Here is a 113845-nt window from a genome sequence, read left to right as displayed (position 1 = left end):
TGAGGGCTTCAAGGCCGTTTTTGACGAGCGGTTGTTGAAGATTGATGCCGCAGAGGTGGCGTATTTGCAGACGCTGCTCGGCTCGAAGAATATTCACTTTGAACAACCTTCGAGCTGATCAGTCCAAATGTCGATGAGCCTCTGCCATGCACTAGATCTGAGCTCGGGGACTACATGAGTTGCCTCGGGCTTATCTTTCCAGGGCGCGCTAAAGGCACGGATGTCGGATTATTGGCGTCAATTAAATTCTCGGCAGTGTGCGTAAAAGTAACTGCTTAGTATGTTTTGCAGTATGGCAAATTGGCACTAGGCGATTTAGTATCTTGGTGTAGCTACCTCCCGCCAGCGGCATACGAAAAGCGAGCACGTAGATATTGAGTCGCTCACGCTGGTCACACTTCATTCAGACGCATGGACGCATCATGGCTCCGCTTAGGCTTTGCTGCACGCAGAGATCATGGCGTTGAGGCGCTCCAAACGTTTTCCAAGTAGAGCGAAACGGACTTCAAAGCATGTGGCATGACAACGAAACAACCGTCGACTACCTCAATTTTGGCGTGGTCGCTGACGCCTGCGCCAGCCTCCTCCGGCAGAGCCATGGCGAGCCGATTTCGATAGGTGTTTCTGGTGGCTGGGGGGCGGGCAAGTCATCCCTTGTGAAGATGATTGCGGCCAGGCTTGAGACTGGCGGTACCCACCAGCCTCCAGCCGCTGGTGTCGTGCCGCCAGCAGAGCATCGGTATGTCGTGATCACGTTCAACCCATGGCTGTATCAAGACTTCGAAAGCGCCCGAAGTGCTCTATTGCAAATCGTGGGCGACCACGTACTCGAACTCGCCCAGGGCAATGCATCGCTACAAAAGAAAGCCCTGGATCTCTTGAAACGCATCAACTTTTTACGCCTTGTTCAAATCGGTGGTGAAGCAGCGATCACGTTGACGACTGGTGTGCCCGTTGGTGTGGTCGGGAGGGCGATCGGAAAGGCGTCGAACCTCTGGGACGCCTTTACTGCCGAGACTGCCGAGGGCGATGCCCCTCAAGCGGCAGATGCCGGTGGCAAAGAAAAAGATGATGAGAAGAGCGAAGAAGGAACGTTAGCCTTGAAGGCTAGCGGCCTTTTGAACCCGGCCAAACCTCTCTCCCTACCGAACGAAATTCACGCCTTCAGGCTTGCCCTTGAAAAACTGCTGGAAGAGCTTGGTATCACACTCGTAGTGTTCGTGGATGACTTGGATCGGTGCCTGCCGGAGACCGCCATTTCAACCCTGGAATCCATCCGACTGCTGCTTTTCCTCAAGCGTACTGCCTTCGTAATCGCTGCGGATAATGACTTCATCCACGGCGCAGTGAAGAAACATTTTGAAGGCACAGGGATCAAGAGTGACATCGCTACTAACTACTTCGACAAGCTGATCCAGGTGCCGCTGCACGTGCCTCGCATCGGAGTGAACGAGGCTAAGGCATACCTGGTTCTGCTCTTGCTTGAGAAGGAGGCTAGGAATAGTGGCTTCCCTCAAGATAAATTCGATCGTGCGAAGGTGGAGATTCCTCAACGGCTTGCGAAGAGCTGGCTCGGGGAGACCATATCATCTGCATTCCTTTACGAACTCGTTGGTTCGGATGGTCGCCTTCAGCAACTTATGGATTTGGCGCAAGGATTGGCGCGGCTTATGTTCCAATCGACCAGCATCAGTGCTAATCCGAGGCTGATGAAACGCTTTTTGAATACAGTGTACTTGCGTGAGTCGTTGGCACAGCCTCAAGGCATCACCTTGGATATCCCGGCCCTAGCCAAATGGCATTTGCTGGAGCGTTATAAGGAGGACTTGGCAAACACGTTGGCATCGATGGTGAACTCTGAGAACGATGGCAAGGTGCAGGAGCTCCTGCAGGCTGAGGAGCTTGCGCGGGACGGAGGTACTCAGTCCAAGCTATTCGCCGACGACCCCTTTATTTCGGAGTGGTTACAGTTGGCACCCCCCCTTGGTGCAGCCGATCTTCGTCCTTTACTCCACCTCAGCAGAGATACAGCGACCCGCGATTTTGGCGACGACAACATGACTCCTGCCGCTCGTGAGCTGAGGGATGCTTTGAAGGCTGCTACTGCCTCAAATGAACATTTAACGAAAGCCATCGCCGCCGTCGACAGTGAACAGGCGGAACTTGCAATGGTAAAAGCCTGGCAGGGTAATGCTCCATCGCGGACATGGAGATCTGCTACCGAAATGGTCATTTTGATCGAGCCTTGTAAGGTTCATCCGGCGCTCGGTAAGCGAGCAGCCGGGCTCTTGAGCCTTGCACCTGTTGAGTCCATCGGACCTGGGCTCATTCCTGCGCTTGCTAGTCAAGCTTGGGCCAAGGACGTCTTAACGTCATGGATAGAAGAAGCAGGTATTCGTGAGATTACAAAGCGGGCCATCGAGTCGGCGTTAAGGAGTGAGGCCTGATGGGTACCTCGACATCGAGCAGTGGTGGTAAAGCAGGTTCTCCATTCGACCCTGAATGGTTAGATCAAGGCGATTCAGCTGGCAATGGAGGTCTTGGAGATGGGGCAGGAGATGGCGCTCCAGATGACGACGGTGGACAACCACAGGATACGCCAGATGATGGCCAGAACCCTGCGCAGGATCATGATCTAGCCCCGGATCGCAGATTCATGCCGGCTCGTTCGAAAATGGGAAAGTACCTTTCTGGCGGTGGCCGTGACGCGTTGCGCGGCGCAGCCAGCAGCATGATCAACAAAGGTATGGGCGGATCTGGGCGTGCCGCCAGTACGATGCGCGGGGTTGCCTATGGCGCAGGACGTCTTGGATCCTTTCTGGAAGCAGTGCGCGCCGGTACTGACCCCCAGGTTCTGGACTGGATTCAGTGGATTCGAGGCCTCAATCTTGCTGCCAATGACCTTGTGCTGGAGGTTATAAAAAAGGTTTTGCCCGAGACGGGGAGCGTTGATGACGAGTCTCTGAGAAACGCCGCTGTTGACGCATTGGGGCAGTTGTACGAGCAAGACCCCGAAGTAGATATTCTCCAGTTGAGTGATCAGCAGATCACCTCCGTCATAGGTTTTACAATCGCCAATGAGGTCTGCAACCGCATGGATCTTCAGTTAGGTCAAACCTACGAGAAGCTCAAGTATTCACCGGTTGAGATCCAAGAATTTCGCAACGACATCAAAGAATGGGTTCATGGAGAGGTGCAGCGAATCATGGAAGGTCTTGTAGGGCGCAGAGTCGATCCGCAAACGCTGGCCCAAGCGGTGCTTCAAACCGCGCTTGAGGTATTCGCTGAATGATCAAGGTAATTTGCACTAGCCTCGACCGCCTTCCAGTTCAACTCAGAGAAGACGAGCGGGCCTTTACCTATTTCAAAAGTGCGAGGCGTGAGGGTGTTGGCACTATCGCGAAGAGCTGGCACTGCTCTCTGAAACGGAAGGGTTTCCGCCCAAGCCCTGAGACCTGGGATTTCGTGCAATTGTGCCTGGCTGTATGCGCGACTGATCTCTGCGCGCTGAGGAGCACAAGCGCTGATGGTTGGACGAGGATGATCGAGCTAAGTGTAGGGCTTTTTGATCCGATGCGTTGGGAACCCTGGAAGACTGAGCTTGAGCAATTGCTGAAGGTTCTGACGGGTGATTACTGGACGTTGACTTTTACCAACGCAGGCCTTCCTCCTCCCCAAGGTCGCTCTGCCGCCAAGGATCAAGATTGTGTCTCTTTGCTGTCGGGCGGCCTCGACAGCCTCATTGGGGGTTTGGATCTTGTTGCACAAGGGCGACGCCCACTTTTCGTTTCCCAACTCGCTCATGAGGACTCCCAGCGTCAGCGTGATTACGCACAGCTTCTGGGCGGCGCCGGCGCTCACTATCAGTGGAGCCACGGCATCAGTTTCAAAGGCCCGCGCGAGCCTTCGACCCGGGGGCGGTCGTTGGCATTCTATGCTTTCGCAGTTCTGGCTGCTTCTCAGTTGGGTGTTGCGCGCCCTACAGTGTTCATCCCGGAGAACGGCTTTATCTGTGTTAATCCACCATTGGTGCCGGGCCGAGTGTCAAGCCTCAGTACCCGGACGACGCATCCGCTCTTCATCAGCCAGCTGCAGCGTGTCTTGGACGGTGTCGGGGTTCCGGTGCAACTGGAATTGCCTTATCGATACAAGACCAAAGGGCAGATGATGAACGAATGTTTGGATCAGCCGCGGTTACTTCGACTTGCCTCTGATAGCACCAGTTGCGGTCGATTCCGCACCTATAATCGAACGCACTGTGGAAGGTGTGTCCCCTGCATGATTCGGCGCGCCGCCTTCACTGCTTGGACAGGTGGCGCAGACGATACCGAATACGTTCACCCAAACTTGAAAACCAGTGAGAAGTCCAGTGGACCTGACGACCCTATGGCTGTAGCACTGGCAGTGCTCACGGCAAAAGAGAAGGGGATCGATAGGCTGCTGGGAGCATCATTGGCGTTTGCTTCTGTTCCTGAACGACCTCAGTATCGCGCGGTACTTAGCAACGGCATTCAGGAATTGGAGGCCCTTCTGACCGGAGACGGATTGCTTTGATGGACTTCCACTGCCATCTTGATCTTTACCCCAATGCACGCGATGTCTGCGCGCAGGCGGTGAAGAAAAACGAGTTTACTTGGCTGGTTACCACCAGCCCCCGGGCTTTCACGGCTACCGATCGAGTTTTGGGTGGGCATGAGAACGTGTTAATCACACCTGGGTTACATCCAGAGTTAGTGCATGATCGGTATGGCGAACTCGAAAGCCTACTCGAGCAAATCAAGCATGCAGGCGCCGTCGGAGAGGTCGGCTTGGACGGTTCGAAGCGCTTCCAACAAAGCTACGAATTGCAACGCAACGTGTTTAATGCCGTTGTCTCCCAATGTGCAAACTTGGGCGGTCGGGTGTTGAGTATTCATTCGCGCCAGGCTGTTAAGGATGTGCTTTCCATCCTTGATAGTCATCCAGGATACGGAACAGCCGTACTTCATTGGTTTACGGGAGCTGCCTCAGAGCTTAAGGCGGCCTCCGATATGGGGTGCTGGTTCAGCATTGGTCCGGCAGCTTTCAACTCCGCGTCTGGGAAAGCATTAGCCAAGAAGCTACCTCGACATCGTGTAGTGCCTGAAAGTGATGGACCATTTGCTCAGGTGAATGGTGAAACCGTCATGCCTTGGAGTTCAGGTCAAACGGCGGTTTTGCTGGCAGATGCCTGGGCGCTGCCAGTGGAGGAGGTGATACTCAGCCTAGATAGTAACTCTCGTCGGCTCATTGAGTTGATCCGTGCTGCTGGTTAACCCTCCTGATGGCCTCTCAATTTCAGCAAGTGAGGCAATCTTTCGCTGAGATAATTTCATGCCTCATACGTCAGCCAGCCTAACAGCGCTGCGCGAATGCTTCGCGAAGATCATGGGTGATCAGAAGGACAACTTCAGGAGCATAGATATTCCGCCGTTTCTTGCTCGTTTGGGCCTAGAGGATTGTCCAGAGGCAGATTCAAAGCGAAAGCACCTGAGTGGCGGTGTCTGGGCTTCGAGTGATGAGCAAATTGTGCTTGCGTCTCAAGAAGCGCTAAAAATTCTTTCTCTCACAGTTTACGAACGCGACAATCTTCAAGAGCTTTTGTGGAGTGACGGGTCTTGCCCCGTCATACCAGGGCGCTACAGACGTGATCTGGCCCAGAGCCTAGAAGCTCATCAGTTGTTCATTGATGATATAGGCTTCCAAGAGGCCCTTGGGGCTTACTGGCGAATTGACGAAGGAAGTCTGCAGCCCGATTTCAGCTTCGGCCCTACGCTGCGTGACCTCATTGTAAAGCACTTCGTTTGGAGCCAAGACTGGTCTGTGACGAAGCTTTTTGAAGTATTGGGTGCATTCAAGTGTTCTGATTCCCGATTCAGTCACTTTTTAGAGTCGCTAGCTTCATCTCAAGTGAGGCCTGATGAAAGCTCACAGCGCTTGTTCATGGCAGTTGTTGATAGCGCTCTGGTTCCTTGTGGCGTGCATTTCATCGCGACGATGGGTGATGACGGTTATCTGAGTCCCGCGCTGGCCTATATCGGCGCCGAGGGAAAGCCTGCTCCCAAGAACCTGATCTTCGCATCGTCAGTCAAGCCCGACCTCAGGCTCAGCAATGCTCTGGACAACGATGTCGAGGTCATAACCAGTGCGGATAAGGTGCTGATTTACGACCGGCCAATAGGACATGCCGGTTTGCTATGGCGAGAACTGCAGTCATGGTATGAGGAGAAGGAAGGGCTCAGTGCAGGAGAGGGCAAAAAGCCCTTGTATCAGCGTTTGGGCGAGAGTGTTAAGGGCACATCGAAGGTGCAGTCATTGGCGTTCACAAGCTTCTACAAAGCGTTTCCCAAGGAGAACGTTCCAAACCTTCCTGCTCTGCTGCCAGAAGTCTGGTTTCACTGGGATCCTCAGACAGTTGCACAACGTGGCAAAGATGCGCTGCTCCGTTCTCGGATGGATTTTCTTCTGTTGCTGCCCGGCGGTATCAGGATAGTCATCGAAGTCGATGGCCAGCACCATTATGCAACAGATGATGGCCGCGCTAGTCCGAAGCGATACTCGGACATGGTGGCTGCAGACAGACTGCTCAGATTATCAGGCTATGAGGTGTATCGGTTTGGAGGGTACGAGCTTGGTCAACCAGACGCTGAAGAGGTGCTGATTCGCTTCTTCCGAGCACTGTTTGATCGATACGCTCTGTCATGACAGCTGTGAAGCGATGAGTTCGCCTCACTCACTGTTCGCAAATGAAAGACTGGATAGTTCAGTGGCTTAAGTGATCAAAGTCAAGAATGGATTACTGGCGTGAATCTCACTCGAAATTGACTTAGCATCGCGTAGCAAGTAGCCATTCAATGAGCCGGATTTTCGGGGGCCTCTAACTGTGCAGGTCCAAATATTCCGACCATTGGTTTTTTTTACATGAACATCCAGCTTCTCAAATTGATGCTGGAGAAGTCGCCAGGCTTCGCTCTTTGGAGCTGCTTCGGCCAACTCTGGGTGTTCTGCAATGTACAGCTGGAAAATCCCCGGCGTGACCAAGAAAAAAGTGCCGTCCACGATGTGGACCTTGGCCTTGCTGTCGTTGATCACTAGGCGATGACTGTGAACTCCCTCGCGCAGCCATTCGAGAAAGGCCAGCCCCACGGCATCCTCAGGTGGAGCAGTGGCGGATTGCATCTTTTCAGAGGCTGATCCACTCTCACGTTCGCCCGGCACTTGCAACATGTCCATGAGGTCGTCTAGGTAGTCGAATTCCTGATCTCGCAGCACGGCTCCGGGTTGCTTGGTTTCTGGTGCTATTGGCGGCTGATCTTGAGATGGCTCGCTTGTTTCACAGGTCGGTAGGGTACCGTCTATCATCGGCTCAAGCTTGCCACTAAAGCAGTCTGGCCTCGGCTCGTCGGCCCAAATAAGACTTGGCTGCAAGCGGAGAAAGGTAAAGCGATGTTGCCAGTCATCGTCTGTAATGGTGGCGCTCCATACCGCTTTGCCTTCCGGTGTCGTATCCACCAATCCATGTGACTGCAGTTCATCGAACAAGGCGATGTTGGACGAGGGGATGCCGTCCACCGCCTGAGCCAGCAGATAAGCACGCAGTTTGTCGGTCGCGGCTTTACTGACCAACCACAGATGGTCGTCGGTGAGCCAGCCAGCCGCACCGGGCTGGTTGAGCTTGAACTCATTTTTGACCAGGTGGCGCAGGCCCGTGAGCAGGTGATGCTGCAGCGAGTGTTTGGGTGCCAGCAGGGCTTTGGTGGGGTTGGCACCGATGTTCTGCGCGGTGGATACCCGGTCAGCTTGTAATACCAGTTCCCCGAGGGTACCGGCATGCTCGTAGTGGTTGGCGAGCAGGAACAACAGATGGCTCCACAAGACCGGATAGTTGCTGAGCCAGTCGAGCTGGAGAGGCGTCAAAATCCGTGTGTACAGCAGCCCCGTGGCGGCGCTGTGCAGCTTGTAGTCGCGGCCGGCCAGGTAGCGAAAACGATAGGGCTGGGCCAGAGGACCGTGCCACGGGTGCCACACCTCACCATTCTGATACTCCACCTGCAGGTCGACGGCAATCTTGCCAATGTCATGGAGCAGGGCGCCGTAGGCAATCGCCGCGCTCCAGGCGTCGGCCTGCGCGGCCTGGTCTTCTGGCGCGGCGCCGCTGGGTAGCAGGTACGATTGGCGCAACTTCAGGCTGCAGGCCATTAGCTCTAGTCCATGGTCCAACATGCCGCCCGGGTAGGCATGGTGGTGACTTTCGCTGGCAGGGAGTTGCTGTACATAGGCGGCGTAGCGGCGGATCGGGTCAAGGTAGAGCTGATTGAACTGCGGCTCGGAGAGCGCTGTGTATTGCCAGATGCGCTCCAGCAGCTTTTTCCGGTGGTCGGCACAGAGCAGGGATTCAGAGGGTAGCGGGAGGAAAAATCCCTCGGGCGCTAGGGCGGGTGTGGACTGCGCGGAATTGCCTTTTTGATGTTTGAACCACCAGCGCTTCATCGCATTACCTGCTTTGCATTCAGAAGGTCCTTTTGCCTTTTCGGATAGAGCTCTTACCCTTGTGCCCCCTTCCATTGCTGCCGTTACCCTTTACCCTCTAGGCCCTTTTCGCGAACGCGTAAATTCGAAGCCTGGCGCATCGGGTTACGTGTGGTGCGGGAACGGCCTGTCCTTTTTTCGGGAGGTAGACTGTTCGGCACTATTTGGGGGAAGGTAGCCTGATGACGTTGAACGATGCCATTTTAATCATGCTACTGGCCGACCGGATTCATGGGACCGATGCTGCCATTCGATCAGCAGCCAAGCGCTGTGCGAAACAGCTGCCACGTAGTCAGCGCGATATGCTTTTCAAAATCGGCAACAGTGCTGCACCTCGTAAACTAGTGGGCCACCTTTGCCAGTTCTTGCCGGACTGATTAGTCACATAGATATGTGCACATTTTGAGGGATGAAAAGTTAGCTGAAGAGCGAATTAACGCTCGGATAGTAGTTGTGCCTCAGGTAATATCACCACACATGCCCCAACCCTAGGAAAGATTTCACATGTCCAAACTTGCCGAATTCAAAGCACTGGAAGCTCAACTGGCTGCTCAACTTCAACAGCTGGACGCGATGAAAAACGATTCCGGCCTGAAGCAGGAAATCGAGTTCGAACAAAAGCTCAAGGCCTTGCTGGATGAGTACGGCATGAACCTGCGCCAGGTCATCACCATTCTCGACCCGTCCAAGGGTGTGAGCGTGGCCACCTCCAGCGCCGCCACCGGCGCTCAGCGCAAGCCGCGTGAAGTCAAACGCTACAAGCACCCGCACAGCGGCGAGATCGTCGAAACCAAGGGCGGCAACCACAAGATCCTCAAGCAGTGGAAGCAGGAGCACGGCTCGGATGTCGTCGAGAGCTGGCTGCAGTAATCGCTCGCTCAATTGCAGCGGCCGATGGTCGGCGTTGCAGGCAAAACAAAGGCCCCGGTTGGGGCCTTTCTGTTGAAGGTGAAAAGTCACGCTGTGAGCCGTTCCGTTGCCTCGGTAGCCTGATCTGGCAGCAGCGCCAACAGGAACTCGGACGCCTCACGGGCCAGCCCACTTGCGCGGAAGATGGCCCGCTTATCTTCCTTGAGTATCTTCAACCAGGACGCCAGATACTCCTCGTGGCGCAGCTCGCCCTGGGTGCCGGTGAGGGCGCAGAGAAATGCTGCACCCATCTCGGCGACCAACTCCTCGAAGGCGTACGCTGGAGAGCCGAATCCATGCCCGCCAGTGATGCCTTCCCGGTTGAGGCGGGCGTGGTGACCCGACCAGTGCGTCAGCTCATGCAGCGCGGTCGCGTAGTAGCTGCCGACGTCCACGAACTGGGCCTTGGTGGGCAATTGAATGAGATCCCGGATCGGTAGATAGAATGCGTCATCCCCATAGCGATGCTCGATACGTGCGCCGCTGGCGGCCAACAGACGCTCGGCAGGTGCATGATCGATGAACGCCAGCGGTTCTTCACCCTCGGCGTGCTGCTGTTCCTCGTTGGGAAGTCCCTCAGTCTGCTCGATGTTGAACAGGCAATGCGTCCGCAGTAGCGCGAATTGCACCATCTTGACGTTGCCTTGCTCATCACGGACGACCTGACCGTCTTTGTCGTGTGCTTCCTTGCTCATGGGGTTGTACAGCACCGCGAGGGTCGATTGTTCGCCCTTGCGCACGTGGCCACCGGCTTTGCGGGCCTGGTTGTAGGTGAGCCAGCGATCCTGGCGGTACCCGCGCAGACGCGCTTCGGCCCACAACAGTGGAATGTTGATGCCGGCGTAGGGGCGCCGGGTGATCGCGTTGATGGGGAAAGGTGCGTCAGCACTGGAGCCTGAAGTGGTCCAGGGTTTGATCCACGGGATGACCCCTTGGCTCAGGGCGCTGACAATCTTGTTGGTGACGTCCAGGTAGATATCGGACATGACGTTCTCCAGTCAAAGAGGGGAACGCTGCCCGGCCGGGAAGGGTTCCCGGTGGGGTAAGTGGACAGGGGTAGTGCGGACTTTCAGTCCGGTGAGATGTCCACACCGATCTCATGTGGCAACCTGATGTGAAGAAAAACAGGGCCGGTCGCTGGCGTGATGTGACTTACCAGTAACTGAGGGGCAGCCGTCGATGAGCGTGAGTCGCTTTGGGAAGCTTGACCGAACAGCAACTCGAGCGACTGGCGTAGACGGCGACGACTTACTGAAGCCAAGGCGATTCCCAAGACGGCTTGCAAGCGCTGCCCTGATTGATCGACTGCGTCAGTAGCCGTACGAACCTCGGCGATGAATCGCCATACGCCTGGGCTCAGGACAATGGCGGGCAAAGAGCGGTTCTTCCTGGACACTGGTGCCTCCCGGGAGCTGATCCGGCGATGGCTTCACGAACAACTTGGGGAAGTCCCATCACCACAACTCAGACTGTGAACTTGGCGTGTCTAGGCATTAAAACGCGCTTGCCTGTGGGGTCAATGCTCAATTTAGGGCACCGAGCAGGTCAAGTTTCCAGCCGCTTCCAGCGAAGGCTTTCTATTCGAAACTTCTAGATGAACGGCGGCTGCCGGCGTAAAGATTGAAGTGAGCGATATCCCAGAGAAGCACAAACTCGTGCTTCCCTGGAACATCGCCTGGGTTACTAGAGCGTTCAGGATTTCCCGGGCAGGGCAACCTCGGCAGCGATGTACAGGTGGGTAGAGGTGGCCTCCAGCACCAGCGATCCTGCTGTTCCGCGAAGACTGGCGAGCACAGGATCATCAATGTCGAAATACTCGGCAAAATCATCGCCGCCGAATTCATCGCGAGCCCGATTCCACCAAGTGTCGAAGTCGTCGACCTCAGGGTTGCATCCAGTGGCGTAGGCCACGCGTTTACGGCCGTTGCCATCTGGTTTGCTTTCGCCTATCTCGGACATTAGGTAAACACCGTGGTCCTTGACCAGTATCACTCTGCAACCATTGATACCGGCCTCGGCCAACACGGCGTGAAGCTCAGTGCCTGTAAAACGCAGCATGATGAGATCCTCCAGAAGGTGCGGAGGAATGCCACCCGACTGGGAGAATTCCCAGCACTGGAATGGATTGAGTAGGGTGCGTTGAGGATGCGGGCTCGCTGAGCCCGAAGGGTTAGAAGGCGTCCATCACCGGGTTAAGGTGATCTTGCGAGCTGCCGAACGCGAATCGCATTTGGGGACAACCATCACAAGCGTGACGTAGCCTCAAAGGTTATGGCTACCTGGGGTGCTGGAAAACCAGCGATTGCACTTACTCAATATCAGGCAAGCTGAGTGTGGTCAACGGTGGGCCAGATGCAGATTTAGGGTTCGTGTCCATATTGGTCCAAGGCGATGTTTTAGTCCGCTGCTGAACGATGAGCGGTGCTATTCGTGGATAGGAAAGGAGTAGACTAAAATCTTGGATCCAACGGGCTATCAGCTTGTGGAGGTGTGAGATGAAGCAGGTCCGTAGTTATTCATTTTCAGGCCGTATAGGGTTTGCCCTTGGCAAAGTCTGGCGAAATTTGATTTCCAAGATAGTTAGCTCTCAAAGCTCGTCTCAACGTCCACGTAGTCATTTTTTGGTGATGGCAGGTGGAAAGTTGCTTTGCTTGTTTGGTCTTGCTGCCGTAGCTCTCACTTTCTCTTTGCTGATCATCACCAACTTTGTAGTTGTCTTGATTCGCAGTTGGTGGGAGAGCGCTGAACCTATGGCAAATCGAGAAAAATCAGTCCCAGATGCGTTGGGTGCTGACCTCTATATTGGCGATTACGATAGCAACGGCCATTACATAGGCGATTTTAAGTCACCTGATTGATTTCTTGCCGGCACTTGTCAGTTGCGCTGTGCCTTTGCTTGCAGCGTCGGTTGCGTTCTTGCCCCCGCTTGCCAACATGCTCTGGATCCCGTTACCGACGGCATAGCCTGCCCAGCTCATGGTGCCGACGAACAAAGCTGGCAAGACAATGAACATTGCGCCCATGACATATTCGATCACCTGCGCGGTGACCGTCCCATCCATGAACCCTGCCGTTGGCAATGTTAAAAGCGCCTGGTCCGTGGCAGAGACCTGGTGGTACAGCGTGTCGAGCATGCTTGAGTCGATCCAGCGGGCCAGCTCCCACCAAAATGTCAGCATATGAAGTGTGAACAGCGCGAAGGTGACTGTCATCAAAGCTTTGAGGTGGTAGGTGCTGATCAGTAGCACCAGCGGCAAGCTGATGATCGTGCCCATGATCAGAAAGGCCTGAACCATGGGCAATGCAGCGCGTAGCGCATTCATCGCCGGGAAATTACTGAAAGAGCCCAGCGCCAGGCCGGTGTTGGTGGCGAGATTGTTGAGCCCCTGCGTCAACGAGCCGCCTCGGGCACTGCTGCCGTAGTCCTGGAACACCTGACCAGGCGCCATGCTCAATGACTGCTGGTGCGGGCTAACCAGTTCACGCAGGGTGGCATCTTCGATTTCGGTGGAGCTCCGCCCGGTCAGCCAGCCGCGCAACTGCGTGAGCAGATTGGGATCGACCTCGGCGACCAGGCGGTCGCGCAAGCCCACTGTGGTATCACTCCACCATTGCTTACAGGTTGGGTAACCCGCACCGTTGTCCAACCGGGGCAGGGAGGTGTCCCGCGTCTCGTCATATGGCCAATCAACCCGGGGCGTGCGCGAGCGATCCGTGTCGTAATAGCCGGGCGTGTTGAGCAAGAAGGTTGAGCCGATCCAGGACGCATCGTAGCTCTGCGATTCGTCCAGCTCGGGACGGTTGGTAAACAACCGCGAGCGCGAAAAGCCGTAGCAGTCGCGGGTGAAGTCGGCGACCTCCTGCAGCAGTACCTGGTCATTGATCCGCGAGCTGTCGATCTCCATGCGCATCGCGCGGATGTCGGGTGCGCAAGGGATGGACGCCGTGGCAGCGGCGGTGACGCCCTTGCTCATGGCATGTACTAGGTACCACCACACCGGCACATTCGCCGATTTCTCGCCGATGGTGTTGAAGGTTGTTCCCCAGGCCGTGTCGGCGGGTTTGGCCATAGACACGCCACAGCGCTGGCTCGCCGCATCGTCGAAGGTCACGGAGGAAAGGTTCATCGGGAAAAACGGTATGCAACCAAACAGGATGACGATATAGCTCATCCACAGGCGGTTCTCGACGCGGGGGATCGACAGCAAGCCTTTGTTGCCTTCGTCGGCCCCCTGTTGGCGGGCGGATAACCACTCCTGCAGGATGATCGCCCCAAACGGCGCGGCGAACAGCCCGGTGTCCGCCAGCGTGTTCCAGATGCCGTTGTTGATGATCCAGGCCAGCAGCGACAGGTAGTATTCGAGGTAGCTGTTGGTGCTCATGTTCATGGCTGCACCTCACACGCGCGACAGTTCGACCAGGATGATCGAGCCGAAGCCGATCAGGCCCAAGCGCAATAGCCGTTGCTGCTCTTCCGGGTGCGGCCGCAAGCGGAGTGCTGCGGCCCAGCCGGCGAGGATCAGCGCGTACAGCAGGGCTCGCCAGTAGCCGAAAAAGGGCGTACTCCCCCGTGCCTCCTTGATCCATTCCAACTGGGGGCCGCTCAATTGCAGCGCCATCGAGGCAATCAGCAACATGACCATCACGACGCCGAGAATCAGCAGGCCCCGAACGACCGAGCTCCTCACAGAAAACGGCATCATGGCGTGCTCCTTCCCTGATCCGCTCGCTGCAGGCGGTCTGGGCGTGGATCGCGCTGGTCGATATTGCGTGAGGCATCAGCGCCACCGGCGCGGCGATCGAGGACCAGGCTGGCAGTGTTGGTGGCCAGCGCTTGGCGCACTTGCAACTCCGTTTGCAGCAGGCGGATCTCGCGCTCCAGCGTTTCGACGTTACTGTTGAGGGCGGTGGTGGCAGGCTGCGTCGACGCGACATTGGGTTCACGGCTACCGGCGAGCAATGTGCGCTGCAGCAGCATCGCTTTGTAAATCACGCTCGACAGCGCGGTCTCGCTGGCCAGGCGCCGGGCCAGCAGGTTCTGGTCGGGGTCATCGCGCAGGCCTTCGATGACACCGCGGGAGACCTGCAGCAACGGGCTGGAGACTTTGCCGAGGTTTTCTGGCGTGGGCTCCTCAGCGCCCGACAACATGCGCTGCAAGCCTTCGAGGTGTTGGGTGTAGGTTTCCTGGATCAGTGGCGTGAGGCCTACACCCGCGCTCACGCGCAGCGTCTCGCAATCGTCGCAGGTCTCCACCTCGGTTTCGCCGAGCACCCGGGTTGCCCACTCAGCCGCCTCTTCGGGGTTCGACCAGGCCTGGCAAATCGCGCCGTTTTGACAGCCCGAGCCAACCGCGGAAGTGTCCTCGACCGAACGGTTGTGCAGCAGGTTGTAGCCTGCTTTGACCACATCCGAGGTCACTCGGATGGGTGCCTGCCCGTGGCCACCGGCTTTCTGCCCACCCACCCAGCTAACGCCGTTGTTGCCGTTATTGGATTCGGTGTCTTTCACTGCGGTTACGGCATCACCGTCGGACTGCTCCAGGTTGTGCTGCATTTCCTGGTTCTGCGCCAGAGCTCCCCAACCGGCCTGATCCACCTTGTCAGCCATCTTCGCCGCCATCGCCTGGCAGGTGAGCTTGGAGCGGTCGAAGTCGATGCGCCCCTGGAGCACGCCGTTGCTCAGCAGCTCATACAGCCCGGGATTGGCGCGCTGGATGATCATTGCTGGCAGCGACATCACCGCCTGGGTGGCGTTCTGGATGACGTTGCCCATGATTTGTTGGAAACCCTGGGTGGCACCATTGAGCTGGTTCTGCAGGGTGTTGGAGAGGTTCATGTTTCCGCACATCATGTTCGCGCGCCAGGACAGGCCGACGCCGAGTCCGCTGGGGCGGTAGAGCGAGGAGGGGGCGCCCGCCGCCGATCCGCCACCGATGGTGTACATCACGCGGTCATCCAGCACCTGGGCCTGGTCACCCAAGTGGTAGCCGCTCTCGGCGCCGTGGCCGGCGGCGCATACGAGCAGACACACCAACCCAAGCAAGGACGTGTTCATCACTGGCCTCCATCAAAGTCGATGCTGAACAGGAAGGTCTGGCCCATGCGTTGGCAGCAGCGATACGGCCGCCACAGCGACCAGGCGTAGGCGCCCTCGGCACTCTGGATGGTCGTGGTCGGGAAAATGGCGCAGGTGCTCTGCACCATCGGTACGAGCAACTGCCAGCGGTGGTTGTTGACGTTGTTCTCCATCACTGGCTGTGGCGGCCAATAGCCGGGAGCTGGCATCGGCTGCAGCGGCAGATAGACGTGCGGCTGGCCGGCACGGGTGATGAAATCGCTGGCGCGCTGCGCCATCACCGCAGCGGCCTTGAAGTCGTCGGGCTGTACCAGGAAGCCTTGGCGCGGGTAGACGCTGCCCCACATGTTGCCGAGGGCCTGGCTCCCGATTTCGCGCACGCCCGGGATGAGCGCCTGCGGGTAGACAGACTCGGGGACGGCGTGGCGCCAGGCCAATGGATCGAGCGTGCTGAGGTAATAGGGTGCAAGTGGCACCGCACCGCTTGGACATGCATAGCCGAAGCTGTGGGCCAGGGCGGTAAGTGCGGCGCCGCCGGGATGTCCGATACCGTCGACATTCTTGAAGCGGGGCAGGTTGTTGCGCTGCAGCGAGGGCGTGATCAGGTTTCCCCCGCCTTGCGACAGGGGCGTTGGCGCCGACAAGGCAGACATCTCGCCCCAGGGGTTGCTGCCGGTGTCGGCATAGCTCGACACCACCAGTTCAGGAATGAAGTGGCGGACCTTGGGCGAGGTTCGCACTGTGCAGCCGAAGGGCGTGCACAGCAGCCAATAGCAGATCCCGACGATGCGGTACTCCAGACACTGCAGTGATGTGATGGAAGCAATGATGGCGGGGGTGGTCAGCGCTATGGACTGTTCGGCTGCGAAGAGCAGAAGAGCTACTGTGAGAGCTCGACCTCCGCTGGAAGCTTTTCCAACCAGCCAAGATTTACGCTGTGTCATAATGGTGGGATTCATGGAAAAGGCTCAGCAAGTGGCAGTACTATTCTTCTATTGTGCTAAGCCGAAGTCTTCACGAATCGAACGGGGGGCGCATCCCAAAAAATGATAAATAAAAAATCAGGATACCTATAGTATTTGTAACTAGTTGCACAGGTTAAGTGTCGGTGTACACGCTCATCGGCGTTTTTCTTTGAATGTAGGGCGTACGTATCCGACCTGCTGCAGCAGTTTGGTAGTTTCTGAGATTTTTAGGTGTTGGCGCTCTTCATCATTGTAGTCAGTGTAGAATTTCGCACACCCGCCAACGACATCGACGCTATTGTAAGAAATATATCTGGCACCTTTGCCAAGAAACATCCTAAAAAAATCGATTAATTTTCTGGGGCGCGCTAGCCAACTTGAATGACGATTCTTTTTTACAATATAGTCGTCAACGTCTACTCGGATAGGTAAACGTAACCCTTCGATACGGTCAGGTGTGTCGATGATGATGTTGAAGGAAATAAATTCGGTCCTGATGCCGGAAAGCTCTTGGCTCAGGATTCGGTTGAGAATATTGTCGCGCCCGGTATCGGTGTTATGTAGGCTTGTCCAAACCCCTTTTTCCGTTGACTGAACGACTACAATTGATGCCTTTTGAATCCATCCGGAATCATCAATCAAAATTTCGTATTCGGCAACGCATGGCTGCCCGTCATTGCCGGCGTAAAAAATTTTATTCATAGTATTACTGTGCGACGGTGTCGAGAGTGGTTGGTCTGCTAAGGAAGGCGATGAGTTTGCTGCCAAAGCTAGTTGTTTGCTTGTGTGAACAAGAGTCCAAGCTAAGAATCATTTCAAGCTGTTTGATCTCAACAAGTCCCCGAACATAAAGGTCTGCCCAAATGGTGTCGAGAAGCTCAGGTGTATCGAGCAGTTCGGGCATTGCGCTCGCTACAACTTGTGACAAAGATACTGTGTTGCCGTAAAGCGGAGGGCGATTGTTACTGCTTAACCACGCCACAGGATTTTCGAAAAGCTTGAGAAGCCTAATGTGCGTGACGGTACAGGTGTCGACAAAATTCAAAAAAGTCCGCCTATAGTCTTCGTTAGGGCACCCAGGAAGAGCTGAGTTTAGAACAGCATTGCGCAGAGATTCTAATTTTTCATGTTGATGGTTTCGTAAGGCTATACTACAAGCCTCAGCTACAGTACTAATGAAAACTTCATTGTCTCGCAAGCCCTGCTCTGTAACAATGCCTTGCTCTGTGAGTTCATTGATTGCGGTTCCTATTTGCTCGATTATCTCTGTTCTACGTTTGCTCAGTGGTGCTTCAAGTATTGAATTAAATACTTCAAGTGAGATGCTGCCGATTATGGGTATCGCGCCAATGGAGCCTCTTGCAAGGCGGTGAAGCTTTTCCGTAACGGGTTCGACTTTTGGGTCTAAGTCATCGAGATTGATTTTTTTCATCCTAAAAAATCTCTTTGCATTTTTAAGGTTATTGCGAGGGTGTTTGGGTGGGAGTGGTGCTCAAGTATTGCTTGTCTATAGCTATTGCCAATTTGTAGTTTTCAGTTTCTTGTGGGTAAGCTGGTTTTTTACTATTTTGCATGGAACTTTCAAATAATTCCACGCAAACGATCAATCTCGGCAGCGATCTGCTGGGCAGACTCCAGCTCGGACATCTGGTGCGCCTCCATCAGCCGCCAGCGCTGGGCCTTTTCCTCGGGCTCGGTCATGGCCAGGGCGAGGTACAGGCTTGGCGGGACTGCGCGAAACAGCGTCTCCAACTGCTTCGATAGGACCACACCCTCGGTGTATTTGCCCGAGGCCTTGCTTGCTGACAGCAGCAGGGTCTTCTGTGCCGGAGTCAGCTTCTTGAAGCGCGCGATTTCCTCGATCTCCGCTGGCGGCATATTCAGGCAGATCCACCACTCGATCATGTTGAGCATGGTCTGCGCCGCGTCGGGGAAGTCGGCCAGGTTCTGCGTTGCCAACCAGAACCAGGCACCGAGCTTGCGCCACATTTTGGTGCCTTTGACCACGAAAGGCGCCAGCAGCGGGTTCTTGGTAATGATGTGGCCTTCGTCAGTGACCATGATGATCGGACGACCGAGGTACTGGTCGCGTTCGGCCAGGTTGTTCACCGTGTTCATCAGGCTGATGTAGCTGATCGACATCTGCGCCTCATAGCCCTCACGGGCATAGGTGGCGAGGTCGACGATCGTGACATCGCTTTCCGGCCAGGGCGTGCCAGGTCGGTCAAACAGCGCACCCTCGAAGCCCTGGCAGAACAGGTCGATAGACTCGGCCATTTCCTGAGCCCGCTCGCGACGCTTCTTGGGCAGGTGGGCGTCGCTGGCCACCGTTCGAAGGGCATCACGAACATGGCGCGTCATGACCTGCTGATCGCTGGCCGCACAGTGCCTGGCGGCGTCGAGGATGCACTCGCGAATCAGGCTGCGGTCAGCCCGGGTGAGGCGGGCCTCTTCCTTGGCTTCGCCCCCGGTGATCATCAGGCGAGCGGTAATCTCCAGCTCGCCCAGCACATCGCGTTGCTCGTCACTGCCCGAAGCGTCTTCATCCAGGTCTTCGGTCGACAGACTGGCGACCTGGTCGGGGCGCTCGATCAGCCGCCGGGCATCTGCAAAGGGAGCCAGGCTCAAGCCGCTGCCGGGCTTGAGCTGAACCTTATTGACGGTCAGGCCGAGGGTGGCGAAGTAGTCGCCCTGCAGGCCGAAGGAGTTGCCAGCTTCGACAATGAACAGCCGCGGCCGATACACCGCCATGACTTGCATCAGGATCGAGACCAAGGTGGCCGACTTGCCAGCGCCGGTCGGGCCGAACAACAGCAGGTGACCATTCATGGAGCGGTCGAAGCGGGATAGGGGGTCGAACGACAGCGGCGCACCACCTCGGTTGAAGAAGGTGATCCCTGGGTTGCCGGTACCGATGCTACGCCCCCACAGCGGCAACAGGTTGGCGACATGCTGAGCGAACAACAGCCGGGTGTACCAGTTGCGCTTATCACGAGCAGGGTTGTAGACCATCGGCAGCCAGCGCAGGTAGCTGTTGCAAGCGGCCACTTCATCGCCCTCACGCACCGGTTGCAGGCCGGCGCCGAGCAGTACGTTGGCGGCCTGGATCGAGCGCTGGCGCAATTGCGGCTCATCGCCGCCACACAGGTACAGTGCCAAGGTACCGCGGTATAGCTTGTGCTGGCGGCCAATCAGCGCGCGAGCCTCTTCCACGTCCTGGCGGGTCTGGGTCGAGGCCAGGTTTTCGCCGATGGCTTTGCGCGCCAAGCGGTTGAGTTGCTCCTCGAGTACATCCTGGGGTGTGATGACCAAGGTCAGGCTCATGACGGCCTGCTCGGGTAACTGGTCAAACAGGGCGTTGAGCGCCTCACCCTTGCGGGTCTCGCCGGTCAGCTGGCCGATGTGGGGTGGCCTGCGCAGTTTGTCGACCACCATCACCCCGTGCGGCTGTTGATCGAAATACCACAGCCCTTGCTCGCTGTCCGAGCGTGGCTCCTGAAAGAACAGTCGCTCGGCAAAGTCGTGGTCGAACGGTAGCGACAGCCCATCGCCGTCATCGGCCTCCGGGTAGGGCACACGTCGGTAGAACGCCGCCGCTGGCTCGTCAGTGAGGGTCGGGACTGGATTGAACCAGGGCAGCAACCAGGCATAGAAATCCCGCCCCGTCAGCCGACGAGGATTAACCCCACAGGCCTGCAACGAGGCCATAAGGCGATCACAGGTCCTTCCCAGCAACTGAGCGGGGTTTTGCCCTTCGTCGTCGGCTTGGTCACCGAGCCAGCGATAGACCACCAGCCGAATCCGTCGATTACTGCCGCGCCAGGGCAGGTGCGACACAACAGGGTCGTCAAATAGTCCGCCCGGTTTGGCAATGGCGTCAAGGTGACGCCGCATCGACGCGAGGAAGGCGGTGGTGAACGGTGTGCCTATCGCCCGTGGTGCAACGTATTGCTCCAAGCGTTCCAGGTACGGGGAAAAATCACTGTCGTCCTGGCAGAAGAACTGCACCACCCAAGGCGCCTGGTCGAGTTCGTCGAAGCTGTCCTGCAGCGCATCTTCCAGCGCATCGCGCGCCGCCATCAGCCATTCGGGCTCACGACCTTCGGTCCCGATCGCCTGCAACTCGAATACCGCGCCCACCGAGCGGTTGTCGTCGAGCAGAAAGCATTGCTCTTCCTCGAGGTATTCGACCCAGGGCAAGTGGTCGGTGAAGCTGGGGTTGTGTGCGTACTGGGCGGCCTCATCCGCACACGTGGCACGACGGTGCTGCGCCGCGCGCCAGGGCTGCCAGCGCGGCGACGTGCGATCTGCATCCTCGTCCATCACAGATCGTCCAGGCGTTCGCCAGGCAGTGCGTACTGGACCTTCTCGTACAATGGGAACACGGTCGAGTAGCCGGGCACCGGCGCCTGCTGGGTGCCGGCCAGGTGCGGATAGACGTACATCACCAGGTCAGGATTGGGCAGGCGTGGGAACTGGGCGCGGATCTCGTTGGCGGCCGTGCGGGTGTAGGCGCTTTGGTCCTTGATCAGTCGCTCGGGATCGAGCACCGGCCGGCGCAGCTCACCGCGGGCCTCTTGCAGCAGCTGCTGCGTGCCGACTGTTCCACCGCTGTTCCAGATATCCAGCATGGTGTGGTCGCCGTGGGGCAGCATTTCGTCCTTGCTGGTGGTGCAGCCAGCCAGGTGCAGGCACAGCAGCAGGCTAATCCAAGTCCAGTACCGAAACGGATGGGGTTTCATGATTCACTCTCCGGCCTTTGGGTTCGTAGTCGATGCTGATTTCGTGATCCAGATGCAAGGCCACCTTGGCGCCCGGCGGGACGTAGATGGCGGCGAAGGCTTCGCCGTAGAGCTTGTTGATCCAGTCACGGATATCGCCGATGCCACCGCTGATGACCGAGTTCAGCGCGTTGTTGCCGCTGTTCTGTGATAGTCCCAGGCTGCCGCTGGCCGAATTGATGAACGAGGTGTTGGTCTGCTCACTGCCCAGCGCTGCCGCGAAGCCGGCACCAGCTGCGGTGATCAGGCTCTGGCTGCCCAAGTACTGTTGGGCGTTGGAACGGCGCTCGCCGGCGATGCAGGGAATGCCATAGGGATCGGAGATGTAGCCGAGACCCCCGCGGATCTTTTCGGTGTCCGAGGTCTGTGCGCTGCTGCGGTTGCGACTGACCACCTTCTGCGGCTGCGGCACCGTGCGAACGGTGCCGTCGCTGAAGACAAAGGTGATCGACTCGACCTGGCCGCGTACGCAGGACAAGGTCCAGTCACCGGCCGCAGTCCCGCTCATGACCGCACCGACCACGTCGGGCATGTCGATGCCGTTGGCGGTGAGGTTGTCCGGTCCCACCAGCACCTTGAACGGGTAGGGATCGTTCACCGTGCCGTCCACCGGCACGCGGCCAATCAGCGCGGTCATGGCGATCGAGCCCATCAGGGTCGAGTTCTCGGGGATGGTGTAGACCGGCTTGGACCCCTCAGCCCGGTCCTGAGTGTTTTCCAGGTCGCGCTCGCCCTTGGCCACGGCGCGTAGGTGGTCCTGGCCCCGGTCGATCGCGTTGTTGTCCAGGCCATGCAGATCCTTGAACCTCGACGTCAGCGACGACAACGGCCCCTCAGCGTTGCTGGCTCCCTCCAGGCCAGCATGCGCATCGGATGGCTCGATCCACTGCAGCGCATCCGTCGGTGGTTGTGCTCCGGAGAATTGTTGCTCATCACCCGGCTCGAGACCGAAGCCCACTGGTACGTCGGACTTCGCGGCCGGCTTGCTGGTGAGCTGGTCCTTGAGCCGGGACAGCAAGCCCTGGGTCTCGCGGTGCTGCTGCTCGGCCTTCTGCCGGGCATCGTTCGCCTGCTGGCGCTGCTCGGTGACCTGCTGGGTGACAGTGCTCAGCGTGCTTTGAATGCGACTGTCGATATTGCCCTGGCGCGTACGCAGCCGGTTGTTCTCGGTCTGCAACGTCTCGTTGCCTTTCTTCAGCGACAGCATCTCGCTACGCATCGCCTTGACCTGGCCGATCAGCGTCGCCACGGTGTCGCGCGGCGTGTCGCCGGCGATGCCGAGGGCCTTGGCTTGTTCCGGACTGAGGGCAGTGTTTTCGGAATCAAGGGCAGGTTGAACGTCTGGCGCAGACACCCAGGATTTGCCGATGATCAGCACAATCCCCAGCAGGACCGCAGGTACCAGCCATTTCAGCAAACCGTTAGCCTTCATGATCGGCGGCCTCCGGTGCAGGAGGTGGCAGCAGCAGCGCGTGCTTCAGGTCGCCGCCGCGGGTGACGAGGTACGCCACGGTGGTGTCTTCAGGTGTGCCGGCGTGCCCCAGGTACTCGTGCTGGAAGGTGGCGGCATACAGCGTGGCCTGCAGGTGACGCGGGTCCAGCGTGACCTTGGCCGGCCCACGGTTGACGATCTTCACTGCCGTCACCCAGTAGTCGCCCAGTCGCCAGGCGGCGAGCCCCTTGATGGACACGTATTCAGTTGGCAGGAGTGTGCTGAGTCCTGAGGACTCGCCCAGCGGGACCCGACGCACACCAGGCAAGGGCGCCACGGTGCGCAGCGGCGCATAAAGGTTCTGCGCCGCATACCGGGTCAGCACAACCGGTACCGGCGTCGCTGCCGGTGCTGCATCCTTCGTTGTGTCCACGTCTGGTGCCTGGGCCTGAGCAACGATCTTGACCGGCTCTAACGTCTCGCTGCTCTCGAGTGCTTCGATGTCGACCAGGATGATGTCCCCCGACTTCAGCGACTGCAGCTGCAGTCGGGTAGGGGGGATGGCGTCTGACGCACGCAGGTACACCGTCCCCCCCACCGATTGCACGCGTAGCTTGCTGGCGATCGCGCTGGGCAGTCCCACGCGGACATCCTCATCCAGCATCAGGATACGTTCCTGGCCCACCGTCAGCGGAACGGCCAGCGGCAGGCGGTCCCAGTATTTGACCTCGACGGCGGCTGCGGCTGAACACCATCCGGCCACCGAGACCAGCATCAGAATCAAGACACGCATCATCATGCACCTCCAAGTAGCGTCAGCTTCTGCGGAGTGCCTTCGTAGCAGTCCAGGGCCAGGCCCCACTTGTTGTGCTCGGGGTCGACGTCGAAGCGCACCACGCGCAAGGGATAGCGCACGACCACGCGCTTCACCGGCTCGGCGGCGTAGTACTCGTCGGCATTGAGGTCGAGCTTGACCAGCCAGCTGTGCTGATCCAGCTGTTTGACCCGCAGATCGGGATCATCGCTGTAGCCACGCCCCAGCACCTCGTACACGCCGCGCACGCGACCGCGCAGTTCGCCAGCCGCCTTGCGGTACTCGAAGTCGCCGTCGAAGAAGGTCTTGCACGCCGGTGTCAGGTAGGGCTGAAGGGCAAAGATGGCGCGGTGGTAGTCGACCTCGCCGTCGGTGGGCCAGCGGTTGAGTTGGCCGAAGATGTACAGGGCAAAGGCATAGATGTTTTCAGGCGGCACGTCCCACCATTTGCGCGTGCTGCCTGAGCGCAGATCCGGTGGTACGTGAATGGTCAGTTCGGAGGGGGCGGACTGCCAGCCGTACCAGAGCCCGGTGCACAGCAGCGCCAGAACTGCCACGGCCAGGCGCAGGCTGAGGATATGCGCCTGCTGCGCATCCACCTTGTTGCGAAAGCGGCTCATGGGCTGGTCCTCGCAGGCCGGCGTGTACGGCGGACAGTCCACGGACCAGAGTGCAGGATCAGGGTTTGAGTGCCGATGCCCCACTGCGCCGCTAGTTGCCACTGCAGGCGTCGATACAACCAGGTCTCGGGGCGGGCGCGCTTAGCCCGTCGCAGCAGCTTGCCACCGCCGAGCAGTACTAGCGCCATGCACAGAAACATGCAGGTGGGGAGGGTGGCAATGGAGGCGGTGGCCACCGCCAACGGCGCACCGAGGACCACACCCAGTACGGCACCGACAATCAGCGCGACCCACATCTCGTCGTTGGTGAGGCCGCGCAGGACGGCTGGGTCGCGGTTAAGGCGTTCTGGCAGGAAGGTCAGCGTGCCGTCTGGGAGGGTAGCAGGGGCGTCGGACATGGCAACCTCATAGGATCGTGGCGGCTTTGGTGAGGAACCACAGGATCACTACCACCAACAGGGCACCGACGCCGACCACGGCACCGAGGTCCTTCCAGGTCTTGCGCTGGTTCTGCACGTCGGCATAGACGGTGAGCGAATGCCAAGCCACGCCGAGGAAGGCGAGGGTGGCGATCAACAGACCGAGCAGGATGCCGCCGTCGTAGGCGTAGTTCTTGATGGTGTCGATCAGGCCCGAACCTTCGCCGCGCGAAGGAGCTTCCATGGTCGGCAGATCAGCCCTGGCCAGCGTCGAGCGCAGCAGCACCAAACCGCCGAACAGGGCTTTTCCATAGGTAGCCCGCAGCAGGGGCAGCGGAAGGAGGCAGCGACGGGAGAGTTTCATGGCAGGGTCTCCAGATTACGACAGCATGAAAAACATCAGCACGATCAGGGCAAGGGCCAGACGCAGCGTGCTGCCGCCGAGCGCACCGAAATTGAGATTGCCGGCCGCCCAACCGCGGTAGCCGGTCCACAATGCCCAGGCGCACCAGAGCAATGCGAGCACCAGCACCGATGAGCGCCACAGCATCGAACTGAGCTGCGGGGAAAACCCTGCAACGGCTGAGAACGCGCTGAGCTGGGCATCAGTCATGCTCATCGGAGTGGCTCAGGTCAGTCTTTTCAGCACGATACTGGCCGGCCAACTCGACCAGATCAGTTGGCTGTGCGCGGGAGGGTGAAAGAAACTGATGTATGCCTTGACGCATACGCTTGAGGTCCGCAGCGAACATCGAATAATCGAATTGATAGCGGGTCTCTGCGGCGTCGACGGAGCTGCTACTTGCGCGGTCGGCCAACAGCGCGATGGAAGTGAGCTGCCGCTGCACGAGGCCCAGGTCCGAGCGCTCGGGCACGTCTTGAGCGGCGGCACCGAACGAAACCAGGCAGGCAAGCAGCGGGGCGAAGGAGGAATTGTTCATGACGAAATCCAGCTGGGTATCTGGCATTCACCTTGATGGCACGACTTAGCGTTGGCATGCGATAAAAGGAATTGGACTGAGTCGTTTTTTGGCTGCGCTGATCCGATCCGCCGTTGATCCTAAATCGATGCTCAGGCTTGACGAGGTATGGCGTGTCCCACAGAATAAAGGCACTGTGCCATTACTTGTTAATGTATGGATTTGAAATGGAATTCTCGATACTAATAGATTGCCATTTTGACGACTTAAAACTAATTGAGCCTTCTGAGGTTACAGCTCAGAAGAAGGTTTTGAGTGTGGTCAATGACTACGAGGATGGCAAGTGGCGATATGCTAAGTTTCAGGACTTTATTTGGGATAATATAGCAGAGACTTCGTTATCTCAGAGAGAGCGAGAAAGTTTGGGTGGTAAACCATCTTCCTTATTGAGGGCCGCAGCAAAAAATCTTCGGTTGACCGACAAAGAGGGGGATATTGGGCGTGGTAGTGAGCTGGCTGAGATTGTGCTTTATGGGATTATGAAGCATCAATATTCAGCTTTGCCTGTAGTGCCTAAGATTTTTTATAAGCAGAACTCTCAAGACAATGCAAAGGGGGCGGATAGCGTACACATTGTCTTGGAAGAAGAAGATTTTAGTATATGGTTTGGCGAGGCTAAGTTTTACACCAGTATCGAGGATGCCAGGCTGGGTTCGATTATAATGTCAGTCGAAAACGCTCTTGATACGAACAAGCTAAAGAAAGAAAATAGCATAATTACTAATGTGAGTGACTTGGACGGGCTTTGCTTGGATGTGGGTCTTGTTGCACGAATTAAGGTTGCTCTTTCTAATCAGGCTTCGATTGATGGTCTCAAGCCGAGATTGAATATACCTATTTTGTTGTTGCATGAGTGTGATATCACTAATGGCTGTAAAGTATTTAGCCAAGAGTATGAATCAAAAGTTGTTGAGTTTCATCGGCAGAGGGCACTGGCCTACTTCAAGAAGCAAGCTGAACAGCTTGGGGCTAAGGTGTTTCTTTACTCAGAGATAAAGTTTCACATTATCTTGTTTCCGGTACCTAAGAAAGCTCCGATAGTCGATAAGTTTGTTTCTAAGGTTGAGTTTTTACGAGATGAATAGCATGGATGCATTTGAGCAGTGTCATGTCGTCAATAACCTAATGGAAAGCGGGAATGAAAGTTCCGCAAGAGATGAGTTGATAAAGCTTCTCCATGAGTTTAAGAGCTCGGGTACACCTTACTCGCCCATAGTTAATCACCTCATTCGTAGGGCTGGCCTTTACCCGTACCTTGAATTGAACTCATCTTCTTGGCAGGATCGATTGGTTCATGAGGCATTCAAGGTAGATGTGGGCGGGAGTGAAAAAATCACACTGCACCGAGAGCAGTCGTTCCTGCTCCATAAGTTGCTTGATGGGGATAGCATTGCTGTAAGCGCCCCGACTAGCTTTGGGAAAAGCTTTGTTATTGACTCATTTATATCTGTTAGACGGCCAAGAAATGTTGCGATAATTGTTCCGACGATTGCTTTGACTGATGAGACCAGGCGGAGGTTGCAGCTGAAGTTTGGTGCCAGCTATAAGATAATTACCACGGCTGACCAAACTCTCGCAGAAAAAAATATTTTAATATTTCCTCCTGAAAGAGCTATCCAATACGCTGAGAAGCTTGAGTCGTTGGATATTTTGATTATTGATGAGTTTTATAAGGCAAGCCATGCTCTAGATAAGGAGCGCTCGCCAGCTTTATTGAAAGCAATTCTCCGGCTAAGCAAGTTGTCGAAGCAGCGCTACTTCCTGGCGCCAAATATTAGTAGCATAAAGGATAATGTCTTTACTAAGGGTATGGAGTTTTGTAATTTAGACTTCAATACGGTTTTTTTGAAGAAATACGATCTGCACGAAGAGATAGGTGGGGATGAAATCAAAAAGAGTGAAATCCTCCTTAAGATTCTTTCAGAAGCGCCTGGCAAGACGCTTATCTACGCCGGAACATATTCAAATATCGATCGAGTAACAACGCTACTCATCGCTGACGCTGCTCGAACCACCAGCCCATTATTGGAAGATTTTAGCCAGTGGCTCGCTAAAAACTATGACCCTAATTGGCCTCTAACTCAATTGGTAAAGCGTGGTGCGGGTATTCATAATGGTCAACTTCATAGATCCTTGAGTCAGTTGCAAATTCGTTTGTTTGAAGAGAGCGACGGACTTCAGCGAATAGTCTCTACCTCTTCGATCATTGAAGGTGTTAATACTTCAGCGCAGAATGTTGTGCTTTGGAGTAATCGTAGCGGTAAAGGTACGGCGAAAATCACTGATTTTTCTTATAAGAATATTATTGGGCGAGGCGGAAGAATGCTTCGCCATTTCGTTGGTAATATCTATATATTGGATAAGCCACCAGTGGAGGGGGCTACAGATCTTCAACTCTCAGTACCGGATGAGTTGCTGGGCGGGACTAATGAGGACGATTTTAAAGATGATTTGACGGCAGATCAAATCGCTAAAATTGTGGCTTACAGAGAAGAACTTGTGGGTCTCGTCGGTGATGATGGCTACAAATTTATACGTGATAGCAATTCCATTCAAACTACGCACTCTGGCGTAATCAAGGATATTGTGACTGATCTGCACAATAATCCTAACTCTTGGAACGGGTTGAAGTATCTAAATTCTGAGCGGACCGCCGACTGGGATCGCCTGCTTTACAAGATCTTACGGCTTCAACCCGGCGTTTGGGGGGCTTCCTATACTAATGTTGTTGAATTTATCAAGATACTGTCTGGAAATTGGCGCTACTCGATTCCAGAACTGCTAGCCCAAATGGAAAGTCTTGACATTGGTGTAGATGATTTCTTCAAGCTAGAGAGAACCGTAACTTTCCGATTGCCTGGGCTGTTGGGCGATGTCTGTGTTCTACAGGAGAAGCTTCTGGGGGCACCCGCAAATGACATTAGCCCGTTCATAGCAAAAATTTCCTCTGCTTTTTTGCCTAAGGTCGTCTATCAATTGGAGGAGTATGGGCTGCCGAGGTCGATCTCGAAAATAATTCAACGCTCGGGGCTACATGACTTTGAGGATGAGCAATTAGATATTCATTTAACTATAGACAAATTGTTGCAGCATAAAGATGAGGTCCTGTCATACTTTAATAGGCATGGCGATCGATTTGAGTTATATATTCTTAATTACTTCTACGAAGGTATTGCTCGTCAATGAGGTTTTAATAGGATTCGTGACCGCTGGCTCACGGTTGAGCTGAATTTGCAGAAGGCGGTCGAGCCACGCCGCCTAAATATTCTTCCAGTTCCAGAGAGTAATTCGCACTAATTTAAATTTACAAGCTGGATTCAGTGGAGGATTTGACTTGGAAGTTTATTTTCACCCAGTCCAGTAGACTTCCCTTGTCTCTAAATACTCTTTCACAGCTTTGACTAATCATAGGGTTGTTTCCAGTGGGGAGCGCCTGTCGGATATCTTCTTGCAGGGCTATGCATTTTTTATTGTTTGCAAAGCAGTAGCCTAATTCAAATGCTACACCTTCGTCTATGTGAGCGCCGTGAAGCACTGCTAAAATAATGTCGGAATCTGACATGGCCTGGACATCTGCATCAAATACCATTCTAGCAGCAATGTCTTGCCGAACTCCGCCTTTAACGATGTCGCGCAATAATAGACCGTCGTCCTGTGGTAGAAATACATCGAAAAAAGGGGAGAGCTCTTTTTTCAATGAAGAATTGTAGTTTAACTCCATTTCATTGAAGAGTGGGGCGGCAAGATACATGCTAGGTTTTCTATGCATTTGCGATTCTCCTAAGCTCGCCATCTAGGTCTGAAGGGGTGTATGCTGCCGAAAATATGATCTTGGCTACATCACGGATTACATCTATTTCCTTCCTTCCTGTTGAATTGACAAATTTTGGATGTAAGGGCTTGTACAGTTCAAGGCTTTTGTCTTGTAGCTGAGCTATCTTTTCAGGTGGCCAACTAGATTCTTTTCTCTTTGTTATTAGTCTCGACCATATTTCTGAAGGCTCACCAATCATGTGAATGATTTCTCCAGCTTCTACAATTTTTGAAGATTTCCCGGGCCTAATGCCCTGGCAAAGCATTGAGCGAGCCCTATCCTCAATGGTGATGTCCACGACAAAAGTCAAAGGGTCCATCGGGGATCTATCAATTATGAATACACCGACCTTCTTACTTGACAGGTAATTATTTTTCTTTCCGAATTGCTGGTTGGTCCAAGAGTCAATAGTTATGGTCTTATGGGTGGATAAGTCTTCTGGTGAATTCGCCATTTCAGCGGGGCGCTCGTCGAACCATTCATCGAGTGTTATTAGATTGCCAAATTGGCTTAAGGCAGTAGACTTCCCAATTCCTATAGATCCGACCATGTAGTAACAATATTTGGTGGGCAATCCGAGAATGTCAGACTCAAGCAAGAAGTCATCTTCTGGAAGGGTTATTGCGTGCAGGAACTCTCGAATGTCGGAGTTTCTGAAAAATAGAGTGATGAGATTGTAGTTATTGAAGTTCGCTTCAAAAATGGCTGTTCTTGATTGAGTGTCTAGCTCCTCATCGTCTCTCATGTATCGAATGAAATAATTGTAATTGCCAGGGCTTATCGTGGATGATTTTCGAAGAAGGTGCAGCAAGGTTGAGTCTGTCAGGGAATGTCCTAGCAATATGCTGGTCTTTTTAGTCAATACATGGAGTAATGTTGATAGTCCACCACCAATCCCATCAAGAAGTTGGTCCGCAAAGGCACCATCGGAAAATATCAAATTTTCGCTTTGGAACTTCTTTTTATCAAATGGTAAAAAACCGTTTGGGTGATAAATTACACACTTGTCCTTTGTAAATTGAGAGTGATGAGACCAAATGGTCTGATAGGGGCGCTCATGTTTGGTTGGGTTGAGGTCTGTAAATGATAAGCCATACTCCACGTAGTCATCAAAATTGTAGTTGACAGTCAATTCTGATTGCTTGATGAAAGCTATCATTTGCTTGAAGTAAGGGTGCTCGTCGATTGTTTTTCGGCGCTCGTTCTCTTTTGTGTCACTGTATAAAGCTTCATGAATCAGTTCGCGCCAGTCAGAAAGAATTTTACGTTCAACCAAATTTGAGTCTTTATAAATCTCGCTTGCGATGATCTCTGATTTTTTAAATGAATAAAAAATTTCGAAAAGGACTAGTGCGGCCTTTCCAGGCGGCTCAGAGACCAGCATTGCCTCAGGCGCCTTTAATTGCATAGCGCTCTTTATCTTCTCAATCAAACTCCCCCAAAGAGGAAGCTTCAAGTCCCAGCTGATTCCAGCGCCCAGCACCAAGCTTGCCTTGTTTTTATGGAGCTGTACTCGAAGTTGGCATATGTATTTCCACGCGGCTATGACTTCACTGGATTGAAATTTTGATTCCGTTGGAGCCATCATTTTCTTCCCTAGCGTAAACGGTTAACCAGATGATTATCTATAAAGATATTGTGGTTTGCATAGCGGTTGGCTTATGAGTCGAGTAGTATATTCGATTTTGTTAATGCAGTGGTAGCCAGGTCATGAGTGAAGCCGGTGGTTACAAGGTCCAAGCGCTGGAAGCATGAAAGTATGGGTAATTAAAGAATTTCGACTGGGTCTAGGTAGAAGGCCCCGCGCCGTGGAGTGAGCTGATCCCTAGGCGTGTGGCGTTCTTGGGAGCCGGGCACTAAGGTTCATCCTTGGGAAAGCGCGACAGCTAAAGGTACTTTTTGAACGTCGTGGCGGTGATCGCCACCATGCACCCGAGCAGTACGGCAGATGGCAACAGTACCCAGATGGGGTTGAGGGACCAAGGCAGGGAGAGATAGATCATCCAAGGGCTTATCATTAACGGCAGCAATGTTCGCTTCGCTCTATGGTAGATAAAGCTGCTCTCACGCCCTGCCTCGAATTTGCGCAGATCACGGCGCATTAGTCCGTCAACTGCGCCGGTAATCACGGCCAGTACGAAGAGTGGCATGGCTAGGGTAAGGACGACCAAGCGCACCACGAAAGTGAACACGATGAACAAAGCTGCCAACAAGAAGTCCTGCATCACAACGTAGATCTGAGCAAACTGCCCCCGTACTGACGCTTCTCGGCTGATCAGTTTCAGTTGTGTGTCCGATTTCGCCCATCCCGAGCGCACTACGACCCAGTCGTTGAGGTGCTCAAGGAGTTTCGCGGTCGCTTGTGCCGGCTCTTGCACCAGCAGCGAGCTTTTGAAGTGAGAGCTGAGCCAGCCGAGTTCACTGAGCCACATCGCATGGCTGTGATGCCACCCCTGTTCTGGCCAGAACCACAGCATGCCCGCGAACTCCAGCAGGATGGAGAACAGCAGGGAAGCAAACAGCAGGCCGAGCAATCGCAGGCACAGCTCCAGCGTGCCGAAGATCAGCCCTGGTCGTCGTTGTGTCTGCGGTGGGTTGGCTGCGGTAGTAGGCATTAGAGGCTCCCAGGTGTTGGCTGGCTACCAGGCGATCACGAGGCCGATTTGCGTCCCGGTGGCGGCATCTCGGGATCGAAGTCGACCGTCGGGGCACCGCCAGCACTGCTCCACCAACTTTCCGCGTTGGCGTTGTAGGACTCGCGCATACGCGCGGCCAGGGCCTGCAGGTCCGCTGGCATTTCATCGTCGCTGGCCGGCTTCGGTAGCGGCATCCGGACCTTCCACAGTTGCCCGCCCTCCTGGAACGAAAACATTTGGCCTTTCGGTAGGGCGATGATGTGCGCGGGCTCGATCAGTGGCATGGCGGTGGTGGTGACACGGTCCTGCGAGGACGACGTGAAGTCGGTATGGGCATCCGGATCGGCCGTGTCGGTTGCGCCGGAGACCAGGGTGCGTGTCTGCACGTTGACCTTGGGCAGCTGATTGGTCAGCAGCTCGGCGGTCGCAGTTTCGCGTACGCGCAGCATCTGTAGGGTGTTGAAGTTGCCGATGACTTGGCCAGCCTTGGCTCGGCTGCCGATGCGTGCCTCGATGTCGCTCAAGGTCTGGGTGTAGGCAGTGACTTGGATACCGGCACCGCCGCCCTTGTTGATCAGCGGAATGAACTCGTCGCCCATCAGCTCGTTGAACTCGTCGGCGTGCAGGTTGATGGGCACCTTATCGGTCGCACTGGAGGAGTTCGGGAGACCGTGGTCTATACCGTGCTTGTAGATGTGCCCGGCGACGGAGACCAGGTCGGCAAACATCGAGTTGCCGACCGCGGCGGCGACCTCGGCATCGGACAGCGCATCCAGGCCGACGTAGACGATGCCGCGTTTACGGATGACCTGCAGCCAGTCGAAGATTGGCCGTGGATCGTCCAAGTCGGAATAGTTGGGGGCCAGCAACTGCGCCGTCTTGCCACTGGTGAGCTTTTCCAGCAACGGCAGCAGTGAGGCGACGATCTTGTCGAAGTAGGTGCGGTCGTAGCGCACCGCTGAACGCAGGCCATCCATCACCGGGTCGAAGAGGCGCTTGGCGGTCAAGTACTGCTCGATGGCGACCACGCGTTTCTCGCGGCCGATCATGTGCCGCGGGATGTTCTTCTCGTTTAGTCGGCCTTCGATCAGTACGATCGCTTCCCAGGCCTGCGGGTCATGCCGGGCAAAGAAGTGCTGGGCGTATTCGATGAACAGCGCGTCGATGTTCACCACGTGCCGCTGGATCTGCAGGTAGTCGGGGCGCCGGCCGAGCTCGATCAGGGCCCGGGCGATGATATTGACGAAGCGCCAGGCAAACTCGCGAAATGCCGCCGAGTTGCCTTCACCGCTCAGTTGGCCAGCAATCCGAGTGGCGACTTCCGAGATGCGGCCGAAACGGCCGATGGCGTTGTAGCGGGCGGATATCTCCGGCCAGCCCAGGTGGAAGACGTAGAACTCGTGTTCGCGGCCGGCGCGTCGTGCTTCCACGTACATGCGCTTGAGCAGGTCGGCATCGCCTTTGGGGTCGAAGACAATCACCACTTCCTGACTTGGTCGGTGGATGTCCTGGGTGATGTAAACCTCGGCCAGGCGCGTTTTGCCGACCCGGGTGGTGCCCAGCACCAGGGTGTGGCCCACGCGCTCGCCCAAAGGTAAGGAGGCTTCCTGTTCGTTGGGCTCGACGCCGTGCAGCAGCGGTGAGCCGCCCACCGGCGGCAGCGGTCGTACCGGATTGAGCGGACTGTCCCAGGCGGTCACGCGAGGCAGGAAGGAGAGCCCTGGCGGCGCTTTTTCCAGCAAGTGCTCCAGGCGCCGTGCCCATTGGTAGGCCGCTGACTGGTTGACGTAGCGGGCGAGTGCGGGATCCTGCGCTTCGAGCAAACGTTGCGTATGCAGGCGGCTCCAGCGAAAACCACGGCCCATGAACAAGCGCTTGCTGCTGACCGGGATCTGTCGGCTGGTCAGCGAGTAGCGGGGCAGGCGGCGGATGTTGCGGCGATAGCGCAGGACAATGCGGGCCTCATTGAGGCGCTTGAGGCCGAAGGCGGTGTAGGCCAGGGCCATGCCAGCGCCAATTTCCGGTGACAGCGCCACCGCCCAAGGCGAATGCAGGCACAGCGAGCCGGCACCGGCGCAGATGCCCACGGTGTACAGCTCCACCGCCGGGCGCAGCAGGGATTCCATCGCATGAACGCTCATGGCGGTACCTCACTGTTCCAGGCCGGTCGGTGTGATCAGTACCGGGTAGTGCTCCAGTTCCAGCCGCTCGGCGATGTCGTCGCCGCTGACCGGCCAGATGGCCAATCTAGGCGCGAGCGCCTCGATGCGCCGCAGCGCCGCCGCATCGGCGACCTCAACAGCCAGGCCATTGGCGCCCAACTGCTTCAGCGCTGGCGCGTGCTGCGCCAGCCACGCCAATGAGGCGGCGTCCGCGCCAACCAGGAACAGCGGGGCCATGCCTGGCAGGTCCAGCGCTCTGCGTGGCACCTCACCCGGCGTGAGGCGCGCGCTGCGCACCGGCAGTACCCAGTTCAGTGTGCGTGGGTCGGGTCGTTCGACCGGCGCGGCCGATTCGGCGGCCATAGCAGGGGGCATTGGCATAAGCCATGCCCCGGCGGCCAACGACCCCACCAGCCTACAAATCAGTGCGCCCCGGCGAACGACAATCATGAGCGTGGTCCTCCACGGCTGGACATGGCGGCTTCAAGGCGCTGCCAGTGCTGGCTGAACTGCGTGCGGTAGCGCGCCGCCGGGGCGCCACCCGCAGGCCGGTGGTAACGGCCGGCAGCGATGACCCAGTCACCGACGTCGGCGTAGTGCGCGCGCAACAGGTCGGCGGTGACGGCGAGGTTGCTACGTGGATCGAGGGCATCGCAGGCGGTGGGGTAACGCTCGGGGTTGTAACCCAGGTTGGTTTGCCCCAGGCCGACATCGATGCGCTTGGGATCATGCTGGGTGAGCGCCACGGTGAGTGCGCTACAGGCCTGGTCACGGGTGGCGAAACGCTGCGGCGTGCCGGCCACATTCAAGGTCCACGGCCAAGGGATGAGCTGCCCACGCAACGGCGTGCCGCTCTCCTGCTGGGCAATGGCGAACAGCACCAAGGGCGGGATGCCGGCCTGGGCGGCGGCCAACTGGTACGCCGGTGGAGGGAGGCCGCCTGCTTGGGCGACAGTCATCCCCATCAGGGCCAGGGCGAGGGTCAGTCGACGCGTTGCCATTTCCCTTCCACCTGTTGAAAGCGTGCGGGCAGGGGGCGGCTAGCGCCGAGGGCGAACCAGCGGCCGCGGTCGTGATTGAGGGTGACCTGGCCGCTGCCAATCTGGGCAGCGCTAATGCCCACCTTGCGCGCCCATTGCCGAATGCGCGCATCGTCGCCTTGGCTGCCCACCAGATAGACATCCAAGTGGGCACCCGTGCTCAGCCATTGGCGGAGGCTGGCCTCGCAGTTAGAGCACGTTTCCTCCACAAACACCGCATAGCGCACGTTGTCCGAAGGGGATACGGCATCACTCATCCCCTGCACTGGCAGCAGCCCCGGGAACAGCCGCGTCCAGGCCGCGGAATAGGCTTTCTGATAGGCCAGTTCGCGCTCGGCACGCTTGGCTTCGAGTCGTACCTGCAGCTCGGCGTAGCGCTGGCGCTCCTGGTCCGAATCGGCTTCCACACCCAGGGTGGTCAGCGGGTCGAGTTGGGGTGACCAGTACTGGCGCTGACCGCTCTGCAGTCGCTCGAACTTGGCCCATTCATCATCAGTCAGGCCCCAAGCCTTGGCCTGTGCTGCGGATCGCGCTTGCTGCAGCGGGGCCTGCTCGCTGGACTGCTGCTCCGTTTCAACCGTGGCGGGTGCGCTCCATCCCGATCCCGGTATCAGGTAGATGGGGAATAGGAGCAGCGAGAGAGTCATGAACCGGGCCATATGCACCTCGTCACGGCAGGGGCAGCGAACGTTCGCCGAGACCAGTCACTTGGAACACGGCCTGGTTCCGGCGAATGGCCTTGAGCTGCCAGTCGTTCAGGCTGTCACCGGGCTGCAGCAGGTGGACGGTCGACAGGGCGTGCGCGCCGGTCGGTAAGGCCGAGACAAACCGGACGTCGCCCCGGGTCTCGACACCCAACAACGTAAATGGCGGCGTCGGGGTTTGGATTTTGGCGGCCCGTTTGGCGAAGGCTGCAGACTGAGTCTGTGCGGATGGCGCAGTCGATCGAGCCTCAAGGGTGTGGACGGCGGTTTCGGTGTTGTCCAATCGTTGTTCCAGCGCGACCAGATCGGCCTGGATCGGACCCAGCGGCTCCGCTTCAATGGCCTTGAGCGACGCGCTCATCTCATCCAACTGTTTGCTCAACGTCGCGAAAGTCGCGTCCTGCTGGCGCTGGTGCTCACCCAGCGCTTTCACTTGCGCTGGGAGTGCCGCGACAGTGGCGCTGAGTACATCGAGGTCCCGCCGCAGCGCCGGTACTGGATCGGCTGGCGCATTCTCAGCAGCGACCAGGAGCGCGGTCAGTTGTTGCTGGTGGTTGTAGGTCACGGCGGCCAGTACGGCGGCGCCTAGGCACAGGGCCCCGAGAACCAGGGCCTGAAAGTGATGGACTTTCATGGCGCGATCTCCAGGGGCGGCTGAGGTGGGGCGGGCACCGGTGCGCGAAGGGCGTAGCACACGCTGCGTTCGACCGGATCGATCACAAGCCGCCAAGCCGGGCCGCCGAGGATGGTCAAGCCATCCAGCAGCGCCATCGGCCCGAGCTGGTGTTGCACGGCCGGCAGGGGACGGCTGAACAAGGTCGTGACCTCGGCGCGGTTGGCGCAGAGTGAGTAGCCCGAGCGCTGCAACACGTGGCGCAGTGCATCACCGACCGTCGCGTGCAGCGCCGGTGAAATCTGCACGGTGATGAGCTGGAACAACGGCTGGCGTTGCTCCAGCGTCGGTCGCGTGCTGACCAGGGTGTAGCGGTCCTGGCGGACCCACGCTGCCGACTCTGCCGACGGCTTGGACGGGGTGGCTGGAGCTGATGCGGCTTTGGCTGGCGCCATCGGTGGGGTGATGGCAGGCGACGTGTTGCAGCCCGCCAGCGCGAGCATCAGGACAAGGTAAGAAAGTGCGGGCGTGTGCATGAGCAGGTCTCGACAGTAGGTGCCGACACCTTGGCAATGCGCGCGAGCTGCCCCCACTGAAAAACCGAAGTTGGCCGACCGGTTTATCGAGCCCAACACATAAAAAAGGCGCCCTGCAGGGCGCCTTGGGTCAATCGTCAGCAAACACCGGCAGTCCTGCCAGCGGGGCTGCATCGGGATCGAACACCAGGAAACGCGTGTCGGTCTGGCCGGCCAGCAGCAACAGGGTCATCAACACCGGCGGTACCTGTTCATCCAGCAGACGAATGCAGACGTCCGCCGCTGAGCAACCAAGGCCTTCTCTTTGGTCGCTGCGGTGCCAGGGTGTCGAGTACAGCTTGCAGCCGACGGAGCGGTTGCTGACCAATGGGAAACATTCAAGGAAGCTCGCCGGTCGTTCGCTGCGGGCAAGCTGCTCAAGGTAGGCGTACTCGTCGGCCGGTAGGTGAGATGCGCTGATCTCCCAGCTGCGGCTGTACTGGCCGGTGGTAAAGGACAACTGCTGCATCAGTTGATTCGCCGCTTCCAGGCTGGGAAGGTCGCCGAGGTGTAACGAGCCAGTCACCCGCTCGGCGGTGACCTGGTACAGCACGGTGGTGACCACACCAACCGCGGGCAACTGCATGCGTAGAAAGCCCAAGACATCCTGGCCTTCCGTGATGACGGCACAGTCGTCATCGAACACGCAGGCCTGGCAGTTGATGTGATCGTCGTCCAGGTCCAGCTGGGCGGTGTGCAGGGGCGGTAGCAGGGCGGGCACTGGTCGTCGTAGTGGATCTGGACCACGCGCTCGCAGGCAAATGCATGGAAACCGCGGGCAAAGGGGTTGGGGGTTGAGGTGAGCATGATGGCGCTCCAGAAAAAAGAGAACGCCACCCCAAGCAGGCGGTGGCGAGTGAGAGAGGGTTAGAGCCAGCCGTATTCGGCCAGGGAGAGGGGCTGACCTTCTCCGACGATGATGTGGTCCAGAACGCGGACCTCGACCAGCGCCAAGATTTCGATCAGGCGCGCCGTCAGCACGCGGTCGGCGTCGCTGGGTTCAGGGCAGCCGGAAGGGTGGTTGTGGCTGAGGATGACCGCGGCGGCGTTGTGCGCCAGTACCTTGACCACCACTTCACGGGGGTACACCGAAGCACCGTCGATGCTGCCGAAAAACAACACCTCGAAGTCCAGTACGCGGTGGCGTGAATCGAGGTACAGCAGGGCAAACACCTCGTGGTGATAGGGCGCCAGGCGCAGCTTCAGGTAGGACGCGGCATCGGCAGGTGTGATGAGCACTTCGCCGCGCTGGAAGTGGCGTTGGTCCAGCAGCTGCAGGGCTTCGCTGATCAACGCATCTTCGTGGGCGCGCTGGGTCAGGACGGGGTCGAGGGGCTCGACCAGGGTCAATGGCGTTTTCATGAGCAGAGCCTCGTGTGCAGGGGCGCTCCGGGAGGAGTGCCCTGTGGGTAGGGTCAGGCGGTCACAGGCGGGTAAAACGATGACGTGTGCCGCGCAACGGGGAATGGCAGGCTTCGCAGGGGCGAGTGGAGAAGGGGTCGATGCCGACGCCGGTGTCCGGATTGAAATCAGCGCTGAGCGGCATTAACGCCTGCAACTCGATACGCATCTGCGCGACTCGCTGGTCGACTTCGGCCTCGCTGTAGTACAGCGACAGTGCGCTGAAGTCGTCGTAGGCAACCGCTTGCAGGCAGTCTCCGCAGAGCCAGAAGCTTTCCATGCCAACCTCCGACGTGAATGAGCAGCAGGCGCTCTGAGAGCGCCTGTTGCTGGCGGTCAAACTGCCTCAGGCAGACTGACGTGCTGCGGTGGATTCACGGGCGGCGGTCGGAGTTGGTTGGCGTTGATCGGAGTCACCGTCAGTGTCTGCCTTATCTCCATCTGCCTCCCCTGGTTCAACCGCGGCAGAGGCAGCGTCGGTACGGGCGGGCGCACGGTAGCTGAACTGGCCATCGACCTTGATCCACTCGATGAAGATCAGACGGCCCTTGAGGCTGGCGCCGGGTTGCCCCTTGCGTTCGCCTTTCTCGTACAGGAAGGGATCTACCCAAAGGTCGCCAATGCGAAACGCGATGAGGACCTTGCGTTCAGCGCGCACGTCTTCGAGGTGTTCACGGATCAGCCGGTCGGCTTCACCGCTGGCGACCTTGCAGTCGAAGCGGGTGTACTCGACGTCGTCCGAGGCGCCGTGCAAGGCGGCGATGTCGCAGGCCATGAACGCTTGGCCACGGCGAACCGGGACTTCGCGGACACGATTCAGGTAACCGATGCCTTGGGTGTGCAGGTTGAAGTAGGTGGTGGTGGCGTTATTGCTTGCAGTAGTCATGGTGGATCTCCTGTTCAGCAGAAACGCGGACATCCACCGGCCCTGGCGGCTGGTGAGTTCCGCAGGGGTGAGGGTGCAAACACATGATCGGTAGAGAGGGCGCTCATCACCGACAGGTCGGTGACCGTGCGAGCTGCCGAGCGCGAGTCGCACTTGGGGAGAACCACCCGAACGGGCGCAGCCTTGAAGGTTCTAGCTGCCTGGGTGCTGTCAACGACAGCGGTGTGCAGCCCATCTATAGAACGCAGCCAAACCTCCGTCAACCGGGGATTTGGGACGGACTGGGTGGGCGAAATTCGGTGGCTTTCGGTGGATTGTCAGCGGCGAAAAAATAGCCCGACGGTCATCAGGCTAGGAGGAGGTGGACCACCTTTGATCCGGCGATGTGACACCGGAGTTCGTCGCAAACTCTCCGCTGTCGATCCACTGGATCAACCGACCCTTGTCGTGGCCTGGGTCGGAATCAACTGGCACGCATCCGCGCACAAAAGGTGCCCAGTGTTTCGCCGGCGGGCACCGGGGCTGAGCATCGTCGCCGAAGCGGATGACCCTTGAGGCTTGGCACAAGCCGCACGGGTCATCCGCCTGGGGGACTTGGAACGCTGAGAAGTCATCCGCAGAGGCGGTGAAGGGTGGCTCCGAACTCTACGAGTCTGACCGAGCTGCCCGGAGCGAATCGGTCTGGGTCGCCAAGCGGCGAGGGGCTGGATCACTACACCAGCGCGACAGTCTGCCGTCAAGTCATGACCTCTTCGGGCGCTTGGCTTTGACGGCGGGCTTGGTGCCCTTGCATTCCGGGTAGCGAATGCAGGACCAGAAGCTGCCGGTGCGGCCTTTGCGTTGGCGCATGGCGCTACGGCACACCGGGCAGAACGGTCCTTTGGAGGGGGGCGGCTGCAGGGTAAGCGAAGCATTGCTGCGCACTAAGCGGGTCAACCACTGCGCCTGCTTGGCGAGAAAGGTCTCGACACTCAACTGGCCCGATTCGATGCGCTCCAGCGCCTGCTCCCACAGGGCCGTTAGCACCGGATCGGCCACTTCCGGTGGCACCGCTTCGATCAAGGTGTGCGCCGCAGCCGAGGCGGCCAGGCTGCGCTTTTTCTTGCTCAGGTAACCGTGGTCGATCAGGCCCTGGATGATGGCCGCGCGGGTGGCTTCGGTGCCGAGGCCGCAACTGTCCTTGAGGGTCTGCTTGAGCCGCGGATCGGCCACCTGGTTGGCGATGGTCTTCATCGCCTTGACCAGCGTGCCCTCGGTGTAGGCCTTGGGGGGCTGCGTGCGCTGGGCAATGGCGGCCGCGTCAGTCAGCGCCACCGAGGCAGATTCGCGGAGCGTAGGCAGACGTTGAGTGTGCTCGCCGGGCTCGTTGCCGTGGGTTTCGTTGACCACCGCTTTCCAACCACGCACCAGGATCTGCTTGCCGCGAGCGAGCAAGTGATCGGCCTCGCTCTGCAGCAATACCTGGGTCTTCAAGTACTCATGCTCAGGCAAAAACTGCGCGAGATAGCGGGCGCGGATCAGCGCGTAAACCGCCTGCTCGCGCTCGGAAAGCTGAGTGAGGTCGAGCGTCATGGCGGTCGGAATGATGCCGTGGTGCGCGGTGATCTTGCTGCTGTTCCAGGAGCGGGAGCGGCGACAGGGATCGAGCTCTTTGATGACCTGGCCGAGCGCAGGGCTGGCAGCCACCAGGGCATGCAGTACGCGGGGCACCTCATCGAGCATGCTCTCGGGCAGGTAGCCGCAATCGGTGCGCGGGTAAGTCGTCGCCTTATGGGTTTCGTACAGGGCCTGGGCGGCCTCCAGCGTTTCTTGGGCACCGAGCCCAAGTTTGGCCGAGCAGACTTCCTGCAATGTGCCCAGGTCGAACGGCAGTGGCGGGCCCTCGCGGACGCGCTCCACCTCGACGGTTTCGATGCGGGCTGTTCCGTGTTGGCTCAGGCGCAGTGCAGCTTGCGTGGCGGCCGCTTCATCAAGGCAGCGGCCCTCATCGTCGCAGACAGAAGCCGGAGGTTGCCAACGGACTTTGAAACGCATGGCTTCTGCCTCCAACTGGGCGTCCACAACCCAGAAGGGTTGCGGCACAAAGCTGGCGATGGCCCGGTCGCGTTCGACCACCAGGCGCAACGTCGGGGTCTGGACGCGGCCGACCGGCAGCACACCCTCAAAGCCGGCGCGGCGGCCGAGCAGGGTGAACAGCCGGCTCAGGTTGATACCCACCAACCAGTCGGAGCGGGAGCGGGCCAGCGCACAGTGGTACAGCGGCAGGGTCTGTTCGCCCGGACGCAAGGCAGCCAAGGCGCGGCGGATCGAGGCTTCATCAAGGGCAGACAGCCACAGGCGCAGGACCGGCCCCTGGTACTGACAGCGCTCGAGGATCTCGCGGGCGATCATCTCACCCTCGCGATCAGCGTCGGTGGCGATGACCACTTCGCGGCACGTACGCAGCAATTGGTCGATCACCTTGAATTGGCTGGCGACCTTGGGCTTGACCACCAACTGCCAACGGCTGGGAATGATGGGCAGGTCGTCCAGCGCCCAGCGTTTGTAATCGCCATATGCTTCAGGGGGCGCAGTTTCCAGCAGATGACCGACGCACCAGGTGACGGTGACGTTTTGGCCCAGCAGGCAGCCATCGCCGCGCCGGCTGGCCTGAAGTACCCGGGCGATGTCGCGGGCTTGGGACGGTTTCTCGCAAATAAACAGGCGCATACGCGGGCCCTCTCGATGGGTACCGACAGGGTGGGGGTGTGGTCGTGAAACGCCAGGGTAAAGCCGAAACCGGTGGGGTCGGTTCGACGTGTCAGCGCGGGGCAAAACCTTACTTGTGTTGCGCTAGATGAGTGACCAGCGTTTGCAGAAACTCCGGGGCGAACTGCTTATCGGCGCCACCCAGCTCCTTGAAACGTGCATGGATCCGACCAGAGTGAGGCTGATTAGTTAGCAATCAAGGCCTACGAGCTGTTCATGGCTACCTATCTGAAACCGGACAATAGGGAGGCGCGCATGTTGATTACTTGGGTTCAGGCGAGTCCGTCGCTCTGGCGGGCATTCCTTGCCCCGGATCAATTCCTGACGGAGGTGAAGCAGTTGCTGGAGAGTGGGCTGCGCGGGAACGCCCGGCGAGGTGGTTAGCATGCTGAGCGTCAATTCCGCTCGCCGGGTGGGCTGCGTATTCCCTGCTGTATCGCGCAGTGTGCAGTGATTCCACTGAGTTCCACGTTCACCCGGCCTTGCGCGTGGCTTTCTTGCCACCGCCTTTACGCGTGGTGCTGGTAGTGTCCTGCGCTTTCTCGCGCATGGAGACCGAGACCAGGCGGTGCGGCAGGATACCAATGCGCCGGGCCTCGACCTTGAAGGTCACGCGCGCATTGTCCTCGCTGTCTTCCCACTCCTCCTTGACCGTGCGGCCTTCGACCAGGATGCGCATGCCTTTCTGGTACAGGGTGCTCCAGTGCTCGGCATCGCGGTGCCAGAGCTCGACCGGCGCCCAGTAGCCGCCGCGATCCTCGTAACCGCCTTCACGCGGTACCGGGTTGTCGAAATAGACGTTCAGCCGCAACAGGCGCCGCGGTTCATCCGGGTTCGAACTGAACTCCTGGAATTCCGGAACGCTACCGATGTTGCCTTCACCTACAAATAACGTGCTCATGCGGGTCACTCCTCGGTGGGGAAACGGGTCAGGGCGAGCTCGGCGGCCTCAAGTTTGCTGGCACCGGCGACGGCCTGGCGATACAGCGACTGCAGGCTGCTCATCTGCAGGTTCAGCACGACGCGGTTGGTCTCCAGCTGATACAACGCCCGCCGCAGCTCAGGGTGCAGGTGCGGGTGAACCACCGATTCCTGCCACACCTGCACGCCCATGCGCTGAAAGTCCGGACTGCGCCAGCGCAGGAAGTCGGTGCCTGTCGCGCTGTGCTGGACGACCAGTCGCAGCTCCAGCAGTGAGAAGGGAGGCTGGGCCATGATCGCCAGCATCACCGCCATCAACTCGGCGACCTGAGTGCGCAGGCGCAGGATCGTCTCGGCGAACTGCTGCAGATCCCCCTTACCCTTAAAAGGCTTTAAAAGGCCTTTTAGGGAGGCACCTTGTGCGAACGCGCGATAGGCATCTGCTGACAAGCGCCGGGCAATCGCATCGGCCAGGGTCATGCCTCACCCCCTTCGCCCGGCTCTTCCGGCGTAGGTTGTGCCTCGCTCTCCGGCAGGGCAGGTTGATCCGGCTCATCGGGATTCGACGTGGCCTGACTTCGCGCGATGGGTGGGGCAAATTGGGAGCGGCGGCTGCCCTCCAGAATGTCCTGCGGCGGCAGGCCGAATTTGTCGATCGCTTCGCGGGCACGGGCGTTATTGGCGGCCATGTCATCCCGACTGACCCCCGCCAGACGATAGCGCTGAGCCAGACCGAACAGACTGCGCAGTTCGTGGGCGCCGTGATCGATCCAAGTTTCCATATCGGGGCGGCCGATCAAGGCTGTGTGGTGGGCGAGCAAAACGCGGCGCACCAGGGTGTCGTAGTCGGTCAGCAGGTAGACCGCAAGAAAGCCCAGCTGGCTGCCGATGAACAGTGGCAGGGTGACAGGATGGATATTGAGGTTTTCGCCGATATCGACCTGGGTGGGCAGGGCGCGTTCCACCCGACTGACCTGTTTGGTCAGCGCACGCATTTCAGCCTTGGCCTGTAGCAGCTTGTCCTCCAGCTGCAGCATGAACCAGTCGGCGAACGGGTCATCCTGGCTGCTGGCGTGCTTGAGCAGGTTGGTGACGCCGATGTAACCGGCCATGCCCATGATCGGGTGCACCCCCTCGCTGCCCATGCGGCCCTGCCACAGCCGGGCTGCATGGTGGGTGTGCAGGGTGAGGGTAATGCTGCTGCGCAGGGAGCCCAGGTTGAGCTGGTAGTGATCGGTCATCGCCGGTACCTCGCCATCGGAATGATGCCGACGATGGGCCGATCCGTGCAATCCGACGCGGATCAACGCGAAGATGCTCCGCTCGTAATTTCAGGCGGTGGACGTCCTTGGATTCAATGGCATGGGCATCAAATCCACCGAGATCCATCCCTAGGTAGGCGCAAGCGAACCGCGGCAGCGTTGCTTCAGTTCTTCCAGGCAGGAGAGGGCAAGTGGCGATGCGGTGCGCTGACCACTGCGCTTGGTTCGCTCGCCGGGTGGCTCCGCAGGTGTGGGCTTCGGTGCGCGTGACGGTGCGGGCTTGGCGGTCGTTGCCTCGGCGCGAGCCGCCCACAGGGTGAACTCGCCTTGGCAAGCGCGTTTGATCAAGCCCATCAGGTAGGCGACGGGTTTTCGGATCTCGCCGCGGGCGCAGCGCACCGCCGCTTCATTGATCACCGCTTGTTGCTGTTCCGGCTCGAGCTGGCGCATTGCCTGCGAGGCCATGCGCCGCTCGGTCGGGTTCAGCGGTAAATCCTCAGGCCACCGTGCTCGACCGAATTCCACCTGCGCCAGTACCGTACATTTTTTGCTTTGGTCTTTCTGTACTGTACGGCCGGCGTCGGAATTCCGAACCACAGCGGTAACCGGTGCATTGCAGCAGGGTTCGGAATCGGTGGCCGGTGCATGAGCATTCCGAACGGGGTGGCGCAGACCAGATTCGGAATGTTGCGCCTGCGCGTCATCGTCCATCAGCGGCAGCGTTTGCTGCTGTGCCGGCGGCGGTGAGCCCAGCCTGTCCTTGTCGCCCTGGGCGACCTGCGGGTCGGCTTGAATTTCGGTCAGTACATGTTGCGTCACATCACGCACCCCCTTGGTGGCATGGCTGAGGTTCTGTTGCAGCAGCCCCGCGTAGCCGCTGTCCAGTTCAAGCTGCTCGGCTGCCGTCAACGGATCGCCGTGCAGCACGTAGACGCAGCCGCGCAGGCAGCCTTGGGCATCGCGCGAACGGTCAACGAGGCTAAGCCAGCGCGTCGTACGCAAGACATTCAGTGCGCGGGCGATGGTCTCGCGCGACGCCTGGGTACCACAGGGGCTGGTCGCCAGGTAGGGCTGCAGGTCCTGGTAGCGAGGCGTCTTGACTTGGCGCTCGGTGATCAGCCAGCGGAGCACCTGCCAGGTGTTGCGCTCCAGTGGGGTCAGCCGACGATCGAGGAGCAGTGCTTGCGGCAATGGATTGTTGTCGCCGTAATAGATCGTGCGCAGCGCGGGTTCTGCAGCAGCGGCCGCTTGTTGGGCCTGAGCGGCCTGACACTCATTGCGGCGTCGAAGGGCGTCGTAGCACTGGCGCACCACGTCCTGCCAGTCCACCTCGTAGAAGCTCAGCATGGTACGCCTCCGTACAGTTCGACCTGTTGCCAGACCAGCGTCAGGCTGATGTGTTGCTCCTCGGCCAGCATCATCATGGTATCCAGTGGATCGTTGTCCGGATCTTCCTTCCGCAGTTGGCTCCAACGGTTCCACACCGCATGTTCCTGGGCTTCACTGAGCTGGACCGGCCGACCGCGGTGAGTCTCGATCTTCAGCACGCGGCGACGCAACGCCGTTTCCGAATGGTCCAGGCCGAAGCAGCGGTACATGATGGTCGAGCTTGCGCCGAGCTTTAGCGCTCGGTTGATCAGGCGTTCGTTCTGCTCGTCACGCTCGGCCTGAACGATCAAGCGGCGCAGCACGGTGATATCGACTTTGACCTCAACCCAGGCGATTGATGAATGCGCCAGGTGGGACAGGGTGGTCGGTGGTAGCGATTGCAGCACCTCGATGTCCTCGTCGGCCAGGCCTAGCGCTTTGCAGCGCTGCAGGCGGCCATGGCGCAGCTCATGCAGCACCTGGTTCAGCATCGCATGGTTCAACAGATTGAAGGTCGTGCTCATGAGGCGGCTCCTCACTTAACGCGTGGACGACAGCGTCAGGTCGATCAACTGCCGGGCGTGGCGGATTAGGCTGAACAGCTGCTCCAGCTGGTTATCGGGTAGTCGTTCAAGGCCCACGGTCAGGGCAGGGCGTTCGGGGAAGGGCAGGTCGTAGGCGCCAATCAGCAGTTGACCAAAAAGTGCGGCTGGCAGTTGCTGGCGTTGCAGCCAGGTCACGTCGTCCTGCAGGCGTAGCAAGGCAGACAGCACTAGCTGAATGCCGGTGTGTCGCGGGCTCAGCTGCTGGCCATGTTCGATGGCCAAGGTGAAACCCAAGCCCTCTGTATGCGGCGTGACCATCGCACTGGCATCGGCATACGCGGCCAGGTTAGTCGCCAGGGCGGCACAACGCTCACGCAGGGCAGTGATGTCATCCTGTAGCGGTGCGCTAGGTGAAGCGGAGCCCAGGGAGGGCTCATCGACCTCAAGGGCATTTGGCCGCCTCGCAGCAAGCGGTTTGTCATCACCGAGCGCCTCGCGGATGTTGGGGAGGCGTGGAGCCTCGGCTGACGAGGTGTTGTCCGCGCTACTCTTCGGCTCAGGTGAGGGCAATTGATGAGGCGTTTCTGCTTCCTTTTCGACGTTAGGTGCCTGGGGGAAGGACTCGCCAAGTGAGTCTTGCGGGAGAGGCTGAGACGTGTCCGCAGGCGGCGGTAAGTGACGCGGTTCCTGATGCATTTCCAGCGCGAGCAGGCGGGGATTTTGCTTCAACTGCACCGCCATCCTGGCAATCAGTTCGTCCTGCAGTTCACCCCAGTTCAGCTCGGGCTTATCACTGTCGAATGCCGACAGCACTTCGAACCACAGCAGCGCGAATTGTTGATCGTCCCCCAAATACTGGTTCCAGATCGACTCCGCCCGGCGCCGCAGGTTGATGATCCGGACGATGGTGGGTTTACCCAGACCGGCATACAACACTTGCGGGATAACCGGAAGCAGGTGCTCGAGGGTGTCGAGCATGCGGCTGATGTGCGATTGTGAAATCGGGTAGCCCCCCTTGCTCAAGCGTACGGATAGTTCACGCTGACTGAGGGGCACATCGGGCTCCTGCAACATGTCCTTGAGTTTCGCCACCGCGAGGGCTCGCTCAATGAAGGTGAGCTGGCCATGCAGGTCGCTTTCGGCCAAGTGCCCGATCAAGGTATGCGACTCGGACTGCCAAGGACGGAACAGGCAGTGGATGTGAAAGAATCGCTCCTCGCGGGTTTCCTGCCAGAGTTCGCCGAGGATGCTCAAACGGGTGTTGCCGCCGTTGCGGATGATGAAGTGCAGCTCACCCGGACGGCGGGTGATCGACGGAGGCTGATCCAGTCCGCGCTCGCGGATTGAGGCTTTTATTTCGGCATATAGCGGGTTGCGGACCACCCGTGGATTGAGTTCGTACGGGCGCAATTGCTCGAGACTGACCACCAACGGCGTGTCCCCGACCGGCACGGGCGAGATGTCGCGGCCATGATTCTGCGGAAAATGCGCCTGCTGCAATTGGCGCGTGATGTCTTCGGGAGAGGGCGGCTTCATCACAGACCCTCCCATCAGCCGCGACGACGGAGTGGACGGCCGCCCGCTAACGGTTGGCCGGGCGCAGGCACGCCCGAGTCGACCAGTCGCTCCGCCCAGCGCGGGAACAATTCGATGGCCAGCGCGCGCATGACCGCCGCGCCGCAAGGGCCCCGGCTGTCGGGTGGTGGCGTGGGCTCGACGCGGTGGACCGGCAGTCCCAGCGAGGCGGCATTGGGGTAGGCCACGCGGTCGGGAATGACCGTGGTGCAGACGCTGACATGCAGGTTGCCTTGAAAGGAGCCTTGTAGGCTGTCCATGATCAAGCGCGTGTCACGCCGATTGGCGTTGACCTGGTTGAGCAGCAGCTTCACCGACGGCAAGGCGACACCCAAGTAGCGGTAGGGCTCCAACTCTTCGAACAGCCCCAGCGTGCCACGGCGCAGTTCACGTGCGGCGAGCATTTCTGGCAGGACCGGGCACAGAGCACAATTAGAGGCGAGGATCACCATCTCCACGACGACACTGCGCGCGCCTTGGGTGTCGATGATCAGCACGTCATAAAGATCCTGGAAGGCCGGCAGCAGGTTGCGCAGGCGCAGGCGACCATCGGCCGCGTGCAGCAGCAGGGTGCTGATGTGCCCGGCGCGATCGTTGGACACGATCAGGTCCAGATGCGGTATGACGGTGGCGGAAATTACCTGTTCAGGTGCCGTGAGTCGTTGTGCGATGAACTCGTAAGTGCCGGCCTCACGGGGCTCGCGCAAGGCGTAGTAGCTGGACAGCGTCGGTTGACTGTCCAGATCCAGCAGCAGGACGCGAAGGCCCGCATCGGCGAGCACACCGCCCATATTGGCGGCGACCGTGGTTTTGCCTGCGCCACCCTTGGTCGAGATCAGCGAGAGGACGTCCATGGCGCTACTCCCTGCCCGACAGTCGATCCTGGATCCACTGCTCGATCTCCAGCGAGTCCCAACCAACGGCGCGGGTACCAATGCGCCGGCATTGTGGGAACAGCCCGGCTTTCATCAGGTTGTAGATGTGCGAACGTTTGAACCCGGTTTTTTGCTCCACTTCATCGCGGCGCATGATGTGGCGGTCGGCAGGCAGTGGGGCGGGGCTGATAGGTTGCATGATGTCACTCCGTAGCACCGTGTGGTGCGCAGTGGGATGTGACAGTCAGTGAAGGCTCGTTGGAGTGGAAAATCATTGCCAGGCAATGGCAACAATTGCCTGGCAATGGCGCACTAACCCTGTGTGGCTTGGACTAAAAGACGCCTAGCCTCTGCAAATTTCCGATCAAGGGTACGTTTGCTGAGGCCCGGTACTCCCGGGAATTGGGAGGTAATGGCGTCTACCACTGCGGATTGGTTTTTGTAGATTGATTGTATTTGGCCGTGTTGCGATTTCCCTACAATGACAGCTAACAGTGAACCAATTATCCTATAATAGAGAAAAGGCTCCGATGGCGTGCTTGAAGGTTTTGTTTTGATCGCTAGATCTGAGTTTTGTTGACCTTTTATGGATGTTTTTTTGACCAATTCCTCATAGTCGCGGGAAACTTTTTTCAGCTCTCGCTCAGCGGCCTCCAAGTGGGCCGTCAGTGTTAGATAGGTTGCGATGCTGATGCATTGAGTGTGGTCATTTTTAAAGAGAAAACCTGGTTTTTCATCTGGGTAGTAGCGTGCAATCCAGACCCGAAGATCAGAATGGCGGATGGTTAAAAAGGCTCGCTCAATCCGGTCGTGTGCCTCTACTGGGTGACCTAAGTAAGTAGCGGGCAGCTCGTGACAATCAATTGCATCGAATATACGTTCTGCGTACAAGTGTAAAGACGGCCACTGGGGGAAATACTTGAGTAACTCAGCTGGGTGGGACAAAGCAATTGGTAGGATCTCGGCTTCGTAACCGGCAAGACCGCACCAAAGAATCGCAGCATCAATGGGGTGGTAGGAGCTTCTTGTCAGGGTCATGGCCAGCCTCCTGCTAAAAACTCGTCCTAGGTTCCTCAACGATAGGGAAGCGCTGTCTAGGGTGCCGCTTTGGATCCAATACTGATGACATTGTCGCATTGGATTAGTTCTCTCGGTACGTGGTCACCTTAGGCGTGGGGGCCGGAAGGTCAGCTGTTGTCCGGAAAAATGGCTGTCTGACTTACGCTAGAGAGGTTTGAAGGGTTGCACCGCAAGATGGACGTGTGCAATCCTTGTCGGGCGCCGCATATCGGCGCCGGGTGTGAGAACCCGAATTGATACCAGCGGGTCGCGTTATGGCGATCCGTAGGGCAGGCGTTCGCGTCTGGCCGGTCTGGTATCAGCCGGTTTCTCACCCCTGCGGGTCGCCGCCATCCACTCTCTGGCGTCGGCAAAGTCGAAACGAACCCGGGGAGGAAGGACATGGACTGTCATGATCAGGCTAAGCCAAGTATCTACGCCGAAACGGCGTACAAGCTCATTCTTGCTGGCGTGAATAAGTTCCAATCTGAGGAAGATCAGCGGCTATTACTCGACTCGCTCTTGTGTCAGTGCGCGGTCTTTGCCCGTTTGCTGGCCGGTGAGCACGCATTTCAAGAGTTGTTGATCCGGTTGCGCGATTTTGAGTTTGACGTTGAATTTGAAGGGCTTTCTTTTCGGAAGCATTGAAAATATTGCGAGCGCTTAACTGCAAGCGTGGATTGCCGTCACTCTTAAAAAGTGAGAGGTCAATATGTCGGCTCGGTTTGTGGTGATTCCAGCACTGCCTCTCAAGAGCGAAAGGTTCGATCGGTACGGTCGTGGAAGTGCTGTCGGAATAGGATATGACCTGTACGATACGCAAAACAAGCTTCGCCTGGTTCTAAGTTTTTCGACACGGGCTGAGGCTGAAGTGGAATGTGCATGTCGTAACCGTGCTCGAGATGAAAATTCAGATGGTGTTTGCGGAAGAACGTGAGCTGAAGTCGATTCTGCAAACGCCATTGAAACTGTGGGAGATGTAGCGCTGTGAATAATTATCAGTCAGTGTGCGTTGCGAGCGCAGCATTTTTCCGTAGTCGGTCCAAGTAGTCCGCCCATTGTTGGGCGGCCTCTCGGCGCTGTGGCAGCAGTTGGGCGCGAATGATGGTGCGCACGCGTTCAGGCGGCCTGTTAATTTGTAAAGGAGCGGTTTGGGCATGGGCCTCGATTTCTCGGCGTTGAATGTGGGCGCCATGTTCCTCAGCGGATCGGCGCAGGGGCTGACCACCAAGATTTGGTAGTGGAAGGTGGCCATGCGGTCGCGGTGCGCCCGTAGCGCGCAAGAACCAGGACAAGCTCTGGTTCGGAGGCGACTCACGCCTGAAAAAGCGGCTTTTTGATGTCAAGACATTGCTCATCGCGGGAACCGGCAGACTTGTTCGGAGTTTCACTACTGCTCGGGTGGAACCGATACTCGCCAGCCTGGGCTGTTTTAGAGAGCCTAAAGGCTTGCTAGTGGGACACAGAGGCATGGCAGTTCTGTGTCCTCTTGCGCAGCAATATCCTCATGCCAAACGGGTGTGATGGGCTCCGTCTACCGGTAATACTACGCCATTGACGAAGGAACCCGCCTCGCTAGCGAGCATGATCACCGGGCCAATCAATTCGTCGAGTTGGCCCAGGCGTCGTGATGGCATCGAGCGTATGGCTGCCTGTCCCTTTTCGCTGGCGAAAAAAGGCTGGCTCATTTCAGTTTCGAACCAGCCGGGTGCAATGGCATTGACCCGGATCCCATAGCGCATCAAGTCATTGGCCAGCGTCCGGGTCAACTGTATGACGGCGCCCTTGGAGGCGGCATAGGCACTGTACCCGGGCAGGGCGCCTAGGCCGAGTATCGAGGCGATGTTAACGATCGCCCCCGGCTGCTTGGCCTCGGCAAGCCGGCGCGCGGCTTCCTGAGATACGCGCCAGATTCCCTTGAAATTGGTGTCCAGCACAGCATCCATGGAGGCCTCGTCGGTCTCCAGGAAGGGCGCAGGGGAAGCGATGCCGGCATTGTTGATAATGATGTCGCACACGCCGACCTCTGATGCCGCAGCGTCAAATGCCTCACGCACGCTATCACTGGAGGTCACATCCATGGCAACAGCGATGGCTTTACCGCCGCTGTTGTTGATGTCGTGCACCAGCGCCTCGATCCGGTCGATCCGGCGAGCCGATGCCACGATCGTGGCGCCAGCCTGCGCCAGGCCGTGGGCGAGACAATAACCAATGCCACTCGAAGCGCCGGTAACCAGAGCAACTTTACCAGCCAGCGAAAAACGTTCATTAACCATCGTAACTTCTCCAAACCACGGAAATTTCAATTCCCAGGGGCAATGAGGTCCAACCCCATCTGCGAGAGGGGCCGAGCCAGTTCACCCGTTTCGTGAGCCCGCGTATTGGAAGCATTACCTTCAAGGGCTCGTTTCTTCACGCCTTGGGCGATCGCGGCAAGCCGGAAAAAACTGAACGCTAGGTAGAAGTTCCAGTTTTCGATCTTTTCCAGTCCCATGCGCGCGCAATAGTCGGCGACATAGGTTTCTTCGTCTGGTATGCCTAATGCCTGGCGGTCGAGGCCACCCAACCCTCGGATTAGGCCGTCATTTGGCATGCGCCACTGCATGCATTGATACGCCAGGTCGGCGAAGGGATGCCCGAGAGTGGACAGTTCCCAGTCGACTACAGCGAGGATGCGTGGTTCGGTAGGATGGAACAGGAAGTTGTCCAGGCGATAGTCGCCATGGACCAGACTGACACGCCCGTCGTCTGGCGGCAGCAACATCGGTAGCCGGTCGATGAGCTGATTCATCGCCGGGTTGGTCTCGGTTTCGCTGGCCTGGTACTGCTGGGTCCAGCGCGCGATCTGCCGCTCGAAGTAGTTACCGGCTCGACCATAATCGCCGAGGCCGATGGCTTCGACGTCCAGGCGGTGCATCGCTGCCAGCACGCGGTTCATTTCTTTGTAGTAGGCAGTGCGTTGGCCTTGTTCGATCTCCGGCAGTGCGGGGTCCCAGAAAATCCGCCCCTCCACGAACGACATGAGGTAGAAGTCGCTGCCGATGATGCTGGCATCTTCGCAGAGGTAGTACGGGTGGGCTACCGGAACCTCGGTGTTGCGCAGGGCTTGCATGACGCGAAACTCACGGTCGATCGCGTGAGCGGACTTCAGCAGTGCGCCCCGTGGTTTGCTGCGTAACACATAATCAGCCCCGCCAGCGCGGAGCCGGTATGTCGGGTTCGACTGCCCGCCAGCGAATTTCTCCAGCACGACAGGCCCGTTGAAACCGGGCAGAACGGCTTCCAGGTAGGCGCCCAGGCGCTCGCTGTCGAGGTTTTCAATGTGGGTCATGGTAGTCGCTCCTTAAGCTGTGTAGCGTTTGATCACCGCTTTGCCCAATGAGGCCATGTGCACCTGATCGGGGCCATCGGCCAGGCGAATGGCCCGGGCATTAGCAAAGGCGCGCGGCAGGAAGCTGTCTTGGCACAGGCCCAGTGCACCGTGAGCCTGGATGGCGCGGTCAATGACCTGCTGCGCCATGGTTGGGGCAACGATCTTGATCATCGCGATGAGATCCCGCGCGTCCTTGTAGCTGGTGCGGTCCATCTTGTCGGCAGCCTTCAAGGTCAACAGGCGTGCCTGCTCGATATCGCACAGAGAACGCGCGATGTCCTCACGTATCGAACCTTGCTCGGAGAGCTTCTTGCCGAACGCCACCCGTTGCTCGACCCGGGCGCACATCAGCTCCAACGCACGTTGAGCGGACCCAATCAGGCGCATGCAATGATGAATCCGGCCTGGACCCAGTCGGCTTTGGGCAATTTCGAAGCCTTGTCCTTCGTCGCCGATCCGGTTGCCAACCGGGACGCGTACATTCTCGAACAGGATCTCGGCATGCCCGTGTGGGGCGTCGTCGTCGCCGAATACGCGCAGGGGGCGCAGTAGCTTGAGGCCGGGGGTATCCATCGGCACGATGACCTGCGTCTGTTGGTAATGCGTCGGGGCATCGGGATCGGTCTTGCCCATCACGATCAGGAACGCACAGCGGGGATCGGGTGCGCCAGTGGTCCACCATTTGTGCCCGTTAATCACGTAGTCATCACCGTGCCGTTCGATGCGGCATTCGATGTTGGTGGCATCGGAGGAAGCAACCGCTGGTTCCGTCATGGCGAACGCTGAACGGATTTCACCGTTGAGCAGCGGCAGCAGCCACTGGCGTTTCTGCGCTTCGCTGCCATAGCGAGCCAGCAGTTCCATGTTGCCAGTATCTGGCGCATTGCAGTTGAACACTTCCGGGCCGATGAACGAGCGGCCCATGACCTCGGCTAGCGGCGCATATTCCAGGTTGGTCAGGCCTGAGCCGTAGTCGTCGAACTTTGCCAGAAACAGGTTCCACAGGCCTTCGCTCCGTGCACGCGCCTTGAGTTGCTCCATTACCGGAGGAATGACCCAACGGTTGTCGGAGCGCTCGATGAAATCATGGTATTCGTGCTCGGCTGGGTATACGTGATCTTCCATGAAACGCTCAAGCCGCCCGAGAAGGTCTCGAACTTTTGCGCTGTATTCAAAGTGCATGCTGTATTCCTCGATAGGACGCGGGGGTGTGTTGCGTAGACGGGGGTTGGAAGCGAGCAGGGTTCATGCGCCAGTGCATTACCGAACTCAATGCCCTTGCTTTGACGATTGGAAATCATGCTTGTCGGATGAAGGATGGGGGCAAGTCAGCATTAGATTGCCAATGCATCGCGCAGGGGTTTGAGCATGTCCGCGAAACTGGACATCAGGTAGACAGGCCAAGGGTAAAGGGGGCTGGTCTGCACGATTTGCTCTGCCGCATACAACGTGCCTGTGAGCAAAAACGTGACCGTGCCGATGAACGCAATTCGGCGCATGAATTTCTCCGAGTCCAGCGATCGGCTGGTTGCCGGTTTTTGTTGTAGGTGATTTGAAGTCTAAAGGCTCCGCGCGACAGAGATTTAACAGAACACGCCAGAAAATGTGCAATTCATGAATTAGCGTTCGTGGTGTTGAAGCGCCGTGGGGCTTTCTTGTTATCGATTTTGCTGTGTGATGCGCACCTGAATCTCGGCCGCATGGCCGTTGTCAGGCATTCGCCAGCGGGTTTCTACTCGTCAGGGCGGTCAGCCTGCACACCAATAGGGGCAGCGACAGCACAACCGAAAGGGCATTGCCAACGAGCAATTCCACGAATTAGCATAACGGTGGTTGTCTTTAATTAGCGCCCGTTCCAGCAACAGCAGTAATCCGGTTGCCCTGTGTGCATTTCGCTCTTGGGATGCGCATCACCCAACTCATTTTCGAGAAATGCCATGTCTGATTACCAAGCCCCCCTGCGAGATATGCAATTCATCCTCAATGAAGTATTCGAGGCCAGTAAACTGTGGGGTCAGTTTCCTGCTCTGCACGACTTTATCGACTCGGAAACTGCCGAGGCGATCCTGAACGAGGCAGGCAAGCTTGCAGCCGAGGTACTGGCACCGCTGAATCGTCCCGGTGATGAGCAAGGTTGTCAGTGGAAAGACGGGCGGGTAACAACACCTCAAGGGTTTGTGGAAGCCTACAAGGCCTTTGCCGAGGGCGGATGGGGCGGAGTTGCAGGGGATGCCAGCCAGGGCGGGATGGGCATGCCGAAGATGCTCTCGACGCTGGTCGATGAAATCGTCAATGCCGCCAACCTGTCATTTGGTCTGTACCCCATGCTGACCGCTGGCGCCTGTATGGCAATCAATGCACACGCGAGCGAGACGCTGAAAGGTCAATATCTGTCGAAGATGTATAGCGGCGAGTGGGCAGGCACCATGTGCCTGACCGAACCGCATGCCGGAACCGACCTCGGCATTATCCGTACTCGCGCCGAGCCGCAAGCGGACGGTAGCTACGCAATAAGCGGCACCAAGATCTTCATTACCGGTGGTGAGCACGACCTGACCGAAAATATCGTGCACCTGGTATTGGCTCGGCTACCTGATGCCCCTGTCGGTCCCAAGGGTATCTCGCTGTTCCTGGTACCCAAGGTATTGAGCAATGACGACGGCACATTGGCCGAGAAGAACAGCCTGAGCTGCGGATCTCTCGAGCACAAGATGGGCATCAAGGCATCAGCGACCTGTGTGATGAACTTCGATGGTGCCCAGGGCTGGTTGGTCGGCGAGTCGAATAAAGGTCTGGCCGCAATGTTCACCATGATGAACTACGAGCGGCTGGGAGTGGGCGTCCAAGGGTTGGCTACCGGCGAGCGTTCTTATCAGAGTGCGATCAGCTATGCCCGTGATCGTGTCCAGGGACGGGCATCGAGTGGGGCTGTCGATGGGCAGCGGATTGCTGATCCGATTATCGTTCACGCCGATGTACGTCGCATGCTGCTCACCATGAAAGCCTTGAACGAAGGTGGGCGCGCTTTCTCCAGCTATGTCGCGATGCAACTGGACACGTCCAAGTACAGCGAAGACGCCGACGTACGCAAGCGCGCAGAAGAACTCGTCGCATTGCTGACGCCAGTCGCCAAGGCATTCCTGACCGATATGGGGTTGGAAGCCACGTTACACGGCCAACAGGTGTTTGGCGGGCATGGTTATATTCGTGAATGGGGTCAGGAACAATTGGTGCGTGACTGCCGTATCACCCAGATCTATGAGGGTACGAATGGTATTCAGGCGCTGGATCTGCTCGGCCGCAAGATTCTGGGAACGGGTGGCGCCGCCGCGCAAACCTTGATTGACGAGGTGCTAGATTTCATCCACTCGGCGCCACCGACGCTGGCCGAATTTACTGCGCCATTGAAAGCTTCGGTACTCAATCTTGAGGAATTGACGGCCTGGATCCTGGACCGCGCCAAGGGCGATCCTAACGAAGTGGGTGCAGCCTCGGTCGAGTATCTGCATGTCTTTGGATACACCGTCTATGCCTACATGTGGGCGCGAATGGCACATAGGGCGCTGCCCAAAGCAGGTCAAGACGACTTCTACGCAAGCAAACTGGGCACCGCGCGCTTCTACTTTGCTCGCCTGCTGCCTCGGATCCATTCATTGACAGCCGCCGTGAAAGCCGGGAGTGAGTCGCTGTATCTTCTGGAAAGCACGCAGTTCTGAGTAATGTTGCCAGGCAGCATTACTCGGCAGGGCCGTTGTAGTTTTTTCGACCTCGGAGTAAACGCGGTTGCCTGGCCAGCCCGGTTTTTCGTTGCCATTGGAGCGGGGTGAGGCCAAACCAGCGATGAAAGGCGCGACTGAAGCCGCTCGAGTCTGCATATCCCAGAAGCTTCGCCAGCCTGCTCATGCTGATGGCGGGATCCTTCAGGTAGTGCTGGGCTGATTCCTGGCGCACTTCGTCAAGAAGCTGCTGGAATGAAGTGCCCTCGGCGAAGAGTAGGCGTTGCAGCGACCGTGGATTCAGGACCATCCAACTGGCGGCCTTGTCCACTGTCGCACGGCCGCTGGGAAGCAGATGGCGGAGCAGTTGCTTGATGGATCCAGGGAGTGCCGCGCTGGACAACCGCTCCATCCGGCCTATGTGTGTTTCCAGCAGCTGGTGCAATGTTGTGTCCTTGGCATTCAGTGGTAACGACAGGACATCTCGTGGAAAGACCAGCCCTGTAAACGACGAGGAAAACATCGGAGGTGAGCCAAGGATGCTTCTGTAGTCCAGCTCGCTGCCAAGTGGTGCATGGGTAAAGGCCACATGATCAGGTTGCCATTCGTCACCGATCATCGCACGCAACAGTTTCAGGGCCACGGCGCACATCAGCTCTGCGGCCTGGAACTGCCCGGGGCCGTACTGCCGGGGCGTTGAAAACTCAAGGCAGACCTGATCACGTGCAGGTAGGAGCTGCATGCTGACCGCACCATTGAAGACTGCATAGTTGTCCTTGAGCTCCAGCAGTGCTTCGCCTACCGATTGGGTGCTGCCGACCAGGTAGAGCATGTCACCGAATACCGCTAGCCCTTGGTGCATCCCGAACCGTAAACCGAACAGCGCCTGCTCGGTATGTTGTGCGCACAGATCCAGCAACCCGCAGTAGCGTTGGTAGGCAAGGATCTGCTGGGGGAATTGTTCCACGTCCACAGGCAAAGCCACCAGCCGGAGCATTGCCGTCGGCCTGAGTCCTTCATCGCTGGCGAATTCGGTAAATTTGCTGAGCGCCAGCGCACGGATGAATGAGCCAGTGGTCGTCCTGCGCTCGCTGGCCGCGGCGGATGCTGCTTTCATGGTGGTGGCACCTCGTGGGTTTGCGGTGCGGCCAGTTGCCCTGTCCGATGATGTTGCCGCCATTTCTGCGGGCTGATGCCGTTCCAGCGGGTAAACGCGCGAGAAAAGGCGCCAAGGCTGGTGTAGCCAAGCAACGCGGAAAGCTGTGTCAGGTTCACGGTGGAGTCACAGAGATAACGCTTGGCCATGGCCTGCCGGGTATCATCCAGCAAAGCCTGGTAGTGGGTACCTTCGGCTTGCAGGTAACGCTGCAGAGTCCGCGGGCTGAGGGCAAGCTGCCCGGCTATCTGTTCAAGGCTGGCCTGCCCATCGCAAAGGTCGTGCCTCATTAGCCTTTGAACATGGGCGGGTAGCTCGCGCAGGGTGAGGTACGCAAGTTCGTCATAGTGGTTTTTCATCAACACCTGCAGGCCAGCATCACGCTCACCGAGCGCATGGGTCAGCAGGACATGATCGAATACCCAGGCATTGACCGCGCTATCGAAGCGCGGAGTGATATCCAACAAGGCTCGGTAAGTGTTCAGACGGGCGCCGGCGGCATGGCGAAGCAAAAGTTCCTGAGGTTTCCAGGCCCGTCCCAGAAGGCTCTCCATGATCTTGGTGCCAAGCGCCATGGCAAGCTCGACGGTCTGTCGGGTGACCGACACATTTGCATCTATCACGTCATAGAGCAACCAGGCTTGATTACCCCGTTGCTCGAGCCTTAGCTCTGCGCCGTTGCTGTGGGTAGGGAAGTAGCGGACCAATGCCTGCAACGCATCGCCGACTGTGTGGGCGCTGCTTATCACATAGTGCAGCGTGCCCAGCGCCGAAAGCCCTTGTTGCAAGCCAAGCTCTAAGCCGAACAGCGCATTGCCGGATCTGCGCGACGCCAGTTCCAGGAGTGCGGCAAAGCGCTCGCCGCTGAGCGGCAGGTCTGTCCGGCCTTCCATCACGCCTGCCTCTTCAAGCAGTGCGCGGGCGTCCATTCCCTGGCGGGTCGAGAACTCGTCAAAACCGAGCAGGGCGATGTCGAGGACGAAAGAGGTCATGTCGAAGGTTCTGGTCTGGCGGTGCGCATGCCGCGCCTGAGGGAATGATGGCTCATCGTAACAGCTGTCCACCACCCAGGAATATGGCTTTCCAGGCTGTCATGAAAAGCCTGTTTAGTGGCGCGATATGTGAAGCGCTCAAGCATGTTGCCCGTCAGACTCGGAGAGGACGCACAAACAAAAACAAACTCTGCTGCGGCAAAACGCCGATTACGGAGATCGTCATGACTCGAGTGCTTATCGCCATTGTGTTCGTTGTGCTGGGTGCAGGGAGTGTCTACCTGTCAAGTGTGCGCGCTTCTGCGAGCCCGGCCATTACTCCTCACGTTCATCCCGTTGCCGGAATCGGTGACATTTTCCGCCATTAGGGCAACAGGTTCATTGAATGTTGCCTTGGCCAATGCCTGTCTACGCCATGCAGCGCCCACCGCGGCATCCGCCTTGCTCCTTTTCTCGATAACGCCTGCCTGCCCCAGTCGGCCTCGACCCAGGGCAGAGCGAGCGGAGCCATCTTTTGTCGAATTAAGGTAACGAGTGTTCCGTAATTGCACATGTCGCTGTCCTGCGTGCTGCAGAGGAGGGCATTTGAGTCGCCAGGTAGCACATATCAATTGTTATAAAAAATGTAACCACTTGAAAGATATACTAAAAAAATATTGGCAAATAAATTGCTTTTGTCATTTGCGTGGTCGCCATCAGGCCATGCTTTAGAAACAAAACCTGGCCGTCAGTCTTGCCGAACGAGGCAGGTCGAGCGGTCGCCAAAAGCTCGTGAGGAACCTCGCATGAAAGATGTGAATCAGCGCCTTGATGTTGCAACTTCCATTGGCGGCAGAGGGCGGTCATTGGCACTGGCGCTTGCGGCGCTGGCCGCCTGCGGCGCAGTGCAGGCTGCGCAGAACGATGCTTCGCAATTGGGCACGAAACTGACGCCCTTGGGCGCTGAAGTTGCCGCCAGCGCCGATGGCGTGATTCCCGCCTGGGCGACGCCGGGCAAGCAGGACACAGGCTGGAATTACGGGCAGGTCCGTGGGCAGTCCTGGAAGTTCAAGGACGACAAGCCGCTCTATAGCATCACCGCCGCCAACGTCGCGCAGTACGCCAAGCAGCTTTCTCCCGGGCAGTTGGAGCTGTTCAAGAAAATTCCCGATTACCGCATGGATGTCTATCCGACCCGACGCACCTGTGGTGCACCGGACTTTGTCGTCGACAATACGCGCAAGAATGTCGGTTTCGCCACGCTCGACGCCGACGGGCTCGCGCTGCAGGACGCTCATGTTCCCGGTATTCCGTTCCCCATGCCGACCACCGGCGCCGAGGTCATGTGGAACATGAAGATGCGCTACCGCGGCGTAGGCTTCGACATGTCCAAGACGGTGTCGGGCATTTCACCGCGTTCCGGTGGCGGGAGCTGGTTGCAGACCTCGACCGACTGGTTCATGTACACGCCGTGGGGGCAGAAGGGCAGTGCGCTGTTCTCATCGTTCGACCGGCTCGAGGTTGCCACCTACTTCTCCTACAACGAGCCGGCTGCGCTGGCTGGCCAGGCCGGGGTGGTCACGACCAAGGCCGGCGAGCAGGCGAGCACCTTCTACTACTTCCCTGGCCAGCGCCGGGTGCGTCGCATGCCGTCCTATTCCTATGACTCGCCGCAGATCGGCCTGGATAACCAGTACACCATCGACGAGTCGAACATCTTCTTCGGTCCGATGGATCGCTTCGACTGGAAGTTGGTCGGCAAGCAGGAGCTGCTGGTGCCCTACAACTCGTTCGGGGCGTATGACGCATCCGCCCGTATCGAGGATGTTGCGCAGCAGAACGCCTTTGCGCCGCAGTATCGCCGCTATGAGCTGCACCGGGTCTGGGTCGTCGAGGCGACCGTGCGCCAGGGCATGCGCCACCAGGCACCCAAGCGCGTGTTTTATATCGACGAGGACAGCTGGAACGGTCTGGTTGCGGTTGACTATGACAAGCAAGGGCAGATCTGGAAAGTGCGCGAGGGCTACCCCATCCCTGTCTACGAGACCGGCACCTGCGATATGGAAGCCCAGGTCCAGTACAACCTGGTCGACGGCCGCTACCTCTACGACATGACCTCCATCGGCGTCGGCAAGAAAGATCATCGCTGGCTCACCGAGGATGCTGGCAACCCACGTCTGAAGCGTGATTTCTACACCTCGGACAACCTGCGTGCCATCAGCGAACGTTGAACTTCCTCACTTCGAGCGCCGACATGAAAACAACAATCACAAAAGCTTCAGGCCTTGCTATTGCGTGCATGACTCCCCTGGCAATGGGGTTCACTTTCGAGACCGAGACCATCAGGGGCTCGTTCGATTCGACGATTTCCTACGGCATGGGTATTCGCACCGAGTCCCAGGCCTGCAATCTGATCAACCAGGGTACCACTGGGCATCATCCGCCCAGCGGCTGCCTGGCACAGACTTCCGGCATCGGCGACCAGGGCGACCTCAACTACGACAAGGGCGACCTCTTCACCCATTATCTGAAAGGCACCCATGAACTGCTGTTGAAGATGCCGGACGACTTCACCTTCATGGCTCGCGGCAGCTGGATTCGCGATTTCGCGGCCACCGACACCAGCGGCGCATTGTCGTTCTACACCCCTGATGGCGTCGGCAAGGACGGGCTGACCAGTGCCGCCCGTGATGACCTGGAATTCAAGGCGCGCCTGCTCGACCTGTGGGTAAGCAAGGGCTTCGATGTCGGTGACCAGCGGGTCCGCGCCCGTCTGGGTAACCAGGTGATCAACTGGGGCGAGAGCCTGTTCGTGCAAGGAGGTATCAACAACACCAACGCCTACGACATCCAGGCCCTCTCGCGCCCGGGCGTGCAGTTGAAGGAAGCGGTGCTCCCGGCACCGATGCTGAGCCTGGCATCGGGTCTCGGTAGCGGGGTCAACATCGAGGCCTATTACCAGTTCGCCTGGAACAAGAGCGAGGTGCCACCGGTGGGCAGCTACTGGTCCTACACCACGGCGCTGGGTAGCGGGATGAAGACCTACGGGTTCGACGACAAGGACGCCCGCGACAGCGGGCAATGGGGCCTTTCGCTACGTTGGCAGCCCCAGGATAGCGACCTCAATGTCGGCCTCTACGTGTTGCGCTATCACGACAAGCTGCCCTCGTTGACGATGCGTCTGCTGGACCCCGACACCCTCGCCTTGGCGCAGAAGTGGGAGTATCCGGAAGACCGCATGCTGTACGGTATCAGCGCGAACATGCCGATCGGCGACTGGGCGGTGGGTACCGAGCTGTCCTACCGGCCCAAGGACGCGGTGCCGCTCAACCCGGTACTGGATTTGTGCAGCAACAATGGCGGCAAGTGCTGGAAGGACGAGAAGAAGTTCCAGTGGCACCTCACCGGGCTTTACAGCATGACGCCGTCCAACTCGCCCACACTGCTGGATTTCACCGGCGCCAGCACAGGCACGTTGCTGACCGAGTTGGTGGTCATCAAGTACCCGGGGTTGCACCGCAGCTACGACGGCGAAATCATCGCCGCTGGTGGCAACACCTGGCAGCTGGACCCTGCGACGGCGCCGAAGGCTCGCGGTGACAAGACCTCATCCGGCATCAACCTGGACTTCAGCCTTACTTACGACGGCACCTTGCTTCCAGGCTGGCAGGTGACGCCAGGGGTCTTCTATTCGCGTTCCCTCGGGGGACGGACTCCCAACCTCTCGGCGACCTTCACCGAAGACGCCAGCAGCATGAACCTTTATCTCAACTTCGTGCGTAACCCGGCCAGTTGGCAAGTGTCGTTCAACTACGCCAAGTTCATGGGCGGCGACACCCCCTATGACCAGTTGTTCCGTGATCGCGATTACGTAGGTGTCGTCGTTTCGCGCACTCTGTGAGGCCTGCCGTGAACATGTCTATCAAGATCAAGGAAACACCTTCGCGTGGCCTGCTGGCATGCGGCGAAGCCTGGTTGTTCGGGCATCGTGGCTGGGTGCTGGCGCTGCTCGCGTCGTTCACCCTGGGTATGGCGTGGTTCGCCGTGCAACTGCGCATGGACGCAGGGTTCGAGAAGCAGTTGCCGATTGGTCATGAATACGTCGAGACATTCAAGCAATACCGCGGCGACCTGCTTGGCGCGAACCGTCTCACCATCGTGGTCAAGGCGCGCAATGGCACCATCTGGAGCGAAGCAGGCTTGCGGCGGCTGGCTGATGTGACCCAGGCAGTCACGTTTCTGCCCAGTGTTTCGCGCAGCAGTGTGCGTTCGCTCTGGACACCGAACGCCTTCGTCAACGAAATCACGGAGGAGGGCTTTCGTGCCGATCCGCTGGTGCCGGGAACGGTGACCCCCGAGCGGCTGGACGCCACCATCATCGGGCGCATTGCTGATTCCACCGCTCAGGGAGGCTATATAGGCACCCTGGTCTCCAGGGATCAGACCAGTGCGATGATCACTGCCGAGCTCAACGAATACGATGTCAATGGGCAGCGTCTGGACTATGTGGCCTACAACCGTGTGTTGGAGCAGCAATTGCGACAGCCGTTCGAGGATGCCGACTTCGAGATCCAGCTGATCGGGTTCGCCAAGCAGATCGGTGATATCGCCGATGGCGCGGCAGCGGTGCTGGAGTTCTGCTTGCTGGCCTTGTTACTGACGGCGGCGGCGGTGTACTGGTACTGCCACTCGGTGCGCTTCACGCTGCTCGCGCTGGGTTGCTCGTTGACCTCGCTGGTCTGGCAATTCGGTAGCTTGCGCCTGTTGGGCTATGGCCTCGATCCGCTGGCGGTGCTGGTGCCGTTCCTGGTCTTCGCCATTGGCGTTTCCCATGGTGTACAGCAGATCAACTACATCGTCCGCGAGATCGCCGATGGTAAGCCTGCCACGCAGGCTGCCCGCTCCAGCTTCCGCGGGCTGCTGATACCCGGCACCTTGGCGCTGGTTACCGCGTTGGTGTCCTTCGTCACCCTGCTGCTGATCCCTATCCCCATGGTCCGCGAGCTGGCGATCACCGCCTCGCTCGGCGTCGCCTACAAGATCGTCACCAACCTGGTGATGCTGCCGTTGGTGGCTTCGATGCTGAAGGTCGATGCCCGCTATGCCGCTGCCGAGGAAGTGTCGCGCCAACGGCGGTCGCGCTGGCTGGAGGGCCTGGCGAAGCTGGCGGACTGGCGCAACGCCCGCTGGGTGCTGGTGGTGGCCGTGGCCGTATTCGTCATGGCCGTCTGGCAAAGCCACGACCGTGTGGTCGGCTCGCTTCAGGCTGGGGCGCCCGAGCTGCGGGAGGATTCACGCTTCAATCGCGATGCGGTGGCCATCGCCGGCAACTATGACATCGGCCTTGACTGGCTGAGCGTGGTCTTCGAGGTACGGCCAGAGCCGGATGGCAGCGCCAACGCTTGTGAGGATGTTGCGCTGGGGCAATACCAGGACCGCTTCGTCTGGGCGATGGAGGGGGTACCTGGGGTGCTCTCGGTGGCGTCGTTCTCCTCGGCGATGCGCCAGTTCAACGAGGGCTACAACGAAGGCAATCCGAAAATGAGCGCGGTGCCCATCGACCCGATGAACTATTCGTCGCTGGCCGCCGAGGTAGGGCGCTTGCCTGGCCTAATGCGCACCGATTGCAGCATGACCGCGGTGCACCTGTACCTGGCTGACCACAAGGCCACCACCATCTCCCGCGTGATCGATGCCGTGAAGACTTTCCGCACGGCCTACCCACAGGACGGCATCGCCGTGCGCCTGGCGTCAGGCAATGCCGGGGTGATCGCGGCGATCAACGAGGAGGTCGAGAAGAGTGAAACGCCGATGCTGCTCTATGTCTATGCCGCGATCGCCTTGTTGGTGTTCATCGTCTACCGCGACCTCAGGGCAGTGCTGGTGTGCTGTTTGCCGCTGACCCTCGGCACCTTCATCGGTTACTGGTTCATGAAGGAGCTGCAGATCGGCCTGACCATCGCCACCCTGCCGGTGATGGTCCTGGCGGTGGGCATCGGTGTCGACTACGCGTTCTATATCTACAACCGCATCCAATTGCACCAGGCCCACGGCCAGCCCATCGCCACCGCGGTGGCCTGCGCCCTGCGCGAAGTCGGGATCGCGACCATCTTCACCGCGCTCACGCTCGCGGTCGGCGTTGCCACCTGGTCGTTTTCCGAGCTCAAGTTCCAGGCTGACATGGGCAAGCTGCTGGCCTTCATGTTCATGGTCAACATGGTCATGGCCATGACAGTGCTGCCAGCGTTCGCCGTTTGGCTGGAGCGGGTGTTTCCACGCAAGCGCCCGGTGCGCATGGTCGGCGCGCTGATCCATTGAGGAGAATGACATGCACTACCTGAAACGGGTCATGGGCATCGCGCTGCTCGCGGCCATGCCAGTGGTCGCGCCTTGGGCCGCGAGATTGGAAGCGGTGCCGGTGGCACCTGCCAGCAATGCCGCGCAGGCCATGATGCTGGGTGCGGGCAAAGCGGGTGAGCGGGTGGTGGCAGTCGGTGACCATGGCATCGTGCTGCTTTCCGACGACCATGGGCGCCGCTACCGGCAGGCCCACGGCGTACCCTTGTCGAGCACGTTGACCAGTGTCAGCTTCGTCGATACCAGCAACGGCTGGGCCGTTGGCCACTGGGGCGCGATCCTGGCCAGCGGTGATGGCGGAGAAACCTGGACGGTGCAGCGCATCGACAGCGATGTCGACCGCCCGCTGTTCGCGGTGCATTTCTTTGATCGCCAACAAGGCGTGGCGGTAGGGTTGTGGTCGCTGATACTCACAACCGACGACGGCGGACGCACCTGGACCGAACGCACCTTGCAACCCCCGCCTGGCGCCAGTCGCGCCGACCTCAACCTGTTGAGCCTGTTCAGCGATGGGCAGGGGGCCGTCTATGCCACCGCCGAGCATGGCAAGTTGCTGCGCTCGGATGATCGGGGCAAGACCTGGCGTTACCTGGACACCGGCTACCAGGGCTCGCTGTGGAGTGGTGCCGTGCTGTCGGATGGGCGTCTGCTGGTAGGCGGGCAACGCGGTACCTTGTTGCGCGGCACGCCGGACGCACGTGCGTGGCAGCGCATACCGCTGAACAGCCGTAGTTCGATTACCGCCATACAGGCAGAGGGCAAACACATATTGGTGGCAGGCCTTGACGGCCTACTGGTGAACAGCCAGGACGGCGGCGCTACCTTCGATGAGAGGCGCAGCGGCGATGGCGTTTCGCTGACCGCTGCACTCATGCAGGGTGATGGCCAGCCGTTACTGTTTTCCCGCCATGGCGTGAGCGCGCCGCCTTCTGATCAAAACCCTCGCTGAGCCTGCCCGGTCGCACCGTCCTCAAGGGTGCGGCCGCGCTTATTCAAGCCTGCAGATCCGCTTCCATAGTTGATGATGGGGGCGCCTAAAAAACAACATAACAGTTGTTGCGTTAAATTGGGCGCAGCAGTAGAGTCTGGCTAAACAACAATTTTCGGAGGCAAACCATGTCCGAGCCCCACAGCAATGTTGACAAGTTCCGCCTTCTCGGCGGGTGGGTCGAACAACCGGACGACCTGCAGCCGGAGCTCGAGGGGGACATCAATGCCGATGTGATCATCATCGGCGCGGGTTTCGCCGGGCTGTCCACTGCCCTGGAACTCACCGCGCTCGGAGCCAGCGTGGTGGTCCTCGAACAGGCATTTGCAGGGTTCGGCGCCAGCGGTCGCAATGCCGGCTACCTTGCCGGCAGCATGGGCGTCGAGTTCGAACTGTTCCACAAGCGCCTCGGCGTGGATCAGGCGAGGAAGGTCGTGTCCTTCTACGACCAAGGCGTGGCTTACGTGGAGCGACGGCTGGGTGAGTTGGCCATTGATTGCGATTACCTCCCCAGCGGTGTTATCCGTGCGGTGATCCATCCTTCCCAGGAAAAAAGGCTGCGCCACAGCATGGCGCTGGGCCAGGAGCTGGGCTCGGTCACACGGTTCGTGGATCAAGACGAAATGCGCGCTCGCGGTATCCCGCCTGCGTTCCTTTTCGGTTGTGTTCAGCACGGTGGCACGCTCGATCCCGGTAAGTATGTGATGGGCTTGCGCCGGGCGGCGTTGCAGGCCGGTGTTCGCTTGTTCGAACAGACCAAGCTGCTGTCTTACAGTAACGGCCCAACCATTACCTGCCGAACCGAGAAAGGCTCGGCGAACGCGCCGATCATGGTCCTGGCCACCAATGCCTACACTCCGCAACTGGGTTTGCTGCGCGACAAGGTCACGCCGCTGCGGGTCTCGGCCATCGAGACGCAGCCGTTGTCCGCCGCACAACTGAAATCCTTGGGTTGGCAGGGGCGGGAAGGCATCGTGACTCCGCACTGGACCATGGAGAGTCACCGCCTGACCGCACGCAACACCCTCCTGATAACCACCAAGCAATTGGGTTACGCCTATGGCTCGCAGACCCCGAACGAACCTGATCGGGCGGCCTACGCCGCTTTGAGGCAAGCCCTGGACGACCGTTTCCCGTCATTGCACGACGTGACGATCGACAAGTGCTGGAGCGGCTATATCAGCCTGGCTTACGACGCCTTGCCGGTGGTGGGCGAAACCGGGCCGCACAACAATATCTACTACACGGCGGGTTGCTCGGGCCATGGCGTTGGCACCCAGTCGCTGATCGGCTTCCTGCTGGCGGAACGCATTGGGGGCATCGAACAACCCTTGCTCACGGCGCTGCGCCACAAGACCCCCTCGACGCTTCCCGAACCTTTGCAGTGGTGCGCGGTGAAGGCCGCCCTGGCGGGTGTAAACCTGCTCGACAACGCCCTGAACCGCCGGGCGCGAGCGTCGTAACTGTGCCAAGGCGCCATCCCCTCGCGGCGCCAGGCTGATCTATCTGTCCACCCCGGAGATGCAATGAACAACTATACGAATGAGGCCATGCGTTTCACCGCATGGGCTTCGATCATCGGCGGACTTTTCGCCTACCTCAATGTCGGTTTCATGCTCATGGTCACCCAGGGCGACATGGCCGTGACATTGCAGGGAGCGACCATGCTAACCCTGCCGGCTGAAGTCAGGCAGTACTTCAGGTTGTCGATGTTCGCCGACATCCTGGGGTTCTACCTGCCACTGTTGGCTCTGGGGGCTTATTTCTGGCGTGAATTTCGCGATGAGGCCGGGGCGCTCGGGGACATGGCCCTGCTGGCTATCGCCACCTACGTGGTGCTTGGCGTAACAGGTGCAAGTCTGCAGCTTTCGGTGCTCAACCCGCTGGCCCAATTGCACTTGACGGGCAGCGAGGCCCTGCGAGCTGGCGCCGAGGCAGCATGGACGACTATCGCAGTGGCTAGCCAGCGCGGGCTTTGGTGGTGCGAAGGCCCCGTGGTCCTGTTCTGGGGAATCGTCGTGGGGCGGCATTTGAAGAATGCCGGATGGGGCAGCTCGGTCCTGCTGCCGCTGAAGGTGGTGGGCTGGTGCTTCGGCTTGTATTTCATTTCCGGCTTTTTTGCAGCCCTGGATCCGTTGACCAATGCCTTGCTGGTGCTCGTGGTACTGATCTTCCCGTTCTGGATGGTGTTGTTCGGGTTGCAGTTACGACGCCGCGCACTGCGCCTGCCACTGGGCGCCTGAACGATAACGTTCCATCCCTTGCTTGCTGGACCTGAAGCGCCACGCAGTGGCGCAGCACTATCGAATAACAATAGCGTGAGGCTCCTTTTATGGCTGAAAAGCCTACCTCCAATTCGTTGGATCTCAAGCGCCGGCAGTTGCTGAAGTTCGCTGGTGCCACCGCGGCCGTTAGTGGCCTCGGCCTGCATGCCGGCCTGGCCAGCGCTGCCGAACCCATGGCGGCGGCGCATGGCGACAATGAGGGCATCCTGGATGTCGCCATCATTGGCGCCGGCATGGCTGGACTCACGGCGGCCCGCGACCTGCTGAACGCCGGGTGCCGCTCATTCCAGGTGCTGGAAGCCCGTGAGCGGGTCGGTGGCCGGGTACTCAATTACGACCTGGGCTCGGGCTACATCTCCGAGGTGGGGGGACAGTGGATCGGGCCAGGGCAGACGGCGGTCGCCGACCTGGCCCGTGAGCTTCAGGTAGACACGTTCCCCACCTACTACCAAGGGAAGACCGTGGTTCTTGGGGGGGAAGGGCGACTGGAGATCGACTTGCAAGGCACCTTCGGCACCGATGAACGTATCGGCGCCAAGCTCAGCGAGCTCTCCAGGTTGGTACCGTCCGGTAAACCATGGACTTCCTCCAAGGTCGACGAACTGGACAAGCTCTCGGCAGGCGACTGGCTCGCGCAACAAGATATCAAGCCAGAGGACAGGTCTGGCTGGGATACCAGCTTGATGCTCACCTGTGGCGTGGCCCCGGCCAAGATGAGCCTGCTGCACTTTCTGTCGATGATCAATTCGGCAAGCTGCGACTACATGAAGCTGGACTCGATCAAGGACAGCGCCCAGGGCACGCGCTTCGTGGGCGGCTCGCAGATACTGTGCACCCGCATGGCCGAGCAGCTGGGCGACCGCCTGCGCCTGGCCTGCCCGGTGCGTGCGATCAGCGAGTGGGACCGCGACATAGTCACGCTGCACACTGACCAAGGGTTGATACGCGCCCGTCGGGTCATCGTCGCGATTCATCCGGCCCTGTGCAACCAAGTACGCTTCGAGCCCGCGCTGCCGGAAGGGCGCGCGGCGCTGCAGCGCGCCTGGCCGGCACACAGCCCTGCGCGCAAGACAGCGATGGTCTACAAGCGGCCGTTCTGGCGCGAGAAGGGCCTGAACGGCCACACCATGCAGGTCAAGGGGCCACTGCTATGGGCCTGGGACAACTCCCCGCCCAACGGTGAAATCGGTGTAATCAACGCCTTCGTCGTCAATGCAATGCTGCCCTCCGATCACCAGGCTGCGCAGCAGGTACTGACCGAAATCTACGCCCGTTCCTTGGGCGATGAAGCCTTGCAGCCGGTCGCCTACCACGATCATGACTGGGGGCTGGCAGACCCTTGGAGCCTCACCTGCGTATCGGCGATACCGCCCGGTTTCTGGAGCGAACATGGCGAATCTTTGCGTCCGCCGTGCGGCAACCTGATCTGGTCGGGCACTGAAACGGCCGATATCTGGGCTGGGTACATGGATGGCGCCGTGCGTTCAGGTCATCAAAGTGCGCTGCAGGCGCTTGCTTCGCTGCGTCGGGCATAGGGGACAGTGATGAAAAAGAAATTGTTGTGGGGTACGGCAGTGTTGCTGGTCGCCCTGCTGGCCTTGTTCGGCCGCGACCTGCTGGGCTTATACCACCTCGTCAGCTACATCGACAGCACTACCCAGGCCTACGAAGCGGACGGGCCCTGGCCCCAGACGGCCGATGCCTGCTACGGCTGCCATGGGCAACGCGGGAGTTCGCAGCACCAGCGTTATCCCAGCCTGGCAGGGCAGCCCGCCGATTACCTGAAGGCGCAGTTGCACGGCTTTGCCAATGGCACCCGTCATTTTCCAAACATGCAACCACTGGCGATGAGCCTCAGTGACGCTGAAATCGACAAGCTGACCAACTACTACGCCCGCCAGACGCCCGTGGATAACCACACGTTCCAGCCTGATCCTGGCCTGCGCCAGCAAGGCGAGAAACTGGTCAAGGCGGGCGCGTGTGCTGCCTGTCATGGCGAAAAGCTGATGGGCCAGGGCGCATTCCCGCGTCTGGCCGGCCAAGGTGCCGACTATTTGCTGGTTCAGCTGGACGCATTTGCCCAAGGCAGCCGGGTCGATCCAACCGGTTCGATGAAGGCGGTTACCCAGACCCTCTCGGCACAGGACCGCAAGGCGTTGGCGCATTACCTTGCCGCCTTGGCGGCCACCCCGAAGTAAAGCCTTCATACCTACAATAAAGAGACATGAGCTATGGAAACCAGAGATGTTCTTGCGTTGCTCACTTGCGTCCTCCTGGTGGTTTCCGGGAGTACCTATGGCATCAAGTTCCTGCGTAGAGGCAACTTCCTGTTGGGCCTGGAATGGTTGATCGTGGCGTTTTCCGGGACCAACTTCCTGATCTACCTGCTGACCCAGTCGCAAGTCTCCTACGGCATTTCGTATTTCTGCGATGCGTTTTCCCGCGGCTTCGGCATCCCGATCGTCACTGTGCTCGGCTTGATGGCCGTGACCCATGGCTTCCGACCTTCGGCGGGCAAGGACGCATTGATCTTCGCTGTCACCTTTGTCTGTACGTTCGTGATGATCAAGGCCGATTTCATGATCCAGCCGCTTCCTTACTTCTACGTCGTCATGTGGGCTGGCTACACGGTTTACCTGGCGTATTTCATCAGCCGCCTGTTGATGGTTGGCCATTACCTGCACGCTTTCGGGGTCACGCTGGCAGCGATGCTGGGGCTACTGGTGGCCTGCATCTATGACTTCTACCCCATCCCCGGGGACGACACGAAAGCCGTGTTCATGTCGATAGCGCTCGCCAGCTGGTCGTTCATGATGATCCAGTTGTACTACGCGTATTTCGCACTGGAGCGGGCAAAGCACCAAGCGGTGCCAGTGCGCTGACACGCCCTGGTTTCCATGCTGAGACCGGTCGTGCGGCCGCAGTTTGCAGTCGTAGCGATCCAAGAGATCTACCAGGAGTACTATTACAATGTCGATCGAGCAAGTCGCGCCAGCAGTAGAGCGGATGCGAGAAGTTTTTGCGCTTCAGCGCCAGGCATTCGCCGAAGAACGCTATCCCTCCTACCAGATTCGACGGGCCAACCTGCTGGCGCTCAAGGCGCTGGTACTGGAGAACGCCGAGCGGATCGCAGCCGCCATATCCAACGATTTCGGCCACCGGTCGGAGCACGAGACCAAGATGCTCGATATCTTCGGCCTGGTCAGCGAAATCAACCATGCCGTCCGCTGCTTGAAACGCTGGATGAAACCGCGCAAGCGCGGTGTCGGGATCTGGTTCAAGCCTGCACGGGCAGCGGTGCTGGCCCAACCGCTGGGTGTCATCGGTATCGCCGCACCTTGGAACTACCCGCTGTACTTGACGTTGGGCCCGCTATGCGGCGCCCTGGCCGCCGGTAACCGGGCCATGATCAAGGTCGCCAGCGACTCCAGCCATTATGGTCGCTTGCTCGCCGACTTGCTGGGCAAGCGCTTCGACCCGGACCTGGTTGCGGTGATACAGCCAGGTCCAGGTATCAACGACGGTTTCTCCCGGCTACCTTTCGATCACCTGATCTTCACCGGCTCGCCTGCGGTCGGCCGGCAGATCATGCGCAATTGCAGCGAGAATCTCACGCCTGTGACCCTGGAGCTCGGCGGCAAGTCGCCCACCGTCGTCGCCCCGGGTTACCCATTGAAGCAGGCTGCCGAGACCGTTCTCTGGGGCAAATGCCTGAATGCCGGACAGACTTGCGTCGCACCTGACTACCTGTTCCTGCCTGCCGGCAGCGAGGAGCAATTCCTGGAGCATGCCAGGGCGGTTGTGTCCCGAAATTACCCGCAGCCGTTGGCTGACAACCCTGACTACACCTGCATGATCAATGCGCGCCAGCTGGCGCGGGTTGAGGCGTTGCTGGCGGACGCTCGGGACAAGGGCGCGCGCGTGGTCGCGCTGGCGGATGTGGATGGCGCACGCCGGGCGGGCAAGCTGACACCGCACCTGGTGTTCGATGTGCGCGACGACATGCTGATCATGCAGGAGGAAATCTTCGGGCCCGTGTTGCCGGTACTGACATATCGCAAGCTCGAGGACGCGATCGACTACATCAATGACCATGAGCGGCCCTTGGCGCTTTACCTGTTCGACGAAGACGCTGGTCGTGTCGAGACTGTGCTGCGCCAGACATTGTCCGGAGGCGTCTCGGTCAACAGCGTGATGCTGCATGTGCTGCAGGAAAACCTGCCGTTCGGTGGCGTGGGCAATTCAGGGCTCGGCCACTATCACGCCGAGGAAGGGTTCCAGACGTTCAGCAAGATGCGGCCGGTTTTCTACCAGGCGAAATTCAATGGCAGCTTCTTGCTCAAACCGCCTTATGGCCGCCTCACCCAGGGCCTTCTGCGCCTGATGCTGCGTTGAGGCATGGTTTGCTGAGCAGGGCTGACGAGGCTATATCGAGTTGACGCTACGATCGTCATGCCCTTTTAGCGCCCTTCGGGGCGCTTTTTTTATGGGAGCAGGTTCGGTGACTGGCCGGAGAGGATAAGAGGAGGGGAAGACTTGGAAACCGGAAACCGCCCCTACCTGGCACAATACAGGGCGGTTTCTCTCAGGAACGCGTCAGGCGTGGGCAATCCACTCCGCGGCGCGTTCGGCGATCATGATAGCGGCCGCGTTGGTATTGCCTCCGACCAGTGTCGGCATGATCGAGGCATCGACGACGCGCAGCCCGTCGATACCATGGACACGTAACTGGCCATCTACCACGGCCATCTCGTCCTGCCCCATCTTGCAGGTGCCGATCGGGTGGTAGATAGTGTCGGTGCGTTTGCGCAGCAGCTCGATCAACTGTTCGTCGTTGTGCAGGCCGGCGCTGTATATATCCCTGAGCCCGAAGCTGGCCATGGGCGTCTGGGCAATGATGTCACGGGTGATGCGATAGCCTTTGAGCAAGGTTGTGACATCGTCGTCGTGGGCGAGGAAGTTGGGATCGATACGCGGCGCCTTGCGCGGGTCTGGCGAGGCCAGGCCGACACTGCCGATGCTCTTGGGGCGTAGCACGCACACATGGCAACTGAAGCCATGGCCCCAGTGAAGCTTGCGGTTATGGTCATCCACTGTGCCTATCACCGAGTGCAGCTGGATGTCCGGGCGCTCCAGGCCTGGATCGGTCTTGAGAAACGCGCCGGCTTCGGCGCAGTTGCTCGCGACCGGACCATTGCGATGGCGCGCATAGTCGAACATGGCCTTGCCCATCTTCACGCCGCCACTCAGGGAGAAGCCCAGCAGCGAGGTGTCGTTGCTCTTGTAGCACAGCACCACGTCGGCGTGGTCCCGCAGGTTCTGGCCAACGCCCGGGAGCTCGTGGCGCAGGGCGATGCCCTGGGGTTCGAGCTCGGCTGACGATCCGATGCCTGAGAGCATCAGCAAGTGTGGGCTGCCAAAGGCGCCCGCTGACACTATGACCTCCTTGCGCGCCTTCAGGTGCACGCGCGAGCCCTTGATCAACGCCTGTACCCCGGTCGCCTGCTTGCCCTGCAGAACGACACTTTCAACATGGGTATGGGTGAGCACGGTAAGGTTGCTGCGATGGCGGACCGGCTTGAGGAACGCCGTCGCGGTGCTCCAGCGACGACCGTCGCGAATGGTCACATCGTAGTAGCCGGCACCTTCCTGAGTGGCGCCGTTGAAGTCTGGGTTATAGCGGTGCCCGGCACGCAGCGCGGACTCCACGAAGGCTTCACTGGCAGCGTGGCGATTGGCCGGGCTGACGTAGAGCTCGCCGTCGCCGCCGTGATACTCGCTACTGCCGCCGTGGTGCATTTCGCTCTTGCGAAAGTACGGCAGAACATCGTCGAAGCCCCAGCCTTCGTTGCCCAGCGCCTGCCAGTCATTGAAATCCTCATGGTGGCCGCGAATATAGATCATGCCGTTGATCGAACTGCTGCCGCCGAGCACCTTGCCCCGTGGCTGGTAGCCGACCCGCCCGCCCAGGCCTGGCTGAGGGGTGGTCTTGAATGCCCAGTTGACATGGCGCGTCGGCAGGATGGCAGCCAGGCCCAGCGGGGTATGGATAAGCGGTGATCGATCTTCCGGGCCCGCTTCGAGCAGGCAGACGGTGACGCTGGGGTCGGCACTGAGGCGATTGGCAAGGACACAGCCGGCAGAGCCGGCACCCACGATCAGGTAATCGAATTCCATGTTGTTGTTCTCGAGGGAATTATTGGGAGTCTGGGGGGAGCAGGTTTGAGCTAGCCATCCCAGTTCGTGTGGTCGTTGACGAAGTCCAGGATATGGCGCTGTGCCTGTCGGGCTTGCGGTAGCGCCGCAATCATCTGGAACACGTGTGGCAGCTGTTGCCAGATTTCCAGGCGAACTGGCACGCCGGCCGCCGCCGCGCGGGCGGCGGCGCGGACGGAGTCGTCCAACAGCATTTCGGTGCTGCCTACCTGCAACAGCAACGGTGGCAAGCCGGCGAAGGAGCCGAACAAGGGCGACACTTCAGGCAATGTGTGCTTTTCGGCCGATGCGTAGAAGCCGCGGATAGCGATCGCGAACGGCAGGGTGAAGATCGGGTCGTGACGGGCATTGCCCAGCACGCTTGCACCACTGAGGGTGAAATCGAGGAACGGTGACAGCAGTACCGCGCAGCTTGGCAGTTGCGCTTCCTCGTCCCTGAGTCGCTGCAACAGCGCCAGCGCAAGGTTGCCGCCGGCGGAGTCGCCAGCGATCACGATGTGTTCGGCCTTGGTCCCCTGTTCGAGCAGCCAACGGTAGGCAGCATGGGCCTGGTCAAGCGCCGTGGGGAAGGGGCACTCGGGCGCGAGGCTGTAGTCCAGCATCAGCGCCCTTGCCTTGAGCGGGCTGCACCAGTTCGCCACCATCGCGGCATAAATCTGCGGGGAGTAGGCGACGAACGCACCACCGTGGATGTACAGCAGCACGCGCTCCTGCCGGCAACTGGCCGGCGACAGCCAGTGCGCAGGGGTACCGTTGCACGAGACTCGCGTGCGAAGCACGTCCGTTGGTAGCGCTTGGCCTTGGCGATCCAGCTGCGCAAACTGCTTGCGCAGGCGCTGGATATCGATACCCATGCCGTGGCGGGACTTCACCGACAGGCGCAATAACAGGTCGAGCAGCCTGCGCTTCCAGCGACCTTCGCTCGGGTCGATGACACGGGTATCGGCCCGGCTTCTTGCAGGGGCGTTCATGACGCCACCTCGCGCGCTGGTGACGCCGGCCATCGGTAGTCACGCAACGCCTGGCGCAACTGGATCTTGCTGACCTTGCCGGTAGCCGTGTGCGGCAGTGCCTCGACGAACACTACGTCGTCAGGGATGCAGAAGCGTGCCACTTTGCCGGTATAGAGCGCGAGGATCGCCTCACGGGTCGGCGCTTCTCCAAGCTTTGCGACAACTACCAGCAGCGGGCGTTCGTCCCATTTCGGATGGGCGATGCCCAGCGCGGCAGCTTCAGCGACGGCAGGGTGGCCCATGGCGATGTTCTCCAGCTCGATTGAACTGATCCACTCACCGCCCGACTTGATGACATCCTTGGCCCGGTCGGTGATCTGCATGAACCCGTCCTGGTCGAGACTGGCGACGTCGCCGGTCGGGAACCAGCCGTTCACCAGCGGCGTTTCATCGCTGCGGTAGTAGCGATCGACCACCCAATGGCCACGCACGACCAGGGCTCCCGAGGTCTTGCCGTCACGCGCTACCTCGTTGCCGTCATCGTCCACGGTTTTCAGCTCGATGCCGAACAGTGGTCGACCTTGCTTGATGCTGATGGCAAAGCGCGCTTCTTCGTCCAGGGGCAGGTGCGACGCTTTCAAGGTATTGACGGTGCCCGTCGGGGACATTTCGGTCATGCCCCAGGCGTGCTGGATGTGGATACCGAACTCCTGTTCGAAGCTGCGCATCAGTGCAGGCGGACAGGCTGCACCACCGACCACCAGGCGCTGCAGGCTGGGCAGGCGCTTGCCGGTCTGCTGCATGTACTGCTGAAGGCTCAGCCACACGGTAGGAACGCCGGCCGAGAAGGTGACACCTTCCTGTTCGAACAGCCTGAAGACACTTTCACCGTCCAGGCCCGCACCGGGCAGCACCAGCTTGGCGCCTACCAGGGCCGCCGAGTACGGCAGTCCCCAGGCATTGACATGAAACATTGGCACGATCGGTGCGACGACCTCGCGGGCCGACAGCGAGAGCGAGTCGGGCAGGGCACTGGACAGTGCGTGTAGCAGCGTGGCGCGGTGGGAGTAGAGCACGCCCTTGGGGTTGCCGGTGGTTCCGGAGGTGTAGCACAGCGCCGCCGCCGCATGCTCATCGATGGTCGGCCATTCGAACGTCGCGGGTTCGCCAGCCAGCAGCGTCTCGTAGCACAGCATGCGGGTCTCGCCTGCGGTTGGCATCTGTGCAGCGTCCGACAAGGCGACCCAATGCTTCACGCTTGGGCACTGCGCCGCGATTTCGGCGACCAGCGGGGCGAAGCTTTCGTCGAAGCAGATCACCTCGTCCTCGGCGTGCCTGATGATCCACGCGACCTGCTCCGGGAAGAGCCGTGGGTTGATGGTGTGGGTGACGGCCCCCATGCCCGAGATCGCATAGTAGAGCTCGAAATGACGGTAGCCATTCCAGGCCAGGGTTCCCACCCGGTCGCCAGGTTTGACGCCCAGGCGGGTCAGGGCGTTGGCCGCTTGCCTGGCACGCTGATGAGCGTCGGCATAGGTGTAGCGGTGCACGGCGCCGCCAGGCAGGTACGAAACGATTTCAGTATCGCCGTGATACCGCTGCGCATGCTCCAGCAGTGAAGGAATGGTCAGCGGGAGCGTCATCATTTGACCTAGCATGATATTCAGCCTTTTACCTTTCTTGTTTTCACGCACCGGCGGCGAGGCCGTGGGCGTCGTGGTTCAACCGGTGACCTTGGCGGGCCGCGGGGTGAGTGCTTGTTGCTGGGCGCGTTGGAATTCCAGGTGGTGATCTTCGATCGGGTCCTTGAGCAACATTTTCTTGTCGCGCCCGTAGTGCATGAAGACGAACCAGGGGTGCGACCGGCCCTGACGGGGCAGGAAGTGCTGGTCACGCTGGATGTAGCCGGACTTCATTGAATTCAGGATCCCGTCGCTCAACGCGTTGTTGGCGTTGTCGTAAGGGGTCACGACATCCAGGTTGCGTTGTTCCATGTAGCGGAACAGGCGGCACAGGTAAGTGGCGGCCAAGCCGACCTTGAGCGTCCAGGACACGTTGGTGTAGCCGAAGATCCAGGCCATGTTCGGCAGGTTTTCCAGCAGCACACCCTTGTAGGTCATCTGCTCGCCGATCGGGTACGGCGTGCCGTCGACCGAGACAGTCATGCCGCCGAGCAACTGCAAACGTAGCCCGGTGGCAGTGATGATGATGTCGGCAGGCAGTTCCTTGCCCGACTTGAGGCGAATGCCATGCTCGGTGAAGCGTTCGATGTGGTCCGTCTCCACTGAAGCCTGGCCATTGCGAATCGACTTGAACAGGTCGCCGTCGGGTACTGCGCACAGGCGCTCATCCCAAGGCATGTAAGTCGGGGTGAAGTGACGCATGTCGGCATTCGGGCCTACCTGGCGGCGCACGTGCCCCAGGATGATCCTGCGCATCAGGCGTGGCCATTGCCGGCAGGCGATGTAAACGGCGCGGTACAGCATGATGTTGCGTTTGCGTGCCAGGCCGAGCGCCCAGCTTGCGGGCATGATGCGGGAGAGCACGGCCGTGAGTTTATCGGTCGAAGGCAGCGAGTAGATGTACGACGGTGAGCGTTGCAGCATGGTGATATGGCGGGTCTTGTCGGCCATCGCCGGAATCAGCGTGGCAGCAGTGGCGCCGCTGCCAATGACCACGACATTCTTGTCGCGATAGTCCAGGTCCTCGGGCCAATGCTGGGGATGGATCCGCACACCTTTGAAGTCGTCCTCCCCCGGGAAAGCGGGCAGGAAACCTTCGTCGTGGTTGTAGTAGCCGGTGCAGCAGAGAAGAAATCGGCAGGTGTAGTGGCGTATATCCCCGCTGGCTTCGTGCCGTGCCGTCAACTGCCACAGACGCTGCTGGCTGCACCAGTTCGCGCTGAGGGTCTGGAGGCCGTAGTGGATCTTGTCGGCGAGGCCGTACTGCTTTGCCGTGTCCTGGATGTAGCGCCGGATCGAGGCGCCGTCGGCCAGCACCTTGGGGCTGTCCCACAGGCGGAACTTGTAGCCGTAGCTCAGCATGTCCGAGTCGGAGCGGATGCCTGGATAGCGAAACAGGTCCCAGGTTCCGCCCATGCACTCACGCCGCTCTAGAATGGCGAGATTGCGGTTGGGAAACTCGCCCATCAGGTGGCAAGCCGTGCCGATACCGGACAGGCCGGCACCGATGATCAAGGTATCGAAGTGAAGGTTGCTCATGGAGTCTCCGCGCCTACGGGGTGTGACCAACGGGTTGTTTGAACGGTGGGTATCAGCGAGCACGCGATCACGCGGCAGTCGTTAGGCAGCCGCGAAACGGCGGTGCTGAGGCCCGGAGGAGCGTGGCCGGCAGCGGAGGGTGCAATGGAGTCGTGCATACGATGAGCTCCGGTGATTGTTGTTGTTTTACTGCAATGTAATCCGCTACCGACTTTAGCGCAACGACTGTTATGTTTAAATGGAAAACCATTTGATAGCCGGGCAAAGCCCGCTTGATCCAGCCACGAAAAATAGGGCGGAGGCTGTGCATCCGCCCTTGGATGGATCAGCGCTTGGCGGGGGTGAGATCGGCGAGGTAGTGCGCCAGCGCTTGCACTTCGGCTGGAGAAAGCAGGCTCGCGGTCGCGTTCATGGCGCCACTTGGGTCTTTTCGCGTGCCGTGCTTGAACGCCAGGAGTTGGCTTAGCAGGTAGGCTTTACCCTGGCCGGCAAGGCGTGGGCCAACGGCTCCTCCCATGAAATCGCTGCCGTGACAAGCGCTACAGCCCCGTGCTGCAGCACTCGCCTGGCCCGTGGTCGACAACTGCTCGTCCGTCGTTGGGATATCGGTGCTGTGTGGCGTTTGCCGGGAAAAATACTGCGCCAGCGATACGATCTGTTCTTCGGTCAATGACGCGGCTAGTGGCTCCATTTGCGCACTGTGCCGTTTGCCCTCGGCAAATGCCTGAAGTTGTGCCTGCAGGTAGTTGGCCTGTTGCCCGGCTAGGGATGGGTACTGCTCGTTCTGCGACTGTCCGGAGGAACCATGGCAGGCGCTGCAGGTATCCTGGGGCTGCGGCCAGGTTCCGACGTCGGCGTCGTAGCGGGCGTAGTGGCTGTCCAGATCATTCATGAATCGATAGCCCGCCAGCAGTTGTGGGCCCGCAATGACTGCAACTAGCACAAGCCCGGCAACGCCGACCGCAACACCTATCGACAAGGCGCGTTTCATCATGCGTTCCTCCGATTTGCAACCAGTGCCTGCAGTGCTTCCAGCGCAGCCCGGTGGCCGGAGCGCACTGCGCCGTCCATGCTGCTGGCCCAGATGTCAGCGGTTTCGGTGCCCGACCAGATCAGTCGACCAACGGCAGGCTTCAGGTAGCGGCCCCAGCGGGTGAGAAAGCCGGGAGGGATGGCGCCGACGCAGGTCAGGGTCCAGGTGTCGACCTTGGCCCAGTCGTGATCGTGATACTGACTGAACTGCAATGCTTCATCACCTAAGGCCCGGGCAAAAATGCCGGCAAGCGTCTGGCTTGCCCGTTCGGCGTCATGTGTCAGCTGGGCGCTGCGTGCGAACGCCGAAAGGATGCCGACGCTGCCATCGGCGGGCGAGTTGTCGCATGAGAAGATCAAAGGCCCATCGGCTTGGCTGATCTGCCCATTGAGCCCTTTGTCTCGCCAGAATGGCCGATCGTAGACATGCACCGTCTTGCGCATCGGTGCATGGGCGGGCCAAAGCCGCTGCAGTTGCGCGCGCCCCTCGGGCAAAGGCGGCTCGAAGATGATCTGGTTGCATAGCGCGGGATGAAGCGCAACGATCACCTGTCGGGCGCGGACCACCCCCCGGTCTGTGTAGATCTCGACGATATCGCTGTCCCAGTTGACGATCTTGCGTACCGGGCTGGACAGCCTTATGCGATCGCCCAACGAGTCCGCCATTCGCGTGCTCAACACTTGGGAACCGCCCACGAAACGAGTCTCCTGGGCGCCGCCATTGAAGCCTTCCAGCTTTTCCATGCTGCAGTCGGCGGAATTGATCAGCGAAAGGTAGTGGAGCAGGGCCAGGCTGGCTGGTGGCGTACCGGTGGTCAGGCCTATGGAGGTGTCGAAACTGAACCGGCTGGCATTGTCGATGCCTTGGTTCTTGAGCCATTGGGCTACCGATAGCTTGTCGATTTCAGGCGCATCAGTTGCATTCCAGGGTTCCTTGCTCGGAACCTGTCGCGAGAGTTGATTGAGCTTTGCAGTGACAGGGTTGCCGTGGGCGGCGCTGAGGTCTTCTTCGTAGCGGGCATCGCCTGCCAGATAGACATTGCGGCCCTGGTAGTAGCTCGGGAAGGTCTCCACCTCCAGTTCGCGCGCCAGATCGAAGATGGCCGTCTGTCCGGGACCTGCCCATTGCCCTCCGGCCTCCGCGATCAGGCCGTCGCCGAGCGGATGGTTGACGGTTCGTCCGCCAACTCGATCCCGAGCCTCCAGTACGGCGAATGAGGTGCAGCCTGCTCGATCCAGATCTCTGGCCGCAGTGAGGCCGGCAAGCCCGGCGCCGATGACGACCACATCCAGCACACCTTGCGGGGAGGGCTCTACCGTCTGGGCCAGCACTCGCCCGGCGAGTCCCGTACCACCTACCAGCGCCACGCCAGCGAGCGCCTGCATAAGCAGGCGCCGGCGGCATGCCGGCGACGCCATGTCTTCAGTGTTCATTTTTGCCTCGGTACGCTATTGTTTTATTTAGATAACCGTAGTTATGTAAAATAGCGTAAGGCGATCATCGTGCAAAGGGGCAACAGGCGTCCAGTCATCGCTTCAGGCCCCAAAATACGACGCTGGACGCTACTCGCCCTATATTTAGTAGTTGGTGTTATCTAAATCTGTTGCAAACAACCCAAGGAGCTACCCATGAACATGCTGAAAGTGATAGCCGTTGCATCGATTATCTGTGCGCCAGGTGTGTACGCCGGGGATAAGGCCGATGCCGACCACTGCACGACCAAGATCAACCAGCTCGACTCCATCGAGCGTTCCGAGGGGGCCGGACTTCAAGGTGGGGTGGCCACTGACATTCGCAAACTGATTGCGCAGGCCAAGGAGGCGCGGGAAAAAGGTGATGGGAAAGGCTGCCTGAATGCGGCCAACAAGGCTCTGAGCCTGTACAAGACCGCATCCAAGTAGGAGGTCCCAACGGCCTAGGCCCGGTCCAGGTTTGCGCGGGCCGGACGACTTCTCGTCCGGCCCCATGGGATGGGCTATAGATCAGGTTTGATCACTTGCTCCTGCGCGTGCCACTGCCCTTCGCAGGTGGCGAAATCAATGTGATAAGTGCATCGAGCAGGGCATTCCCGCGTTCGGCGCTAAAACGCTCGGGCTCGATCGGCATCATCATCAGCCAGCCGTCACAGATGGTGCTGATTTGATCGGCCAGCACATCGGGCGGTATGTCGGCGCGGACTTTGCCCTGGCGCTGCTCTGCCTCGATCACCCTGGTAAACACTTGGCGGAATCTGGCATATCGCTGCTTGATGACATGCGCAAACGCCGGCTCGTGCCGGGCATGAGTCAGCAATTGCAACCAGGAAAGCCAGAGCGTCGACTCGCCGTCGTTGACCCACTCCATCCACTGCTGGAGCAACGAGGGAATACTCATCTCCGACTGGTTCGCTGCCAGCATCGTGTCGACCTGGTCGAACAAGCTCTGGGCGACCTCGGTGATCATCTCTTCCTTGTTGGCGAAGTAATAAGTTACTGCGCCTGTGGTGCAACCTGCGTGTTTTGCGACATTGCGCATCGACGCCCCGGCGTAGCCATCACGCGCGATCACGGTAATGGCTGCCTCCAGCAGTTCTGCACGCTTGGCGTCGCGGTCGCCCACCGGCCGCCCCCTGCGCGCCGCCTTGCGAGGTGCATTTGTACCGGCAGAAGTGGCGGCGATGGTGGAAGGGGATTTGGAATCAGGCATGGGCTCTCAGGATTTCAGGATGAAAACGTTTCTGGATCAGGTGGCTGGCTTCCACGGTTGCCCCAGCATAGAGAAATCGAGCGTGGATTACACCCGTCGCAAGACAGGAATGATTCTCCACGTCGATTCAAAGGCGGCAGACGGGCATTGGCCAATCACCGTGGGATCAGACGTTACCGCTTCCTGCCACAGCCACGGCACGAATTTCCACTACCAGTCCAGGCAGGGCCAGCTCTGTGATGCCGACTGCGGTCCAGGAAGGATAGCGAGAGGGGAAATATTCATCCTTGATACTGGCGAATAGGGGCATGTCAGCCTGTAGCCGGGTGTGGAAGGTGGTCAGTTCGACCACATCCTCCAGGCCTGCACCAGCAGCTTGCAGCACCTTGGCCAGCGACTGGAATGCCAGGTGCGTCTGGGCTGCCACATCGCTTTCAGGTTTCATGTTGCTGTCGATGCCGACCTGCCCCGATACCCAAATGAGATCGCCTACGCGGGTGGCCTGGGAGTAATGAAACTGATCGTAGAACACCTGGGTCGGTGGCGGATTGATTGATTGCCGCTTCAAGGGGTTGATGGTCATGGAGCCTCCTGTTCAGACAATCTGGCGGAAGGTGGGATGGCGAAAGGCTGCGCCGGCCGAAAGATGCTTGAGCTCCTCGGTGAACAGCACACCTTGTGGTGGGTATCCCGCTTTGCTGTTCTGCGGCAGCGGCTTGAAGGTGGCGTCATCGCCGAAGAAGCGGAAAACGAAGGTGTGGCGGCTAGGGAAGTCGCTGTCGACCGGAGCACCACCGTGCAAGGATGCCGGGTGCAGCAGGATCACGTCGCCTGGTTCGGTGGCCCACGACAGCACATCGTAGGCGCGTGGATTCAGTTTGCGTTCGGCCTCGATATCGGGCAGGCGGGGAAGGGTGCCGTTGTCATGCAACGGTTGTGTCGGATCGTCAGGATCGGTGAATGTGGTGCCATCGTAGCGCGGCCCGCGATGCGAACCGCGAATGATCTCCAACGCGTTACGTTGCGGGATTGATTCGAAGCTGATCCATGCATTGCCCCAATGCTCGCCTGCCCAGGGCAGGTAAGAGGTGTCCTGATGCCAGAGCGTGCGGGAACCTTGCCCACCGGCTTTGAGAAAGACCTCTTCAGCGAAATACCAGACGTTCCGTGACCCCCAGATCCGGGCGAACAGGTTGCCCAGCGGCAGGGATTCAACGAGCGTTTCGAGCCGCTGTTTAGCCACAGGGTTGGCATTGTCCACATGCGACTGCTGTGTCGTGCCTGCGAACATACGGGTGGCGTGGGGGCCATGGTTTTCCACGGCCCAGTCATACGCTTCACGACAGCGCGCCAGTTGCTCCTCGTTCAGGAGTCCTTTGACCAGCACTGCACCATCGGCATGAAAAGCACGGCTTATCGGGTCTAGCATGGCGTCCTCCCGGAACGTCTTTTTTGTGGGTATCCGGGAGACTAGCAACCAGTCGAATATATGACAACGTCAGTTACGTAAAATATTCACGGACGAGGATGGTCAGCTCAAGGCTTGGCCATCCAGTCGATCACTGTTGAGTAGTCGTCCGCTGTACAGTCCATGCACAGGCCGCGCGGAGGCATGGCGTTGAAACCTTCCGTGACATGTTTGACCAGGACGTCTCTGCCTTGGGCAAGTCGTGGCTTCCAGGCTTGGGCGTCACCTTTTTTGGGGGCCATGGGCAGCTGGCCGTTATGGCACATTTGGCAACTGCGATTGAATACGCTCTCTGGAGGCTGTGCCGCCTTGGCCAAGGGGATCTGCCACAGGCAGATGGAAAAAATCAGATAGAAGGCGCGTTTCATGGTCATGCTCTCAGGGGTGTTGTTTTTAGATAACTGATATTATTTTAATTCATGAGTCGTGGCATGCGGCAGTTTGCCGCAGTGTGGCGCCGGGGATGGGGCCTCAGGCGGCAGAGTGGGCGAAGGGTGGCAGGGCAGTGGCGGGCTAAAACCCAGCGCTTTCAAGGGCGTTGAGAATTGGCGCTTGACTTGGACTTGTCAGGGTGCGGTCGGAAGGGCTGCAAAGTAGCCCGGCAGTCGTGAGTCGAAGCGGCCATATCCCAAAAATCGCGAAGACCCTGATAGGGCTGGGGCTAACGCTATTCGGAACCTAAGACGGCATACATCGAAAACGATGTCGCCTTTTCACGGGCTACAGAGCGATCGGTGCCAGAACGCAAGCGCGTCTAGCAGGCAGGACGATAGACTGAAAGGGGAGTAATGCTTGAAGGTCTGTGGGTTTTTGCTCGCAGGCAAGGCAGCCATACCTGCCTGCGAATCCGCAGCGAACTACTCTGCCAGGGGAAGTTTTCGCGCTATATCAAGCTCAACCATGGCATCCAGTTGTGTTTCGATTTGTAGAAAACGCAGGGCGCGCTTAGGTGAGACTTTCTCAGCGAGACGGCGGGTATATCGCTCGCGTAGTTTTACATGGTCGTCCTGAAGGCTGTAAAAACGATGCAGCAGGTCGGTGGCCAGTTCGTCGGTCACATAGCCCTTGCTATAGGCTTGGCCGTAATCAATCATGGCTTCCAACGTCCTTTTGTTAAGGCTGTCAGCCTCTGCTCGGTAAGTATTGTAAATGGGCCAGAATTTCTCATTTTCCTGACCTTCCAGTCCCATATTCGTCTCTAGGATTTTTTTGCGTTTATAGTCTACGTCGGCAAAGTTATTCTGGATCTGGGCCTGATTTTTTCTCATGACCTCCTTGCCAGAGGGAATGTCCTGTGGAGAGGCCAGCACGGGGAGGCTGAGGGTAACGAGTAGGGTAATCGTAAGTTTTTTAAGCATAGGTATCTCCTTGTTTATTGAATTGTGAAAGCTAATTTCTGCGCGTGGCTGGGGTTCCCAATAGGGAAAGTTTCTAATGCCGACCGATATTTTTTGTCAAAGGCGATGCGTTTCTTGAGTGTCATGTGTCGTGGGCTTTAAAACAGTCGCGTCGAACCACCTTTCCATAAGGTGTTCGTTCTCGAACCATTGGCAGAATGCAAATGTCGATGCTGCAAAGCCAAGGATTGCCCGTTGTTCTTTTAGATTGCCTACGGTCATCAGTGGCCCGCCACTTTTCAATCTGACCACGTCTCCTTTTAATAGATTTCTCATGTAGTGCGTCCGGTTCGAGGCTCAAAGGCGTCAGCAGAGTGACAGGCGGCGCCTTGCAGAAAAAATGTTGTAATCAGTTTGTAGCAGTCTCCGGGTATTCGACCCCGGTTTCGCGAGTCGATAGCGCCATAAAGAATGGACACAAATACTTCTGTTAGCAGCGGGGCTGTTAAATCGATGCGGAAGATACCTAATTGCTGACTGCGTAGAAAAAACGCGTCCAGCTCATCTTGATAGAAACTCCAGTCAGCCTCTGGGTCGCGACTGATTCTCAAGTGTGGATGATATCGAGAGGCTAAAAAAACAATTAACTCTCCCTGAGCCAAGTGGTCGTGTATGAGCTGCTGCAAAGCGGACAAGGGATGAGTCGTTTGCGGAGTCGCCCGTTGCAGAATTCGCCGGAGTGAATCCTTGGTGTGCTGCTCAAGCAGGCGATCCAGATTTTCCCGGGTTCCGCAAAGCCTGTGCAAAGTGGCTCGGCTGATGCCTATGCGCTCGGCCAGTTCCTGCATGGATGCCCGTGGATGGCCGGCCACTGCTGAACAAAGGCTAATGAGCAGCTTGGCCGGAATGGGGGCGGGGCAGTGCTCGCGTCCCAAGACTGTAGAATCCATTGTGAGACCCAAAATTATCTTGTGAGGCAAATTTGACTCATCGGGATCGAAAAGGTAGCATTCGGCTCGTTTTCAATCAAGGCTCGGGTGAATGATGAGCAACATACGTGCAATAGGGATGATCGGTGCGCTGTCTGCCGCCATCGTTTTGGCTGGATGCGATGCAACGCAGGAGCAGCAGAATGCTGAACAAGCGGCATCTCCCGTAGAGATCGTCACGGTGGCGGGTGAGCAGTTGGCTTTGAGCTCGACCCTGCCGGGCCGGGTCGAGCCGATGCGTGTGGCCGAGGTGCGCGCCCGCGTGGCTGGCATCGTCCTGCACAAACGTTTCGAAGAGGGGGCCGACGTCAAGGCCGGCGATGTGCTGTTCCAGATCGACCCGGCGCCATTCAAGGCGGCCCTGGCCCGCGTCGAGGCCGACTTGGCCCGGGCCCAGGCCGTGCAGCAGGAAGCCCAGGCGCGGGTAAAACGCTATGAGCCGCTGGTGAAGATCGAGGCGGTGAGCCAGCAGGACTTCGACAGCGCCACCGCCGAGCTGCGCAGCGCCCAGGCTGCCGTGCGTTCGGCCCAGGCCGACGTGCAGACCGCGCGCCTGAACCTGGGCTACGCCACGGTCACCGCGCCGATTTCCGGGCGCATCGGTCGCGCCCTGGCCACCGAAGGCGCGCTGGTCGGGCAGGGCGACGCCACGCTGATGGCGCGCATCCAGCAGCTCGACCCAATCTATGTCGACTTCACCCAGTCCGCGGCCGACGCCCTGCGCCTGCGCCAGGCCCTCAAGGACGGCGCCCTGGGTGGCGGCGACGACAAGGCGCTGACCGCCCAGGTGGAAGGCACCGACTACCAGCGCCAGGGCGCGCTGATGTTCACCGATGTGGCGGTCGACCGTGGTACCGGCCAGGTCACCCTGCGCGGGCGCTTCGACAATGCCGACGGCATTCTCCTGCCGGGCATGTACGTGCGCGTGCGCACCCCCCAGGGCACCGACCAGCAGGCCATCCTGGTGCCGCAGCGGGCGGTGCAGCGCGGCAGCGACGGCGAGGCACGGGTGATGGTGGTGGGCACCGGCAGCCTGGCCGAGGCGCGCAGCGTGCGCACCGGCGTGATGCAGGGTTCGCGTTGGCAGGTCGTCGAAGGCCTGCGCAGCGGCGACCAGGTCATCGTCGGCAGCCCGGCCGGCCTGGCCCCGGGCATGCCCGTGGTGCCGGCGCAGGCGCAGCCGGTCGCGGCGAAATAAGGCGAGGGTAGCGAGATGTCCAAGTTCTTCATCAATCGGCCGAACTTCGCCTGGGTCGTGGCGCTGTTCATTTCCCTGGCCGGCCTGCTGGTGATCCCGGCGTTGCCGGTGGCCCAGTACCCCAGCGTGGCACCGCCACAGATTTCCATCACCGCCAGCTACCCGGGCGCTTCGGCCAAGGTGCTGGTGGAGTCGGTGACCAGCATCATCGAGGAGTCGCTCAACGGCGCCAAGGGCCTGCTGTACTACGAGTCCACCAACAACTCCAACGGCGTCGCCGAGGTGCTGGTGACCTTCGAGCCCGGTACCGAACCGGACATGGCCCAGGTCGATGTGCAGAACCGCCTGAAGAAGGCCGAGGCACGCATGCCCCAGGCAGTGCTGACCCAGGGCCTGAAGGTGGAGCAGGCCAGCTCCGGCTTCCTGCTGATCTACGCCCTGACCAGCAATGCCGGCGACCGCGGCGACACCACGGCCCTGGCCGACTACGCCGCGCGCAACATCAACAACGAACTGCTGCGCGTGCCGGGCGTGGGCAAGCTGCAGTTCTTCGCCTCCGAAGCGGCCATGCGGGTCTGGGTCGATCCGCAGAAACTGGTGGGCTATGGCCTGTCCATCGACGACATCAACAACGCCATCCGTGGCCAGAACGTCCAGGTGCCGGCCGGCAGCTTCGGCAGCACGCCGGGGGCCAGCGAGCAGGAGCTGACCGCGACCCTGGCGGTACAGGGCACCCTCGATACTCCCGAGGCCTTCGCCGGCATCGTCCTGCGCGCCAACCCGGACGGCTCCAGCGTGCGCCTGGGCGATGTCGCGCGCCTGGCCATCGGTAGCGAGAACTACAACCTGTCCTCGCGCCTGAACGGCCACCCGGCCGTGGCCGGCGCGGTGCAGCTGGCGCCCGGCGCCAACGCCATCCAGACCGCGACGCTGGTCAAGGAGCGCCTGGCGGAGCTTGCGCAGTTCTTCCCCGAGGGCGTCGAGTATTCGGTGCCCTACGACACCTCGCGCTTCGTCGACGTGGCCATCGAGAAGGTGATCCACACCCTGATCGAAGCCATGGTGCTGGTGTTCCTGGTGATGTTCCTGTTCCTGCAGAACGTGCGCTACACCCTGATCCCGTCGATCGTGGTGCCGGTGTGCCTGCTGGGTACGCTGATGATCATGAAGTTGCTCGGTTTCTCGGTGAACATGATGACCATGTTCGGCATGGTGCTGGCCATCGGCATCCTGGTGGACGACGCCATCGTCGTGGTGGAGAACGTCGAGCGCTTGATGGCCGAGGAAGGGCTGTCGCCGGTGGATGCGACCATCAAGGCGATGGGCCAGGTGTCCGGGGCGATCATCGGTATCACCATGGTCCTGGCGGCGGTGTTCTTGCCGTTGGCGTTCATGTCCGGCTCGGTGGGGGTGATCTACCAGCAATTCTCGGTGTCGCTGGCGGTATCGATCCTGTTCTCCGGTTTCCTGGCCCTCACCTTCACCCCGGCGTTGTGCGCCACGCTGCTCAAACCAATCGCCCATGGGCATCATGAAAAGGGCGGTTTCTTTGGCGCGTTCAACCGCACATTCGCCCGCATGACCGAACGCTACTCGGTGATGAACAGTGCCCTGGTGGCCCGTGCCGGACGTTGGATGCTGGCCTATGTCGGTATCCTGGTGGTTCTTGGTTACTCCTATGTCCGAGTGCCGGAGGCTTTTGTACCCGCCGAGGACCTGGGCTACGGCATCGTCGATGTGCAGTTGCCGCCGGGTGCCAGCCGGGTGCGCACCGACCACACCGCCCAAGCGCTGGAGCAATTCCTGATGTCCCGCGAGGCTGTAGCCAACACCATTGTCGTGACTGGTTTCAGCTTCTCAGGCCAGGGCGAGAATGCCGCACTGGCGTTCCCGACCTATAAAGACTGGTCGTTGCGTGGCAAGGAGCAATCCGCTGCTGCTGAAACAGGTGTGGTCAATGAGCAGTTCGCCGCCAACGGCGACGGTGCCATCACCGCAGTCATGCCGCCGCCCATCGACGGCCTGGGCAACTCCGGCGGTTTCGCCCTGCGCCTGATGGACCGTGGCGGCCTGGGCCGCGAAGCGCTGCTGGCGGCCCGTGACCAGCTGCTGGCACGTGCTAACGGCAACCCGGTGATCCTCTACGCGATGATGGAAGGCCTGGCCGAGGCGCCGCAATTGCGGGTCAAGATCGACCGCGAGAAGGCCCGCGCCCTGGGGGTGAACTTCGAGGCGATCAACAACACCCTGGCCACCGCTTTCGGTTCGGCGGTGATCAACGACTTTACCAACGCCGGGCGCCAGCAACGGGTGGTAGTGCAGGCCGAGCAGGGCGAGCGCATGACCCCGGAAAGCGTGCTGCGCCTCTATGCGCCAAACGCCCAGGGCGAGCAGGTGCCGTTCAGTGCCTTCGTCACCACCCAGTGGGAAGAGGGACCGGTACAACTGGTGCGCTACAACGGTTACCCGTCGATCCGGATCGCCGGCGACGCCGCGCCAGGTCACAGTACCGGTCAGGCCATGGCCGAGATGGAGCGCCTGGTCAGCGAACTGCCGCCGGGGATCGGCTATGCCTGGACCGGCCTTTCGTACCAGGAGAAGGTCTCGAGCGGCCAGGCCGCCGGCCTGTTCGCCCTGGCTATCCTGGTGGTGTTCCTGCTGCTGGTGGCGCTGTACGAGAGCTGGGCGATTCCGCTGACGGTGATGCTGATCGTGCCGATCGGCGCCCTGGGCGCGGTGTGGGCGGTGCTGCTCACCGGCCTGCCCAACGATGTGTACTTCAAGGTCGGCCTGATCACCATCATCGGTCTGGCGGCGAAGAACGCCATCCTCATCGTCGAGTTCGCCAAGGAATTGTGGGAGAAGGGCTACAGCTTGAGCGACGCCGCCATCGAGGCCGCGCGCCTGCGCTTCCGCCCGATCGTGATGACCTCCATGGCCTTCATCCTCGGCGTGGTGCCGCTGGCCATCGCCACCGGCGCCGGCGCGGCCAGCCAGCGTGCCATCGGTACCGGGGTGATCGGCGGCATGCTCAGTGCCACCTTGCTGGGCGTGGTGTTCGTGCCGATCTGTTTCGTCTGGGTGCTGAAGCTGCTCAAGCGCAAGCCGGCCCCCGTGCAACACGCTGTCGAGGTGACGAAGTGATGCTCATGCGTAATCTGGCAATACCCTTCGCCCTGGCCGTGACGCTGGTCGGTTGCTCGCTGGCACCGACCTACCAGCGCCCCGAGGCGCCGGTGGCGGCCGCGTGGGGCGATGCTGCCGGCCATCATGGCAAGGCGGTGGAGCAACTGGACTGGCAGGCCTTTATCGTCGACCCGGCGCTGCGCCAACTGGTCGCTACCGCGCTGGACAACAACCGCTCGCTGCGCCAGACGCTGCTGGATATCGAGCAGGCCCGCGCCCAATACCGCATCCAGCGCGCCGACCGGGTGCCGGGCTTGAATGCCGGGGCTTCGGGCAACCGCCAGCACCTGCCGGCGGACCTGTCGAGCAATGGCCGCGAAGGGGTCACCAGCACCTACCAGGTAGGCCTGTCGCTGCCGGAATACGAGGTCGACCTGTTCGGCCGGGTCAAGAGCCTGAGTGACGCAGCCCTGGAGCAGTACCTGGCTACCGAGGAAGTTGGCCGTGCCGCGCGCATCGCCTTGATTGCCGAAGTGAGCCAGGCCTACCTGACCCTGGATGGCGCCGAACGGCGCCTGGCGCTGACCCGCCAGACCCTGGCCAGCCGCGAGGATTCTCTGGCGCTGGTCGGCCAGCGGCGCGGCGCCGGCACGGTTACCGCACTGGATCACCAGGAAGCGCTGGGGCTGGTCGAGCAGTCCCGCGCGGAGCTGGAGTCCACCGTGCGTCAGCAGCGCCAGGCCTACAACGCCTTGGTCTTGCTGCTGGGCAGTGCCGAGGCGGCCAAGGCGATTCCGGGCCAGCGCCCGGCCGAGCCGATGGTGTTGCAGGACATCACCCCGGGCGCGCCGTCGGCGCTGCTCGAGCGACGGCCGGACATTCTTGCCGCCGAACACCGGCTGCGGGCGCGCAACGCCGATATCGGCGCGGCGCGGGCGGCATTCTTCCCGCGGATCAGCCTGACCGGCAGCTTCGGTACTTCCAGTGCACAGATGTCCGGGCTGTTCGACGGCGGGTCGCGCAGTTGGAGCTTCATGCCGCAGCTGTCGCTGCCGTTGTTCGATGCCGGGCGTAACAAGGCCGGCCTGAGCCTGGCCGAGGCGCGCAAGGATTCGGCGGTAGCCGCTTACGAGGGCACCATCCAGACTGCCTTCCGCGAAGTGGCCGATGCCCTCGCCGCCACCGACACCCTGCGCCGCGAGGAAGCGGCGCGTCGGGCCCTGGCCGATACCAGCCGGGCGACCGAAGCGTTGGCCAAGGCGCGTTATGAGGGCGGGGTGGATAACCACCTGCGCTACCTGGATGCACAGCGCAGCAGCTATGTGAATGAGGCGGCCTTCATTGAGGCCAGCACCCAGCGCCAACTGGCCTTGATCGATCTGTTCCGCGCCCTGGGCGGCGGGTGGCCGGACAAGAGTTGAAACTCCCTCCTTTGGTTGGGTACTCCAGCCGTTCAGCCCCTCGGACCAGTGCCTTGGGGCTTTTTTTTGGCCAGCTTACGAAGCCTGCGTGATCGCTCCGTGAAGGAAGAGTTGTTCGAGTGCCTGGATTGATGTTGCGCTGGCCGCGCGTCCGCGTCGCTCAGCGTCGACGATGCCATAAATCATGCTTATGAACATCTCGGTAAAGACGGCCGCGCTGATATCTATCCGGAAAGCGCCGTTTTGTTGACCTCGGAGAAAGAATGCGTCCAGTGCTTCAGCATATTCACGCCAGTGACGGTTTTCCTCAGCGTCGCTGAAGGTGTCCGGGCGATACTGGAAGATGAGGAATACAAGCATTTCTCTGTGTTTGAGATGCTCTACAATAAGTTCGTGCAGTGCCGCCAACGGTTCGCCATGTTCTAGCTGTGCCGCTGAGACGGTTTGTTTTAGAATGAGTTCGCCGTGGGCGTTAAGCATTTTGACCAGGTTTTCGCGTGTTCCACAGAAGCGGTGCAATGTTGCTTTGCTCACGCCTGCTGTTTCGGCCAGCTCTTTCAGCGTGGCGCGAGGGTGGATAACGAAAGAGCTGGCCAACGCCTTGAGCAAACGCTCATCGGTTACGGAAGGGGACATGCTGGAAATCTCGTCTTGATACACTGAGGAGATTTTGCAGGATTTATCTTGCTATTAACACCCTTCGGCTGTGTGCGACGACCATCCATTAGGCTCCGTACGAAGAGCCTTGACAGGCGTTGATGCTGCGTTGAAAACAGCCTTGCCTGACCTTCGTCTCAATGCTTTTAGTACAGAACCTGAATGCCGCCGTGTTGCCAAACCTCGAGCCGCGCCCTGTATGTGATTGAGCAGACCTAGATAAAATGGTGGGTTCTTTACATTAAAAAAGATAAGCCAGTCAAAAGAAGTCCTGCAGTGAGTAGCAGTGTGATTGTACGCGCCTGGACTCTGAGCGCTGGTTGGTCCTCAATATGCTTGCTGATGGTGAAGTAAAGTTTTTCGAGTATCTGCTTTTCGTCGAGCCCTTCATGGTTGAAGATATCGTCAATGACCGTGCCGGCACTCGGAAATGGATTGTGCAGACGCGGGGCCACGTCAAGTACACTTTGCTGCAAGGCGCGAGCGGAAAGTAAAGCCGATGTCATCAAGGCGCCCAGGGCTAAAATAGCGATAATTGCTGCTTGCGCTGTGATGAGGTTGAATATTTCAATTGGGCTTAGTCTAAGCATTGTGGCGTACAGTGTTATTACGCCAGCCAACGCGCCCAGGGAGAGGGTGAACATTAGTCGAAGGTAAATTGTAGCTTGATCTCTCGAAGCGGCGACTTGCTCTAAGTAAATCTTGATCAGTATCTCAATGCTTAACCGGCGCGCCTCAAATGCAAGTCGGCGTTCGTCATGAGGCAGGAGATTTTGCATTTTAAATTCCTCGGCATGACCTCATGTGTTGGTGTTGCGTGCTGATCATGCTTTCGTCTTTGTACGGTCATGTTGTTCGCGTGAGCGTATTTGCCATCAGCACCAAATTATCGCCATTGCATGGGTGGCGATGAACAGCATTGCAATGCAACAAAATAAATACCTAGCTGAGGTTTGAGAGAGTGCAAGGAAATTTCAAAGTTTCATGTAGCGCACAGAGAGGCCTGTGCCCTTTGCCTCAAACCTTTGGCACGCGTCGATTGGTCAAACCATCCAGCAGGTTTGCTGCCCCCAGCGCCAGTGTCATGGCGCACCACTGCAGGGGCTCAGGAAGCAGCGATGGAGTGGTATGCCGCAGCGCCGCCAGGGAGGGATGCTCAATGCCGCGGACGCGCTCTGCCAGCAAACGACCGATAAACGATTGAGTGCCCACACCATGCCCTGAACAACCAGCGGTGTAGAGAATGTTATGTTGCGGACCGGCTTCCCCGACAACAGGCAAGGCATCGAAGGCAAAGCTGATGTAGCCACTCCAGCAGTGAGCGATTCCTAAACCTCGCAAGCTCGGGAAGCGGGCATTGAGACCTTCAGCCAAGGCCCGATAGGCTGCGCTATCAGGGTCGTTTGGTGTCTTGCTGCCATATACATAACTGAGACGCTTGGTGCTCAGTACCAGCGTGTTATGCGCAGTCAAACGATGACTTTCCATCGCCAGGTGAGACGTGGTGATCCCTTCCCGATTGGGCCATCCCAGGGATTCGAGCTGCGCCACTGAAAGCGGCTCGGTTTCAATCGCTGATACCTTGATGGGCATGACCTTATTGCGTAGCAAGCCCAATTGCGGTGTATAGGCGTTGGTGGCAAATACTACATGCCGCGCACTCGCACTGCCTCGCGCTGTATTGCATGTGACCACTGAACCTTCGCTGTAGCTGAGCAGTGGCGTACGTTCATAGAGCCTCACTCCAGCTTCAATCACTGCACGTCGGAGCCCCAGAACGTACTTCCCAGGATTCAGTGTGCCGCCGGTGGGGAAATGACAACCGAACAGGAATGCCGGCGGGATACCTCGCGCACGCATAGCGGCATTGTCCAGGAACTGCGCAGGCGAGCCTAAGTCCTGTGCCATTTGCATACTCGCGCGAAGCTGCTGTTCTTGAGAGGGGTGTATACCAGCACGAATAATGCCCGATGCATTGTAGTCACAATCAATGCCGAGTTCTTTTAGCCGCCGCTCCACATAGCTGACGCCTTCATCGTAGAACTTCACGATGTCTCGAGCCTTCTCACGCCCAACGCGTTTGACGAACAGCTCGAACTTCATGCCCTGGCCGCCGACTAGATAACCTGCGTTGCGGCCGCTGGCACCGAATCCGGCGAATTCCTGCTCCAGCACCACCACCTTAGCGCCCAGCGCCGTAAGTTCAAGGGCTGTGGAAAGACCGGCAAAGCCGGCACCGACCACAATCACATCGGCGCTGACGTTCTCTTCCAGTTGCGGCTGCAGGTCGTCAGGCTGCTCCAGCCAACCACCTAATTGGCGAAAGCGCGCCGGCCCCAGGACGGTGTCGATGCTTGTGCTAGATCGGGTATCAGGCATAAGAGTGCTCCTGCTGGGCCGGTTACTTTAAGCCAATCTAGCAAACCCGATTTTTTAACACAACGTACGATATGCTAATTAAGGGGCCAGCCTGCAGCGGTTTGCCAAGGCTTACGTCGCCCTTGCAGGCGACGTCTCGCTACCACCATGTCGACGCTGTCTAGTTGCGAAGCTGAGTCTTTACATCGCCGGCCGGGCGCTCGATAACCTTGAGCGGGGCTTCGCCTTCGCACCTACCTGTGGCTGGCCCTTTTCGAACTAGCGCTTGGTTTTGTAGAGCCCCCAGCGTTTGGCTAGGTACTCGTCAGTGCGAGGGGCGGTCAGAAATCAACGGCCGCCTCGACATTTTCCCTTACGGTCTGCGTTCGAAATTCTTCGCCGCCGCCGCCGCCAGGTCCGGTGGCAGGAAATCCTTGTCCGGGTTGTAGTCGGCCTTCAGGTACCGGCCCAGGTCCTGCAGGTCTTGCGGGCTCAGGGTGCCGGCGGACTGCTTGAGGCGCAGGTTGTCGAGGATGTAGTCATAGCGGCTGTTGTTGTAGTCGCGCACCGAGGTGTACAGCTGGCGCTGCGCGTCGAGCACGTCGACGATGTTGCGGGTGCCGACCTGGTAGCCGATCTCGGTGGCTTCCAGCGCGCTCTGGTTGGAGATGATCGACTGCTGTACCTGTTCCACGTCGGTGTTCACCGCGCGATGCAGATTGCGGGTGTTCTCCACCACCTGGCGGCGCAGGCTCTCGCGTTGCTGCTCGCTCTGGGTCAGGCGCGCATAGGCCTCGCGCACCTGGGAGCTGGTCAACCCGCCGCTGTAGATCGGAATGTTCAGTTGCAGGCCGACGCTGGTCTGCTCCACGTCACCGCCATAGCGCACGCCGTTCTGCGAAGGGTTGGTGAAGCCGAGATTGTCGTTGTCGCCCTTCTGGTACTTGGCCACGGCATCCAGGGTTGGCGCGTGGCCAGCCTTGCGCTGGCGCACCGTCTCTTCGGTCGCGGCCACGGCGTGGTTGGTGGCCTGTAGGTTGAGGTTCTGCCGCCCGGCGGTCTCGACCCAGGCCTTGGCGTCATTGGGCGTCGGCACTTGCACCGGCAGGGTGTGGACCACGCCCTGGATCGCATGTATTGGTGATTGGTCAGGGTGATCAGGGCCTCGAAGGCATCCTGCACCTGGCGCTCGGCGATAATCCGGTTGGCCCGCGCCGTGTCATAGCTGGCCTGTGACTGGAGCACGTCGGTCTTGTCCGAAAGGCCGACATCGAAGCGTTCGTTGGACTGGTCGAGCTGGCGCTTGAAGTAGCGGCTGCAGAAGATCTGCAAGACTGGAATCAGGTGTAGGACCAAGGGGGGGGCATGGGGTTGGTCTGCACGATTCGCCGCGTGATGCAGGCCTTCAGCCCGTTGCGCAGTCCAGGCGCATGCGGCGTTACGTCCTCGCCTTCGCAAACGCCCAAAGGGCATTGCCAAGCAACAATTCCTCGATTTACTATAACGATAGTTATTTTAATTTAGGCACTTGGCTTTGCCCAAGCGCGGATCTGGGATGCGGGCAACCGTATCCCTGTCTTCTTACCCATGACACCTATGAGGAAACCCGATGCATACAAGAATTACAGAGCTGACAGGTACACGTTATCCCATCGTTCAGGGTGGAATGCAGTGGGTGGGGCGCGCGGAACTGGCGAGCGCGGTATCCAATGCAGGGGGGCTGGGTATCCTCACTGCCCTGACACAACCGACTCCCGAAGCGTTAGCTCAGGAGATTGCCCGTTGCCAGACCCTTACGGCCTTGCCGTTCGGTGTCAACCTGACCATCCTACCCACCACGTCAGCTCCCCCTTACGACGATTACGCGACCGCCATCATCGAAAGTGGTGTCAAGGTTGTTGAGACAGCGGGGCGCAGCCCTGCAGAGTTGGTGGAGCGCTTCAAGGCCGCTGGCATCAAGATCATCCACAAATGCACGTCTGTCCGTCATGCTCTGTCGGCAGAGCGTGCGGGTGTCGACGCGGTTAGTATCGATGGTTTCGAGGCCGCCGGGCATCCTGGCGAGGATGATGTACCGGGGTTGATCCTGATTCCAGCCGCGGCAGCAGCATTGCGCATTCCGATCCTTGCTTCGGGCGGTATCGCCAATGGCGCAGGCATGGCCGCCGCCCTGATGCTCGGCGCCGAGGGTATCAACATGGGCACACGCTTCATGCTTACCCAGGAAGCGCCGATTCACCCGGCCATCAAGACTGCGATCGCCGCGGGAAGCGAGCGGGACACTCGGCTGATCTTCCGAGCCTTTCGTAATACCGGCCGAGTTTTCAGTAATGCGGTTTCTCAAGAGGTGGTCGAGATCGAGCGCAATCCAAGGGCGCAGTTCGAGGATATCCGGCCATTGGTGGCCGGCGCACGGGGCAGGGCGGCCCTGGAGAGCGGCGAGGTGGATGGCGGTATTCTCTGGGCAGGCCAGGCCATCGGACTTATCGATGACATACCGACCTGCGCGGCGCTGATCGAGCGGATCATGGCCGAGTGCCGTCAGGCCGTCACGCGCGGAGCGAACTTGGTCGGAACGCAATCATGACCTACAGCACCATTCGCTACGAAGTCGATACCGACGGTATCTTGCTGCTGACCCTCGCCCGGCCGGACAAGCTCAACGCGTTCACCGTGGAGATGTGCGATGAACTAGTCGATGCGTATGGGCGGGCGAGCCTAGACGATGCAGTCAAGGCGATTGTCGTGACAGGGGAGGGGCGTGCTTTCTGCGCGGGCATGGACCTGTCGGTGCCAGGTAATGTCTTTGGCCTTGATGAGCAGCTTGCGCCGACCCTCCAAGACATGCGCGAACGAAGCCATTTGCCGGAGATTCATCAAGGCGTCAGGGACACCGGCGGCCGCGTCGTCCTGGCGATGCTCGACTGCCTCAAACCGATTATCGGTGCGATCAATGGGGCGGCCGTGGGGGTCGGCTCTACCATGTTGCTACCCATGGACTTTCGTCTGGCGTCTGGCGAGGCCCGCTTCGGCTTCGTGTTCGGCAAGATCGGGGTCACACCGGAAGGTTGTTCGACCTGGTTTCTACCGCGCATCGTCGGCCTCGAAACGGCCTTGGAATGGATGTACAAGGCTGAAATATTCGATGCCCAAGAGGCATTGGATAAAGGGCTGGTACGGGCGTTACTGCCGGCTCAGAGCCTGGTAGCCGAGGCACGGGCATTCGCGCTTTCCCTAGTGCGCGATCGGTCACCGGTGTCGGTTGCATTGATTCGGCAGATGCTGTTCAGAAACGCTAACCAGACGCATCCGCTTGCCGCCCATGAGATTGAGTCGTTGGCAATGTTCTATACCAGCCAGGCCGATGGAAAAGAAGGCGTCTGCGCATTTCTTGAAAAGCGCAAGCCGCAATTTTGCGGTAAGGCTTCCAACCTGCCGTCGTTCTATCCGTGGTGACGCAATACCGTTTCATGTGGCACGCCTGGCCATTATGGCCAGGTAAACCGCAACGCCTTGGTATTGCGTCAGAGTGTGCTGCCCACTCGGCATCCGTTCTGGGTATCGGTAGAGAGTGTTGTAGATGCTCTAGCAGCAGACTCAAGCCCTGGTAGGCAGATTGACCTTTCCAAGGCTCCATCAGCCTATTCACCTGCGCTTCCTTTCCGTTTTTTTCGCAAAGCATCTTGGTACTGGCTCGCAAGATTTTCACGCTAAGCGGACATTGGTTACGACATGCAAACAGAACTTGAGCGAGCATCAATCGGCACTCTGCAGGTCTTGCAAACGAACCCGAGTTCCAACAGATGTTTATGCCCCCTGTGGTAGAGAGTCAACGGAGGTTCACGGCCTTTCCAAGGGCCGGTCCATTTGTCTCCCCACTGCTTGAGGGCAACCAAAACTGGCCAGAGGCCTCGGCCTTTGTCCGTTGCTCGGTATTCGTAGCGGACGGGAGAGTCTTGATAGGCCGCGCGCTCAATAATTCCACTTGCCATTGAATCGTTAAGCCGCACGTTCAACGAACGTGGCGACATCCCAGTCTGGGCCTGCAGGCCATCGAAGCGCCTATTTGAAAGGAATAGCTCTCTCAGGATGACAAAGGACCGGCATCCGTGAGTTCTGCGCTGGATCTGGCAATCGAGCAGTACCTGTCAGTCAGCATACTTCGTTTCATGAATACCCCCCTATAAAGGTTCTTCTCGATTTTGACTACATAAAATATAGTCAAAGTTATAGATCGAGAGATGTTGTCGTTAGAAGCGAAGTCTAGGGCGGCAGGTGCTGTAACGGAAGGCCGTATCAACTCGGGCGGCCCTCATAGGAAACCAGTTCCTCTCGGCGCGGAAAGTGGGACCAGCCTAGTTGGCCCTCCATGGCCAAGCTGAACGCAAACTGCATATGCAGCAAAGATACGGAGCCATAAAAATGAACAGTCCCACGAGCACGTCATCGTCACGGATCTTGGTGGAGGCGGAAGACTTCGAAGACTATGGGGGCTGGGTTCTCGATTCCCAGTTCGAGACGGTCATGGGCTCGCCTTATCTGCTGGCACACGGCCTCGGTCGACCGGTGAGCGATGCGACAACATCAATCAGCATCCCGCGAGATGGCGAATATCAAGTTTGGGTGCGAGCAAAAGATTGGGTGCCCTCTCACCATCCAGGGCGGTTCACAGTGTCGATAGATGGTGTAGTCCTCGATACTGAGTTCGGTGCGAATGGACTGGATTGGTCCTGGCAGCCCGCAGGCAAGGTGCTTCTAAAAAAAGGGACTGCCAAGCTGGCTCTTCACGATGTCACCGGCTTCGATGGCCGCTGTGATGCGATCTATTTCTCCACTGATGAAGTGGCACCGCCTAACGATGTCAGCGCCAACAGCCAAGCGTGGCGTAAAGAATTGCGCGGTTTACCGTATGAGCCTGTAGATGCTGGTCATTACGATGTGGTCGTTGTTGGAGGTGGCATTTCCGGATGCGCCGCCGCCCTGACAGCTGCCAGATTAGGCCAGCATGTTGCGTTGATCCACGATCGACCTGTTCTTGGTGGCAACGCCAGCAAGGAAATCGGCCTGATGCCTCGAGGCTCACAAGGGGTGCTGCTCAAGGAATTATCCCAGCGCTCAGCAGATGGTGATCTCGCCGCACTTTCGCTGCTGGAGGCCGAGCCGACCGTCGCCGTTTTCCTTGGACATAGGGTCGTCAAAGTTGAGAAGCAAGGAGAGAGAATAACCGCTGTCCAGGCCGTTCAGGATCGCGGTGGCCATGAAAGGCGCTTTGCCGGATCGATCTTTATCGATACCAGTGGTACCGCAATTCTTGGCGTCCTCGGTGGCGCGCAGACGCTTTTCGGCAGAGAGGCACGCTCAGAGTACAACGAGCCGTATGCGCCTGAAGTCGGCGACAGCATGCATCATGGTAATACGCTGTTCTTTCGCACCAGAATGGCAGACTCTCCTGTTCCGTTCCCTGTTGTGCCCTGGGCAACTGAGGTTTCAAAGGATTACGCGAATCTCAGCGGCCAACTCATGGAAGCCGGTCTTGAGAACGGCCCAGGCCCGCAGGCAGGCTCAAACCCGAGCACGCCAGAGTTCCGCTTCGGCAGCAAGGCTGACATATTTCCAGCGACACATTTTTGGGAGTACGGACAGTGGCTTGATCCTTACAAAAATGGGGAGTTGATCCGCGACTATTTGATGCGGGCGCTGTACGGTACGTTCTCGAACGTCAAGAACCTCGAACCCGAGATCTACGCGAATCTGGAGTTCGAATGGATGGCGTACGTTGCGGCACAGGGCGAATTTCGTCGTTACTGCGGTGACTACGTATTGTCAGAAAATGACATTCGCGATCATTCAAGTTTTCCGGATGCTTTGGTTCCCAATGATGGGGCCTTCTGCATTCACTGCGCCTGGGAACCAGGAGAGGGCAAGTACGACTTTCGCCTGAAGGACTGGATTTGGGATATGCGGGATAAGCAGGCTTATAGCATTCCCTTCCGTTGCCTCTACTCCGCCAATATTGAAAATCTGCTGGTAGCAGGCAAACACATTAGCGTCACTCACGTCGCTGGCTCATCGACGAAAACCATGGGCAACGGCTCACAGCACGGGATAGCGGTCGGAGCAGCGGCGTCTCTGTGCAATAAGCATAACTCATCACCTCGCGGACTGTATGAGAACCATTTGGACGAGCTAAAAGCGCTGGTCCAAAAACTTACTGCTTGCGATCACGAGCATCCTCCCAAATGACAGTGGAGTTCCACGACTGGATACGCAGGTGACCAGTACTGACTTGATCGTTGAATTCCCCAAAGCGGTGCTGTCATAGTTTGGGTGGCGAGATGACAGTGGCACTGCTTAAATGGTGTAGTCGCTTTTAAATGGTAGTCATTTGTTGTTGTGGCATGTGCCTTTTGAAGTGTATCTTATGATGTGTAGTTTTCCGTTTTGGTCTTCGTAGCTAATGAGTTTTTTTAAATTTCCGCAGTGCATAATGTTTTGTGAGGAGTATATGGTTTTCTCTATATCAAGGTCCATGTTATAGTTATAGTTCTCTATACTTGGCATTGGCTTGTTGGTTTTTTGGGCGTAACGTGCGGTCGCTTCTATACCCGCTTGCTCTAGTTGCGCGTTGATGAGGGTGGAGTTGTTTTGTGCTTTGGATGGTAAGGTCAAAAAAGCCAGCGTGAAAAATATGACGATTCTCAGGGAGGGCATAAATTACTCCTGCGTGGAATTTCCGCTCAGCGTTGAAGGGGCTGCGGATAATGAAAATAAATGGAAATGGATTTTGAATTATGCAGTAAGCTGAAACTGCCTCGATGGTTGAGTCGCAGGCAAGAAAAATTACATGCCTGCACAATTATAGTAAGTTATTCTGCAAATGGAAGTTTTCGTCCGATGTCAATGGCTATTGTGGCGTCCAACTGTGTTTCAATTTTCAAAAACCGCATGGCGCGTGCGTTATTTATATAACGAATGTTATTATAAGTCTATGACGTTCGCATGCGTCATTTTGACGCGCCGTAAGGAGAGGCCGGCAACGGTAGCGAGGTGCCACTCAGGGGGACAGCGGGTTTCTCGAGAGCCTCTAACGAGGGCGATTCGAATTGTCCGATGAAATGAGCGCCATGAGCAGCCACTCGGTTAAGTGAAGCTCGTGCTCGGCGCCTTCAATGAGGCCTAGTTGCTAGGGCGCCTGGTTGAGCAGCGTTTTATAGGTGAAGAGTTGGGGCGTATTGTCCTCGGCTTCTTATGCCCGAAGGTACACCGAGCAAAGGGCCAGATCTGCATTGACCTGAGATCACGCTCCAGGTACATGCCTTTTCCGCGCTCACAGAGGTCACATGCATAAGCATTGTCGCCGGGGGGAGGGGCGCATTCATTTTTGATAGGACAGACGAACCCCTCGTGCCCTGGTGGAGCTTCACGAAAACGGTGTTAGCCGCGGCCGCCCTGACATTGGTGCGCGACGGTAGGCTCGCCTGAATGCTTCGCTTCCCGAAGGTGCTTCACTCTGCGCCAACTACTGCGTCACGAGGCGGGTCTTGCGGATTATGGCGAACTTCCCGAGTACCATGCCGCCGTAGCCAACAATGAGTCCGCATGGCCCGAAGGCGAAATGATGCAGCGTCTGGATGGGCACCGACTCCGATACAACCCCGGAACGGGTTGGCGTTACTCGAATGTTGGTTTCATCCTGGTAGCCCAAATTATCGAGCGTGCCGCTGATCTGCCGCTCGCAGACGCTATCAGTTCGCTTGATATCTCGACGGCTCGCTTGGCAACGGAGCGTGCTGAGGTGAATGGGAAACTCCTCGACAGTTCGTTGAGTTACGACCCCGGCTGGGTCTACCTGCAGCTGGGGAGAGTAGCGACGGAGGCAGTGGCCACCGCCAGAGGCCCGCCCAGATTCAGGCCCAGTACGGCACCTACGATCAGTGCGGCCCACATCTCATCGTTGGTGAGACCACGCAGGACCGCCGGATCACGGTTGAGGCGTTCCGGCAGGAAAGTCAGCGTGCCGTCGGGCAGGGAGTTAGGAGTGTCAGACATGGCAACCTCACAGGATCGTCGCGGCTTTGGTGAGGAACCACAGGATCACCACCACCAGCAGCGCGCCTACGTCGACCACGGCGCCAAGGTCCTTCCAGGTCTTGCGTTGGTCTGCACATCGGCGTAGACGGTGAGCGAGTGCCAGGCCACGCCGAGGAAGGCGAGGGTGGCGATTAACAGCCCAAGTGGGATGCCGCCGTCATAGGCGTAGTTCTTGATGGTGTCGATCAGCCCCGCTCCTGCGCCGCGGGAGGGCGCTTCCATGGTCGGCAAGTCAGCCCTGGCCAGCGTCGAGCTCAGCAGCACTAGACTGCCGAACAGGGTTTTTGCATAGGTAGCCTTCAGCAGGAGCAGTGGGAGGATGTAGCGACGGGTGCGTTTCATTGCAGGGTCTCCAGATTACGGCAGCAAGAAAAACATCAGCACGATCAAGGCGAGGGCCTGGCGCAGTGTGTTGCCGCCAAGCGCACCAAAACTGAGGGTGCCGGCCGCCCAGCCGCGATAGCCGGTCCATAGCGCCCAGGCACACCAGAGCAACGCGAGCACCAGCACCGATGAACGCCAAAACACTGAACTGAGCTGCGGAGTAATCCCGGCCACGGCCGAGAATGCGCTTAGTTGCGCTTCAGTCATGCTCATCGGAGGAGCCCGCGTGAGGTGTTTCAGCACGGTATTGATCGGTCAATTCGACCAGATCGGCTGGCTGTGCGCGGGATGGCGACAAGTAGTTATAGATGCCTTCACGTACACGTTGAAGGTCTGCCGAAAACCGCAAGTAGTCGAAGCGATACCGCGCTCCATCGATATCTTCGGAGCCGCTTTTAGCACGAACGGCCAACTGTTCGATGGCGGTGAACTGTCGTTGCACCAGACCTAGATCTGAGCGCTCGCGACTTTCTTGAGCAACAGCTGGAAGGGTTACTAGGCAAATCACAAGTAATGGGAAGGCACACGTCCTCATGGCGGGCTCCAGCGCAATCTCTGGCCACCATCACTGTTTGGGCGAGTTGAAGCATGAGGTAAAAGGATTCTCGGCCTTTCACTTTCTGGCGAGGTTGGGCAGAAGTGAGGTGGATCTGGAGTGAGGCATTTGAGGGGGGCACGAACCTGCTGGCGCAGCAGGCTTATGACGAGCGCTGCACCGGGCTTCTGAATGACTAGCCAGCCATCAGTCGATGAATGAAAGCTCCGCCTGAAGTACGCCCGGAGCACGCAGGGTCATTTTCTTTCGGGGATTGCGTGAGTTCACTGGCAATGGAGCTCAGCTAAATCCTGTGGCCTGTAGTCCTGGAATTCGACCCTCCGACTCAAGTGCTCGAATCTCGTTCCTGGTCCTGACGAGCTACTCATTTGCCGTCTGCCCCGTATCCTCGCTCAGCGTCAACGCCACCAGCGTCAAAGGGCTAATCTCCAATCGCTCACTACCGGCTTCGAGGTTGGACAAGTAGGTGCGGCTAGTCGTGTGGGAAAATCCGCGCTGGGTGATGTTGCGCTGGCTGCGTAGCACTCGAAGCACATTGGCAAACGATGACTCCAATGTCATGAAATTACCTGAGAAACGGGCAGGTAGGAGCATTTTTCGGCGACTCTAATTGGGGGGACCACCCGCTCAGGCCTCCTGATTTTACTCTACCACACACCCTCAAACAGGTCCTATGGATGCCAGGGACGCCATCCTACGGTTGTCTGCTTTCGATCCATAGCGGCCATTCGCAGCTGGCGCTCCTTTTTATTCTCTTGCCCTCGCCGTTCCTTGGTGGAATACCATTTGCCAATCGTCACGTTTGTTAGCGCTGAGCACGAACAGCGCATCCGAGATTTCCGGGCTCCTCTTGAGCATACGGATCAGTCTAGACATCGGGTATGGGGTTCTGCTTGTCAGTCCTCAACCAGATGGCTTGCCTACCGCACTAAATGAATCCAGAATCAAGGCTATTCCCAATTTTGGAATGGCAGAAACCCCTTTGTTTCAACGGCTCGCAGGTCCGATGTGAGTCTCGTTTCCCGCTTCGCATTCATCTTTTTCAACGGTAATTCAACCCCCGCATGCACACCTGAACTTACTCAGCCAGCGCAGCATTCTTGCGTAACCGATCTAAGTAATCCGTCCATTGCTGTGCGGCCTCCCGACGCTGCGGCAGCAATTGCGCGCGGGCATACACGGTACCCAATGCGCCTGGCATGCGGTGCGATAACGACAACTCCAGTACAATCGGATCGATACCTAAATGCTCGTGAGCGATAGTGCGGTAGGTGGCGCGGAAACCGTGCGCAGTGATGCGGTATTCCGGCCAGATCCGCTGGTAGGCCTTGGCCAGGGATGTGGCGTCAACTGGATAGCCTGGGTAGACCGGCGATACAAAGACCCAGCCATTGCCCGCTTCATCTACTACCCGCCGCTCATATAGTTCACGCAACAGCACAAGGGCTTGCTCCGGCAGTGGCACGATGTGTTTGCTCTTATCCAGATGGCGTGTTTTCCCTACCACATAGCGCCAGTCGGCGCTGACCAGATCGATGTCTTCCCAACGCATTTTCACCAGCTCGCCGGGGCGAACCGGCAGCATCACCAGCAAGCGCATCGCAGTGCTCACGCTGCCCGGGCTGAGCTCATCCAGACGAAGCAGAAGCTGACCCAAATCGGCTGGTCTTTCGATCGCTGGATTACTGGTCACCACATGGCGAACCTTGAGCTCTTCGGTGTTGCTCAAGGCCACATTACGCTCCACCCAGCCGCGGCCCTCAGCGAAACCGAGCACGGCGCGGATGATGGTACGCACGCGCTTGGCCATGGCCAGTGTGCGTGCTCGGCGCAGGGTAGCGATGATCTCGATGATGTGGTCCAGTTTGATCTCGCTGACGGGAATGTTGCCGATCGTGGGCAGGATGTGGTTGTTCAAAGCGCCGCGAAAGCCCGCGAGGGATTTGCTCACGAGGTCGTGCGACTTGAAGGCCAGCCACTGTTCGGCGACGTAACTGAATGTGCGTTCCTCATTAAGTAGCTGGTCGGCGATTTTCTTGCGTTTGGCCTTCAGCGGGGCGACGTGATGAGCTACGTTCTGGCGCGCGGCGCGGGCCAAGTCGCGGGCGTCTTTCAAGCCAATGTCGGGATAACGGCCGATCGCGTACACGTTTTCCTTGCCGTTCAGGCGATACCTCATCCGCCAGTATTTTGCGGCAGGCTTGTTCGACTTCTGCGAGGCCTGAACATGCAGGTAAAGACCGGGTACCTCGCCGTCGGCGTACTTGCCGGGTTCAGCAATGGCACGCAAGAAGGCGTCGCTGAGTTTACGCCGTAAGGCAGGCGTGGGGAGGGAAGTCGTCATGTGCGGGTACTTTTTTTCGAAACGGAAAAAGTACCCCAAAATATACCCGCAGGCGGATTGGAAATGAGCGGAATACGACGGACGGCCTTGGACGTAGGGTCTATCTAAAACACTGATTCTATTGGTATTTATGGATCTTGATGGCAGTCAGTCACAAGCTATCGGGATCCCCGAAGAACATCTGTATCCGCGACCGCAACCATTTCTCCGCCGGGTCGTTGTCCTGCGCCCCGCGCCAGGCCATGTGCAGTTCGAAACTGCGCACCTCGATCGGCAGGTCCTCGGCCCGCAAGCCACCCGCCGCGGTGAGGGCATCGGCGGTGTAGTCCGGCACCGTGGCAACGATATCGGTCCCCGCCAGCAAGCTCCCCAGGCCGTTGAACTGCGGCACGGCAAGCACCACGTGGCGCTTGCGGCCGATCTCGTCCAGGGCTTCGTCGATGAACCCGGACAGATCGCCGGCGAACGACACCAGGGCGTGAGGCCGCGCGCAGAAGTCGTCGAGGCTGATGCTGCCGGGCATGCTGTCGGCACGCAGCAGCTTGGGCATGCTGCGGCGCAGTATCTTGCGCTTGGCGTTGGCCGGCAGGTCGCTGGTATAGCTCACGCCCACCGAAATCTCGCCCGAGGCCAGCAGGGTGGGCATCAGCAGGTAGTTGGCCCGACGCACCACCAGTACGACACCCGGCGCCTCGGCACGAATGCGCTTGAGCAACTGCGGCAGCAGGGCGAACTCGGCGTCGTCGGACAGGCCGATACGAAACACCGCGTTGCTGGTGGCCGGGTCGAACTCGGCGGCGCGGCTGACGGCGGTGGAGATCGAGTCCAGCGCCGGCGACAGCAGGGCGAAGATCTCGTGGGCTCGCGCCGAGGGCTCCATGCTGCGCCCGGTGCGCACGAACAGCGGGTCGTCGAACAGGCTGCGCAGGCGCGACAGCGCCGCGCTGATCGCTGGCTGGCCGAGGAACAGCTTCTCGGCGGCGCGGGTCACGCTGCGTTCGTGCATGAGCGTTTCGAACACGATCAACAGGTTGAGGTCTACGCGACGCAAGTCGTTACGATTCATTCGATGCGGCTCGCTTGAAGTGGGGCAGGGGTGAATCTTAAGGCCAAAGGCTGGTACCCTGCACCGATTTCCGGGTGCCAATGCACAGAATTGTCAGGGGCCCAATCAATGACAGACATGTCGACTATTAACAGCCACTGATGGCCCAACCGTGAAAGCCCGGATAAAGTCCGTGGTAATACGAGATTCACAAAGGCGAGGTATGCGATGTCCCGCATGATCCGTTTCCACAAGTTCGGCCCGGCTGATGTACTGCGCTGCGAAGAGCAGGCCGAACCGTCCCCGGCCTCCGGCGAGGTGCAGATCCGCGTCCAGGCGATCGGCATAAGCTGGTATGACGTGCTCTGGCGGCAGAACCTGGCGCCGTCCCAGGCGCGCCTGCCGGCGGGTATCGGCCACGAGATGGCCGGGGTGGTCACCGCAGTGGGCGAGGGTGTGGACGATATCGCGGTGGGCGATCGGGTCGCCAGCTTCCCGGCCACCAGCGCCAACGACCATCCGGTGTACGGCGACGTGATCGTCCTGCCACGCAGTGCCATTACCCGTTACCCGGATGTGCTGACCCCGATTGAAGCCAGCGTGCATTACACGCCACTCTTGATCGCCTATTTCGCCTTCGTCGACCTGGCGCGGGCCAAGGCCGGGCAGAGCGCCTTGATCACCGATGCCAGCCATTGCGCCGGGCCTGCCTTCGTGCAGCTGGGCAAGGCCCTGGGGCTGAAGGTTTTCGCGGCCACCAAGGAACCCGAGCAGCGCGAATACCTGCTGGGGCTGGGTGCCGACAAGGTGATCGTCACCGAAGAACAGGACCTGGTCCTGCAGGTCGGCAAGTACACCGATGGACGTGGCGTGGACATGGTCCTCGATGGCATGGGTGGGCCGCAGATGTCGTTGCTTGGCGATGTGCTGGCGCCCCGTGGCAGCCTGGTGCTGTATGGCCTGCAAGGTGGCAACCAGACGCCGTTCCCAGCCTGTGCGGCGTTCCAGAAGAACATCCAGTTCCATGTGCATTGCATCGGCAACTTCACCGGCAAGCCCGAGCTGGGCATCGCCCAGGACCAGGTGGCCCTGCAGCGCGCCCTGCGGGATATCAACCAGTTCACCGCCGATCAGCTGCTGACGCCGCAGATCATCAAGGTCTACCCGTTCGACCAGGTGGTCGAAGCGCATCGCTACATGGACGAATGCCCTTGTGGCGGACGAGTGGTGCTGGATGTGACTGCGACCTGACCGAGTGGGTCAGGCTTGATCAAAAACCCGGGTATTTCCCGGGTTTTTTCATTTTCGACCCCATGGCCGGTGCCGGATGGCGGACGGCTGCACCAATTGGCCTCACTCAATAAAATCTCTTACCTTGTTTTGGGAAGTTTCCTTCAAGCTCGGTTCTGTATTCATCTGCGAGAATCTCGCCTTCTACTTTGAAGCCGTCAGGAAGATGGAGCGACCGCATGAGCACTACCCACGATCAAGCCATGCACTATATCTACCAGCAAGTCTTGCAACGCCTGCTCGAACACATGACCCAGGCGCAGCGTGCCTCGGTGCAACTGCTGGTGCAGCGGCTGCTGGTGATCGCCGGTGGTCAGGAATACATCGGTGGGTTCCGGGTGCTGGTGCTGCATGGCGGGGATCAACGCAGCAGCCACTTGCTGGCCTGTCTTCGTGCGGCGCAGCTGAGCATCGCTATTCGTTACGCCGCCACGTTCCGCCTGCGCGTGCTGGTGGCCAGGCTGCCGACGCTCGACGATGCGACCCTAGCCATGCATGAGCGCTGCTTCGGTGCCTTGTTCCTGCACGACGACCCGCGGGTGGAGTTGCTGCGGGCCGATGGTGGGCAGGTCGGGCCGTTCGGCGCCCGGCAGGCCGCGACCCCCCGCCAGTTGTCCGATGCGGGCAACGCCTGGCTGCTGTATGGCCACCTGACCGGAGCACGGCCCGACGCCTTGCTGGGCGCCAGGGCCTACCTGGAACTGGCCGCAAGCCTGGCACAGGCGCTCGGTGCGCAAGCGGGCATGGATGCCCTGGTCAGCGCCGTGCCGCTCGTCGAGCGCCACCGCCTGCTTGCCTGGGGGCGCCGCTGTCTGCGCCATACGCTGGAGGTCGCGCACACCATGGCGCCCCACTGCGCCAATACCCTGGCCGAATCGCTGGAGCAACTGGGCCAGGTGCTGGCGGACCCGCTGGGCCCTCCGGTGCCGCGTTCCCCCGACCCGACAACGGCCGCGTTGCGGATCGTGACGATGGAAGACCTGCTGCATCTGGAGGAAGGTGATCCTCTCGGCCGCATGCTGGGGCGCCAGGACGTGGACCCGTGCCATGGGCTGGGCCCGGCCGGGCTGTTCGATCCGTTGCCGCTGGCGCACCTGCATGGCATGCGCGCACAGTTTCTGGAGCCGAGCAGCTACCGCGAGGGCGCGCAGGCATTTCTCACCCGGCTGGGGCAGCAGATCGCCTGGCCTCAAGGGCAGGCCTTGCGCGACGAGGCCCAGGCCCGCTTTGCCAGCGCCTATGGCGTGACTGAAAAACAGCTGACGTGCCTGCTGTTCACGCCTTTCGAAGCCGCTGGCAGCAATCTCGAGCACTTCGTGTTGCGTTGCCATCCCGGCATGCGCGTTGCGTTGCCGTATCTGCATCGGGCGTTGCGCGGGCAACCCTGTCCGGAGCCGGTCAGCCACTGGCTGGTGGACACCAGTGGCCTGGAGTTGGCGCAGCTGCGGGCGATCTATGCCGACACGCTCAGTGCGCAGACACGGCGCCTGTTTCGTCTTCTGGCTCGGCGCGACCTGTGGTTGCGACCATTGCGCGGCTGTGTCTCTGTCGCTGACCGAGACGTACTTGCGCACGTTTGACGCGGCAAGTTGCGCAGACGTGATCAGGCGCGAGTGCCGAGCGTTTATCAATCATGAGCGAGCAAAGGATTTGTCATGAGGAAACAGATACGGGTTCTGAACAACGACTTGACCAACAAGTATGGCTACAGTTTCGAGGTGACAGCGCTGGAGCAGTCGCTAGCGCAGCAATGGCGATCGGGGGCACCGAGCTTCATCAGTCATGATTATCATCGGCCGATAGCCTGGACGACGCCTTTCGCACTCTGGCTGACTCCGGTCGAAACAGCGTTGCTGGGCAAGACCTGGCGCGCGGAATCAAACGAAGACGGGCAAGTGATCGCCACGATGGCCAGGCGGTTTATCGACGAGAAGGTTTTCGCCGAAAAGCACGAGGCGCTGCAGGCGTTTCCTGAGGCGGTGCGTCGCCTGGTGTCCGACGCGGGCCGGGTGGTCAACCGTGAATGCCTTTCGGTGGTCGATTCGGGGATCGCGAAAAAGCTGTTGCCACACCTCTTCGTCTCCAGCGACCTGGACAAGCGTTCCCTGGTCGAACTCAAGCATCTCAAGGTCATTGCCCCGGGTGTCTACGAGGTGGATGGCTACGTCTTGTTCGCCCATCGGTTTTTCAGGCGATCGCTGTCGAGCATCAACAACCTGAATCAAAAACTGCTGGGCTCACTGGAGCGATTGGCCAGCAGGGCCGGGCTTGAGGTCAAGATCGCGCTGGACCCGGACAGCATCGGGTTGGCGGGTTCCTATCGCCAACCGATCGAGCTGGATTTCTGGTGGGGGCCGCAGTTCAACGAGTCACTGAACGATATTCCCGAAGGGGTCACCCGATACCAGTCCAGTGAACGGGACCGGGCCTACAGCGGGGTGGAGTTCACCGAATTCTGGTGGCATGCGCAGAACGGCATTCAGTCGCTGGAATGCGAAGAGGTCAACGACTTCCCTTCTCTTGGCGTCGGGGAGGAGAAATTCGGCCTGCGCTACGCCCATTCCATGGTTGGCGCGGATGGTGTGCCGTACCACCTCGATGGCGCTATCCGGCTCTACGACGAAGACGCCTACCTCGAGCGACTGGGGGCCGATATCTCCAAGGCTGGAAAGAACAGCGCGTACTACAAACTGTGGCGGATCGATGGTCCGTTGAGCATCGCCGAGTGGAAAAGCCTGATCAGCGACTTCTACAAGGACAATCACCTGATTGGTGAGTACTTCGGCGAACGTCGCGCGTCGCACCCGACGGAGCAGACACCGGATGAAGATTGCTGGCAGCGCTTGGTGCACCCACTGTTGCCTGCGCCCCAAGGCGTGCAGGGCTGTGTCTCCTATCATGAGCCGGTTGGCGAGGCGTCAGGGTCCGCCGTTCACATATGTCCCTCCGACTACCTCGGCGCGGGTGGCGAGCTATCGGTCAGGCACATCGAACGAATGGCGGTCGACTACCTGAAGCGTATTCGGCGATCCGCCGCTGAGCCGGTGTCGATCGCCGATGGGTTGGCGGTGCTGGGATTCGAAGATCATAACGTCAACCTGCCGCTGGTCGTGTGCCGGGGGGAGCATGCGGCGGCCCATGCAGCATGCGTCATGACCTGCCTTGCGCAGGCATGCGAGGAACTGGCGCGGTGGCGGATCCAGCTCGTGTCCGCCAGCGTTGGCGTGGAATATGACGACCTGATGATGACGTTTTCCATCATCGGTCATCCTGAAAGCATCGCCGGCTATCTGGCGCGGGAGGTTTTCGCGTTTCCGGCATCGAGCGCGCACTTTGCTGGCTGGATCACCCGGTTGCGCGAGACCATGGGCGACGCTTTCGGTTCGGCGCAAGGCGAGGCTCACTCGCTCGGCTTCATGACTGACCTGGGCGAGCTGAAGGTTGCGCGCAAGCACCTGCCTGCCGAGGAATGGCGCGGCAGCGGCGGCCAGTTCAGCCCGAGGTTCAAAGAGCAAGCGTTGGTGGAGCCGGTGAGCTCAGGGTTGCTCACGGTGGCTCCGGTGTTCGAACTGCACCCGGTCGCATGCGGCAATGGCTGTGGCAATCACTTGCTGTGCGCGTGCCCTCCAGAGCAGGGCATCACTGTCGACGTGACGCCCGTCTCAGCGTTCTGGGCCCGAAGCAGCACAGCAGAGCCTTAGGGCTGTACGAAAAGTCGCGGGCGGCGACCAGGCAAGGTGAACAGGGGGGAGCGTTGCGCGCCTGTTTCACTACAGCATGGTCGCCGTGCTGGTCGTGTTTGTACAACGCCTGGGAGGCTGCGCGACAGCGATCAGCCGATCGCCTGGGCACGCCCAACCTGCGCGATAGGCCATTGGTCGAGATCGGTCGCGTTCTGGACGTGAGCGCTTGTTTCCCTTCTTTTCTGTATGTATAACCAGTACTGTCTTTCGCCCCTGACCCGCTACCGTGATCGCCCATTCCGTCGATGACCCTCTTTATTACCTGCACAACTTCCGCCAGGTCCTGAACTGGGTAGAGCAGCGCTACGCCGATCTGCTCGACAAGCAGGAACATGATTTCATCCGCGCCTTCGCCGTGCTGCCGACGCCTGCCCAGGCGCTGCTGGTGCGCATGGTCATGCGCAAGGGCGAATGGTTTCGCTCCGACAAGCTTGTGTATGCCGAAATAGGCGATACCGACGCGGCCTTGCAGCCTCTGCTGGCGCTCGGCTGGGTGGATGCGAATACGCCCCTGGCGGTGGAGACGTTGTGCGGGTTGCTGCGCAAGGATGAGCTGGTTCACTGTTTCGCCCAGCGACTGACGCGCCCACGGGCAGGCAAGGCCGAGCTGCTGGCGCAATTGCAGGCATTGCAGCTGCCCGCCAGGCCTTTGGCCGAATGGTTTGCGGACTTCCCCGCGCAGCTGCTGCACTGGCGCTTGCAGCCATTGTGTGACCGGCTGCGCCTGCTGTTCTTTGGCAATCTCTACCAGGACTGGTCGGATTTCGTCCTGGCCGACCTGGGGCTGCTGCGCTACGAGCAGGTGCCGTTCAGTGACGATTCCCGGGCCTTGCGCCAGCGTGTCGACATCGACCTGGCCATGGCCCTGCACCGGTGTGCCGAACGCCTGGAGCAGGGCGACGCCCCTGCCGAGTTGCTGGCCACGCTGGAGGGTTTCGATAGCGCCAATCCATGGCTAGGGCGGCGGCGCGCGCGGTTGCTATTCAGCCTTGGCCAGCAATGCGAGCGCCAGGGCGACTGGGCGCAGGCCCTGCTCATCTATGCCGGTTGCGCGCATCCTGAGGCGCGTATTCGCCAAGTGCGGGTGCTCGAACGTAGCGAGCAGTGGCAGCTGGCCCATGCGTTGGCCAGCGACATGGCGGCAGCGCCGGCCAACG

Annotated in this window: 101 protein-coding genes and 5 pseudogenes (1 of these 106 cut by a window edge); 36 read left to right on the top strand and 70 right to left on the bottom strand. The window is 59.2% G+C overall.

Translation table 11 applies throughout. The annotated features are described in order from the left end of the window. The 6 genes from N5D48_RS00530 to N5D48_RS00505 all read left to right on the top strand — a co-directional run. Positions 1-118, top strand: partial view of a hypothetical protein gene (locus N5D48_RS00530; protein ID WP_279879883.1) — the 3' portion only. The gene continues 32 nt to the left of window position 1, outside the view; 118 of the gene's 150 nt are visible here — the last part of the coding sequence; the start codon falls outside the window, past its left edge; its stop codon occupies positions 116-118. Positions 119-512: 394 nt separating this feature from the next. After that, positions 513-2447 (top strand): P-loop NTPase fold protein, encoded by a 1935-nt coding sequence (locus N5D48_RS00525; RefSeq protein WP_279879881.1) that lies wholly within the window; start codon positions 513-515, stop codon positions 2445-2447. Then, positions 2447-3292 (top strand): hypothetical protein, encoded by an 846-nt coding sequence (locus tag N5D48_RS00520; RefSeq protein ID WP_279879878.1) that lies wholly within the window; start codon positions 2447-2449, stop codon positions 3290-3292. Before N5D48_RS00525 ends, N5D48_RS00520 begins: the two co-directional genes overlap by 1 nt. Next, positions 3289-4554, top strand: a complete 1266-nt coding sequence (gene qatC / locus N5D48_RS00515) for a Qat anti-phage system QueC-like protein QatC (protein ID WP_279879875.1) — start codon at positions 3289-3291, stop codon at positions 4552-4554. The genes N5D48_RS00520 and qatC overlap by 4 nt, the downstream gene beginning before the upstream one ends. Then, on the top strand, positions 4554-5294 hold the full coding sequence (qatD, locus tag N5D48_RS00510; protein ID WP_279879872.1) for a Qat anti-phage system TatD family nuclease QatD: 741 nt from the start codon (positions 4554-4556) through the stop codon (positions 5292-5294). The genes qatC and qatD overlap by 1 nt, the downstream gene beginning before the upstream one ends. Before the next feature lie 58 nt (positions 5295-5352). Continuing rightward, positions 5353-6723: a hypothetical protein gene (locus N5D48_RS00505; protein ID WP_279879869.1), complete on the top strand. Its 1371-nt coding sequence runs from the start codon at positions 5353-5355 to the stop codon at positions 6721-6723. Between the two features lie 66 nt (positions 6724-6789). On the opposite strand, the gene mobH is transcribed toward N5D48_RS00505, so the two are convergent. Continuing rightward, positions 6790-8508 (bottom strand): MobH family relaxase, encoded by a 1719-nt coding sequence (gene mobH / locus N5D48_RS00500; RefSeq protein WP_279879866.1) that lies wholly within the window; start codon positions 8506-8508, stop codon positions 6790-6792. A gap of 221 nt (positions 8509-8729) precedes the next feature. Here mobH and N5D48_RS00495 point away from each other — a divergent pair, with 221 nt between their 5' ends. Continuing rightward, entirely contained in the window at positions 8730-8924 is a 195-nt protein-coding gene (locus N5D48_RS00495; protein WP_279879861.1) for a hypothetical protein, read from the top strand. A 127-nt stretch (positions 8925-9051) separates the two neighbouring features. Beyond that, on the top strand, positions 9052-9417 hold the full coding sequence (locus N5D48_RS00490; RefSeq protein WP_096426393.1) for a histone-like nucleoid-structuring protein, MvaT/MvaU family: 366 nt from the start codon (positions 9052-9054) through the stop codon (positions 9415-9417). Positions 9418-9503: 86 nt separating this feature from the next. Here N5D48_RS00490 and N5D48_RS00485 read toward each other — a convergent pair whose 3' ends face one another. After that, complete coding sequence (locus N5D48_RS00485) at positions 9504-10442, bottom strand: zincin-like metallopeptidase domain-containing protein (RefSeq protein WP_279879855.1); 939 nt, start codon at positions 10440-10442, stop codon at positions 9504-9506. 706 nt (positions 10443-11148) lie between these two features. After that, a complete protein-coding gene (locus tag N5D48_RS00480) occupies positions 11149-11514 on the bottom strand; it encodes a DUF3085 domain-containing protein (RefSeq protein WP_279879852.1) in 366 nt (121 codons plus the stop codon). Positions 11515-11951: 437 nt separating this feature from the next. Here N5D48_RS00480 and N5D48_RS00475 point away from each other — a divergent pair, with 437 nt between their 5' ends. Then, entirely contained in the window at positions 11952-12314 is a 363-nt protein-coding gene (locus tag N5D48_RS00475; protein ID WP_279879849.1) for a hypothetical protein, read from the top strand. On the opposite strand, the gene N5D48_RS00470 is transcribed toward N5D48_RS00475, so the two are convergent. The 15 genes from N5D48_RS00470 to N5D48_RS00400 all read right to left on the bottom strand — a co-directional run bounded on the left by N5D48_RS00470 (position 12303) and on the right by N5D48_RS00400 (position 25504). After that, entirely contained in the window at positions 12303-13844 is a 1542-nt protein-coding gene (locus N5D48_RS00470; protein WP_279879846.1) for a conjugal transfer protein TraG N-terminal domain-containing protein, read from the bottom strand. The genes N5D48_RS00475 and N5D48_RS00470 overlap by 12 nt on opposite strands. A 9-nt stretch (positions 13845-13853) precedes the next feature. Beyond that, positions 13854-14159 carry a hypothetical protein gene (locus N5D48_RS00465; RefSeq protein WP_279879843.1) on the bottom strand — a complete coding sequence of 102 codons (306 nt, stop codon included), beginning with the start codon at positions 14157-14159 and terminating at the stop codon, positions 13854-13856. Beyond that, positions 14156-15511, bottom strand: coding sequence for an integrating conjugative element protein (locus tag N5D48_RS00460; RefSeq protein WP_279879841.1), 1356 nt, complete (start codon positions 15509-15511; stop codon positions 14156-14158). Before N5D48_RS00460 ends, N5D48_RS00465 begins: the two co-directional genes overlap by 4 nt. Then, on the bottom strand, positions 15511-16491 hold the full coding sequence (locus tag N5D48_RS00455) for a TIGR03756 family integrating conjugative element protein (RefSeq protein ID WP_279879839.1): 981 nt from the start codon (positions 16489-16491) through the stop codon (positions 15511-15513). The genes N5D48_RS00460 and N5D48_RS00455 overlap by 1 nt, the downstream gene beginning before the upstream one ends. 159 nt (positions 16492-16650) lie before the next feature. After that, a complete protein-coding gene (locus N5D48_RS00450; protein ID WP_279879836.1) occupies positions 16651-17199 on the bottom strand; it encodes a hypothetical protein in 549 nt (182 codons plus the stop codon). Positions 17200-17203: 4 nt separating this feature from the next. Beyond that, positions 17204-17929 (bottom strand): hypothetical protein, encoded by a 726-nt coding sequence (locus N5D48_RS00445; RefSeq protein WP_279879834.1) that lies wholly within the window; start codon positions 17927-17929, stop codon positions 17204-17206. 149 nt (positions 17930-18078) lie between these two features. Beyond that, on the bottom strand, positions 18079-20820 hold the full coding sequence (locus N5D48_RS00440; RefSeq protein WP_279879831.1) for a conjugative transfer ATPase: 2742 nt from the start codon (positions 20818-20820) through the stop codon (positions 18079-18081). After that, positions 20820-21239, bottom strand: a complete 420-nt coding sequence (locus tag N5D48_RS00435) for a TIGR03751 family conjugal transfer lipoprotein (RefSeq protein ID WP_279879826.1) — start codon at positions 21237-21239, stop codon at positions 20820-20822. The genes N5D48_RS00440 and N5D48_RS00435 overlap by 1 nt, the downstream gene beginning before the upstream one ends. Next, positions 21202-22710, bottom strand: a complete 1509-nt coding sequence (locus tag N5D48_RS00430; protein WP_279879823.1) for a TIGR03752 family integrating conjugative element protein — start codon at positions 22708-22710, stop codon at positions 21202-21204. Before N5D48_RS00430 ends, N5D48_RS00435 begins: the two co-directional genes overlap by 38 nt. Next, on the bottom strand, positions 22700-23506 hold the full coding sequence (locus N5D48_RS00425; protein WP_279880136.1) for a TIGR03749 family integrating conjugative element protein: 807 nt from the start codon (positions 23504-23506) through the stop codon (positions 22700-22702). Before N5D48_RS00425 ends, N5D48_RS00430 begins: the two co-directional genes overlap by 11 nt. Then, complete coding sequence (locus tag N5D48_RS00420) at positions 23506-24144, bottom strand: PFL_4703 family integrating conjugative element protein (RefSeq protein WP_279879820.1); 639 nt, start codon at positions 24142-24144, stop codon at positions 23506-23508. Before N5D48_RS00420 ends, N5D48_RS00425 begins: the two co-directional genes overlap by 1 nt. After that, on the bottom strand, positions 24141-24542 hold the full coding sequence (locus N5D48_RS00415; protein WP_279879817.1) for a TIGR03750 family conjugal transfer protein: 402 nt from the start codon (positions 24540-24542) through the stop codon (positions 24141-24143). Before N5D48_RS00415 ends, N5D48_RS00420 begins: the two co-directional genes overlap by 4 nt. 7 nt (positions 24543-24549) lie before the next feature. Next, positions 24550-24927 carry a TIGR03745 family integrating conjugative element membrane protein gene (locus N5D48_RS00410; protein ID WP_279879815.1) on the bottom strand — a complete coding sequence of 126 codons (378 nt, stop codon included), beginning with the start codon at positions 24925-24927 and terminating at the stop codon, positions 24550-24552. Between the two features lie 15 nt (positions 24928-24942). Further along, positions 24943-25182, bottom strand: a complete 240-nt coding sequence (locus N5D48_RS00405; RefSeq protein WP_279879813.1) for a TIGR03758 family integrating conjugative element protein — start codon at positions 25180-25182, stop codon at positions 24943-24945. Continuing rightward, positions 25169-25504, bottom strand: a complete 336-nt coding sequence (locus N5D48_RS00400) for an RAQPRD family integrative conjugative element protein (RefSeq protein ID WP_279879811.1) — start codon at positions 25502-25504, stop codon at positions 25169-25171. The genes N5D48_RS00405 and N5D48_RS00400 overlap by 14 nt, the downstream gene beginning before the upstream one ends. 206 nt (positions 25505-25710) lie before the next feature. On the opposite strand from N5D48_RS00400, the gene N5D48_RS00395 reads away from it, so the two are divergent. Beyond that, positions 25711-26628 (top strand): DUF1837 domain-containing protein, encoded by a 918-nt coding sequence (locus tag N5D48_RS00395; RefSeq protein ID WP_279879809.1) that lies wholly within the window; start codon positions 25711-25713, stop codon positions 26626-26628. Position 26629: 1 nt separating this feature from the next. Further along, positions 26630-28729 carry a DEAD/DEAH box helicase gene (locus N5D48_RS00390; protein WP_279879807.1) on the top strand — a complete coding sequence of 700 codons (2100 nt, stop codon included), beginning with the start codon at positions 26630-26632 and terminating at the stop codon, positions 28727-28729. A gap of 118 nt (positions 28730-28847) precedes the next feature. On the opposite strand, the gene N5D48_RS00385 is transcribed toward N5D48_RS00390, so the two are convergent. The 23 genes from N5D48_RS00385 to N5D48_RS00275 all read right to left on the bottom strand — a co-directional run bounded on the left by N5D48_RS00385 (position 28848) and on the right by N5D48_RS00275 (position 49706). Further along, entirely contained in the window at positions 28848-29312 is a 465-nt protein-coding gene (locus tag N5D48_RS00385; protein WP_279879805.1) for a nucleoside 2-deoxyribosyltransferase, read from the bottom strand. Further along, the gene (locus N5D48_RS00380; RefSeq protein ID WP_279879803.1) at positions 29305-30942 is read right to left on the bottom strand and encodes an SIR2 family protein; all 1638 of its coding nucleotides are present in this window, start codon (positions 30940-30942) and stop codon (positions 29305-29307) included. The genes N5D48_RS00385 and N5D48_RS00380 overlap by 8 nt, the downstream gene beginning before the upstream one ends. Before the next feature lie 301 nt (positions 30943-31243). Next, a complete protein-coding gene (locus N5D48_RS00375; protein ID WP_279879801.1) occupies positions 31244-31972 on the bottom strand; it encodes a TIGR03747 family integrating conjugative element membrane protein in 729 nt (242 codons plus the stop codon). A 35-nt stretch (positions 31973-32007) separates the two neighbouring features. Continuing rightward, positions 32008-34134: a type IV conjugative transfer system coupling protein TraD gene (traD, locus tag N5D48_RS00370; protein ID WP_279879798.1), complete on the bottom strand. Its 2127-nt coding sequence runs from the start codon at positions 34132-34134 to the stop codon at positions 32008-32010. Positions 34135-34143: 9 nt separating this feature from the next. After that, positions 34144-34518 carry an integrating conjugative element protein gene (locus tag N5D48_RS00365; protein ID WP_279879795.1) on the bottom strand — a complete coding sequence of 125 codons (375 nt, stop codon included), beginning with the start codon at positions 34516-34518 and terminating at the stop codon, positions 34144-34146. An 83-nt stretch (positions 34519-34601) separates the two neighbouring features. After that, positions 34602-35156: a transglycosylase gene (locus N5D48_RS00360; RefSeq protein WP_279879793.1), complete on the bottom strand. Its 555-nt coding sequence runs from the start codon at positions 35154-35156 to the stop codon at positions 34602-34604. Further along, the gene (locus N5D48_RS00355) at positions 35138-35854 is read right to left on the bottom strand and encodes a TIGR03759 family integrating conjugative element protein (protein WP_279879791.1); all 717 of its coding nucleotides are present in this window, start codon (positions 35852-35854) and stop codon (positions 35138-35140) included. The genes N5D48_RS00360 and N5D48_RS00355 overlap by 19 nt, the downstream gene beginning before the upstream one ends. A 10-nt stretch (positions 35855-35864) precedes the next feature. Continuing rightward, positions 35865-36533 carry a hypothetical protein gene (locus N5D48_RS00350; protein WP_279879789.1) on the bottom strand — a complete coding sequence of 223 codons (669 nt, stop codon included), beginning with the start codon at positions 36531-36533 and terminating at the stop codon, positions 35865-35867. Continuing rightward, the gene (locus tag N5D48_RS00345) at positions 36530-37048 is read right to left on the bottom strand and encodes a PilL N-terminal domain-containing protein (RefSeq protein ID WP_279879787.1); all 519 of its coding nucleotides are present in this window, start codon (positions 37046-37048) and stop codon (positions 36530-36532) included. Before N5D48_RS00345 ends, N5D48_RS00350 begins: the two co-directional genes overlap by 4 nt. A gap of 130 nt (positions 37049-37178) precedes the next feature. Next, on the bottom strand, positions 37179-37808 hold the full coding sequence (locus tag N5D48_RS00340) for a hypothetical protein (protein ID WP_279879785.1): 630 nt from the start codon (positions 37806-37808) through the stop codon (positions 37179-37181). A gap of 146 nt (positions 37809-37954) precedes the next feature. Then, on the bottom strand, positions 37955-38449 hold the full coding sequence (locus tag N5D48_RS00335) for a JAB domain-containing protein (protein ID WP_279879783.1): 495 nt from the start codon (positions 38447-38449) through the stop codon (positions 37955-37957). 61 nt (positions 38450-38510) lie between these two features. Then, positions 38511-38768, bottom strand: a complete 258-nt coding sequence (locus N5D48_RS00330; RefSeq protein ID WP_279879781.1) for a hypothetical protein — start codon at positions 38766-38768, stop codon at positions 38511-38513. A gap of 66 nt (positions 38769-38834) precedes the next feature. Continuing rightward, positions 38835-39374 (bottom strand): STY4534 family ICE replication protein, encoded by a 540-nt coding sequence (locus tag N5D48_RS00325; protein WP_279879779.1) that lies wholly within the window; start codon positions 39372-39374, stop codon positions 38835-38837. 741 nt (positions 39375-40115) lie between these two features. After that, a complete protein-coding gene (locus tag N5D48_RS00320; protein ID WP_279879777.1) occupies positions 40116-42083 on the bottom strand; it encodes a DNA topoisomerase III in 1968 nt (655 codons plus the stop codon). A 511-nt stretch (positions 42084-42594) separates the two neighbouring features. Further along, the gene (locus tag N5D48_RS00315; RefSeq protein ID WP_279879775.1) at positions 42595-43023 is read right to left on the bottom strand and encodes a single-stranded DNA-binding protein; all 429 of its coding nucleotides are present in this window, start codon (positions 43021-43023) and stop codon (positions 42595-42597) included. A 5-nt stretch (positions 43024-43028) separates the two neighbouring features. After that, complete coding sequence (locus N5D48_RS00310) at positions 43029-43523, bottom strand: DUF3158 family protein (RefSeq protein WP_279879773.1); 495 nt, start codon at positions 43521-43523, stop codon at positions 43029-43031. Continuing rightward, positions 43520-44284, bottom strand: coding sequence for a PFL_4669 family integrating conjugative element protein (locus N5D48_RS00305; RefSeq protein ID WP_279879771.1), 765 nt, complete (start codon positions 44282-44284; stop codon positions 43520-43522). The genes N5D48_RS00310 and N5D48_RS00305 overlap by 4 nt, the downstream gene beginning before the upstream one ends. Before the next feature lie 150 nt (positions 44285-44434). Continuing rightward, positions 44435-45652 (bottom strand): STY4528 family pathogenicity island replication protein, encoded by a 1218-nt coding sequence (locus N5D48_RS00300; RefSeq protein WP_279879769.1) that lies wholly within the window; start codon positions 45650-45652, stop codon positions 44435-44437. Next, positions 45646-46197 carry a DUF2857 domain-containing protein gene (locus N5D48_RS00295; protein ID WP_279879767.1) on the bottom strand — a complete coding sequence of 184 codons (552 nt, stop codon included), beginning with the start codon at positions 46195-46197 and terminating at the stop codon, positions 45646-45648. The genes N5D48_RS00300 and N5D48_RS00295 overlap by 7 nt, the downstream gene beginning before the upstream one ends. A gap of 15 nt (positions 46198-46212) precedes the next feature. Continuing rightward, positions 46213-47754 carry a ParB family protein gene (locus N5D48_RS00290; RefSeq protein ID WP_279879765.1) on the bottom strand — a complete coding sequence of 514 codons (1542 nt, stop codon included), beginning with the start codon at positions 47752-47754 and terminating at the stop codon, positions 46213-46215. Positions 47755-47768: 14 nt separating this feature from the next. Next, positions 47769-48647: a ParA family protein gene (locus N5D48_RS00285; protein WP_279879763.1), complete on the bottom strand. Its 879-nt coding sequence runs from the start codon at positions 48645-48647 to the stop codon at positions 47769-47771. Positions 48648-48651: 4 nt separating this feature from the next. Next, positions 48652-48867 (bottom strand): AlpA family transcriptional regulator, encoded by a 216-nt coding sequence (locus N5D48_RS00280; protein WP_279879761.1) that lies wholly within the window; start codon positions 48865-48867, stop codon positions 48652-48654. Between the two features lie 113 nt (positions 48868-48980). After that, positions 48981-49706 carry a hypothetical protein gene (locus tag N5D48_RS00275; protein WP_279879759.1) on the bottom strand — a complete coding sequence of 242 codons (726 nt, stop codon included), beginning with the start codon at positions 49704-49706 and terminating at the stop codon, positions 48981-48983. A gap of 423 nt (positions 49707-50129) precedes the next feature. On the opposite strand from N5D48_RS00275, the gene N5D48_RS00270 reads away from it, so the two are divergent. Then, positions 50130-50375 carry a hypothetical protein gene (locus N5D48_RS00270; RefSeq protein WP_046856123.1) on the top strand — a complete coding sequence of 82 codons (246 nt, stop codon included), beginning with the start codon at positions 50130-50132 and terminating at the stop codon, positions 50373-50375. A 64-nt stretch (positions 50376-50439) separates the two neighbouring features. Further along, positions 50440-50664 (top strand): hypothetical protein, encoded by a 225-nt coding sequence (locus N5D48_RS00265; RefSeq protein WP_279879756.1) that lies wholly within the window; start codon positions 50440-50442, stop codon positions 50662-50664. A gap of 568 nt (positions 50665-51232) precedes the next feature. Here N5D48_RS00265 and N5D48_RS00260 read toward each other — a convergent pair. The 4 genes from N5D48_RS00260 to N5D48_RS00245 all read right to left on the bottom strand — a co-directional run bounded on the left by N5D48_RS00260 (position 51233) and on the right by N5D48_RS00245 (position 54599). Next, on the bottom strand, positions 51233-52003 hold the full coding sequence (locus N5D48_RS00260) for an SDR family NAD(P)-dependent oxidoreductase (RefSeq protein ID WP_279879753.1): 771 nt from the start codon (positions 52001-52003) through the stop codon (positions 51233-51235). A 26-nt stretch (positions 52004-52029) separates the two neighbouring features. Further along, a complete protein-coding gene (locus N5D48_RS00255) occupies positions 52030-53058 on the bottom strand; it encodes a phosphotransferase (RefSeq protein WP_279879750.1) in 1029 nt (342 codons plus the stop codon). 12 nt (positions 53059-53070) lie between these two features. Beyond that, positions 53071-54282, bottom strand: a complete 1212-nt coding sequence (locus N5D48_RS00250) for an acyl-CoA dehydrogenase family protein (RefSeq protein ID WP_279879748.1) — start codon at positions 54280-54282, stop codon at positions 53071-53073. A 152-nt stretch (positions 54283-54434) separates the two neighbouring features. Then, complete coding sequence (locus tag N5D48_RS00245) at positions 54435-54599, bottom strand: hypothetical protein (protein WP_156177624.1); 165 nt, start codon at positions 54597-54599, stop codon at positions 54435-54437. A gap of 438 nt (positions 54600-55037) precedes the next feature. On the opposite strand from N5D48_RS00245, the gene N5D48_RS00240 reads away from it, so the two are divergent. Then, a complete protein-coding gene (locus N5D48_RS00240; RefSeq protein ID WP_046856119.1) occupies positions 55038-56816 on the top strand; it encodes an acyl-CoA dehydrogenase C-terminal domain-containing protein in 1779 nt (592 codons plus the stop codon). A gap of 19 nt (positions 56817-56835) precedes the next feature. Here the strand turns inward: N5D48_RS00240 and N5D48_RS00235 are convergent, their stop codons facing one another. After that, positions 56836-57933, bottom strand: a complete 1098-nt coding sequence (locus N5D48_RS00235; protein ID WP_279879742.1) for an AraC family transcriptional regulator — start codon at positions 57931-57933, stop codon at positions 56836-56838. Beyond that, on the bottom strand, positions 57930-58964 hold the full coding sequence (locus tag N5D48_RS00230; protein ID WP_046856117.1) for an AraC family transcriptional regulator: 1035 nt from the start codon (positions 58962-58964) through the stop codon (positions 57930-57932). The genes N5D48_RS00235 and N5D48_RS00230 overlap by 4 nt, the downstream gene beginning before the upstream one ends. Before the next feature lie 785 nt (positions 58965-59749). Between N5D48_RS00230 and N5D48_RS00225 the strand changes: the two genes are divergently transcribed. From N5D48_RS00225 to N5D48_RS00180, 10 genes are all read left to right on the top strand, one after another. Beyond that, positions 59750-61174: a DUF1329 domain-containing protein gene (locus N5D48_RS00225; protein WP_279879739.1), complete on the top strand. Its 1425-nt coding sequence runs from the start codon at positions 59750-59752 to the stop codon at positions 61172-61174. 23 nt (positions 61175-61197) lie between these two features. Continuing rightward, positions 61198-62844 (top strand): DUF1302 domain-containing protein, encoded by a 1647-nt coding sequence (locus N5D48_RS00220; RefSeq protein ID WP_347881599.1) that lies wholly within the window; start codon positions 61198-61200, stop codon positions 62842-62844. Positions 62845-62858: 14 nt separating this feature from the next. Next, entirely contained in the window at positions 62859-65261 is a 2403-nt protein-coding gene (locus tag N5D48_RS00215; protein ID WP_279879735.1) for an efflux RND transporter permease subunit, read from the top strand. 10 nt (positions 65262-65271) lie between these two features. After that, complete coding sequence (locus tag N5D48_RS00210; RefSeq protein ID WP_279879733.1) at positions 65272-66249, top strand: YCF48-related protein; 978 nt, start codon at positions 65272-65274, stop codon at positions 66247-66249. Positions 66250-66416: 167 nt separating this feature from the next. Next, the gene (locus N5D48_RS00205) at positions 66417-67751 is read left to right on the top strand and encodes an FAD-dependent oxidoreductase (RefSeq protein WP_279879731.1); all 1335 of its coding nucleotides are present in this window, start codon (positions 66417-66419) and stop codon (positions 67749-67751) included. Positions 67752-67814: 63 nt separating this feature from the next. Continuing rightward, the gene (locus N5D48_RS00200; protein ID WP_279879729.1) at positions 67815-68531 is read left to right on the top strand and encodes a hypothetical protein; all 717 of its coding nucleotides are present in this window, start codon (positions 67815-67817) and stop codon (positions 68529-68531) included. Between the two features lie 89 nt (positions 68532-68620). After that, positions 68621-70108, top strand: coding sequence for an FAD-dependent oxidoreductase (locus tag N5D48_RS00195; RefSeq protein WP_279879727.1), 1488 nt, complete (start codon positions 68621-68623; stop codon positions 70106-70108). Between the two features lie 9 nt (positions 70109-70117). Next, positions 70118-70771 (top strand): c-type cytochrome, encoded by a 654-nt coding sequence (locus N5D48_RS00190; protein WP_279879725.1) that lies wholly within the window; start codon positions 70118-70120, stop codon positions 70769-70771. Between the two features lie 33 nt (positions 70772-70804). After that, positions 70805-71455: a hypothetical protein gene (locus N5D48_RS00185; RefSeq protein WP_279879723.1), complete on the top strand. Its 651-nt coding sequence runs from the start codon at positions 70805-70807 to the stop codon at positions 71453-71455. A gap of 124 nt (positions 71456-71579) precedes the next feature. Further along, positions 71580-72968 carry a coniferyl aldehyde dehydrogenase gene (locus N5D48_RS00180; RefSeq protein WP_347881598.1) on the top strand — a complete coding sequence of 463 codons (1389 nt, stop codon included), beginning with the start codon at positions 71580-71582 and terminating at the stop codon, positions 72966-72968. A gap of 201 nt (positions 72969-73169) precedes the next feature. On the opposite strand, the gene N5D48_RS00175 is transcribed toward N5D48_RS00180, so the two are convergent. The 6 genes from N5D48_RS00175 to N5D48_RS00150 form a co-directional block, all read right to left on the bottom strand. Next, on the bottom strand, positions 73170-74750 hold the full coding sequence (locus N5D48_RS00175; protein ID WP_279879718.1) for a choline dehydrogenase: 1581 nt from the start codon (positions 74748-74750) through the stop codon (positions 73170-73172). 50 nt (positions 74751-74800) lie between these two features. Continuing rightward, positions 74801-75760, bottom strand: coding sequence for an alpha/beta hydrolase (locus N5D48_RS00170; protein WP_279879716.1), 960 nt, complete (start codon positions 75758-75760; stop codon positions 74801-74803). Continuing rightward, the gene (locus N5D48_RS00165; protein WP_279879714.1) at positions 75757-77400 is read right to left on the bottom strand and encodes a 3-(methylthio)propionyl-CoA ligase; all 1644 of its coding nucleotides are present in this window, start codon (positions 77398-77400) and stop codon (positions 75757-75759) included. The genes N5D48_RS00170 and N5D48_RS00165 overlap by 4 nt, the downstream gene beginning before the upstream one ends. Before the next feature lie 63 nt (positions 77401-77463). Beyond that, on the bottom strand, positions 77464-78963 hold the full coding sequence (locus N5D48_RS00160; RefSeq protein ID WP_279879712.1) for an NAD(P)/FAD-dependent oxidoreductase: 1500 nt from the start codon (positions 78961-78963) through the stop codon (positions 77464-77466). Positions 78964-79288: 325 nt separating this feature from the next. Then, the gene (locus N5D48_RS00155) at positions 79289-79957 is read right to left on the bottom strand and encodes a c-type cytochrome (protein WP_279879709.1); all 669 of its coding nucleotides are present in this window, start codon (positions 79955-79957) and stop codon (positions 79289-79291) included. Further along, on the bottom strand, positions 79954-81429 hold the full coding sequence (locus N5D48_RS00150; RefSeq protein ID WP_279879707.1) for an FAD-dependent oxidoreductase: 1476 nt from the start codon (positions 81427-81429) through the stop codon (positions 79954-79956). Before N5D48_RS00150 ends, N5D48_RS00155 begins: the two co-directional genes overlap by 4 nt. Positions 81430-81624: 195 nt before the next feature. Here N5D48_RS00150 and N5D48_RS00145 point away from each other — a divergent pair, with 195 nt between their 5' ends. Beyond that, the gene (locus N5D48_RS00145) at positions 81625-81897 is read left to right on the top strand and encodes a hypothetical protein (RefSeq protein ID WP_279879705.1); all 273 of its coding nucleotides are present in this window, start codon (positions 81625-81627) and stop codon (positions 81895-81897) included. 91 nt (positions 81898-81988) lie between these two features. Here the strand turns inward: N5D48_RS00145 and N5D48_RS00140 are convergent, their stop codons facing one another. The 6 genes from N5D48_RS00140 to N5D48_RS00115 all read right to left on the bottom strand — a co-directional run bounded on the left by N5D48_RS00140 (position 81989) and on the right by N5D48_RS00115 (position 86436). Then, on the bottom strand, positions 81989-82681 hold the full coding sequence (locus tag N5D48_RS00140) for a TetR/AcrR family transcriptional regulator (protein WP_279879703.1): 693 nt from the start codon (positions 82679-82681) through the stop codon (positions 81989-81991). A gap of 166 nt (positions 82682-82847) precedes the next feature. Beyond that, a complete protein-coding gene (locus N5D48_RS00135) occupies positions 82848-83264 on the bottom strand; it encodes a RidA family protein (RefSeq protein WP_279879700.1) in 417 nt (138 codons plus the stop codon). 12 nt (positions 83265-83276) lie between these two features. After that, positions 83277-84110, bottom strand: coding sequence for a phytanoyl-CoA dioxygenase family protein (locus tag N5D48_RS00130; RefSeq protein WP_279879698.1), 834 nt, complete (start codon positions 84108-84110; stop codon positions 83277-83279). Between the two features lie 107 nt (positions 84111-84217). Beyond that, positions 84218-84517 carry a cytochrome c5 family protein gene (locus N5D48_RS00125; protein WP_279879696.1) on the bottom strand — a complete coding sequence of 100 codons (300 nt, stop codon included), beginning with the start codon at positions 84515-84517 and terminating at the stop codon, positions 84218-84220. Between the two features lie 489 nt (positions 84518-85006). Further along, positions 85007-85507, bottom strand: coding sequence for a transcriptional regulator (locus N5D48_RS00120; protein ID WP_279879694.1), 501 nt, complete (start codon positions 85505-85507; stop codon positions 85007-85009). 311 nt (positions 85508-85818) lie between these two features. Continuing rightward, positions 85819-86436 carry a TetR/AcrR family transcriptional regulator gene (locus N5D48_RS00115; protein ID WP_279879693.1) on the bottom strand — a complete coding sequence of 206 codons (618 nt, stop codon included), beginning with the start codon at positions 86434-86436 and terminating at the stop codon, positions 85819-85821. A 94-nt stretch (positions 86437-86530) separates the two neighbouring features. Here N5D48_RS00115 and N5D48_RS00110 point away from each other — a divergent pair, with 94 nt between their 5' ends. Genes N5D48_RS00110 through N5D48_RS00100 form a run of 3 tightly spaced genes read left to right on the top strand, consistent with a single transcriptional unit; the run spans position 86531 to position 92220 of the window. Continuing rightward, positions 86531-87673, top strand: coding sequence for a MexC family multidrug efflux RND transporter periplasmic adaptor subunit (locus N5D48_RS00110; RefSeq protein WP_279880134.1), 1143 nt, complete (start codon positions 86531-86533; stop codon positions 87671-87673). Positions 87674-87688: 15 nt separating this feature from the next. Then, positions 87689-90817: an efflux RND transporter permease subunit gene (locus N5D48_RS00105; protein WP_279879690.1), complete on the top strand. Its 3129-nt coding sequence runs from the start codon at positions 87689-87691 to the stop codon at positions 90815-90817. Next, entirely contained in the window at positions 90817-92220 is a 1404-nt protein-coding gene (locus N5D48_RS00100; protein ID WP_279879688.1) for an efflux transporter outer membrane subunit, read from the top strand. Before N5D48_RS00105 ends, N5D48_RS00100 begins: the two co-directional genes overlap by 1 nt. 75 nt (positions 92221-92295) lie before the next feature. Here N5D48_RS00100 and N5D48_RS00095 read toward each other — a convergent pair whose 3' ends face one another. The 4 genes and pseudogenes from N5D48_RS00095 to N5D48_RS00080 all read right to left on the bottom strand — a co-directional run. Beyond that, on the bottom strand, positions 92296-92856 hold the full coding sequence (locus N5D48_RS00095) for a transcriptional regulator (protein ID WP_279879686.1): 561 nt from the start codon (positions 92854-92856) through the stop codon (positions 92296-92298). Positions 92857-93113: 257 nt separating this feature from the next. After that, on the bottom strand, positions 93114-93656 hold the full coding sequence (locus N5D48_RS00090) for a hypothetical protein (protein WP_279879684.1): 543 nt from the start codon (positions 93654-93656) through the stop codon (positions 93114-93116). A 238-nt stretch (positions 93657-93894) separates the two neighbouring features. Next, positions 93895-95256: an FAD-dependent oxidoreductase gene (locus N5D48_RS00085; protein WP_279879682.1), complete on the bottom strand. Its 1362-nt coding sequence runs from the start codon at positions 95254-95256 to the stop codon at positions 93895-93897. A gap of 352 nt (positions 95257-95608) precedes the next feature. Further along, positions 95609-96543 (bottom strand): annotated as a pseudogene (locus tag N5D48_RS00080) (TolC family outer membrane protein); the annotation flags it as partial. A gap of 301 nt (positions 96544-96844) precedes the next feature. Between N5D48_RS00080 and N5D48_RS00075 the strand changes: the two are divergent. The 3 genes from N5D48_RS00075 (at position 96845) to N5D48_RS00065 (ending at position 101478) form a co-directional block, all read left to right on the top strand. Continuing rightward, the gene (locus tag N5D48_RS00075; protein WP_279879681.1) at positions 96845-97822 is read left to right on the top strand and encodes a nitronate monooxygenase family protein; all 978 of its coding nucleotides are present in this window, start codon (positions 96845-96847) and stop codon (positions 97820-97822) included. Further along, positions 97819-98691: a crotonase/enoyl-CoA hydratase family protein gene (locus N5D48_RS00070; protein WP_279879679.1), complete on the top strand. Its 873-nt coding sequence runs from the start codon at positions 97819-97821 to the stop codon at positions 98689-98691. Before N5D48_RS00075 ends, N5D48_RS00070 begins: the two co-directional genes overlap by 4 nt. A gap of 966 nt (positions 98692-99657) precedes the next feature. Then, a complete protein-coding gene (locus N5D48_RS00065) occupies positions 99658-101478 on the top strand; it encodes an FAD-dependent oxidoreductase (RefSeq protein WP_279879677.1) in 1821 nt (606 codons plus the stop codon). 138 nt (positions 101479-101616) lie between these two features. Here the strand turns inward: N5D48_RS00065 and N5D48_RS00060 are convergent, their stop codons facing one another. Then, positions 101617-101946: a DUF2790 domain-containing protein gene (locus N5D48_RS00060; protein ID WP_279879675.1), complete on the bottom strand. Its 330-nt coding sequence runs from the start codon at positions 101944-101946 to the stop codon at positions 101617-101619. A 799-nt stretch (positions 101947-102745) separates the two neighbouring features. Between N5D48_RS00060 and N5D48_RS00055 the strand changes: the two are divergent. After that, a pseudogene (locus N5D48_RS00055) lies at positions 102746-102922 on the top strand (serine hydrolase); the annotation flags it as partial. A gap of 167 nt (positions 102923-103089) precedes the next feature. On the opposite strand, the pseudogene N5D48_RS00050 reads toward N5D48_RS00055, so the two are convergent. The 6 genes and pseudogenes from N5D48_RS00050 to N5D48_RS00025 all read right to left on the bottom strand — a co-directional run. Further along, positions 103090-103284: pseudogene (locus N5D48_RS00050) on the bottom strand (DUF3487 family protein); the annotation flags it as partial. Between the two features lie 7 nt (positions 103285-103291). Further along, a pseudogene (locus tag N5D48_RS00045) lies at positions 103292-103668 on the bottom strand (TIGR03745 family integrating conjugative element membrane protein). A gap of 15 nt (positions 103669-103683) precedes the next feature. Next, complete coding sequence (locus tag N5D48_RS00040) at positions 103684-103923, bottom strand: TIGR03758 family integrating conjugative element protein (RefSeq protein ID WP_279879673.1); 240 nt, start codon at positions 103921-103923, stop codon at positions 103684-103686. Continuing rightward, on the bottom strand, positions 103910-104245 hold the full coding sequence (locus N5D48_RS00035) for an RAQPRD family integrative conjugative element protein (protein ID WP_279879671.1): 336 nt from the start codon (positions 104243-104245) through the stop codon (positions 103910-103912). The genes N5D48_RS00040 and N5D48_RS00035 overlap by 14 nt, the downstream gene beginning before the upstream one ends. Before the next feature lie 1099 nt (positions 104246-105344). Then, entirely contained in the window at positions 105345-106610 is a 1266-nt protein-coding gene (locus N5D48_RS00030) for an integrase arm-type DNA-binding domain-containing protein (protein ID WP_279879669.1), read from the bottom strand. A 151-nt stretch (positions 106611-106761) separates the two neighbouring features. After that, positions 106762-107676: a LysR family transcriptional regulator gene (locus N5D48_RS00025; RefSeq protein WP_279879667.1), complete on the bottom strand. Its 915-nt coding sequence runs from the start codon at positions 107674-107676 to the stop codon at positions 106762-106764. 207 nt (positions 107677-107883) lie between these two features. Here N5D48_RS00025 and N5D48_RS00020 point away from each other — a divergent pair, with 207 nt between their 5' ends. The 4 genes and pseudogenes from N5D48_RS00020 to N5D48_RS00005 all read left to right on the top strand — a co-directional run. Next, positions 107884-108906: a zinc-dependent alcohol dehydrogenase family protein gene (locus tag N5D48_RS00020; protein ID WP_279879665.1), complete on the top strand. Its 1023-nt coding sequence runs from the start codon at positions 107884-107886 to the stop codon at positions 108904-108906. A 218-nt stretch (positions 108907-109124) separates the two neighbouring features. Beyond that, positions 109125-110525 (top strand): hypothetical protein, encoded by a 1401-nt coding sequence (locus tag N5D48_RS00015; protein ID WP_279879663.1) that lies wholly within the window; start codon positions 109125-109127, stop codon positions 110523-110525. 75 nt (positions 110526-110600) lie between these two features. Then, positions 110601-112646: a hypothetical protein gene (locus N5D48_RS00010; RefSeq protein WP_279879661.1), complete on the top strand. Its 2046-nt coding sequence runs from the start codon at positions 110601-110603 to the stop codon at positions 112644-112646. 268 nt (positions 112647-112914) lie between these two features. Then, positions 112915-113845, top strand: a pseudogene (locus tag N5D48_RS00005) (VRR-NUC domain-containing protein); the annotation flags it as partial.

The organism is Pseudomonas sp. GD03858, assembly GCF_029840925.1.
GTDB lineage: Bacteria > Pseudomonadota > Gammaproteobacteria > Pseudomonadales > Pseudomonadaceae > Aquipseudomonas.
This window is presented reverse-complemented; position numbering and strand designations above follow the sequence as displayed.

Coding starts and splice junctions, on each gene's coding strand:
- N5D48_RS00525 (WP_279879881.1), top strand. CDS start 513: ATGTGGCATGACAACGAAACAACCGTCGACTACCTCAATTTTGGCGTG.
- N5D48_RS00520 (WP_279879878.1), top strand. CDS start 2,447: ATGGGTACCTCGACATCGAGCAGTGGTGGTAAAGCAGGTTCTCCATTC.
- qatC (WP_279879875.1), top strand. CDS start 3,289: ATGATCAAGGTAATTTGCACTAGCCTCGACCGCCTTCCAGTTCAACTC.
- qatD (WP_279879872.1), top strand. CDS start 4,554: ATGGACTTCCACTGCCATCTTGATCTTTACCCCAATGCACGCGATGTC.
- N5D48_RS00505 (WP_279879869.1), top strand. CDS start 5,353: ATGCCTCATACGTCAGCCAGCCTAACAGCGCTGCGCGAATGCTTCGCG.
- mobH (WP_279879866.1), bottom strand. CDS start 8,508: ATGAAGCGCTGGTGGTTCAAACATCAAAAAGGCAATTCCGCGCAGTCC.
- N5D48_RS00495 (WP_279879861.1), top strand. CDS start 8,730: ATGACGTTGAACGATGCCATTTTAATCATGCTACTGGCCGACCGGATT.
- N5D48_RS00490 (WP_096426393.1), top strand. CDS start 9,052: ATGTCCAAACTTGCCGAATTCAAAGCACTGGAAGCTCAACTGGCTGCT.
- N5D48_RS00485 (WP_279879855.1), bottom strand. CDS start 10,442: ATGTCCGATATCTACCTGGACGTCACCAACAAGATTGTCAGCGCCCTG.
- N5D48_RS00480 (WP_279879852.1), bottom strand. CDS start 11,514: ATGCTGCGTTTTACAGGCACTGAGCTTCACGCCGTGTTGGCCGAGGCC.
- N5D48_RS00475 (WP_279879849.1), top strand. CDS start 11,952: ATGAAGCAGGTCCGTAGTTATTCATTTTCAGGCCGTATAGGGTTTGCC.
- N5D48_RS00470 (WP_279879846.1), bottom strand. CDS start 13,844: ATGAACATGAGCACCAACAGCTACCTCGAATACTACCTGTCGCTGCTG.
- N5D48_RS00465 (WP_279879843.1), bottom strand. CDS start 14,159: ATGATGCCGTTTTCTGTGAGGAGCTCGGTCGTTCGGGGCCTGCTGATT.
- N5D48_RS00460 (WP_279879841.1), bottom strand. CDS start 15,511: ATGAACACGTCCTTGCTTGGGTTGGTGTGTCTGCTCGTATGCGCCGCC.
- N5D48_RS00455 (WP_279879839.1), bottom strand. CDS start 16,491: ATGAATCCCACCATTATGACACAGCGTAAATCTTGGCTGGTTGGAAAA.
- N5D48_RS00450 (WP_279879836.1), bottom strand. CDS start 17,199: ATGAATAAAATTTTTTACGCCGGCAATGACGGGCAGCCATGCGTTGCC.
- N5D48_RS00445 (WP_279879834.1), bottom strand. CDS start 17,929: ATGAAAAAAATCAATCTCGATGACTTAGACCCAAAAGTCGAACCCGTT.
- N5D48_RS00440 (WP_279879831.1), bottom strand. CDS start 20,820: ATGGACGAGGATGCAGATCGCACGTCGCCGCGCTGGCAGCCCTGGCGC.
- N5D48_RS00435 (WP_279879826.1), bottom strand. CDS start 21,239: ATGAAACCCCATCCGTTTCGGTACTGGACTTGGATTAGCCTGCTGCTG.
- N5D48_RS00430 (WP_279879823.1), bottom strand. CDS start 22,710: ATGAAGGCTAACGGTTTGCTGAAATGGCTGGTACCTGCGGTCCTGCTG.
- N5D48_RS00425 (WP_279880136.1), bottom strand. CDS start 23,506: ATGATGCGTGTCTTGATTCTGATGCTGGTCTCGGTGGCCGGATGGTGT.
- N5D48_RS00420 (WP_279879820.1), bottom strand. CDS start 24,144: ATGAGCCGCTTTCGCAACAAGGTGGATGCGCAGCAGGCGCATATCCTC.
- N5D48_RS00415 (WP_279879817.1), bottom strand. CDS start 24,542: ATGTCCGACGCCCCTGCTACCCTCCCAGACGGCACGCTGACCTTCCTG.
- N5D48_RS00410 (WP_279879815.1), bottom strand. CDS start 24,927: ATGAAACTCTCCCGTCGCTGCCTCCTTCCGCTGCCCCTGCTGCGGGCT.
- N5D48_RS00405 (WP_279879813.1), bottom strand. CDS start 25,182: ATGAGCATGACTGATGCCCAGCTCAGCGCGTTCTCAGCCGTTGCAGGG.
- N5D48_RS00400 (WP_279879811.1), bottom strand. CDS start 25,504: ATGAACAATTCCTCCTTCGCCCCGCTGCTTGCCTGCCTGGTTTCGTTC.
- N5D48_RS00395 (WP_279879809.1), top strand. CDS start 25,711: ATGGAATTCTCGATACTAATAGATTGCCATTTTGACGACTTAAAACTA.
- N5D48_RS00390 (WP_279879807.1), top strand. CDS start 26,630: ATGGATGCATTTGAGCAGTGTCATGTCGTCAATAACCTAATGGAAAGC.
- N5D48_RS00385 (WP_279879805.1), bottom strand. CDS start 29,312: ATGCATAGAAAACCTAGCATGTATCTTGCCGCCCCACTCTTCAATGAA.
- N5D48_RS00380 (WP_279879803.1), bottom strand. CDS start 30,942: ATGGCTCCAACGGAATCAAAATTTCAATCCAGTGAAGTCATAGCCGCG.
- N5D48_RS00375 (WP_279879801.1), bottom strand. CDS start 31,972: ATGCCTACTACCGCAGCCAACCCACCGCAGACACAACGACGACCAGGG.
- traD (WP_279879798.1), bottom strand. CDS start 34,134: ATGAGCGTTCATGCGATGGAATCCCTGCTGCGCCCGGCGGTGGAGCTG.
- N5D48_RS00365 (WP_279879795.1), bottom strand. CDS start 34,518: ATGGCCGCCGAATCGGCCGCGCCGGTCGAACGACCCGACCCACGCACA.
- N5D48_RS00360 (WP_279879793.1), bottom strand. CDS start 35,156: ATGGCAACGCGTCGACTGACCCTCGCCCTGGCCCTGATGGGGATGACT.
- N5D48_RS00355 (WP_279879791.1), bottom strand. CDS start 35,854: ATGGCCCGGTTCATGACTCTCTCGCTGCTCCTATTCCCCATCTACCTG.
- N5D48_RS00350 (WP_279879789.1), bottom strand. CDS start 36,533: ATGAAAGTCCATCACTTTCAGGCCCTGGTTCTCGGGGCCCTGTGCCTA.
- N5D48_RS00345 (WP_279879787.1), bottom strand. CDS start 37,048: ATGCACACGCCCGCACTTTCTTACCTTGTCCTGATGCTCGCGCTGGCG.
- N5D48_RS00335 (WP_279879783.1), bottom strand. CDS start 38,449: ATGAAAACGCCATTGACCCTGGTCGAGCCCCTCGACCCCGTCCTGACC.
- N5D48_RS00330 (WP_279879781.1), bottom strand. CDS start 38,768: ATGGAAAGCTTCTGGCTCTGCGGAGACTGCCTGCAAGCGGTTGCCTAC.
- N5D48_RS00325 (WP_279879779.1), bottom strand. CDS start 39,374: ATGACTACTGCAAGCAATAACGCCACCACCACCTACTTCAACCTGCAC.
- N5D48_RS00320 (WP_279879777.1), bottom strand. CDS start 42,083: ATGCGCCTGTTTATTTGCGAGAAACCGTCCCAAGCCCGCGACATCGCC.
- N5D48_RS00315 (WP_279879775.1), bottom strand. CDS start 43,023: ATGAGCACGTTATTTGTAGGTGAAGGCAACATCGGTAGCGTTCCGGAA.
- N5D48_RS00310 (WP_279879773.1), bottom strand. CDS start 43,523: ATGACCCTGGCCGATGCGATTGCCCGGCGCTTGTCAGCAGATGCCTAT.
- N5D48_RS00305 (WP_279879771.1), bottom strand. CDS start 44,284: ATGACCGATCACTACCAGCTCAACCTGGGCTCCCTGCGCAGCAGCATT.
- N5D48_RS00300 (WP_279879769.1), bottom strand. CDS start 45,652: ATGCTGAGCTTCTACGAGGTGGACTGGCAGGACGTGGTGCGCCAGTGC.
- N5D48_RS00295 (WP_279879767.1), bottom strand. CDS start 46,197: ATGAGCACGACCTTCAATCTGTTGAACCATGCGATGCTGAACCAGGTG.
- N5D48_RS00290 (WP_279879765.1), bottom strand. CDS start 47,754: ATGAAGCCGCCCTCTCCCGAAGACATCACGCGCCAATTGCAGCAGGCG.
- N5D48_RS00285 (WP_279879763.1), bottom strand. CDS start 48,647: ATGGACGTCCTCTCGCTGATCTCGACCAAGGGTGGCGCAGGCAAAACC.
- N5D48_RS00280 (WP_279879761.1), bottom strand. CDS start 48,867: ATGCAACCTATCAGCCCCGCCCCACTGCCTGCCGACCGCCACATCATG.
- N5D48_RS00275 (WP_279879759.1), bottom strand. CDS start 49,706: ATGACCCTGACAAGAAGCTCCTACCACCCCATTGATGCTGCGATTCTT.
- N5D48_RS00270 (WP_046856123.1), top strand. CDS start 50,130: ATGGACTGTCATGATCAGGCTAAGCCAAGTATCTACGCCGAAACGGCG.
- N5D48_RS00265 (WP_279879756.1), top strand. CDS start 50,440: ATGTCGGCTCGGTTTGTGGTGATTCCAGCACTGCCTCTCAAGAGCGAA.
- N5D48_RS00260 (WP_279879753.1), bottom strand. CDS start 52,003: ATGGTTAATGAACGTTTTTCGCTGGCTGGTAAAGTTGCTCTGGTTACC.
- N5D48_RS00255 (WP_279879750.1), bottom strand. CDS start 53,058: ATGACCCACATTGAAAACCTCGACAGCGAGCGCCTGGGCGCCTACCTG.
- N5D48_RS00250 (WP_279879748.1), bottom strand. CDS start 54,282: ATGCACTTTGAATACAGCGCAAAAGTTCGAGACCTTCTCGGGCGGCTT.
- N5D48_RS00245 (WP_156177624.1), bottom strand. CDS start 54,599: ATGCGCCGAATTGCGTTCATCGGCACGGTCACGTTTTTGCTCACAGGC.
- N5D48_RS00240 (WP_046856119.1), top strand. CDS start 55,038: ATGTCTGATTACCAAGCCCCCCTGCGAGATATGCAATTCATCCTCAAT.
- N5D48_RS00235 (WP_279879742.1), bottom strand. CDS start 57,933: ATGAAAGCAGCATCCGCCGCGGCCAGCGAGCGCAGGACGACCACTGGC.
- N5D48_RS00230 (WP_046856117.1), bottom strand. CDS start 58,964: ATGACCTCTTTCGTCCTCGACATCGCCCTGCTCGGTTTTGACGAGTTC.
- N5D48_RS00225 (WP_279879739.1), top strand. CDS start 59,750: ATGAAAGATGTGAATCAGCGCCTTGATGTTGCAACTTCCATTGGCGGC.
- N5D48_RS00220 (WP_347881599.1), top strand. CDS start 61,198: ATGAAAACAACAATCACAAAAGCTTCAGGCCTTGCTATTGCGTGCATG.
- N5D48_RS00215 (WP_279879735.1), top strand. CDS start 62,859: ATGTCTATCAAGATCAAGGAAACACCTTCGCGTGGCCTGCTGGCATGC.
- N5D48_RS00210 (WP_279879733.1), top strand. CDS start 65,272: ATGCACTACCTGAAACGGGTCATGGGCATCGCGCTGCTCGCGGCCATG.
- N5D48_RS00205 (WP_279879731.1), top strand. CDS start 66,417: ATGTCCGAGCCCCACAGCAATGTTGACAAGTTCCGCCTTCTCGGCGGG.
- N5D48_RS00200 (WP_279879729.1), top strand. CDS start 67,815: ATGAACAACTATACGAATGAGGCCATGCGTTTCACCGCATGGGCTTCG.
- N5D48_RS00195 (WP_279879727.1), top strand. CDS start 68,621: ATGGCTGAAAAGCCTACCTCCAATTCGTTGGATCTCAAGCGCCGGCAG.
- N5D48_RS00190 (WP_279879725.1), top strand. CDS start 70,118: ATGAAAAAGAAATTGTTGTGGGGTACGGCAGTGTTGCTGGTCGCCCTG.
- N5D48_RS00185 (WP_279879723.1), top strand. CDS start 70,805: ATGGAAACCAGAGATGTTCTTGCGTTGCTCACTTGCGTCCTCCTGGTG.
- N5D48_RS00180 (WP_347881598.1), top strand. CDS start 71,580: ATGCGAGAAGTTTTTGCGCTTCAGCGCCAGGCATTCGCCGAAGAACGC.
- N5D48_RS00175 (WP_279879718.1), bottom strand. CDS start 74,750: ATGGAATTCGATTACCTGATCGTGGGTGCCGGCTCTGCCGGCTGTGTC.
- N5D48_RS00170 (WP_279879716.1), bottom strand. CDS start 75,760: ATGAACGCCCCTGCAAGAAGCCGGGCCGATACCCGTGTCATCGACCCG.
- N5D48_RS00165 (WP_279879714.1), bottom strand. CDS start 77,400: ATGCTAGGTCAAATGATGACGCTCCCGCTGACCATTCCTTCACTGCTG.
- N5D48_RS00160 (WP_279879712.1), bottom strand. CDS start 78,963: ATGAGCAACCTTCACTTCGATACCTTGATCATCGGTGCCGGCCTGTCC.
- N5D48_RS00155 (WP_279879709.1), bottom strand. CDS start 79,957: ATGATGAAACGCGCCTTGTCGATAGGTGTTGCGGTCGGCGTTGCCGGG.
- N5D48_RS00150 (WP_279879707.1), bottom strand. CDS start 81,429: ATGAACACTGAAGACATGGCGTCGCCGGCATGCCGCCGGCGCCTGCTT.
- N5D48_RS00145 (WP_279879705.1), top strand. CDS start 81,625: ATGAACATGCTGAAAGTGATAGCCGTTGCATCGATTATCTGTGCGCCA.
- N5D48_RS00140 (WP_279879703.1), bottom strand. CDS start 82,681: ATGCCTGATTCCAAATCCCCTTCCACCATCGCCGCCACTTCTGCCGGT.
- N5D48_RS00135 (WP_279879700.1), bottom strand. CDS start 83,264: ATGACCATCAACCCCTTGAAGCGGCAATCAATCAATCCGCCACCGACC.
- N5D48_RS00130 (WP_279879698.1), bottom strand. CDS start 84,110: ATGCTAGACCCGATAAGCCGTGCTTTTCATGCCGATGGTGCAGTGCTG.
- N5D48_RS00125 (WP_279879696.1), bottom strand. CDS start 84,517: ATGAAACGCGCCTTCTATCTGATTTTTTCCATCTGCCTGTGGCAGATC.
- N5D48_RS00120 (WP_279879694.1), bottom strand. CDS start 85,507: ATGCTTAAAAAACTTACGATTACCCTACTCGTTACCCTCAGCCTCCCC.
- N5D48_RS00115 (WP_279879693.1), bottom strand. CDS start 86,436: ATGGATTCTACAGTCTTGGGACGCGAGCACTGCCCCGCCCCCATTCCG.
- N5D48_RS00110 (WP_279880134.1), top strand. CDS start 86,531: ATGAGCAACATACGTGCAATAGGGATGATCGGTGCGCTGTCTGCCGCC.
- N5D48_RS00105 (WP_279879690.1), top strand. CDS start 87,689: ATGTCCAAGTTCTTCATCAATCGGCCGAACTTCGCCTGGGTCGTGGCG.
- N5D48_RS00100 (WP_279879688.1), top strand. CDS start 90,817: ATGCTCATGCGTAATCTGGCAATACCCTTCGCCCTGGCCGTGACGCTG.
- N5D48_RS00095 (WP_279879686.1), bottom strand. CDS start 92,856: ATGTCCCCTTCCGTAACCGATGAGCGTTTGCTCAAGGCGTTGGCCAGC.
- N5D48_RS00090 (WP_279879684.1), bottom strand. CDS start 93,656: ATGCAAAATCTCCTGCCTCATGACGAACGCCGACTTGCATTTGAGGCG.
- N5D48_RS00085 (WP_279879682.1), bottom strand. CDS start 95,256: ATGCCTGATACCCGATCTAGCACAAGCATCGACACCGTCCTGGGGCCG.
- N5D48_RS00075 (WP_279879681.1), top strand. CDS start 96,845: ATGCATACAAGAATTACAGAGCTGACAGGTACACGTTATCCCATCGTT.
- N5D48_RS00070 (WP_279879679.1), top strand. CDS start 97,819: ATGACCTACAGCACCATTCGCTACGAAGTCGATACCGACGGTATCTTG.
- N5D48_RS00065 (WP_279879677.1), top strand. CDS start 99,658: ATGAACAGTCCCACGAGCACGTCATCGTCACGGATCTTGGTGGAGGCG.
- N5D48_RS00060 (WP_279879675.1), bottom strand. CDS start 101,946: ATGCCCTCCCTGAGAATCGTCATATTTTTCACGCTGGCTTTTTTGACC.
- N5D48_RS00040 (WP_279879673.1), bottom strand. CDS start 103,923: ATGAGCATGACTGAAGCGCAACTAAGCGCATTCTCGGCCGTGGCCGGG.
- N5D48_RS00035 (WP_279879671.1), bottom strand. CDS start 104,245: ATGAGGACGTGTGCCTTCCCATTACTTGTGATTTGCCTAGTAACCCTT.
- N5D48_RS00030 (WP_279879669.1), bottom strand. CDS start 106,610: ATGACGACTTCCCTCCCCACGCCTGCCTTACGGCGTAAACTCAGCGAC.
- N5D48_RS00025 (WP_279879667.1), bottom strand. CDS start 107,676: ATGAATCGTAACGACTTGCGTCGCGTAGACCTCAACCTGTTGATCGTG.
- N5D48_RS00020 (WP_279879665.1), top strand. CDS start 107,884: ATGTCCCGCATGATCCGTTTCCACAAGTTCGGCCCGGCTGATGTACTG.
- N5D48_RS00015 (WP_279879663.1), top strand. CDS start 109,125: ATGAGCACTACCCACGATCAAGCCATGCACTATATCTACCAGCAAGTC.
- N5D48_RS00010 (WP_279879661.1), top strand. CDS start 110,601: ATGAGGAAACAGATACGGGTTCTGAACAACGACTTGACCAACAAGTAT.